111 protein-coding genes, 1 tRNA gene and 1 pseudogene (2 of these 113 cut by a window edge) are annotated in these 110,041 nt (G+C 68.2%); 61 read left to right on the top strand and 52 right to left on the bottom strand.

The window, feature by feature from the left end:
* The 3 genes in view from OU682_RS01125 to OU682_RS01115 are tightly spaced (at most 49 nt apart) and all read right to left on the bottom strand, a layout consistent with a single transcriptional unit that may run on beyond the window.
* Positions 1-406, bottom strand: the beginning of a protein-coding gene (locus OU682_RS01125; RefSeq protein ID WP_268940217.1) for an ABC transporter substrate-binding protein. The gene continues 1,061 nt to the left of window position 1, outside the view; 406 of the gene's 1,467 nt are visible here — the first part of the coding sequence; its start codon is at positions 404-406; its stop codon lies beyond the left edge, outside the window.
* 11 nt (positions 407-417) lie between these two features.
* A complete protein-coding gene (locus OU682_RS01120; RefSeq protein WP_268940216.1) occupies positions 418-1,110 on the bottom strand; it encodes a CDP-alcohol phosphatidyltransferase family protein in 693 nt (230 codons plus the stop codon).
* A 49-nt stretch (positions 1,111-1,159) separates the two neighbouring features.
* Complete coding sequence (locus OU682_RS01115) at positions 1,160-1,885, bottom strand: SseB family protein (RefSeq protein ID WP_268940215.1); 726 nt, start codon at positions 1,883-1,885, stop codon at positions 1,160-1,162.
* A 123-nt stretch (positions 1,886-2,008) separates the two neighbouring features.
* On the opposite strand from OU682_RS01115, the gene OU682_RS01110 reads away from it, so the two are divergent.
* Positions 2,009-3,010, top strand: a complete 1,002-nt coding sequence (locus tag OU682_RS01110) for a serine hydrolase domain-containing protein (RefSeq protein WP_268940214.1) — start codon at positions 2,009-2,011, stop codon at positions 3,008-3,010.
* 31 nt (positions 3,011-3,041) lie between these two features.
* On the opposite strand, the gene OU682_RS01105 is transcribed toward OU682_RS01110, so the two are convergent.
* Complete coding sequence (locus OU682_RS01105) at positions 3,042-3,491, bottom strand: outer membrane protein assembly factor BamE (protein WP_268940213.1); 450 nt, start codon at positions 3,489-3,491, stop codon at positions 3,042-3,044.
* A gap of 148 nt (positions 3,492-3,639) precedes the next feature.
* Between OU682_RS01105 and OU682_RS01100 the strand changes: the two genes are divergently transcribed.
* From OU682_RS01100 to OU682_RS01085, 4 genes are all read left to right on the top strand, one after another.
* Positions 3,640-4,164, top strand: coding sequence for a YceD family protein (locus OU682_RS01100; protein WP_268940212.1), 525 nt, complete (start codon positions 3,640-3,642; stop codon positions 4,162-4,164).
* Between the two features lie 231 nt (positions 4,165-4,395).
* Positions 4,396-4,602: a 50S ribosomal protein L32 gene (gene rpmF, locus OU682_RS01095; protein WP_167623051.1), complete on the top strand. Its 207-nt coding sequence runs from the start codon at positions 4,396-4,398 to the stop codon at positions 4,600-4,602.
* A gap of 22 nt (positions 4,603-4,624) precedes the next feature.
* Positions 4,625-5,728, top strand: a complete 1,104-nt coding sequence (gene plsX / locus OU682_RS01090) for a phosphate acyltransferase PlsX (protein WP_268940211.1) — start codon at positions 4,625-4,627, stop codon at positions 5,726-5,728.
* Complete coding sequence (locus OU682_RS01085) at positions 5,725-6,699, top strand: beta-ketoacyl-ACP synthase III (RefSeq protein WP_268940210.1); 975 nt, start codon at positions 5,725-5,727, stop codon at positions 6,697-6,699. The genes plsX and OU682_RS01085 overlap by 4 nt, the downstream gene beginning before the upstream one ends.
* Before the next feature lie 3 nt (positions 6,700-6,702).
* Here OU682_RS01085 and OU682_RS01080 read toward each other — a convergent pair whose 3' ends face one another.
* The gene (locus tag OU682_RS01080) at positions 6,703-6,981 is read right to left on the bottom strand and encodes a DksA/TraR family C4-type zinc finger protein (RefSeq protein ID WP_268940209.1); all 279 of its coding nucleotides are present in this window, start codon (positions 6,979-6,981) and stop codon (positions 6,703-6,705) included.
* A gap of 153 nt (positions 6,982-7,134) precedes the next feature.
* On the opposite strand from OU682_RS01080, the gene ihfA reads away from it, so the two are divergent.
* The 4 genes from ihfA to OU682_RS01060 all read left to right on the top strand — a co-directional run bounded on the left by ihfA (position 7,135) and on the right by OU682_RS01060 (position 9,276).
* Complete coding sequence (gene ihfA, locus OU682_RS01075; protein ID WP_268940208.1) at positions 7,135-7,437, top strand: integration host factor subunit alpha; 303 nt, start codon at positions 7,135-7,137, stop codon at positions 7,435-7,437.
* 15 nt (positions 7,438-7,452) lie between these two features.
* The gene (locus tag OU682_RS01070) at positions 7,453-7,995 is read left to right on the top strand and encodes a MerR family transcriptional regulator (RefSeq protein WP_268940207.1); all 543 of its coding nucleotides are present in this window, start codon (positions 7,453-7,455) and stop codon (positions 7,993-7,995) included.
* Positions 7,996-8,074: 79 nt separating this feature from the next.
* Positions 8,075-8,152: transfer RNA gene (locus tag OU682_RS01065), tRNA-Pro, on the top strand.
* 56 nt (positions 8,153-8,208) lie between these two features.
* Positions 8,209-9,276, top strand: a complete 1,068-nt coding sequence (locus OU682_RS01060) for a 2'-deoxycytidine 5'-triphosphate deaminase (protein ID WP_268940206.1) — start codon at positions 8,209-8,211, stop codon at positions 9,274-9,276.
* A gap of 65 nt (positions 9,277-9,341) precedes the next feature.
* Here the strand turns inward: OU682_RS01060 and OU682_RS01055 are convergent, their stop codons facing one another.
* The 7 genes from OU682_RS01055 to argS all read right to left on the bottom strand — a co-directional run bounded on the left by OU682_RS01055 (position 9,342) and on the right by argS (position 16,177).
* Entirely contained in the window at positions 9,342-10,442 is a 1,101-nt protein-coding gene (locus OU682_RS01055) for a THUMP domain-containing class I SAM-dependent RNA methyltransferase (protein WP_268940205.1), read from the bottom strand.
* A 40-nt stretch (positions 10,443-10,482) separates the two neighbouring features.
* A complete protein-coding gene (locus OU682_RS01050) occupies positions 10,483-10,686 on the bottom strand; it encodes a hypothetical protein (RefSeq protein ID WP_268940204.1) in 204 nt (67 codons plus the stop codon).
* A gap of 4 nt (positions 10,687-10,690) precedes the next feature.
* A complete protein-coding gene (gene scpB, locus OU682_RS01045; protein WP_268940381.1) occupies positions 10,691-11,290 on the bottom strand; it encodes an SMC-Scp complex subunit ScpB in 600 nt (199 codons plus the stop codon).
* Positions 11,291-11,343: 53 nt separating this feature from the next.
* Positions 11,344-12,129, bottom strand: a complete 786-nt coding sequence (locus OU682_RS01040) for a segregation and condensation protein A (protein ID WP_268940380.1) — start codon at positions 12,127-12,129, stop codon at positions 11,344-11,346.
* A gap of 100 nt (positions 12,130-12,229) precedes the next feature.
* Complete coding sequence (gene nagZ / locus OU682_RS01035; protein ID WP_268940203.1) at positions 12,230-13,216, bottom strand: beta-N-acetylhexosaminidase; 987 nt, start codon at positions 13,214-13,216, stop codon at positions 12,230-12,232.
* On the bottom strand, positions 13,216-14,361 hold the full coding sequence (locus OU682_RS01030; RefSeq protein ID WP_268940202.1) for an SPOR domain-containing protein: 1,146 nt from the start codon (positions 14,359-14,361) through the stop codon (positions 13,216-13,218). The genes nagZ and OU682_RS01030 overlap by 1 nt, the downstream gene beginning before the upstream one ends.
* 73 nt (positions 14,362-14,434) lie before the next feature.
* The gene (gene argS / locus OU682_RS01025) at positions 14,435-16,177 is read right to left on the bottom strand and encodes an arginine--tRNA ligase (protein WP_268940201.1); all 1,743 of its coding nucleotides are present in this window, start codon (positions 16,175-16,177) and stop codon (positions 14,435-14,437) included.
* Between the two features lie 287 nt (positions 16,178-16,464).
* Between argS and OU682_RS01020 the strand changes: the two are divergent.
* Positions 16,465-17,919 (top strand): annotated as a pseudogene (locus tag OU682_RS01020) (DEAD/DEAH box helicase); the annotation flags it as partial.
* Positions 17,920-18,505: 586 nt separating this feature from the next.
* Entirely contained in the window at positions 18,506-19,978 is a 1,473-nt protein-coding gene (gene lnt, locus OU682_RS01015) for an apolipoprotein N-acyltransferase (RefSeq protein ID WP_268940200.1), read from the top strand.
* Between the two features lie 70 nt (positions 19,979-20,048).
* Here lnt and OU682_RS01010 read toward each other — a convergent pair whose 3' ends face one another.
* Complete coding sequence (locus OU682_RS01010; protein ID WP_268940199.1) at positions 20,049-20,675, bottom strand: J domain-containing protein; 627 nt, start codon at positions 20,673-20,675, stop codon at positions 20,049-20,051.
* 92 nt (positions 20,676-20,767) lie between these two features.
* On the opposite strand from OU682_RS01010, the gene OU682_RS01005 reads away from it, so the two are divergent.
* The 5 genes from OU682_RS01005 to OU682_RS00985 all read left to right on the top strand — a co-directional run bounded on the left by OU682_RS01005 (position 20,768) and on the right by OU682_RS00985 (position 26,424).
* A complete protein-coding gene (locus OU682_RS01005) occupies positions 20,768-21,019 on the top strand; it encodes a BolA family protein (protein WP_268940198.1) in 252 nt (83 codons plus the stop codon).
* 76 nt (positions 21,020-21,095) lie between these two features.
* The gene (gene glpX / locus OU682_RS01000; RefSeq protein WP_268940197.1) at positions 21,096-22,061 is read left to right on the top strand and encodes a class II fructose-bisphosphatase; all 966 of its coding nucleotides are present in this window, start codon (positions 21,096-21,098) and stop codon (positions 22,059-22,061) included.
* 72 nt (positions 22,062-22,133) lie between these two features.
* The gene (recJ, locus tag OU682_RS00995) at positions 22,134-23,870 is read left to right on the top strand and encodes a single-stranded-DNA-specific exonuclease RecJ (RefSeq protein ID WP_268940196.1); all 1,737 of its coding nucleotides are present in this window, start codon (positions 22,134-22,136) and stop codon (positions 23,868-23,870) included.
* A 62-nt stretch (positions 23,871-23,932) separates the two neighbouring features.
* Positions 23,933-24,625 carry a metal-dependent hydrolase gene (locus OU682_RS00990; RefSeq protein WP_268940195.1) on the top strand — a complete coding sequence of 231 codons (693 nt, stop codon included), beginning with the start codon at positions 23,933-23,935 and terminating at the stop codon, positions 24,623-24,625.
* On the top strand, positions 24,622-26,424 hold the full coding sequence (locus tag OU682_RS00985) for an aminopeptidase P family protein (protein ID WP_268940194.1): 1,803 nt from the start codon (positions 24,622-24,624) through the stop codon (positions 26,422-26,424). Before OU682_RS00990 ends, OU682_RS00985 begins: the two co-directional genes overlap by 4 nt.
* Before the next feature lie 55 nt (positions 26,425-26,479).
* Here OU682_RS00985 and OU682_RS00980 read toward each other — a convergent pair whose 3' ends face one another.
* From OU682_RS00980 to gltX, 3 genes are all read right to left on the bottom strand, one after another.
* A complete protein-coding gene (locus OU682_RS00980; protein ID WP_268940193.1) occupies positions 26,480-27,130 on the bottom strand; it encodes an SDR family NAD(P)-dependent oxidoreductase in 651 nt (216 codons plus the stop codon).
* 88 nt (positions 27,131-27,218) lie between these two features.
* Positions 27,219-28,511 (bottom strand): citrate synthase, encoded by a 1,293-nt coding sequence (gltA, locus tag OU682_RS00975; protein WP_268940192.1) that lies wholly within the window; start codon positions 28,509-28,511, stop codon positions 27,219-27,221.
* Between the two features lie 90 nt (positions 28,512-28,601).
* Positions 28,602-30,023 (bottom strand): glutamate--tRNA ligase, encoded by a 1,422-nt coding sequence (gene gltX / locus OU682_RS00970; RefSeq protein ID WP_268940191.1) that lies wholly within the window; start codon positions 30,021-30,023, stop codon positions 28,602-28,604.
* Between the two features lie 100 nt (positions 30,024-30,123).
* Between gltX and OU682_RS00965 the strand changes: the two genes are divergently transcribed.
* Positions 30,124-32,292, top strand: coding sequence for a ComEC/Rec2 family competence protein (locus OU682_RS00965; protein ID WP_268940190.1), 2,169 nt, complete (start codon positions 30,124-30,126; stop codon positions 32,290-32,292).
* Positions 32,293-32,301: 9 nt separating this feature from the next.
* Here OU682_RS00965 and OU682_RS00960 read toward each other — a convergent pair whose 3' ends face one another.
* Genes OU682_RS00960 through smpB form a run of 3 tightly spaced genes read right to left on the bottom strand, consistent with a single transcriptional unit; the run spans position 32,302 to position 34,868 of the window.
* Positions 32,302-33,483 carry an amino acid aminotransferase gene (locus OU682_RS00960; RefSeq protein WP_268940189.1) on the bottom strand — a complete coding sequence of 394 codons (1,182 nt, stop codon included), beginning with the start codon at positions 33,481-33,483 and terminating at the stop codon, positions 32,302-32,304.
* On the bottom strand, positions 33,483-34,337 hold the full coding sequence (sseA, locus tag OU682_RS00955) for a 3-mercaptopyruvate sulfurtransferase (RefSeq protein ID WP_268940188.1): 855 nt from the start codon (positions 34,335-34,337) through the stop codon (positions 33,483-33,485). Before sseA ends, OU682_RS00960 begins: the two co-directional genes overlap by 1 nt.
* Before the next feature lie 60 nt (positions 34,338-34,397).
* Complete coding sequence (gene smpB / locus OU682_RS00950; RefSeq protein WP_268940187.1) at positions 34,398-34,868, bottom strand: SsrA-binding protein SmpB; 471 nt, start codon at positions 34,866-34,868, stop codon at positions 34,398-34,400.
* Positions 34,869-34,969: 101 nt separating this feature from the next.
* Here smpB and OU682_RS00945 point away from each other — a divergent pair, with 101 nt between their 5' ends.
* The 4 genes from OU682_RS00945 to OU682_RS00930 all read left to right on the top strand — a co-directional run bounded on the left by OU682_RS00945 (position 34,970) and on the right by OU682_RS00930 (position 38,447).
* Entirely contained in the window at positions 34,970-35,407 is a 438-nt protein-coding gene (locus OU682_RS00945; RefSeq protein ID WP_268940186.1) for a potassium channel family protein, read from the top strand.
* Positions 35,408-35,410: 3 nt separating this feature from the next.
* On the top strand, positions 35,411-36,400 hold the full coding sequence (locus OU682_RS00940; RefSeq protein ID WP_268940185.1) for a P1 family peptidase: 990 nt from the start codon (positions 35,411-35,413) through the stop codon (positions 36,398-36,400).
* 203 nt (positions 36,401-36,603) lie between these two features.
* Positions 36,604-38,076, top strand: a complete 1,473-nt coding sequence (locus OU682_RS00935) for an NAD-dependent succinate-semialdehyde dehydrogenase (protein WP_268940184.1) — start codon at positions 36,604-36,606, stop codon at positions 38,074-38,076.
* 182 nt (positions 38,077-38,258) lie between these two features.
* Positions 38,259-38,447, top strand: coding sequence for a GlsB/YeaQ/YmgE family stress response membrane protein (locus OU682_RS00930; protein WP_329609762.1), 189 nt, complete (start codon positions 38,259-38,261; stop codon positions 38,445-38,447).
* Positions 38,448-38,531: 84 nt separating this feature from the next.
* On the opposite strand, the gene OU682_RS00925 is transcribed toward OU682_RS00930, so the two are convergent.
* Positions 38,532-39,278: a DUF1013 domain-containing protein gene (locus OU682_RS00925; protein ID WP_268940182.1), complete on the bottom strand. Its 747-nt coding sequence runs from the start codon at positions 39,276-39,278 to the stop codon at positions 38,532-38,534.
* Between the two features lie 186 nt (positions 39,279-39,464).
* On the opposite strand from OU682_RS00925, the gene OU682_RS00920 reads away from it, so the two are divergent.
* Both OU682_RS00920 and OU682_RS00915 read left to right on the top strand, forming a co-directional pair.
* Positions 39,465-40,100 (top strand): ribonuclease T2 family protein, encoded by a 636-nt coding sequence (locus OU682_RS00920; RefSeq protein WP_371832190.1) that lies wholly within the window; start codon positions 39,465-39,467, stop codon positions 40,098-40,100.
* Between the two features lie 60 nt (positions 40,101-40,160).
* A complete protein-coding gene (locus OU682_RS00915; protein WP_268940180.1) occupies positions 40,161-41,609 on the top strand; it encodes a CYTH and CHAD domain-containing protein in 1,449 nt (482 codons plus the stop codon).
* 2 nt (positions 41,610-41,611) lie between these two features.
* On the opposite strand, the gene OU682_RS00910 is transcribed toward OU682_RS00915, so the two are convergent.
* Together OU682_RS00910 and OU682_RS00905 are read right to left on the bottom strand one after the other, a co-directional pair.
* Positions 41,612-42,607 carry an NAD(P)H-quinone oxidoreductase gene (locus OU682_RS00910; protein WP_268940179.1) on the bottom strand — a complete coding sequence of 332 codons (996 nt, stop codon included), beginning with the start codon at positions 42,605-42,607 and terminating at the stop codon, positions 41,612-41,614.
* A 12-nt stretch (positions 42,608-42,619) separates the two neighbouring features.
* Positions 42,620-43,276: a COQ9 family protein gene (locus OU682_RS00905; RefSeq protein WP_268940178.1), complete on the bottom strand. Its 657-nt coding sequence runs from the start codon at positions 43,274-43,276 to the stop codon at positions 42,620-42,622.
* Positions 43,277-43,372: 96 nt separating this feature from the next.
* Here OU682_RS00905 and rpsU point away from each other — a divergent pair, with 96 nt between their 5' ends.
* Positions 43,373-43,579, top strand: a complete 207-nt coding sequence (rpsU, locus tag OU682_RS00900) for a 30S ribosomal protein S21 (RefSeq protein ID WP_022705914.1) — start codon at positions 43,373-43,375, stop codon at positions 43,577-43,579.
* Between the two features lie 123 nt (positions 43,580-43,702).
* Here the strand turns inward: rpsU and OU682_RS00895 are convergent, their stop codons facing one another.
* Positions 43,703-44,164, bottom strand: coding sequence for an Lrp/AsnC family transcriptional regulator (locus tag OU682_RS00895; protein WP_103173147.1), 462 nt, complete (start codon positions 44,162-44,164; stop codon positions 43,703-43,705).
* Between the two features lie 132 nt (positions 44,165-44,296).
* On the opposite strand from OU682_RS00895, the gene ald reads away from it, so the two are divergent.
* Positions 44,297-45,415, top strand: coding sequence for an alanine dehydrogenase (gene ald, locus OU682_RS00890; RefSeq protein WP_268940177.1), 1,119 nt, complete (start codon positions 44,297-44,299; stop codon positions 45,413-45,415).
* A 34-nt stretch (positions 45,416-45,449) separates the two neighbouring features.
* On the opposite strand, the gene mscL is transcribed toward ald, so the two are convergent.
* From mscL to OU682_RS00875, 3 genes are all read right to left on the bottom strand, one after another.
* Positions 45,450-45,917 (bottom strand): large conductance mechanosensitive channel protein MscL, encoded by a 468-nt coding sequence (gene mscL, locus OU682_RS00885; RefSeq protein WP_268940176.1) that lies wholly within the window; start codon positions 45,915-45,917, stop codon positions 45,450-45,452.
* Positions 45,918-46,061: 144 nt separating this feature from the next.
* Positions 46,062-46,694, bottom strand: a complete 633-nt coding sequence (locus tag OU682_RS00880) for a DsbA family protein (protein WP_268940175.1) — start codon at positions 46,692-46,694, stop codon at positions 46,062-46,064.
* Between the two features lie 11 nt (positions 46,695-46,705).
* Positions 46,706-47,239, bottom strand: a complete 534-nt coding sequence (locus tag OU682_RS00875; protein ID WP_268940174.1) for a DUF721 domain-containing protein — start codon at positions 47,237-47,239, stop codon at positions 46,706-46,708.
* A 118-nt stretch (positions 47,240-47,357) separates the two neighbouring features.
* Between OU682_RS00875 and OU682_RS00870 the strand changes: the two genes are divergently transcribed.
* Both OU682_RS00870 and OU682_RS00865 read left to right on the top strand, forming a co-directional pair.
* Positions 47,358-48,350: an A/G-specific adenine glycosylase gene (locus OU682_RS00870; RefSeq protein WP_268940379.1), complete on the top strand. Its 993-nt coding sequence runs from the start codon at positions 47,358-47,360 to the stop codon at positions 48,348-48,350.
* Positions 48,351-48,407: 57 nt separating this feature from the next.
* On the top strand, positions 48,408-49,499 hold the full coding sequence (locus tag OU682_RS00865) for an alkane 1-monooxygenase (RefSeq protein ID WP_268940173.1): 1,092 nt from the start codon (positions 48,408-48,410) through the stop codon (positions 49,497-49,499).
* A gap of 141 nt (positions 49,500-49,640) precedes the next feature.
* Here the strand turns inward: OU682_RS00865 and OU682_RS00860 are convergent, their stop codons facing one another.
* Together OU682_RS00860 and ribA are read right to left on the bottom strand one after the other, a co-directional pair.
* Positions 49,641-50,141: a L,D-transpeptidase family protein gene (locus tag OU682_RS00860; protein WP_268940172.1), complete on the bottom strand. Its 501-nt coding sequence runs from the start codon at positions 50,139-50,141 to the stop codon at positions 49,641-49,643.
* The gene (gene ribA, locus OU682_RS00855; RefSeq protein WP_268940171.1) at positions 50,138-51,196 is read right to left on the bottom strand and encodes a GTP cyclohydrolase II; all 1,059 of its coding nucleotides are present in this window, start codon (positions 51,194-51,196) and stop codon (positions 50,138-50,140) included. The genes OU682_RS00860 and ribA overlap by 4 nt, the downstream gene beginning before the upstream one ends.
* 135 nt (positions 51,197-51,331) lie before the next feature.
* On the opposite strand from ribA, the gene OU682_RS00850 reads away from it, so the two are divergent.
* On the top strand, positions 51,332-52,018 hold the full coding sequence (locus OU682_RS00850; RefSeq protein ID WP_268940170.1) for a response regulator transcription factor: 687 nt from the start codon (positions 51,332-51,334) through the stop codon (positions 52,016-52,018).
* A 236-nt stretch (positions 52,019-52,254) separates the two neighbouring features.
* Here the strand turns inward: OU682_RS00850 and OU682_RS00845 are convergent, their stop codons facing one another.
* Complete coding sequence (locus OU682_RS00845; RefSeq protein ID WP_268940169.1) at positions 52,255-52,734, bottom strand: hypothetical protein; 480 nt, start codon at positions 52,732-52,734, stop codon at positions 52,255-52,257.
* A gap of 215 nt (positions 52,735-52,949) precedes the next feature.
* Between OU682_RS00845 and OU682_RS00840 the strand changes: the two genes are divergently transcribed.
* Complete coding sequence (locus tag OU682_RS00840; protein ID WP_268940168.1) at positions 52,950-53,624, top strand: DUF2268 domain-containing putative Zn-dependent protease; 675 nt, start codon at positions 52,950-52,952, stop codon at positions 53,622-53,624.
* On the opposite strand, the gene OU682_RS00835 is transcribed toward OU682_RS00840, so the two are convergent.
* The 5 genes from OU682_RS00835 to OU682_RS00815 all read right to left on the bottom strand — a co-directional run bounded on the left by OU682_RS00835 (position 53,610) and on the right by OU682_RS00815 (position 56,968).
* The gene (locus tag OU682_RS00835; protein WP_268940167.1) at positions 53,610-54,281 is read right to left on the bottom strand and encodes a rhomboid family intramembrane serine protease; all 672 of its coding nucleotides are present in this window, start codon (positions 54,279-54,281) and stop codon (positions 53,610-53,612) included. The genes OU682_RS00840 and OU682_RS00835 overlap by 15 nt on opposite strands.
* On the bottom strand, positions 54,281-54,490 hold the full coding sequence (locus tag OU682_RS00830) for a Trm112 family protein (RefSeq protein ID WP_268940166.1): 210 nt from the start codon (positions 54,488-54,490) through the stop codon (positions 54,281-54,283). The genes OU682_RS00835 and OU682_RS00830 overlap by 1 nt, the downstream gene beginning before the upstream one ends.
* Positions 54,487-55,113, bottom strand: coding sequence for an LON peptidase substrate-binding domain-containing protein (locus tag OU682_RS00825; protein WP_268940165.1), 627 nt, complete (start codon positions 55,111-55,113; stop codon positions 54,487-54,489). Before OU682_RS00825 ends, OU682_RS00830 begins: the two co-directional genes overlap by 4 nt.
* 8 nt (positions 55,114-55,121) lie before the next feature.
* A complete protein-coding gene (gene trxA / locus OU682_RS00820) occupies positions 55,122-56,030 on the bottom strand; it encodes a thioredoxin (RefSeq protein ID WP_371832189.1) in 909 nt (302 codons plus the stop codon).
* Between the two features lie 152 nt (positions 56,031-56,182).
* Complete coding sequence (locus OU682_RS00815) at positions 56,183-56,968, bottom strand: exodeoxyribonuclease III (RefSeq protein WP_268940163.1); 786 nt, start codon at positions 56,966-56,968, stop codon at positions 56,183-56,185.
* 150 nt (positions 56,969-57,118) lie between these two features.
* Between OU682_RS00815 and OU682_RS00810 the strand changes: the two genes are divergently transcribed.
* Together OU682_RS00810 and OU682_RS00805 are read left to right on the top strand one after the other, a co-directional pair.
* Positions 57,119-58,435, top strand: a complete 1,317-nt coding sequence (locus OU682_RS00810) for an MFS transporter (protein ID WP_268940162.1) — start codon at positions 57,119-57,121, stop codon at positions 58,433-58,435.
* A 51-nt stretch (positions 58,436-58,486) separates the two neighbouring features.
* Complete coding sequence (locus OU682_RS00805; protein ID WP_268940161.1) at positions 58,487-59,461, top strand: glutathione S-transferase family protein; 975 nt, start codon at positions 58,487-58,489, stop codon at positions 59,459-59,461.
* A gap of 543 nt (positions 59,462-60,004) precedes the next feature.
* On the opposite strand, the gene OU682_RS00800 is transcribed toward OU682_RS00805, so the two are convergent.
* The 4 genes from OU682_RS00800 to OU682_RS00785 all read right to left on the bottom strand — a co-directional run bounded on the left by OU682_RS00800 (position 60,005) and on the right by OU682_RS00785 (position 65,447).
* A complete protein-coding gene (locus OU682_RS00800) occupies positions 60,005-62,605 on the bottom strand; it encodes a DNA translocase FtsK (protein ID WP_268940160.1) in 2,601 nt (866 codons plus the stop codon).
* 6 nt (positions 62,606-62,611) lie between these two features.
* Positions 62,612-63,820, bottom strand: coding sequence for an aminotransferase class I/II-fold pyridoxal phosphate-dependent enzyme (locus OU682_RS00795; protein ID WP_268940159.1), 1,209 nt, complete (start codon positions 63,818-63,820; stop codon positions 62,612-62,614).
* A 98-nt stretch (positions 63,821-63,918) separates the two neighbouring features.
* Positions 63,919-65,253 (bottom strand): amidase, encoded by a 1,335-nt coding sequence (locus tag OU682_RS00790; protein WP_268940158.1) that lies wholly within the window; start codon positions 65,251-65,253, stop codon positions 63,919-63,921.
* Positions 65,254-65,255: 2 nt separating this feature from the next.
* Positions 65,256-65,447: a DUF1674 domain-containing protein gene (locus OU682_RS00785; protein ID WP_268940157.1), complete on the bottom strand. Its 192-nt coding sequence runs from the start codon at positions 65,445-65,447 to the stop codon at positions 65,256-65,258.
* A gap of 108 nt (positions 65,448-65,555) precedes the next feature.
* Here OU682_RS00785 and OU682_RS00780 point away from each other — a divergent pair, with 108 nt between their 5' ends.
* The 9 genes from OU682_RS00780 to OU682_RS00740 all read left to right on the top strand — a co-directional run bounded on the left by OU682_RS00780 (position 65,556) and on the right by OU682_RS00740 (position 76,150).
* Positions 65,556-66,788 (top strand): RsmB/NOP family class I SAM-dependent RNA methyltransferase, encoded by a 1,233-nt coding sequence (locus tag OU682_RS00780; protein ID WP_268940156.1) that lies wholly within the window; start codon positions 65,556-65,558, stop codon positions 66,786-66,788.
* Between the two features lie 185 nt (positions 66,789-66,973).
* Positions 66,974-68,563: a bifunctional phosphoribosylaminoimidazolecarboxamide formyltransferase/IMP cyclohydrolase gene (gene purH, locus OU682_RS00775; RefSeq protein ID WP_268940155.1), complete on the top strand. Its 1,590-nt coding sequence runs from the start codon at positions 66,974-66,976 to the stop codon at positions 68,561-68,563.
* Positions 68,563-69,228, top strand: coding sequence for a signal peptidase II (lspA, locus tag OU682_RS00770; RefSeq protein WP_268940154.1), 666 nt, complete (start codon positions 68,563-68,565; stop codon positions 69,226-69,228). Before purH ends, lspA begins: the two co-directional genes overlap by 1 nt.
* 29 nt (positions 69,229-69,257) lie before the next feature.
* Entirely contained in the window at positions 69,258-69,776 is a 519-nt protein-coding gene (locus OU682_RS00765; protein WP_268940153.1) for a DUF3035 domain-containing protein, read from the top strand.
* Positions 69,773-70,987: a cytochrome P450 gene (locus OU682_RS00760; RefSeq protein ID WP_268940152.1), complete on the top strand. Its 1,215-nt coding sequence runs from the start codon at positions 69,773-69,775 to the stop codon at positions 70,985-70,987. Before OU682_RS00765 ends, OU682_RS00760 begins: the two co-directional genes overlap by 4 nt.
* Positions 70,988-71,055: 68 nt before the next feature.
* Positions 71,056-72,477 carry a M16 family metallopeptidase gene (locus tag OU682_RS00755; RefSeq protein ID WP_268940151.1) on the top strand — a complete coding sequence of 474 codons (1,422 nt, stop codon included), beginning with the start codon at positions 71,056-71,058 and terminating at the stop codon, positions 72,475-72,477.
* Positions 72,474-73,802 carry a M16 family metallopeptidase gene (locus OU682_RS00750; RefSeq protein ID WP_268940150.1) on the top strand — a complete coding sequence of 443 codons (1,329 nt, stop codon included), beginning with the start codon at positions 72,474-72,476 and terminating at the stop codon, positions 73,800-73,802. Before OU682_RS00755 ends, OU682_RS00750 begins: the two co-directional genes overlap by 4 nt.
* A 132-nt stretch (positions 73,803-73,934) precedes the next feature.
* Positions 73,935-75,734, top strand: coding sequence for a DNA mismatch repair endonuclease MutL (gene mutL, locus OU682_RS00745; protein ID WP_268940149.1), 1,800 nt, complete (start codon positions 73,935-73,937; stop codon positions 75,732-75,734).
* Positions 75,735-75,778: 44 nt separating this feature from the next.
* Complete coding sequence (locus OU682_RS00740; protein ID WP_268940148.1) at positions 75,779-76,150, top strand: DUF3775 domain-containing protein; 372 nt, start codon at positions 75,779-75,781, stop codon at positions 76,148-76,150.
* A 9-nt stretch (positions 76,151-76,159) separates the two neighbouring features.
* Here OU682_RS00740 and OU682_RS00735 read toward each other — a convergent pair whose 3' ends face one another.
* A complete protein-coding gene (locus OU682_RS00735) occupies positions 76,160-77,374 on the bottom strand; it encodes a PQQ-dependent sugar dehydrogenase (RefSeq protein WP_268940147.1) in 1,215 nt (404 codons plus the stop codon).
* A gap of 73 nt (positions 77,375-77,447) precedes the next feature.
* Positions 77,448-78,512: a saccharopine dehydrogenase gene (locus OU682_RS00730; protein WP_268940146.1), complete on the bottom strand. Its 1,065-nt coding sequence runs from the start codon at positions 78,510-78,512 to the stop codon at positions 77,448-77,450.
* 121 nt (positions 78,513-78,633) lie between these two features.
* Between OU682_RS00730 and OU682_RS00725 the strand changes: the two genes are divergently transcribed.
* From OU682_RS00725 to OU682_RS00710, 4 genes are read left to right on the top strand one after another with little or no spacing between them, the layout of a single operon-like run.
* Positions 78,634-79,413 (top strand): MBL fold metallo-hydrolase, encoded by a 780-nt coding sequence (locus OU682_RS00725; RefSeq protein WP_268940145.1) that lies wholly within the window; start codon positions 78,634-78,636, stop codon positions 79,411-79,413.
* A 48-nt stretch (positions 79,414-79,461) separates the two neighbouring features.
* The gene (locus OU682_RS00720; protein WP_268940144.1) at positions 79,462-80,403 is read left to right on the top strand and encodes an ABC transporter permease; all 942 of its coding nucleotides are present in this window, start codon (positions 79,462-79,464) and stop codon (positions 80,401-80,403) included.
* The gene (locus tag OU682_RS00715) at positions 80,400-81,212 is read left to right on the top strand and encodes an ABC transporter permease (protein ID WP_268940143.1); all 813 of its coding nucleotides are present in this window, start codon (positions 80,400-80,402) and stop codon (positions 81,210-81,212) included. The genes OU682_RS00720 and OU682_RS00715 overlap by 4 nt, the downstream gene beginning before the upstream one ends.
* Positions 81,209-82,762, top strand: coding sequence for an ABC transporter ATP-binding protein (locus OU682_RS00710; RefSeq protein ID WP_268940142.1), 1,554 nt, complete (start codon positions 81,209-81,211; stop codon positions 82,760-82,762). The genes OU682_RS00715 and OU682_RS00710 overlap by 4 nt, the downstream gene beginning before the upstream one ends.
* Here the strand turns inward: OU682_RS00710 and fnrL are convergent.
* Positions 82,759-83,517, bottom strand: coding sequence for a transcriptional regulator FnrL (gene fnrL, locus OU682_RS00705; protein ID WP_329609761.1), 759 nt, complete (start codon positions 83,515-83,517; stop codon positions 82,759-82,761). The genes OU682_RS00710 and fnrL overlap by 4 nt on opposite strands.
* A 35-nt stretch (positions 83,518-83,552) precedes the next feature.
* Between fnrL and hemN the strand changes: the two genes are divergently transcribed.
* The gene (gene hemN / locus OU682_RS00700; RefSeq protein WP_268940141.1) at positions 83,553-84,908 is read left to right on the top strand and encodes an oxygen-independent coproporphyrinogen III oxidase; all 1,356 of its coding nucleotides are present in this window, start codon (positions 83,553-83,555) and stop codon (positions 84,906-84,908) included.
* A gap of 30 nt (positions 84,909-84,938) precedes the next feature.
* Here hemN and OU682_RS00695 read toward each other — a convergent pair whose 3' ends face one another.
* Both OU682_RS00695 and polA read right to left on the bottom strand, forming a co-directional pair.
* Positions 84,939-85,859, bottom strand: coding sequence for a cation diffusion facilitator family transporter (locus tag OU682_RS00695; protein WP_268940140.1), 921 nt, complete (start codon positions 85,857-85,859; stop codon positions 84,939-84,941).
* On the bottom strand, positions 85,859-88,657 hold the full coding sequence (gene polA / locus OU682_RS00690; RefSeq protein ID WP_268940139.1) for a DNA polymerase I: 2,799 nt from the start codon (positions 88,655-88,657) through the stop codon (positions 85,859-85,861). The genes OU682_RS00695 and polA overlap by 1 nt, the downstream gene beginning before the upstream one ends.
* Before the next feature lie 95 nt (positions 88,658-88,752).
* Here polA and OU682_RS00685 point away from each other — a divergent pair, with 95 nt between their 5' ends.
* Complete coding sequence (locus tag OU682_RS00685) at positions 88,753-88,914, top strand: DUF2256 domain-containing protein (RefSeq protein WP_268940138.1); 162 nt, start codon at positions 88,753-88,755, stop codon at positions 88,912-88,914.
* Here OU682_RS00685 and OU682_RS00680 read toward each other — a convergent pair.
* Positions 88,911-89,102: a zinc-finger domain-containing protein gene (locus OU682_RS00680; RefSeq protein ID WP_268940377.1), complete on the bottom strand. Its 192-nt coding sequence runs from the start codon at positions 89,100-89,102 to the stop codon at positions 88,911-88,913. The genes OU682_RS00685 and OU682_RS00680 overlap by 4 nt on opposite strands.
* Before the next feature lie 151 nt (positions 89,103-89,253).
* On the opposite strand from OU682_RS00680, the gene OU682_RS00675 reads away from it, so the two are divergent.
* On the top strand, positions 89,254-90,177 hold the full coding sequence (locus OU682_RS00675; protein ID WP_268940137.1) for an ABC transporter ATP-binding protein: 924 nt from the start codon (positions 89,254-89,256) through the stop codon (positions 90,175-90,177).
* A gap of 4 nt (positions 90,178-90,181) precedes the next feature.
* Here OU682_RS00675 and OU682_RS00670 read toward each other — a convergent pair whose 3' ends face one another.
* Both OU682_RS00670 and OU682_RS00665 read right to left on the bottom strand, forming a co-directional pair.
* Positions 90,182-90,565, bottom strand: a complete 384-nt coding sequence (locus OU682_RS00670) for an HIT domain-containing protein (protein ID WP_268940136.1) — start codon at positions 90,563-90,565, stop codon at positions 90,182-90,184.
* Between the two features lie 15 nt (positions 90,566-90,580).
* Positions 90,581-92,155 carry a DUF5928 domain-containing protein gene (locus OU682_RS00665; protein ID WP_268940135.1) on the bottom strand — a complete coding sequence of 525 codons (1,575 nt, stop codon included), beginning with the start codon at positions 92,153-92,155 and terminating at the stop codon, positions 90,581-90,583.
* Between the two features lie 134 nt (positions 92,156-92,289).
* Between OU682_RS00665 and OU682_RS00660 the strand changes: the two genes are divergently transcribed.
* Positions 92,290-93,108 (top strand): sulfotransferase family protein, encoded by an 819-nt coding sequence (locus OU682_RS00660; RefSeq protein ID WP_268940134.1) that lies wholly within the window; start codon positions 92,290-92,292, stop codon positions 93,106-93,108.
* Positions 93,109-93,124: 16 nt separating this feature from the next.
* Here OU682_RS00660 and dps read toward each other — a convergent pair whose 3' ends face one another.
* The 5 genes from dps to OU682_RS00635 form a co-directional block, all read right to left on the bottom strand.
* The gene (dps, locus tag OU682_RS00655; RefSeq protein ID WP_268940133.1) at positions 93,125-93,598 is read right to left on the bottom strand and encodes a DNA starvation/stationary phase protection protein Dps; all 474 of its coding nucleotides are present in this window, start codon (positions 93,596-93,598) and stop codon (positions 93,125-93,127) included.
* A gap of 153 nt (positions 93,599-93,751) precedes the next feature.
* Complete coding sequence (locus OU682_RS00650; protein ID WP_089387089.1) at positions 93,752-93,985, bottom strand: acyl carrier protein; 234 nt, start codon at positions 93,983-93,985, stop codon at positions 93,752-93,754.
* A gap of 158 nt (positions 93,986-94,143) precedes the next feature.
* Positions 94,144-94,881 (bottom strand): 3-oxoacyl-ACP reductase FabG, encoded by a 738-nt coding sequence (gene fabG / locus OU682_RS00645; protein WP_268940132.1) that lies wholly within the window; start codon positions 94,879-94,881, stop codon positions 94,144-94,146.
* 132 nt (positions 94,882-95,013) lie between these two features.
* Entirely contained in the window at positions 95,014-95,940 is a 927-nt protein-coding gene (gene fabD, locus OU682_RS00640) for an ACP S-malonyltransferase (RefSeq protein WP_268940131.1), read from the bottom strand.
* 204 nt (positions 95,941-96,144) lie between these two features.
* Positions 96,145-98,076, bottom strand: a complete 1,932-nt coding sequence (locus OU682_RS00635) for a potassium transporter Kup (protein ID WP_268940130.1) — start codon at positions 98,074-98,076, stop codon at positions 96,145-96,147.
* A gap of 141 nt (positions 98,077-98,217) precedes the next feature.
* On the opposite strand from OU682_RS00635, the gene OU682_RS00630 reads away from it, so the two are divergent.
* Positions 98,218-98,952: a CDP-alcohol phosphatidyltransferase family protein gene (locus OU682_RS00630; RefSeq protein ID WP_268940129.1), complete on the top strand. Its 735-nt coding sequence runs from the start codon at positions 98,218-98,220 to the stop codon at positions 98,950-98,952.
* Positions 98,949-100,523: an alkaline phosphatase family protein gene (locus OU682_RS00625; protein ID WP_268940128.1), complete on the top strand. Its 1,575-nt coding sequence runs from the start codon at positions 98,949-98,951 to the stop codon at positions 100,521-100,523. The genes OU682_RS00630 and OU682_RS00625 overlap by 4 nt, the downstream gene beginning before the upstream one ends.
* Positions 100,524-100,582: 59 nt before the next feature.
* Here the strand turns inward: OU682_RS00625 and ndk are convergent, their stop codons facing one another.
* The gene (ndk, locus tag OU682_RS00620; RefSeq protein ID WP_268940127.1) at positions 100,583-101,005 is read right to left on the bottom strand and encodes a nucleoside-diphosphate kinase; all 423 of its coding nucleotides are present in this window, start codon (positions 101,003-101,005) and stop codon (positions 100,583-100,585) included.
* Positions 101,006-101,138: 133 nt separating this feature from the next.
* Between ndk and OU682_RS00615 the strand changes: the two genes are divergently transcribed.
* From OU682_RS00615 to urtA, 11 genes are all read left to right on the top strand, one after another.
* On the top strand, positions 101,139-102,203 hold the full coding sequence (locus OU682_RS00615; protein ID WP_268940126.1) for an AI-2E family transporter: 1,065 nt from the start codon (positions 101,139-101,141) through the stop codon (positions 102,201-102,203).
* A 63-nt stretch (positions 102,204-102,266) separates the two neighbouring features.
* Entirely contained in the window at positions 102,267-103,022 is a 756-nt protein-coding gene (locus OU682_RS00610; protein ID WP_268940125.1) for a GNAT family N-acetyltransferase, read from the top strand.
* A gap of 130 nt (positions 103,023-103,152) precedes the next feature.
* Positions 103,153-103,968, top strand: a complete 816-nt coding sequence (locus OU682_RS00605) for an urease accessory protein UreD (RefSeq protein WP_268940124.1) — start codon at positions 103,153-103,155, stop codon at positions 103,966-103,968.
* A gap of 2 nt (positions 103,969-103,970) precedes the next feature.
* Positions 103,971-104,282 carry an urease subunit gamma gene (locus OU682_RS00600; RefSeq protein ID WP_268940123.1) on the top strand — a complete coding sequence of 104 codons (312 nt, stop codon included), beginning with the start codon at positions 103,971-103,973 and terminating at the stop codon, positions 104,280-104,282.
* Positions 104,283-104,843, top strand: a complete 561-nt coding sequence (locus OU682_RS00595; RefSeq protein WP_268940122.1) for a HupE/UreJ family protein — start codon at positions 104,283-104,285, stop codon at positions 104,841-104,843.
* Positions 104,844-105,149, top strand: coding sequence for an urease subunit beta (locus OU682_RS00590; protein WP_268940121.1), 306 nt, complete (start codon positions 104,844-104,846; stop codon positions 105,147-105,149). It abuts the gene before it with no gap.
* Positions 105,146-106,831: an urease subunit alpha gene (gene ureC / locus OU682_RS00585; RefSeq protein ID WP_268940120.1), complete on the top strand. Its 1,686-nt coding sequence runs from the start codon at positions 105,146-105,148 to the stop codon at positions 106,829-106,831. Before OU682_RS00590 ends, ureC begins: the two co-directional genes overlap by 4 nt.
* A gap of 14 nt (positions 106,832-106,845) precedes the next feature.
* Positions 106,846-107,403 carry an urease accessory protein UreE gene (locus OU682_RS00580; RefSeq protein ID WP_268940119.1) on the top strand — a complete coding sequence of 186 codons (558 nt, stop codon included), beginning with the start codon at positions 106,846-106,848 and terminating at the stop codon, positions 107,401-107,403.
* Positions 107,348-108,028, top strand: a complete 681-nt coding sequence (locus OU682_RS00575) for an urease accessory protein UreF (protein ID WP_268940118.1) — start codon at positions 107,348-107,350, stop codon at positions 108,026-108,028. The genes OU682_RS00580 and OU682_RS00575 overlap by 56 nt, the downstream gene beginning before the upstream one ends.
* On the top strand, positions 108,025-108,648 hold the full coding sequence (ureG, locus tag OU682_RS00570) for an urease accessory protein UreG (protein ID WP_268940117.1): 624 nt from the start codon (positions 108,025-108,027) through the stop codon (positions 108,646-108,648). The genes OU682_RS00575 and ureG overlap by 4 nt, the downstream gene beginning before the upstream one ends.
* A gap of 187 nt (positions 108,649-108,835) precedes the next feature.
* On the top strand, positions 108,836-110,041 hold the 5' portion of the coding sequence (urtA, locus tag OU682_RS00565) for an urea ABC transporter substrate-binding protein (RefSeq protein WP_268940116.1). The gene runs 78 nt beyond the window's last position; 1,206 of the gene's 1,284 nt are visible here — the first part of the coding sequence; the start codon lies at positions 108,836-108,838; its stop codon lies beyond the right edge, outside the window.

The raw sequence follows: 110,041 nt of genomic DNA, 5'->3' as shown, positions 1-110,041 counted from the left end.
GGGGACCCAGCGCCTCGACGGATTCGATTCCCTGGAACAGCACCTTCTGGGCATTGGTCGAATCGGGCGCCCGCGCACGGTCCAGCGTGAAGACCACGTCGCTGGCGTCGAACGCCGCGCCGTCGTGGAAGGTCACGCTGTCATGCAGGTGAAAGACATAGACCCGGCCGTCCTGTTCCACATCCCAACGCTCGGCCAGGGCGGGTTCGATGGTGCCGTTCGGGCCGAAGCGGGTCAGCCCCTCGAAGAGATTGGCATAGACGACCTCGTCCGTGGCGGCCGCCGCCCCGCCCGTGGGGTCGAGGTTCGGGGGCTCCAGCACCATGCCGACCGTGATGGCGTCCTGCGCGGCCGCGGGCATGGCCAGCAGGATCAGCGCGGCCAGGGATTTCAGGGCATGGATCATGGGCGTCCCCTTCAGGCGCGTTCCGGCATCAGTTGCTGCACGGGCCCGGCCAGCAGCAGCCACAGCGAGGTCACGACCAGCCCCCAGTTGGCCCAGCTGTCGGGGTGGAAATCGACCCAGGCCGCGCGCGCGCCGAAGACGCACCACAGCACCGCCAGGGGCAGCGAAATCGCGCGCCAGCGTTCGGTGCGCACCGGGTGGATGAACTTGATCGGCAGGAACATCGCCACCGTCAGCGCGACGATGATCAGCAGGATCACCGTCCAGTGCGGATCGGTCGCGAACAGGACCAGCACCACCATGTTCCAGCAGCCCGGAAATCCGGAAAAGGAGTTGTCCCTGGTCTTCATCCGCGTGTCCGCGAAATAGATCACGCTGCCATAGACGATCACGATGATCGCGAACCAGCCGGTCCAGCCCGACAAGAGCCCCGACTTGAACAGCGCATAGGCCGGGATGAAGACATAGGTCAGGTAGTCGATGATGAGGTCCATCAACACGCCGTCGTAATTCGGCCAGTTGATCTTGACGTCGTAGCGCCGCGCCAAGGGTCCATCGATGCCATCGACGACCAGGGCGACGACCAGCCACAGGAACATCAGGGACCATTTCCCCTCGACGGCGGCCAGCATGGCCAGCATGGACAGGACGGCACCTGTGGCGGTCAGAAGGTGGACGGATAGAGCTTTGTGACGGTTCTGCATGGAGGGGTTCTGGCAGCTTGGGGGAGATCACGCAACCGTGCAGCGACGATTAGCGCAGGATGGGCGGGCCCTTCGGACGCGAAGGTGCGGGCGGGGCCTCGGGGACGGACAGGTCGAAGCGCAACACGCCCGCGGGCGGGGCCGCATCGGTGAAGCTGATATCGACGCCGCCGGGCTGTTCGGGCAGGAAGGCCAGCGCCTCGGCCAGGGCCTTGGCGATGGCGGGCTGGTGCGCGGGATCGGCGCCCATGACCAGAACCACGTGGCCCTGGCCTGTTCCCGCAAGCGCCGCCCCCGCGATCAGCCCGCGCATGTCGCCCAGGCGTTCGGCCAGGGGCTGGGCCAGCGCCCCGACGGTTTCAGGGGCGGGCGGGGTCAGGCGCAGCCGGGCATCGGTCGCCTCGGGTGCGGCCGACAGTGCGCCGGTCAGCCAGTCCAGCATCGCGGCGTCCAGCAGCATCTCGGACGGGTGGCCCGGATTGACCAGGAGGCCCGCGCCTTCGGATTTCAGCAGCCCCGCCAGCACGCGCCCCGGCATCGCGGCATAGGCCACGGGGCCGGCGAAGAAACCCGCCAGCCGATCCTCGGCGTCGCAGGCCAGCGCCACGGGTCCGCCTTCCAGCGCGAAGATGCGCAGTTCGACCCGGTCGCCCGCAGGCTCGGCCACCAGGGCCACGGCCAGTTCGGTATCCGCCAGTCGCGACAGCATCCGCGCCCGCTGCGGGGCATCGGCATCGTGGAAGGGAACCGGGGCAAGATCGTCAAGCGCGGTCATGAAGGGGCCTCTTGCGGCGAAAACGGGCACGGCCCTGCCCTAGTTGCGCCAGGCCCGCCCGGCAAGCCCAAGCTGACGCAAGCGTGATTCCCCAAGGGCAACGGGCGCGCACATATAAAGTCCATGAACCGACGCGCCCTTCTGCTGACTGCCGGCCTTTCCCCTCTGCTTGCCGCGCCCGCCTTGGCGCAGGCGGCTCTGACCCCGATCCTGGACGACGCCGCACGGCTGGAAAACCTGCGCGCCGTCGCCGTCTGGTCCGATGGCAGGGAAATCGCCGCCCGCGGCTATCACGGCTTTACCCCGGACGATCCGACAAACATCAAGTCTGCATCCAAGTCGATCATCTCGGCCCTCGCCGGCATCGCCATCGCCAAGGGCGATCTGCAAGGCCCCGACCAGAAGGTCGCGCCGATCCTGCGCGACGACCTGCCCGCCGACCCGGACCCGCGGCTTGCCACGGTGACGCTTGGCAACCTGCTGTCGATGCAGGCGGGGCTGGAGCGGCAATCCGGCGCGAATTACGGGGCCTGGGTCAGCAGCCGCAACTGGGTCCGTGCCGCCCTGTCCGCGCCCTTCACCCAGGATCCGGGCGGGCGGATGCAGTATTCGACGGCCTCGACGCATCTGGTATCGGCCATCCTGACGCGGGTGACGGGCCGGTCCACGCTGGTTCTGGCGCGCGACTGGCTGGGCGCCGTTCCCGGCTTCAGGATCACCGGCTGGGAACGCGATCCCCAGGGCATCTACCTGGGCGGCAACCAGATGGCGATGAGCACGCGGTCCCTGCTGGCCTTTGGCGCGCTCTATGCCGACGAGGGGCGCGCGGGCGGGCAGCAGGTCGTGCCCGCCGACTGGATCAGGCAGAGCTGGCAGTCGCGAACATCGTCGATCTTCAGCGGGCAGGGTTATGGATATGGCTGGTTCATCGGCCAGGCCAGCGGGCGCGATGTCCGGTACGGCTGGGGCTATGGCGGGCAGATGATCTATGTCTTTCCGGCGACCCGCCGCCAGCCAGCCGTGGCCATCGCCATCACCTCGGACCCCGACCAGCCTTCGGCGCGGACGGGATACCGCAACGACCTGCACATGCTGGCGGACCGGATCGTGCAGATGCTGGCATAGGGTGCGCGCCTGCACGCACCCCAAAGCCCCGTCAGTCGATGAAGTCGCCCGCCTGGAAGTTGCCCAGGTTGCCCAGAAGCTGGCCGATCAGCGAGATTTCGGTCACGCTGCCCTCGGTCACGCGGCGCGACAGCACGACGACGCGGCCCCGCTCCAGCCCGAAGCGTTCGACATTGGTCACCACGCCACTGGGGGCAAAGGACACGGCCACGACCTCCCGGCTGATCTCGCGCGGCTCCAGCGCGCCGTAATGGCGCCAGCGCGAGCCCACGTAGTACCAGCCCGACCCGGTCAGCAGGCCCTGCGCCGAGGGGCGGCCGATCAGGCCCTGCAGCTCGTCCACGGTGGTCTGGCCGACGACAAGCTGCGACAAATCCTCGGACGCCGGGATGAAGCCGTGGTTGCGATAGACCGGTGCGCAGGAGGCAAGGCCAAGAACGGCCACGAAAGCCACAATCCACGCAGTCCTGATGGCTTTCATTCCGTCTTTCCTTCGCTCGGGCTGTTGACGCGGCCCGCCCCGCTTAGCAAACTCGGACACCGCGCTCAAGAATGACAATCCCGTCGCGGGTTTGCCGCCGATCACACCGGCGGCAAACCGCGCCGGCATCACCCCCCCGAGGCCCGCCATGACCAGCCCTTCTCCGCAACTGGAACGCCTTCGCGTTGCCCACCTGAACCCGCGCGTGCCGACACCCTTTTCCCTGACGCCCGATGCCGGCCGGTGCGCCGCCATTGCCGCCGAGCTTGGCATTTCGGCGCTCTCGAAGCTGAGCTTCACCGGCGAGATCCGGGCCGAGGGCGGCGATGCCTGGGCGCTGACCGGCCGGCTGCGCGCCCGCGTCACCCAGCCCTGCGTGCTGACCCTGAAGCCTGTCGCAACCACCCTGGACGAAGAAATCGAGCGCCACTATTCGCCCCACGTCGCCACGCCCGAGGGCGACGAGGTCGAGATGCCGGACGACACGCTGGAGCACCTGGGCCAGTTCATCGACCTGGCCGCCGTGATGATCGAGGAACTGGCCCTGGCCCTGCCGGAATACCCGCGCGCCGAGGGCGCATCGCTGGACGCCGCCCCTGACGAGCCCGCCCCCGACACCCGCCGCCCCTTCGAGGGGCTGGACAAGCTGCTGCGCAAGCGGGACGAGGGCTAGGGCGATTCTGGCAGGCGTGGTGCCCGCGCCACATCGGCGGGAATTCCCCAGCCGGGCTGTGCTTGACGCCGGCGGAAACTGCGTCCCCGGTGCAATTAGCCCTGCCTGCCCCGACGCAAGGGGTTGCGGGCAGGACCGTCATGGCGTATCTGCGCGGTTCATTTACGAATTCACACCCCAGGGTGCGCAAGACGCCTGCGCGTCGCACCCCGCCAAACCCGAGGTTGAGACATGGCTGTCCCTCAGAATCGCGTTACCCGGTCCCGCCGGAACATGCGCCGCGCCCACGATGCCCTGGTCGCCGGCAACCCGAACGAATGCTCGAACTGCGGCGAGCTGAAGCGTCCTCACCACGTCTGCCCGTCCTGCGGCCATTACGCCGACCGCGAAGTCGTCGCGCAGGCGAACGAGATCGACCTGGACGACGACGCGGCCTGATCGGGCTTGGCATCCGCGCCAGATGACCGACCGTGACGTGACCAATCCTGCAGCGCCCGCCCCCGGCCCCGGGGGCAGCGTGGTGATATCGGTCGATGCCATGGGCGGTGATCGCGGCCCTGCGGCGGTTGTCGCCGGCATGGCCGAAAGCGCGGCCAAGAACCCGGAAATCCGGTTCATCGTGCATGGCGACGAGGCAGAGCTTCGCCGCCTTGTCGGCCGTAAGAAGGCCCTTGCCGGGCGCTGCGACATCCGCCACGCCGGCGGCGTCGTCACCATGGACGACAAGCCCAGCCAGATCGTGCGCAAGGGCGACGGCACCTCGATGTGGTCGGCCCTCGAATCGGTCAAGTCGGGCGAGGCGGGCGCTGCCGTCAGTTGCGGCAATACCGGCGCTCTGATGGCGCTGTCGATGCTGCGCCTGCGCAAGCTGCCGGGCGTGAACCGCCCCGCGATCGCCTGCCTGTGGCCCTCGCTGAACCCGCAGGGCTTCAACATCATGCTGGACGTGGGCGCCGATATCCGCGCCGACGCCCATGACCTTCTGCAATATGCGCTGATGGGCGCCTCCTACGCCCGCAACGGCCTTGGCCTGGCGCAGCCCCGTGTCGGCCTGCTGAATGTCGGGACCGAGGAACACAAGGGCCGGGCCGAGCTGAAGCAGGCCCAGGACCTGATCATCGCCGCCGCCGATGCGGGCAGGTTCGACTATGTCGGCTTCGTCGAAGGCGGCGACCTGCCCTCGGCACGCGTGGATGTGATCGTCACCGACGGCTTCACCGGCAACATCGCCTTGAAGACCGGCGAGGGCACGGCCAAGTTGGTCGGCACCCTTCTGAAGGACGCTTTTGCGAATTCGATCATGTCCAAGTTTGCCGCCCTGCTGGCGATGACCTCCCTCAAGCGCCTGCAGACGCGCATCGACCCGCGCCGCGTAAATGGCGGCATTTTCCTGGGCCTGAACGGCACCGTTGTGAAATCCCACGGCTCGGCGGATGCGACGGGCGTGTCGGCGGCGATCAAGCTGGCCTTCACGCTGGCCAAGTCGGGCTTCCAGGACCGGCTGGCCGCGCGCGTGGCGCAGGCCGCCGTGGCAACCGCTTCTGGCGCCGAGGCCGCATCGTGACCCTGCGCTCCGTCATCCGTGGCACCGGCCACTACCTGCCCGAGCGTGTGGTCGAGAACAGCTGGTTCGAGGAACGGCTGGACACCAGCGACGAATGGATCCGCACCCGCACCGGGATCGAGCGGCGGCATTTCGCGGCCGAAGGCCAGGCGACCAGCGACATGGGCCTGCGGGCTGCGCGCGCGGCGCTGGACAAGGCCGGCCTCAAGCCCGACGACATCGACGGGATCGTGCTGGCGACCTCGACGCCGGACTTCACCTTCCCCGCCTCGGCCACGATGATCCAGCATGGCCTGGGGATGACGCATGGCTTCGCCTATGACGTTCAGGCCGTCTGCGCGGGCTTCGTCTTTGCGCTCGCCAATGCGGACGCGATGATTCGCGGCGGCATGGCCCGGCGCGTCCTTGTCATCGGGTCCGAAACCTTTTCGCGCATCATGGACTGGTCGGACCGTGGCACCTGCGTGCTGTTCGGAGATGGCGCGGGCGCCGTGGTGCTGGAAGGGCAGAACGGCGACGGGACGGCCGGCGACCGGGGAATCCTTGCCAGCGACCTCAACAGCGACGGGCAATATCGCGACCTGCTTTATGTCGATGGCGGCGTCGGGACCACCGGGACGGCGGGGCAGTTGCGGATGCAGGGAAACCTGGTCTTCCGCCACGCGGTCGAGAAGCTGGCCAAGACCGCGCATGTCGCGCTGGACAAGGCCGGGCTGACCCCTGCCCAGGTGGACTGGCTGGTCCCCCACCAGGCCAATGCGCGGATCATCACCGCCACCGCCCAGAAGATGGGCCTGCCGATGGACAAGGTGGTCCTGACGGTGGCCGATCACGGCAACACCTCGGCCGCATCCATTCCGCTGGCGCTGTCGGTCGCCGACAGCCAGGGCCGGTTCCGCGAAGGCGACGTGATCGTGACCGAGGCCATCGGCGGCGGCCTCAGCTGGGGTTCGGTCGTCCTGCGCTGGTAGGCCCTATTTCAGCTGCGAATCCTTGCTGCCGCGCCGGTTGATGCCCGCCACGGGTCGTTGGGCCTTGTCGCGGCCCGACTGGCAATCCACGCAGAGTTGCACGCCGGGAACGGCGCGGCGCCGTGCCTCGGGGATCGGCTCGTCGCAGTCGATGCAGGCGATGGCGCTTTCGACGCTCACTGGCTTCCGACCCGCGCGAAGCCGCGCGCGGGCCACGGCCTCGGCCGTGCTGATCTCGATCTGATCGTTGACCGCGTCGTCGCGGGCCCATCCTCCGGCCATCGCACTCTTCCTGCTGCAACAGGAAGATAGGATTTCACTCGGCTTTTGCAACGAATGGGCGATCTGGCCGCCCTTGGCGGAACGAAAGAACGCGCTTCTCGTTGACAGGCGGAAGAATTGCCACCAATCTGGTGAAATCAAAGGGGAAAAATCATGAGTGACAAGACGCTGACTCGGATGGATCTCGCAGAGGCCGTCTTTCGCGACGTCGGCCTGTCACGTCACGAATCCGCCCAGCTGGTCGAATCGGTTCTTGAGCATATCTCGAACGCGCTGGTGAAGGGCGAGCAGGTGAAGATATCCTCCTTTGGCACCTTCAGCCTGCGCGACAAGAACGAACGCATCGGCCGCAATCCCAAGACGGGCGAGGAAGTGCCGATCACCCCCCGCCGCGTGCTGTCCTTCCGCCCCTCGCATCTGATGAAGGAACGCGTGGCGGCCGGGAACAAGGGCTAGGGCGGTCCGGACTGAATGACAAAGGGCGCAGACGCATTCCGGTCGATTGGTGAGGTTGCAAGGCTGCTGGGCGTTGCTCCTCATGTGCTGCGCTATTGGGAAACGCAGTTTTCGCTGCTGAAGCCGATGAAGCGCCCAGATGGGCGGCGCTATTACCGGCCCGACGATGTGCGCCTGGCCGCAGGCCTTTGCACCGTCCTGCGCGACGAAGGGCTGACGATCCGTGGCGCCAAGAAGCTTCTGGCCCGTGACCGCGGGGCCTCCGTGCGCGAACGCGGACAGGCGCGACTGGCCGATCTTGTCGATGTGACCGCACCCCTGCCGGAAACCGACATCATCGAGGACGAGGACGAGGTCGAAGCGGCGCCCCTTCATGCGCCACGGTCGCGCCATCGCCGCCGGCGTTCGCCATTGGGCAAGACGCCGCTGACCGGATGGCTGGGCAATGTCGTGGCGCTGAACGCGCGTTTGCGCGACCTGCGCCCCGCGGATGCCGCCGCGCCCCGTCATCGGGCGGCGCTGGCGCAGCTGCGCGACGCCCTTGCGCGGATTTGCTGACATCTCCTGCAACAAGCACGCAGATTTCCGCATTGCGGCCCTTGTGCAGCGCTGCCGGATCGCTCTATACGGTGCGCGTCGGGCCGTGGCGCAGTCTGGTTAGCGCGTCCGTCTGGGGGGCGGAAGGCCGCGAGTTCGAATCTCGCCGGCCCGACCATTTCGAAAACGCCCATCCCTTTCCGGGGTGGGCGTTTTCGCATGAAAGGAACCTGCATGAATGGCGTTCTTCCCGACAGCGGCATCCGCGGGCTGATCCGGTCCGGCGTGATTGCGGCCGATACGGCGATCATTCCCGAACAGGTGCAGCCCGCATCGCTGGACCTGCGACTGGGCACCACCGCCTATCGCCTGCGCGCCAGCTTCCTGGCCGGGCGCGGGCAGCGGGTGATGGACCGCCTGGCCGATCTGCAGATGCACCAGATGGACCTGACCGGCGGCGCGGTGCTGGAACGCGGCTGCGTTTACCTGGTCCCCCTGATGGAGCGCGTGGCCCTGCCCGCCGGCATCACGGCGGTCGCCAATGCCAAATCCTCGACCGGACGGCTGGATCTGCTGACCCGGCTGGTGGCCGATGGCGGCACGGAATTCGACCGCCTGCCGGAAGGTTATGACGGCCCGCTTTATGCCGAAATCTGCCCGCGCAGCTTTTCAGTGCTGGTGCGCCCCGGGATGCGGCTGAACCAGCTTCGCCTGCGCCAGGGCCAGGCGGTGCTGTCGGACGGGGAACTGCGCGACCTGAATGCCCGCGAACCCCTGGTGGGCGGAGAGGCGCTAATCGACAACGGCCTGGGCTTTTCGGTCGATCTGAAACCCGCCGCCGGGGATCTGGTCGGCTATCGCGCCCGGCCGCACAGCGGCGTGATCGACCTGGACCGGATCGGCGCCTATGATGCGCGCGATTTCTGGGACGAACTGCACACGACCGACGGCAGCCTGATCCTGGATCCGGGCGCCTTCTACATTCTTGTCAGCCGCGAATCGGTGGCGATCCCAGCCGACTATGCGGCCGAGATGGCCCCCTATCTGGCCATGGTGGGCGAATTCCGCGTCCATTATGCGGGCTTCTTCGACCCCGGCTTCGGCATCGGAGAGGCCGGCACCGGCGCCCGCGGCGTTCTCGAGGTGCGCTGCCACGAGGCGCCATTCGTGCTGGAACACGGGCAGGTCGTGGGCCGGCTGGTCTATGAACGCATGGCCGCGCAGCCCGAGCGGCTGTATGGCGCGGGGATCAAGTCGAACTATCAGGGCCAGGGCCTGAAGCTCGCCAAGCAGTTCCGCTGAGGCGGTTCACGCTGGTCCAAATATCCCCGGGGGGTCCGGGGGGCGAAGCGCCCCCGGCCTTGGGGCTACAGCGGACCCGTCCGCCACAGCCGCACCTTCAGCCCGCCATGCGCAACGATCGGCCCGGATTCCACCGGCAACTGGGTGGCCTTGGCCAAGGCACCCTCGCTGGTCACGATCCCCACGCGCCAGCCTGCAAAACGCTCGCGGAACACCTGCCCCATGGCGGCGTGCAGCCCAAACAGCGGACCCTTGTTGCCGATCCGGGCGCCATAGGGCGGGTTCACGATGATGATGCCCGGCGGGCAGTCGGGGCGCTGCAGGTCGCCAATGGCCCGGCAGTCGAAGCGGGTCAGCGCCGCCACCCCTGACCGTTCGGCATTCTGCTGGCTCATGCGGATGGCGCCTGCGTCGCGGTCGCTGCCGAAGAACTGCGCGGGTGTCGCGGGCGGCGCGGCAAAGGCGCGCATGGCCTCCCATGCCGTCGCATCGAAGCTGGCAAGCTGCTGGAAGCCGAAGCTGCGGCTGCGGCCCGGGGCAAGGCCGGTGGCGATCTCGGCGGCCTCGATCACGAAGGTGCCCGATCCGCACATCGGATCCAACACCGGCTGGCTGCCATCGAAGCCCATCTCGCGCAGGAACATCGCGGCCATGGTTTCGCGCATCGGGGCCTTGGCGACCGCTTCCTTGTGGCCGCGCTTGTGGAGCGACTCGCCGGTCGTATCCAGGCTGATGGTGACGAGGTCATCCTCGATCCGCACCTTGACGACCAGGGCGGCGTCAGGCGCAAGGGGGGCGCCCAGTTCCTCGGCGATGGCGCGCTCGATGCGCTGCGTGGCCGCGCCCGCGTGATAGATGCGGCTGGCCTTGCAGGTGGTTTCCACCCGGACCGGCACGTCCCGCCGCAGGACCGTGGCCCAAGGGAACTTCCGCGCCCGCTTGTCCAGTTGCGCCAGATGCAGCGCGCGAAAGCTGCCCACGCGCGCCAGCACCCGCGTGGCGCCGCGCAGCCACAGGTTCGCGCGCCAGACATCGGGCCAGCCGCCGGTGATGGTCACGCCGCCCGGCTGCACCGCCGGCTGCCAGCCCAGGGCGGCAGCCTCGGCGGCCAGCGGCGTTTCCAGCCCTGGCGTTGCCACCAGAAAGATCTCGAATCGGTCATCCATCGCGCAGCCCTAGCCCGGCCGCGCGCCAAAGGCGAGAGCGTCAGCGCCCGATGCGGCGGGTCAGCCGGGCAGCCTGGCGGGCGCGCTTGACCGCCGTGCGCATGTCCCTGGCCTGCTTGGCCGAGACCTTCGCGGGCTTGCCCCCGGATTTCGCCACCCGGTCGATGCTCTTGTTGATGCCCCAGTTCAGGGCGCGGCGGGTGACCATGCGGGTCAGCATGTTGATGATCTGGTTCAGGCTCATGCGGTCAGTCGTCCTCGAACAAATCCTCCGGGGGAGGGGTCGCAGCGATATCGTCATCCTCGTCGCGCAGGGCAAGAGGGACGCGCAAGCCTTCGACAGGCGGGCGCGATTCCAGCAGCCCCGCCGCGCGCAGTTCGGCAAGCCCCGGCAGGTCGCGCGCCGATTCCAGGCCGAAATGGTCCAGGAAGGTTTCGGTCACCACGAATGTCGCGGGGCGGCCGGGGGTCATCCGGCGGCGGCCGATGCGCACCCACTCCATCTCGATCAGCTGGTCCAGCGTGCCGCGACTGACCGCCACGCCGCGGATTTCCTCGATCTCGGCCCGGGTGACGGGCTGGTGATAGGCAATGATCGCCAGCGTCTCGATGGCCGCGCGCGACAAGCGGCGCTGTTCCACCGTTTCGGTCTGCAGCAGGAAGGACAGATCAGGCGCCGTGCGGAAGGCATAACCGTCGCCGATCCGCTCCAGCACCACGCCGCGCCCGGCATAGGCCCGGCGCAGCCCCGCCAGGGCCTCGGCCGGGTCGCAGCCGGCAGGCAGGCGCTCGGCCAAGTCGCGCACCGTCACGGGCCGGCTCGATGCGAACAGGATCGCCTCGACCATGCGTTCCTGCTCCGCCAGGGACGGCAGGGCATCGGAATGGGGTGCGGGATCGGTCACGGCTGCTCGGTCTCGGGTTTGCGGCGAAAGCTGATGGGCGCGAAGGCACCCGGCTGCCGTATCTCGATCCTGCCCTGGCGCGCAAGTTCCAGCGTTGCGGCAAAGGTCGCCGCCGTGGCCGAGCGGCGGCGCGTGCCCTTGGCGCCCCAGCCCTCGGGCAGGAAATCGGCGAGATCGGTCCAGTCGCCGACATATCCGATCATGCCGCGCAGCCGGTCAAGCGCCTGTTCCATGGTGAACACGTCCTGCCGGTCGAAGGCATAAGGGCGGAATTCGCTGCGCGTCTTCAGCCGGGCATAGGCACGCATCAGGTCGATCAGCCCCGCCTGCCATTCCGTCCGCCGCTTTCTGGCCACGGCTTCCGGCGTGCCGCGTGGAAACCGGCTGATCCCCAGCCGGTCGCGCCCCATCAGTTGCGCCGCCGCCTGCCGCATCGCCTGCAAGCGTTCCAGCTGAAAGGCCAGGTGGGCGGCCATGTCCTCGGCCGAGGGGCCCTCGGCCTCGGGGTCGGGAGGCAGCAGGAGGCGGGATTTCAAAAAGGCCAGCCAGGCGGCCATGACCAGGTAGTCGGCGGCCAGCTCGATCCGCAGCGCGCGGGCCTGCTCCACGAATGCCAGGTACTGCTCGGCCAGATGCAGGACCGAGATCCGCATCAGGTCCACCTTCTGCGTCCGCGCCAGCGTCAGCAGCAGATCCAACGGGCCTTCATATCCCTCGACATCGACGATCAGGGCTTCTTCCGCGCGGCGCTGCGCGACGGGGTCGGGCTTCGCATCGGGCACCGACGTGTCGGGAACGGGGCGCAAATAGGGAATGTCTGCCGGTGTCACGGGGCCTCGGGCTGTCGCAAGGCAGGCAGGGTCTGCCGAAGCCGGGGCCGTGTCAAGCCGTGCGGGTCAGACCGCGCCATTCGGCCATCAGCGCGGCGGGGTCCAGGTCCTGCGGCGGCTGGCGCCGTGCCAGGGCGGCCTCGGCGCGGCGCTGCGCACCTGGCGACATGGTCCCCGCTGCGGCCACCACCGGCTCCATGCTGGCGATGGTGCCGTTGCAATGCAGCACCAGATCGCAGCCCGCCGCGATCGAGGCGCGCGCGCGTTCGGCCTCGGTCCCCGACAGCGCCTTCATGGTGATGTCGTCGGTCATCAGCAGCCCGTCAAAGCCAATCCGGTCGCGGATCACGCCGATCATCCGCGGGGATGCCGTGGCAGGAGATTCATCTAGGGCGGTGAAGCGGATGTGCGCGGTCATGCCCATCGGCAGGTCGTTCAACGCGCGGAACGGGGCAAAATCGATGGCGTCCAGCTCGGCTTCGGGCGCGGCAACGGCGGGCAGGTCGTGGTGGCTGTCGGCCACGGCGCGGCCATGGCCCGGCATGTGCTTCATCACCGGCAACACGCCCGCGGCCAGCATCCCGTCGGCAGCCGCCCGGCCGAGCGTGGCAACCGCATCGGGATCCGATCCCAGGCAGCGGCTGCGCAGAAAGGGATGCGTGTCGGCATGCGCCACATCCAGGGTGGGCGCGCAGTTGCTGTCGATGCCAACCGCGCGCAGTTCCCGCCCGATCAGGTGATAGCGCAGCCACATGGCGCGCGGCCCGGCGGGCGCCTGGTCCAGCGGTTCGGGCCAGTCGGTCCAGTGCGGAGCGCGCAGGCGCTGCACCCGGCCACCTTCCTGATCGACGGTGATGACCGCGTCGCGGCCCAAGGCTTCGCGCAGGTCGCCGGTCAGGCGGCGCAGCTGGTTGGGGCTTTCGACATTGCGGCCGAACAGGATAAAGCCCCAAGGGTCGGCGGCGCGGAAGAAGTCCCGCTCTGCCGCGGTCAGTTCGGCCCCGGCAATGCCGCCCAGGATCGTGGCATTGGCGGCCATCAGTTCAGGGCAAGGCAGTCCGTGCCGGCCGATTTCAGCGCGGCGCAGAACTGGCGTGCTTCGGACAGCGAATCAAAGCCCGCGACGCGCAGGCGCCAGAAGGTGCGGCCGTTCGACTTGTGCTGCTGGATCACCTGCTGCTTGCCGCCGAAGACGACATGTTTGTTCATCAGCCGGTTCCACTCCCTGGCCGCGATGCTATCGCTGTCAAAGGCGCCAAGCTGCACCTGCGGGCCGCTGGCCGAGGAGACCGGCGCGGGCGCGGCTTCGGGACGCGTTTCGGGCGCTTCGGCAGGGCGCGCCTCGGGTGCCACGGGGCGGGCATCGGTCGCGGTGGTCCCGGCCGAGGCGACGCGCGTGCTGCGCGGACGCGGCGCGGGCCGGGTCGAGGCGGTCAGCACGCCTGGATTGGCCTCGGCCTGCGCTTGGACCAGGGCCTCGGTGATGGCGGCGCCTTGGGCGGGGGCGCCGTTTTCATCGGTCAGCGCCTCGTTCACCGGGCCCTCGCTGGCCGGGGCGTCGCTGATCGCGGCGTCCTGGACCGCGCTGTCGGCCATGGCCAGGCGCTGCGCCTCGGCTGCGGCCTGGGCTTCGGCAAGGGCGCGGGCCTCGCTGTCGGACAGCGGCACGATGGGCTCGCCCGCAAAGCTCAGCGGAACCTCGGAGGTGGTGGCGGGCTCGCGGGCGGTGGCGCCCAGCTGGCCCATGGCGACGTCCTCGTCCGAGAGGCCCACGGGGGCCGGGGCGATGGCGACCTGCTGGGCGGGCTGATGCTCGACCCCCTCGGCCACGTTGTTGACGGCATAGCCGGTATAGTTGGTCAGCTCTCCGCCGGGTTCGGTCGGCGCGGTGCGGGCGTCGCCCACGATGGCGCGGATCACCGGAACGCCCGACACGTCGCGCGACACCAGCTGCCAGCCCCAGACCATCAGCCCGACCATCAGCGCCACCGAGGCGACCGCGCCCAGGTAATGCGTCAGCCGCGCGAAGCGGGTCGTCAGGCTGTCGCCCCCCTGCCCGTCCGGCCCGAACTGTGCCCGGTCCTCCTGCTGGTCGTCCCAGCCGGCCCCGTCATACGAGAATTCGCGCTTCACCTTGTGACGCGAGAACACATAGCCGCCTTCGCGGAAATCCATCACTGCCATAGCCTGCCTGCCTGCCGGTTGATCCGGCTTGAACTTGACTGCCCGTTCCAACCGGCGGGGGCGCCTTGTGACTTCAGCGCATTTCCTTGACCGGTGTGACCCCAAGGATAGCAAGACCACTTGAAATAACAACGCCAACTGCACGCACCAGCGCGATTTTCGCTTGCGACGTGTCCGGATCGCCATCCTGCACGAAACGCAGGGAGGTATCGTCATTGCCGCGATTCCACAGCGAATGCAGGTCCGACGCGATTTCATACAGGAAAAACGCGATCCGGTGCGGCTCATGGGCGCGGGCGGCATGTTCGACAAGCCTCGGCCATTCGGCAACTTTCCGCGCGAGATCCAGTTCCGCCGGATGGGCCAGACGGGTCAGATCCGCACCCGCCAAGGCCGAATCACCCACATCGATGCCCGAATCAGTTGCGCGGCGCAGCACCGAATGAACCCGCGCGCTGGCATACTGGACATACCAGACCGGGTTGTCCTTGGACTGCTCCAGCACCTTGGCGAAATCGAAATCCAGCGCCGCGTCGTTCTTGCGCGTCAACATGATGAAGCGAGTCACGTCCGCGCCCGCTTCCTCGACCACGTCGCGCAGGGTGACGAATGTGCCCGCGCGCTTGGACATCTTGAAGGGCTCGCCGTTCTTGAAAAGCTTCACCAGCTGGATCAGCTTGATGTCCAGCGGCACCCGCCCGTTCGACAGCGCCGCGACAGCCGCGTTCATCCGCTTGACATAGCCGCCGTGGTCGGCGCCGAAGACATCGATCAGCTGGTCGAAGCCCCGGTCGATCTTCGACCAGTGATAGGCGATGTCGGGGGCGAAATAGGTCCAGGCGCCGTCCGATTTCTGGATCGGCCGGTCCACGTCGTCGCCATGCGCGGTGGACCGGAACAGAAGTTGCTCGCGCTCTTCCCAATCCTCGGGCAGCTTGCCCTTCGGCGGTTCCAGCACGCCGCGATAGATCAGGTCCATCGACCGAAGACGCTCGATGGCGGCCTCGATCTGGCCGGTGCCGTACAGCGCCTTTTCGCTGGAATAGACATCCATGCGGACGCCAAGGGCCGCCAGATCCTCGCGGATCATCGCCATCATCGCGTCGGTGGCGAAATCGCGCACCTCGGCCAGCCAGTCGGATTCGGGCCTTTCCAGCAGGGTCGTGCCGTATTTCGCCTTCAGCGCCTCGCCCACCGGGATCAGGTAATCGCCGGGATAAAGCCCTTCGCGGATCTCGGGCTCCAGCCCGTTCGCCTCGCGGTACCGCTCGTAGGCGGACCGGGCCAGCACATCGACCTGTGCTCCGCCGTCGTTGATATAGTATTCGCGCGTCACCTCATGGCCCGAGAACGCCAGCAGGTTCGCCAGCGCATCGCCGAAGACCGCGCCGCGCACATGGCCCACATGCATCGGGCCGGTGGGATTGGCGCTGACGAATTCCACGTTGACCCTTTGGCCCGCGCCCATGGCGGATCGCCCGAAATCCGCGCCCTCGCGAAGGGCGGTTCCGACAACGCCCTGCCAGACGGCGGGGGACAGGCGCAGGTTCAGGAAGCCCGGCCCCGCGACCTCGGCCGCACTGACGCGCGGATCGGTCAGGCGGGCGGCCAGCCTGTCCGCGATCTCGCGCGGCTTCATGCCGGCGGGCTTGGCCAGCACCATCGCGGCATTGGTGGCCATGTCGCCATGGGCGGGATCGCGCGGGGGTTCCACGGCCACATTGGCGAAATCCAGGCCCTGCGGCAGTTCGCCCGCCTGCACCATCTGGTCCAGCGCGGCCAGAACGACGCCGCGCAGATCGGTAAAGAGGTTCATTATCGCTTTCCTGTGTGTCGCGTGCCGGTTACCTTCTGGGGTGGTGTCTGGTCAACCGAAAGCCCCCGAATGGCCCTGAAACGGGTCTTTTACGCGAGGTTTCCGGGTGAAAACATTGACGTGGCCGTCCGCTTGGTCTAAGTCGCTGCATGGCCCGCATCCGGCGGGCCGGCTGAAGGGGCGTGCGAGTCTTGCGTCCCATTGCAGGCCGCACCAGCCATCCGGGCAACGCGGCAATGGAACGCATCGCGCCGGACATGTGCGCGCAAGTCTTGGAAAGCCCCTGAATGACGAAATTTTCCGATCTGAAGCTTGACCCCAATGTGCTGAAGGCCATCGCCGAGGCGGGATACGAGGTGCCGACGCCGATCCAGGCCGGCGCCATCCCGCCCGCGCTGGAAGGCCGCGACGTGCTGGGCATCGCGCAGACCGGCACCGGCAAGACCGCCAGCTTCACGCTGCCGATGATCACGCTGCTGGGCCGTGGCCGGGCGCGTGCCCGGATGCCCCGGTCTCTGGTCCTGTGCCCGACCCGCGAACTGGCCGCCCAGGTGGCCGAGAACTTCGACACCTATGCCAAGCACACCCGCCTGACCAAGGCGCTGCTGATCGGCGGCGTGTCCTTCGGCGAGCAGGACAAGCTGATCGACCGCGGCGTGGACGTGCTGATCGCAACCCCGGGCCGCCTGCTGGACCATTTCGAACGCGGAAAGCTTCTGCTGACCGGCGTGCAGATCATGGTCGTGGACGAGGCTGACCGGATGCTCGACATGGGCTTCATCCCGGATATCGAGCGGATCTTCCAGCTGACCCCCTTCACCCGCCAGACGCTGTTCTTCAGCGCCACCATGGCGCCCGAGATCGAGCGGATCACCGACACCTTCCTGCACGCCCCCGAACGGATCGAGGTCGCGCGCCAGGCCACCGCCAGCGAGACGATCACCCAGAAGCTGGTCGAACTGACGCCCTCGCGCCGGGATCTGGCCGCCAAGCAGAAGCGCGACCTGTTGCGCGCCCTGATCGATGCCGAGGGCGAGAAGCTGTCGAACGCCATCATCTTCTGCAACCGCAAGACCGACGTGGACATCGTCGCCAAGTCGCTGGCCAAGCACGGCTATGACGCGGCCCCGATCCACGGCGACCTGGACCAGAGCCACCGCACCCGCACGCTGGACAGCTTCCGCGACGGCAAGCTGAAGCTCTTGGTCGCATCCGACGTGGCGGCGCGGGGTCTGGACATTCCGGCGGTCAGCCATGTGTTCAACTTCGACCTGCCTTCGCATGCCGAGGATTACGTCCACCGCATCGGCCGCACCGGCCGCGCCGGACGCCTGGGCAGCGCCTTCAGCATCGCCACCCCTGCGGATGATAAGTATTTGTCGGCTATCGAGAACCTGGTGAAACAGACCCTGCCCCGCGCCCCCCTGCCCGAGGACTTTACCCTGACGGAAACCGACCGCAACGCCGGTCGCGACGATCGCCGCAATGGTCGCGACAAGAACAAGGGACGCGACAAGGAGCGCCGCGAAACGCGGGCGGACCGCGCAACCGAAGCCGTTCGCGAGGAGCCGCGCCGCGAGGTTCAGCGGGAAGATCGCCGCGACGACCGGCGGGACGACCGCCGCGACCAGTCGCGCGACCGCCGGGGACGTCGCGACGACCATCGCGGTCCTGCCGTGGTCGGCATGGGCGATCACGTCCCGGAATTCATGCTGGTCGAACTGCGCCCGGCCCTGACCGCCATTGCCGCCGATAGCCGGGAACGCGCCGACAAGCCGGTCGAGGCCGTCGAGCCCGCGCCCGCGCAGGCCCCCGCCGACAAGCCGCGCCGCAGCCGCAACCGCCGCAAGAAATCCGAAACCCGGACCGACGTCGCGGCCCCCGCCGAGGCGCCTGTCACGGAGGTTGCCGAAGCGGTGACCAAGGCGCCTGAGGCCGAAGCCGTTCCTGCCGAAGCCCCGGCCCCCTCGGCGGTCCCGGTTGAAGCGGCCCCGGCCGAGGCCGCAGCGCCTGAGGCAGCCCCGGTCGAGGCCGTGGCTGAACCCGTGGCCGAGGCGCCCGCCACGGAAGCCCCCGCCGAGCCGGTGGCCGAGGAGGCTCCGAAGCCCAAGCGCACCCGCCGCAAGAAGGCCGAGGTCGAGGCTGCGGAAACCCCGTCCGAGCCTGCCGAGAAACCCAAGCGGACCCGGCGCAAGAAGGCCGAGGAACCCGCCGAGGCCGTGGCCGAGGAAGCCCCCAAGCCCAAGCGCACCCGCCGCAAGAAGGCTGACGAGGCGTCCGTCGCCGAGCCCCAGCCGAACGCCGACGCGGACGCCTGATCACCGGCCGATGCGCGCCCTGACGGGACGACTGCCGCTGCGGCAGCTTGGGGCCGACCTGGCGCTTGGCCTGGTTGCGGCCCTTGGCCTGCCGCCCTTCGGCCTCTGGATTGCCACGCCCTTGGCACTGGCTCTGCTGATCCACCGTGCCGCCCGGGCAAGCGGGGCCTTCTGGCCCCTGCTGGCGGGCGGCCTTGGCTGGTTCGGCCTGTCGATGCACTGGATCGTCGAGCCCTTCCTGGTCGAGCCCGAGATCCATGGCTGGATGGCCCCCTTTGCGCTGGTCCTGATGGCGCTTGGCGGGGCGCTGTTCTGGGCCATACCGGCAGGACTGGCGGCGCGCTTCGCGACCGGCGCCCCCCGCCGCGCGCTGGCCATTGCCTCCGCCCTGGTCCTCTCGGACTGGCTGCGGGGCTGGATCTTCACTGGCCTGCCCTGGTCGCTGACCGGACATGTCTGGATCGACACCCCTGTCGCGCAGACCGCAGCCTGGACGGGTGCGATCGGACTGAGCCTGATGACGCTGGTCCTGGCCGTCCTTCCCTCGCTGCTGCGCCTGGTGCCCGCCGTTGTTCTTGCGCTGGCGCTGACCGGCGGGCTCTGGCTCGCCGGGACGAACCGCCTGTCGCAGCCTTTGCCGCCTGACACGCAGACCGCTGTCCGCATCGTCCAGCCCAATGCCCAGCAGCACCTGAAATGGGATCCCGAATGGGCCGCGATCTTCTTCCAGCGCCTGCTGGATCTGTCAGCGGCTCCCGGTCGCCGTGACCTGGTGATCTGGCCGGAAACCGCCGTGAACTTCCTGCTGGAAGATGCAGGCCCGGTGCTGCCCGCCATGGCGCAGGCGGCAGGCGCGCCCCTGGTCATGGGCATCCAGCGCCGGGATGGCAGCCGCTATTACAACAGCCTCGTCACGCTGAACCCTGACGCGACGGTTGGCGAGGTCTACGACAAGTTCCACCTTGTCCCCTTCGGGGAATATATTCCCTGGGGAGATGCGCTGGCACGGATCGGCATCACCGCCTTCGCGGCCCAGCAGGGCAATGGCTATTCCGCAGGCCCCGGCCCCGCCTTCATGTCAGCGCCGGGTGCGCCCGCCTTCCAGCCGCTGATCTGCTACGAGGCGATCTTCCCGCAACATCTGCGCGGCCTCGGCCGCCGCCCGGAATGGCTGCTGCAGGCCACGAACGACGCCTGGTTCGGGCAGTTTTCCGGCCCCTACCAGCACCTGGCCCAAGCCCGGCTGCGCGCCATCGAATCCGGCCTGCCGCTGATCCGCGCGGCAAACACCGGCATCAGCGCGGTGATCGACCCGCATGGCCGCATCCGTCAGTCGCTGGGTCTGGGCGTCGAAGGAAAGATCGACGCCGCCCTGCCCAAGGCCTTGGCCGAAACGCCTTGGATGAAGTGGGGCAACACGCCTGTTGTCCTGCTGACGCTGCTGGCCCTTGCCGCGGCCCTCATCCGCCGCAAGCGCGGCTGACGGGCTTCTTCTTCATCCAAATATCCGCGGGGGAGTCCGAAGGACGGGGGCGGCAGCCCCCTGCCCGGCATCAGTCCTTGAAGAACCGGCTGTCCTTGACCTGGTCCCAGGCCCAGACCACCTCGGCCAGCCGGTCCTCGTCCGACCGGTCCCCGCCGTTCATGTCGGGATGCAGATCCTTGACCAGCGACTTGTACTGCTTGCGGATCTCGGCGCGGGTCCAGGTATCCTTGGCTTCCAGGATGTCCAGGGCCTTGCGCTCGGTCGGCGGCAGCTTGCGGCTGATCTTGGCGCGGGCCTCGGGCGCGGTGCCGTTGGCGCCCAGGATCTCAAGAGGGTCGCTGATGCCATGGCGGGCCCATTTCCCCTCCTGCGCGGCCCGGCCGAAAGGCTTGGTCGGGCGCTCCCAGACGGTTGCATTGTCGATGAACTGCTGGAATTCTTCCTCGGACTGGCCCTGGAAATAGTTCCAGTTCGCGTTGTATTCGCGGACATGGTCCTTGCAGAACCAGAAGTAGTCATCGAGATTGCGCGGGTTCTTCGGCGCGCGATACTGCCCGGGCTCGTTGCAGCCCTGCTTGTCGCAGATGCGGGTCGAGGTTTCAAAGGCGCCGGACATGCCGCGACGGCCCTTGGTCTTGCGTTTCTTGTCCTTCGCGGCCGAGATATCGAAGCCGAACGGATCGTTACTGCTCATCCTGGGGCACCTTTGCGACTCGGAGGCGGCAGTTTAAGGCTTTCGCCGCGACATGAAAGGTCTTGACGAGGAAAACCGATGGGAGAAACCGGATGATTGCGGATGAAATGCGCCAGCGGCTGGCCGCGCTGAACCCCACGCGGATCGAGGTGATCGACGAAAGCGAAGCCCATCGCGGCCATGCAGGATACCGGGACGGCGGGCAGACCCATTTCCGCATCCGCCTGGCCAGCCCTGCCTTTGCGGGTCTTGGCCGCGTCCAGCGGCACCGGCTGGTTCACCAGACCCTGGGCGATATCGTTCCGCGCATCCATGCGCTGGCGCTGGAGTTGTCCGAGGCGTGATCCGTTAGCGCCGTCAGGCTTGCCGCCGCAGAGGGGCGCGCGTAAGACCGGCGCACCTGCGTCAATGAGGATGGACATGACCGCGCCCAAGGATTTCAACGACCGGATGCTTTCGCTGGGCCTGGCCCGCGTCAGCGAGGCTGCGGCCCATGCCTCGGCCCGGCTGATCGGTCGCGGCGACGAGAAGGCCGCCGACCAGGCCGCCGTCAACGCGATGCGCGACCAGCTGAACATGCTGGACATCAAGGGCGTGGTGGTCATCGGCGAGGGCGAGCGCGACGAGGCGCCGATGCTGTATATCGGCGAAGAGGTCGGCACCGGCGAAGGCCCCGAGGTGGATATCGCCCTTGATCCGCTGGAAGGCACGACCCTGACCGCCAAGGACATGCCGAACGCGCTGACCGTGATCGCCATGGCGCCGCGCGGCACGCTGCTGCATGCCCCCGACGTGTATATGGAAAAGCTGGCCATCGGGCCAGGCTATCCAACCGACGTGGTCAGCCTGGACATGACCCCATCCGAGCGCGTGCGCGCCCTGGCGCAGGCGCGCGGCGTCGAGGACAGCGACATCACCGTCTGCATCCTGGAACGTCCCCGCCACGAGGATCTGGTGGCTGAGGTCCGGTCCACCGGCGCGGCGATCCGGCTGATCACCGATGGCGACGTGGCAGGCGTGATCCACTGTGCCGAGGCCGAGCTGACCGGAATCGACATGTACATGGGATCGGGAGGCGCGCCCGAAGGCGTGCTGGCGGCCTCGGCGCTGAAATGCATGGGCGGGCAGATGTGGGGCAAGCTTCTGTTCCGCAATGACGACGAACGTGGCCGCGCCCGCAAGGCCGGCATCACCGATCTTGACCGCATCTATTCGCGTGACCAACTGGTGACGGGCGACGTGATCTTCGCGGCGACCGGGGTGACCAACGGGTCGATCGTGGCAGGAGTGAAGCGAGAGCCGAACTATCTGCAGACCGAGACGATCCTGATGCGTTCGAAAACCGGCTCGGTGCGCCGGATGATCTATCGCAACCCGATCAAGTAAGGGGGGCGCTGCCCCCGCCGCGCGCTCCGCGCGGCGCCCCCGGGATATTTGGATGAAGAAGAAGGTGCTGGCGTGACATTTCTGGGAATCGAGCAATCGCTGACGAATCGGCGGTGGGTCGGCCCGGACAGCGCCGCCGACCGTCTGGCCGAGGGGCTGGCGCAGCGCACCGGCCTGCCCTTGCCCGTGGCGCGGATCCTGGCCGACCGCGGGGTCGAGGCGGATGGCGCCGAAGGCTTCCTGACGCCCCGGCTGCGCGACCTGCTGCCCGATCCGCTGTCCTTGCGCGACATGCAGATTGCGGCGGAACGGCTGGTCGCGGCGGCGGTGAATGGCGAACGCATCGCCATCTTTGCCGATTACGACGTGGATGGCGGCAGTTCGGCAGCCCTGCTGCTGGACTGGCTTCGCGGCCAGGGGCGGAACGCGACGCTTTATATCCCGGACCGCATCGACGAAGGCTATGGCCCAAACGCGCCTGCCATGGCGGCGCTTGCGGCAGGTCACGACCTGATCGTCTGCGTCGACTGCGGCACCCTGAGCCACGATGCCCTGGCCGCCGCCGCGGGCACCGACATCATCGTGCTGGATCACCACCTGGGCGGGGAAACCCTGCCCCCCGCGATGGCGGTGGTGAACCCCAACCGCGCGGACGAGGATGGCTCGCTGGGGCATCTCTGCGCCGCCGGCGTGGTGTTCCTGACGCTGGTGCAGGCGGGCCGGCTGCTGCGCGGCATGGGCCGGCCCGAGCCGGATCTGATGGCGATGCTGGATCTGGTGGCGCTGGCGACGGTGGCCGATGTGGCGCCCCTGGTCGGCGTCAACCGCGCCTTCGTGCGCCAGGGGCTGGCAGTCATGGCGCGCAGGCGCCGCCCCGGACTGGTGGCCCTGTCCGATGTGGCCCGCCTTGACGGCCCGCCCGGCGCCTTCCACCTGGGCTTCCTGCTGGGCCCGCGCATCAATGCAGGGGGCCGGGTCGGCCGCGCCGATCTGGGCGCGCTCTGCCTGTCCTGCCGCGAACCCCGCGAAGCCGGGCGGCTGGCCGCCGAACTGGACGCGCTGAACCGCGACCGCCGCGCCATCGAGGCCGCCGTCCGCGACGAGGCCCTGGCCCAGGTCGAGGCCCGCGCGGATGCCCGCCTGTCCTGGGCGGCGGGCGGTGGCTGGCATCCAGGGGTCGTGGGCATCGTCGCCGCGCGCGTGAAAGAGGCGACCGACCTTCCCTCGGTCGTGATCGGCGTGGAAAACGGCATCGGCAAGGGCTCGGCCCGGTCGGTTCCCGGCGTCGATCTGGGCCGGGCCATTCAGCGCCTTGCGGCCGAAGGACTGCTGATCAAGGGCGGCGGGCACATGATGGCCGCGGGATTGACCGTGGCCGCCGACATGATCCCCGCCGCCATGGCGCGTCTGGCCGACCTGATCGCCAACGACCTGGCGCAGCGGACCGGCGCGCGGGACCTGCGCATCTCGGGCTTGATGGAATGCGCGGGCGCCACGCCCCAGATGTTCCGCCAGATCGAGGATGCCGGCCCCTTCGGCCAGGCCGCGCCCGCGCCACGCTTCGCCTTTGCAGACCAGCTGATCGACAGCGCCAGCACCATGGGCGACGGCCACCTGCGCCTGTCCTTCCGCAGCGCCGGCGGCCCGGCGCTGGAAGCCGTGGCCTGGGGCGCCATGACGGGTCCGCTTGGCCCGGCGCTGATCGGCGCAAGGGGCCGGCGCTTCCACCTGGCGGGCAAGCTGGACCTGTCCACCTGGGGCGGGCGCGAACGCCTGCGCCTGCGGCTTGAGGACGCGGCGCCGGTCTGATCGCGTCTGGTCACGGCCCGGCCCCGCCGCTAACCTGCCCGCGACACTGGCAGGAGACCGCGATGAAACTGACCTGGCTTGGACATTCCGGCTTTCGGCTGGAAATCGAGAATGCCGTGATCCTGATCGATCCCTGGATTTCCGGCAACCCGGTCTTTCCCGAGGATCGGCGGGCCGAGGCCATCCAGGGCGCCACCCATATCCTTCTGACCCATGGCCACGGCGATCATTCCGGCGACACGCTGGCCATCGCCAAGGAACTGAAGATCCCCGTCGCGGGCATCTATGACCTGGTCAGCAGCTGGATCACCCAACACGACATCGCAGGCATCGGCTTCAACAAGGGCGGCACGGTCGATCTGGGCGGGGCCAGGGTGACGATGGTGAACGCCAGCCATTCCAGTTCGCTGGATGGGGCGGACGGGCCGATCTACGCGGGCCACGAATCGGGCTACATGATTGCGGGCGAAGGGCATGTCATCTATGTCTCGGGCGATACCGACATCATGGCGGACATGGGCTGGATGGGCGAATACCACCAGCCCGACATCGGCATCCTGTGTGCAGGCGGCCATTTCACCATGGACATGAAGCGCGCGGCCTTCGCGGCCCGCAAGTACTTCGACTTCAGGACGGTGATCCCCTGCCACTACAAGACCTTCCCGTTGCTAGAACAGTCCGCGCATGCGCTGATCGATGGGCTGCCGGGCGTGCAGGTGCTCGAACCCGAGGTCATGAAGGCGATCACGCTGTGAGCTTCCAGTCCTTTGACGATCCCGCAGGTTGCAGCGACCACCCGGCGCGGCTGGCCGGGCTGCGCGCCCGGCTTGCGGCCGATGGGCTGGACGGCTTTATCGTGCCCCGCGCCGACGCCCATCAGGGCGAATACGTGGCCCCGTCCGACGCGCGTCTGGCCTGGCTGACGGGTTTTACCGGCAGCGCGGGCTTTGCCGTCGTGGCGCCTGACCGCGCGGGCGTCTTCATCGACGGCCGCTATCGCGTGCAGGTCAAGGCGCAGGTCGATCTTGCGCATTTCACGCCGGTCCCCTGGCCCGAGACCAGGCCCTCGGACTGGCTGCGGGATGCCCTGCCCGAAGGCGGGCGCGTGGGCTTCGATCCCTGGCTGCATACCCGCCAGGAAATCGAGACGCTGGAAAAGGCGCTTGCCGACAGCGGGATCGGCCTGATCGCGACGGATCACAATCCGCTGGACGCGGTCTGGACCGACCGTCCCGCCCCGCCCGTGGGCCGGGCACGCGCCCATGACGATGCGTTTGCAGGTGAAACGGCAGCCGACAAGCGCGCCCGCCTTGCCGCAGAGCTGCGCAAGGAAGGCCAGGCCGCCACCCTGCTGACGCTGCCCGATTCGATATCGTGGCTGCTGAACATCCGCGGCAGCGACGTGCCCAGGAACCCGGTCGTGCAGTCCTTTGCGGTGCTGTCCGACGACGGCCATGTCGCGCTGTTCGCCGACCCCGCCAAGTTCGACGATGCCTTGCGCGCGCATCTGGGCAACGAGGTCGCCATCCTCCACCCCGAAGGCCTGACTCCCGCCCTGCTGGATCTGGAAGGCCCGGTCCGCATCGACCCCGCCTCTGCCCCCGAGGCCGCCTTCCGCCTGCTGGAAAGCGCCAACACCCAGATCGCACGGGCGACCGACCCCGCGATTCTGCCCAAGGCGCGCAAGAATGCCGCCGAACTGGACGGGATGCGGGCCGCTCATCTGCGCGACGGCGCGGCGATGGTACGGCTGCTGGCCTGGCTTGACGCGCAAGACCCGGCCGGGTTGACCGAGATCGACGTGGTCGAGAAGCTGGAAGCCCTGAGGCGCGAGGCCGGGATCACGGACATCAGCTTCGACACGATCTGCGGGGCGGGGCCGAACGGCGCCATTGTCCATTACCGCGTCACCCGTGCCACCAACCGCCGTCTGACCGCGGGCGAGGTGCTGCTGATCGACTCGGGCGGCCAGTATCGCGACGGCACCACGGACATCACCCGCACCGTGCCATTGGGGCCGCCCCTGCCCGATGCCGTCGCGCCCTATACCGCCGTGCTGCGCGGCATGATCGCGATCAGCCGGGCGCGCTTTCCCCAAGGCGTCGCCGGAGCGCATCTGGACGCGCTGGCGCGGCAGCACCTCTGGTCACAGGGGCTGGACTATGACCACGGCACCGGCCACGGCGTCGGGGCGGCGCTGTGCGTGCACGAAGGCCCCGTGCGGATCAGCCGCGTCAGCACCCTGCCGCTGGAGGCCGGCATGATCCTGTCGAACGAGCCCGGCTATTACCGCGAGAACGCCTTTGGTATCCGCATCGAGAACCTGGTCGCGATCACCCCGGCTGATGCCGAACCCGGCCGCACCATGCTGGGCTTCGAGACGCTGACGCTCTGCCCCATCGACCGCCGCCTGATCGATGTCGCGGCGCTATCGCGTGACGAGATCGCCTGGCTGGACAGCTATCACGCGCGCGTCCGGCAGGCGCTGTCGCCGCACTTGGACAGCGACACGCAAGCCTGGCTCACCCACGCAACCAAGCCACTTTCTTCATGAAAATATCCCTGGGGGACCGGGGGGCGAAGCGCCCCCGGCCACCGCGGGACGCTCCCTACAGCGCGTCCAGGATCCGCGCCGCCTCGGCCTTGCAGGGGGTCAGCGCCCCCCGATCCTCGCCCGGAAAGAACCGTGCGCGCACGGCGGTGGGCATCGGCGCAGGCTCGGCGATGACCACGCGCGGCCCGACCGACGCGCTTTCGGCCTGCCAGCTCCGCGCGATCGCGATCTGGCCCGCCTTTGTCGCCCCATAGGCGCCAAAGAACTTCTGACCCGTCCGGGGGTCGTCAAAGAACAGCGCCGTGCCCTGCCGCGCGCGCAGCAGCGGCTCAAGCAGGGCGATCAGCCCGCGCGTCACGTCCATGTTGACCAGCACCGACTTGGCCCAGTCCTTGCCATCGACATGCGGCGCGGGCGCCAGGGGGGCGGCATGGATCGCGCAATGCGCCCACAGGTCCAGCCCGCCCCAGCGGTTCAGCACGGCATCAGTCAGTTGCTGCATGGCAGGCGCCTCGGCCACGTCCATCGGCGCCAAGGTCGCGCTGCCGCCCGCCTGGCGGATGCGGTTGTCCAGTTCCTCAAGCGCGCCGACGGTGCGGGCGACCGCCAGAACGTGATAGCCGCGCCCGGCCAGATCCTCGGCCAGGGCCGCGCCAAGGCCGCGCGATGCGCCGGTTACCAGCGCGATTTTCGGTGCTTCTGTCATGGTTGTCCCCTTGCCACCGCCAAGGCGCCTTCGCAAGGGCGCAACGAAAAAGGGCCCCCGAAGGGGGCCCCCTGAACCATGCGGCCGATCAGCGCGCGCTCAACTCGACATAGTCGCGCTTGGCCTCGCCCACGTACAGCTGGCGGGGACGGCCGATCTTGTTCTGCGGATCGCCGATCATTTCCTTCCACTGCGCGATCCAGCCCACCGTGCGCGACAGCGCGAAGATCGGCGTGAACATCGAGGTCGGGAAGCCCATGGCCTCGAGGATGATGCCCGAATAGAAGTCGACGTTGGGATAAAGCTTCTTCGAGACGAAATACTCGTCCTCCAGCGCGATCTTCTCCAACTCCTTGGCGACCTGCAGCGTCGGGTTGTTGTGGACGCCCAGCAGATCCAGAACCTCGTCCGCGGATTCCTTCATCACCTTGGCGCGCGGGTCGAAGTTCTTGTAGACCCGGTGGCCGAAGCCCATCAGGCGGAACGGGTCATCCTTGTCCTTGGCGCGGGCGATGTATTCCGGGATGCGGTCCACGGTGCCGATCTCGCGCAGCATCTCCAGGCAGGCCTGGTTGGCGCCGCCATGGGCCGGACCCCACAGGCAGGCGATGCCGGCCGCGATGCAGGCGAACGGGTTCGCCCCCGACGAGCCTGCCAGACGCACGGTCGAGGTCGAGGCGTTCTGTTCATGATCCGCATGCAGCGTGAAGATGCGGTCCATGGCACGGGCCAGGGCCGGGTTCACGACATATTTCTCGGCCGGGACCGAGAAGCACATGTGCAGGAAGTTGCTGGCAAAATCCAGTTCGTTCTGCGGATAAACGAAGGGCTGGCCGATCGAATACTTGTAGGCCATCGCCGCGATGGTCGGCACCTTGGCGATCAGCCGGATCGAGGCGACCTCGCGCTGCCAGGGGTCGTTGATGTCGGTCGAGTCGTGATAGAAGGCCGACATGGCGCCCACGACGCCGACCATGGTCGCCATCGGATGCGCGTCGCGGCGGAAGCCGCGGAAGAAGTTGTGCATCTGCTCGTGCACCATGGTGTGGCGCGTGATGCGGGATTCGAAATCATGCAGCTGCTCGGCATTCGGCAGGTTGCCGTAAAGCAGCAGGTAGCAGACTTCCAGGTAATGCGATTGGGCAGCCAGCTGCTCGATCGGATAGCCGCGATACCACAGCTCTCCCTTGTCGCCGTCGATGAAGGTGATCGTCGAATCGCAGCTCGCGGTCGAGGTGAAGCCGGGGTCATAGGTGAACACGTCCGCCTGCCCATAGAGCTTGCGGATATCCAGCACATCCGGCCCCTGCGTCGGGCTGAGGATCGGCAGCTCGTATTCCGAGTCGTTGATCTTGAGTGTGGCGGTCGTCGCGTCAGCCATCCAAAGCGTCCTTTCCGGCTGGGCCGGGCCAACCCTTGCGTTCGCGGGGGCGACTTCGCTCGGGACGACCTGGCAAGTGGGGGCAGGCCGTCAGCCTGCCAAATCCGTCTGGTCCTGCAACCGGGCCAGCGATTCCTCGCGGCCTAGCGCCGTCATCATGTCAAACACGCTGGGGGTCGCCGTGCGGCCGGCCAGGGCGGCGCGCAAGGGCGCCGCGAGCTTGCCCAACCCGACGCCGTTTTCCTCGGCGACCTGCTTGGCCGCCCCCTCCAGCTCGTCTCGCGTCCAGCTAGCATGCTGCACTGCGGCAGTCAACGCGCTCAGCATACCACGGGATACCGAATCCAGCGCCTTGGCCGCCTTGTCGTCCACCTCGACCGGCCGGTCGATCAGCGCGAACCGAGCCTGATCCAGCAGCTGCGGCAGGGTTTTCGCCTTTTCCTTCAAGGCCGGAAGCGCAGCGACCAGCCGATCCCTTTGACGCTGCGTCAGCGGATCGGTCCCCGTTTCGGACAGGAACAGATCCAGTGCCGCCATCAGTTCGGCATCCGGCATGATGCCGACATGATGCCCGCTGACATGCTCCAGCTTCTTGAAGTCCAGCCGCGCGGGCGCCCGGCCGATGCCCGGCAGGTCGAACCATTCGCGGGCCTGCGCGTCGTCGAACAGCTCGTCGTCGCCATGGCTCCAGCCAAGCCGCGCCAGATAGTTGCGCATTGCCGCCGCCGGATAACCAAGCGCCGCGAATTCATGCAGCCCCACGGCGCCGTGGCGCTTGGACAGCTTCTTGCCATCCTCGCCGTGGATCAGCGGGATATGGGCAAAGACCGGACGCGGCCAGCCCATCGCGTCATAGATCTGGATCTGGCGCGCGGTGTTGGTCAGGTGGTCGTCGCCCCGGATCACATGAGTCACGCCCATGTCGTGGTCGTCCACAACCACCGCCAGCATATAGGTGGGCGTGCCGTCCGAGCGCAGGATGATCATGTCATCCAACTGGTCGTTGGCCACGCGCACCTGCCCCTGCACGGCGTCGTCGATCACTGTCTCGCCCTCGCGCGGGGCGCGCAGGCGGATGGCATAGGGCGTCCCGTCCGTTTCGAGGGGCAGGTCAGCCGCATCGCGCCAGGGGCTCTGGAAGGGCTGGCGCGGGTTGGCCTCGCGCCAGGCGGCGATCTCCTCGGGGGTCGAGAAGCACTTGTAGGCGGTGCCGTTCGCCAGCATCTGGCGCGCGACCTCGGCGTGGCGCTCGCGGCGCTCGAACTGGCTGATCGGCTCGCCATCCCAGTCGAGGCCCAGCCAGGTCAGGCCCTTCAGGATGGCCTCGGTCGCCTCGGGGGTCGAACGCGCGCGGTCGGTATCCTCGATCCGCAACAGGAACTTGCCGCCCCGCCCCCGGGCGTAAAGCCAGTTGAACAGCGCCGTCCGCGCACCACCGATATGCAGATAGCCGGTGGGCGAGGGGGCGAAGCGGGTGACGACTTGCGTTGCGGCGGGCGAGCTATCGGACATGGGCGGCCTTCCTGGATCCGGGCAGGCATTAACGCTTTGGTAAGCTGTCCATGCCATCGTTCGCGCGCAGAGATAGAGAAGCCGCCGCGAAAGGACAAGAATGGCCGCCTCGGGCGACACGACGGCACTGCCGGGCTTTTCGGTCGCGCGCCGGGCATCGCGGCACCTCGCCGCGCGGCCCGCGCGGATGGCGGCCACGGTTCGCGCCGGGCTGTTTTCCTGGGTGCCGGTCTGCCTGGCCGCCGGCATTGCCCTGTGGTTCGCCCTGCCCGCCCCGCCCCCGTGCGGGATGTGGATTGCTCTTGGCCTGCTGGCGGTGGCGGCCCTGGCGATTGGCCGCATGGCCCTGCCCTGGGCCGAACGGGGGCGCATCGCCTGGTCTCTTGCGGATGCGCTGAGGATCGGATCCACGGCGCTGCTGCTGGTCATTGCGGGCCTTGGGCTGATCGGCCTGCGGTCGGCAATGGTCGCGGCCCCGGTGATGGAATGGCGCTACTACGGCCCCGTCGAGGGGCGGCTGGTCGAGATCGACCGATCGGCCCGGGACCGGATCCGGCTGACGCTGGACCGGGTGGTCCTGCGCGACACCGCACCCGACCGCACCCCCGGGCGCGTCCGGCTGTCGCTGATGGACCAGGCCGACCCGCTGCCGCCCCTGGGCCAGCGCGTGATGCTGACCGGCCATCTCGGCCCGCCCCCTGCCCCGGCCTCTCCGGGCAGCTTCGATTTCCGCTGGCTTGCCTGGTTCGAGGGGCTGGGCGCCGTCGGCTATACCCGCACGCCCATCATGACCGTTGAACCGGCCGAGGGCGGGCTCTGGGCCATGCACCGTGCCCGCATGGCGGTCAGCCGGGCGATCCAGGACGGCATCGGCGGGCAGGAAGGGGCCGTGGCCTCGGCCCTGATGACCGGCGACCGTTCGGGGATCGAGGAAGCCACCAACGAACTGATGCGGGCATCCAACCTGTATCACATCATCTCGATCTCCGGCCTGCACATGTCGATGCTGGCGGGCTTCGTTTATGCCGCGCTGCGTCTGGCCCTGGTGCTGGCGCAGGGTCTGGGCGCGCCGCTGCCGCAGGGCGTGCACAAGATCGCGGCGCTTGGCGCGCTTGCCGCATCCGCCGCCTATCTGTGGCTGTCGGGCGGGGGCGTCGCGACCGAACGCGCATTCGTCATGGTTGCGGTGATGCTGCTGGCGATCACGGCCGACCGGCGCGCGATATCCCTGCGCACCGTGGCCCTGGCCGCGACGATCATCCTGATCTACTCGCCCGAGGCCGTGACCCATGCCGGCTTCCAGATGAGCTTCGCGGCCACCGTCGCGCTGATCCTGGTCTATGGACCTTGGTCCCGCATCTCGCCCCACCTGCCCTTCTGGCTGCGGCCGGTGGCGATGTTGCTGGTATCCTCGCTGGTGGCCTCGGTGGCGACCTCGCCACTGGCGGCGGCGCATTTCAACCGCATGGCCCAGTATGGGTTGCTCGCGAACCTGCTGGTCGTGCCGGTGATGGGCGCCCTGGTGATGCCCGCGGGCGTGATCGGCGCGCTGCTGGCCCCGGTGGGTCTGGCAGGGCCGGCGCTGTGGGTCATGGGCCTGGGGACCCGGTGGATGCTGCGGGTGGCCGAATATGTGGCAGGTCTGGGCGGGGCGGTCACGACCCTGCCGCTGCCGCCCGGCCCGGTGATCCCGCTGATGTGCTTTGGCGCCACGCTGGCGGTCCTGTGCTGGCGGCAGGGTGTCCTTGCACGCCGCCCAAGCCCCATGGGCGCGGGCTTTCTGGCAGGGCTGGTGATGCTGGCGGCGTCGGGGGCGATCTGGCTGACTGCCAGCCGCCCCCTGCTGCTGGTCGCCCCGGAAGGCGAGGCGGTCGGGCTGATGACGGCGCAAGGCAGGGCCGTGTCGAAACCCTCGGGCGGGGCCTTCATCGTCAGCACATGGCTGCAGGAGGATGGCGATAGCGCCACACAGGAAGAGTCGGCAGCCCGTCCTGCCTGGCAGGGCGACAAGCGCGACCGCATGGCCGCGCTGCCGCAAGGCTGGCAGGTCTGGCATTTCACCGGAAAGGGGGCCGAAAACCGCGCCCCCGCGGCCTGCCAGCCGCGCCGGATCGTGGTCGTGTCGGCAAGGCTGCCTGCGCGCGCCGATTGGCCCTGCATCATGCTGGACCTCGGGCGTTTGCGGGCGACCGGAGCCATGACCGTCGGGATGGGCGAGGACGGTCCCGTCCTGCGCGGCGTCAACGAGATGCTGCGCAGTCCGGGATGACAGAGGGTCTCAGACCCCCGCGTCGATGATCGCGCGCGCCAGGACAGGCACGGTGTGCCGGTTCAGCCCGGCGATGTTCAGCCGCGAATCACCGACCATGTAGATGGCCGCGTCGGATTTCAGCTTCTGGACCTGTTCCGGCGTGGCGCCCAGCCGCGAGAACATGCCGCGGTGCTGCTGGATGAAGTCGAAGCGGTCGCTGCCCGACAGGTCGCGCAGTTCCGACGCCAGTTGCGCCCGCAGGCCCAGCATGGTGTTGCGAACCTCCTCGAGCTCGGCCGCCCAGTCGGCCCGCAGCGCGTCGTCGGTCAGAATGGTGCTGACGATCCGCGCGCCGTGGTCCGGCGGGAACGAGTAGTTCTGCCGGTTCAGGAAGGCCATGGACCCCTGCGCCAGATCGCGCGCGGCGCTGTTTTCCGCCAGGGCGAAAAGGATGCCGGTGCGTTCGCGATAGATGCCGAAGTTCTTGGAGCAGGAGGCCGCGATCAGCACCTCGGGCAGACGTGCCGCGATCATGCGGGTGGCGGCCGCGTCCTCCTCGAGGCCGTCGCCGAAGCCCTGATAGGCCAGGTCGATCAGCGGGATCGCGCCGGATTTTTCCAGGATCCCTGCCACCTCGTTCCACTGGTCCATGGACAGGTTCGCGCCGGTCGGGTTGTGGCAGCAGCCGTGCAGCAGAACGATGTCGCCCTTGCCAGCCTTGGCAATGTCTTCCTTCAAGCCGTCGAAATCGACGCCACGGGTCGCCGCGTCGAAATAGCGGTATTCGACAAAGGGCAGGCCCATGAATTTCATGATCGACAGGTGGTTGGGCCAGGTCGGGTTCGACACATGGACCGTCACCCCGGGATTGGCCAGACGCGCCAGCTCCAGCGCCTGCCGGATCGCGCCGGTGCCGCCAACCGTCGCCAGCGAGGCGAGCCGGTCCGACGGCACGTCCTTCAGCACCATCTGCGCCATGCTGTTGCGATAGTCGGGCTCGCCCGCCAGGCCGGTATAGGCCTTGGTCGTCTGGCTTTCCCAGATCCGCTGTTCCGCCGCCTTGACCGCCCGCATGACCGGCGTCACTCCCTGGGGATCCTTGTAGACGCCGACGCCGAGGTCGATCTTGCCCTGCCGGGTGTCGGCCTTGAATTCCTCGATCAGCTTGAGGATCGAATCAGGGGCTTGGGGTTGGAGGTTGGACAGCATCAGGCGTCTCCGGTTGCGATGGGCAGGTCCGGGAAGCTGCCCCATTCGGTCCAGCTTCCGTCGTAAAGCGAGTGGTTGCGGTGCCCGATCCGTTCCAGCGCAAGGCTCAGCACGGCGGCGGTGATGCCGCTGCCGCAGCTGGTGATCACGGGCTGTTTCAGATCGACGCCCGCGGCTTCGAATTCGGCGCGCAACTCGGCGGGCGGCCTCATCGTGCCGTCCGCGTTCAGCAGCCGCCCGAAGGGGACATTGCGCGCGCCGGGGATATGGCCGGACCGGAGGCCGGGACGCGGCTCGGGCGCCTCGCCCCGGAAACGGTCGGCGGCGCGGGCATCGACGATCTGGTGGTCGCCCAGCTTGCTGGCGGCGGCGACCTGCGTCACGTCGCGCACGAGGCCCGCCTGGCGCTGCACGGTGATGTGGCGGTCGCGCATGACGGGGGGCATGTCCTCGACCGGGCGGCCCTCGGCCTGCCACTTGGCGAAGCCGCCGTCCAGGACCGCCACATCGGTCTTGCCCATCAGGCGGAAGGTCCACCAGACCCGTGCGGCGCTGCGTGCGTCGGAATTGTCGTAGACCACGACCTGATGCCCGTCGCCCACGCCCATGGCGCGCATCCGGCTGATGAACATCTCGACCGGCGGGGCCATGTGGGGCAGCGCAGATCGCTGGTCGGCGATCGCGTCGATGTCGAAAAAGCGCGCGCCGGGAACATGGGCCGCGTCATATTCGGCCCGGGCGTCGCGGCCCGTGGCAGGCATGTGCCAGCTTGCGTCCAGGATGCGCAGGTCGGGATCGTTCAGATGCGCCGCCAGCCAATCGGTCGAGACCAGCGTTTTCGGATCGTCCTGCATGGCCCCTCCCCTGCCCGGTGCGGGCCTGATCTACAGGGCGAAGGGCGCCCGTGCAATGGCTTAGCCCTGCTTCAGCAGCCGCTGCTTCTGCCGGTTCCAGTCGCGCTTGGCGTCGGTTTCGCGCTTGTCGTGGTTCTTCTTGCCCTTGGCCACGCCGATCTTCAGCTTCACGATGCCGCGGTGGTTGAAATACATCACCAGCGGGACCAGCGTCATGCCCTCGCGCCCGACGGCCTGCCACAGCCGCGCCAGTTCCTTGCGCGACACCAGCAGCTTGCGCTTGCGGCGTTCCTCGTGCCCGAACACCCCGGCCTGCTTGTAGGCCGCGATATAGCCGTTGATCAGCCAAAGCTCGCCATCCTCGACCGAGGCATAGCTTTCGGCGATGTTCGATTGGCCGGTGCGCAGCGACTTGACCTCGGATCCGGTCAGGACGATGCCGACCTCGAGATCGCTTTCGATGAAGTAATCGAAGCGCGCCCGCCGGTTCTCGGCGATGATCTTGTAGTTCTTGTCGGGATCCTGGGCCATGGCGCTGTCAGATAGGGCTGCGGCGGCGGTCTGTAAAGATGCGCGTTGCGCACTGACTTTGCCTTGGGCTAGCCCTTGCAGGACGACGCAGGGGGATCGCCATGCTGGGACAGATCGCGTTCGGATCGGCCTTGATGCTGAGCAGCATCGCCATGGGCAGCCTGTTCATCTGGCTTCTGGAATGGGCCTATGCCCGGTGGGAGGACTGGCTGGTGCGTGCGCCCCACCGGCCCAAGCTGATCCTGGTTGTCCTGGTTTCCAGCCTGTCGGTGCTGGCCATGGTCACGATGTCGGTCTGGCTCTGGGCGCTGGCCTTTCACCTGCTGGGCGTCTTCTCGGGCTTCGAGGAGGCGATGTATTTCACGCTGGTGACCTTCACCACGCTTGGCTATGGCGATGTGCTGATGCCCTTGGAATGGCGCATCCTGGGCGGGCTGGCCGCGGCCAACGGCCTGCTGAGCTTTGGCTTGACGACTGCGCTGATGGTCGAATCGCTGCGTCACATCCGCGTGCGCCAGATCGAGCTTACAAAGGACTAGCGCATGAAGGCGGGACGGCTGAACCTGATCACCGATGTCGCCGGCCTGCGGGTCGGCAATGCCACTGACAGGCGGCTTGCGTCCGGCGTCACCGTGCTGGCGGCGGACCATCCCCTTGCGGCTGCGGTCCATGTCATGGGGGGGGCGCCGGGGACGCGCGAAACCGACCTGCTGGCCCCCGACAAGCTGGTTGCGCAGGTGGATGCGCTTGTCCTGTCCGGCGGATCGGCCTTCGGGCTGGCCGCCTGCGACGGGGTGATGGCGGGCCTGCGCGCGGCGGGGCGGGGGTTCCAGGTGGGCGCGGCGCGGGTGCCGATCGTGCCCGGGGCGATCGTCTTCGACCTGCTGAACGGCGGGGACAAGGATTGGGCCGACAATCCCTATCCGGCGCTTGGCCGGGCGGCCTTCGATGCCGCCGCCACCGATTTCGCCATCGGAACGACGGGCGCGGGCACCGGGGCCATGACGGCGAACCTCAAGGGCGGCCTCGGGTCGGCATCGGCGGTGCTGGCGAACGGGCTGACAGTAGGCGCCCTGGTGGTGGTCAACGCGCTTGGACAGGCGACGGTCGGCGAAACGCGGCACTTCTGGGCCGCGCCCTGGGAACTGGGGGCCGAGTTCGGGGGGCTTGGCCTTCCTGGCGCCTTTCCGGCCGGCCATGAACCCGCACCCGCCAAGCGGTTGGGCGAGGCCACGACCATCGCCATCCTCGCCACCGACGCGGCCCTGGACAAGCCGGCGCTGCAGCGCCTTGCCGTTGCCGCCCATGACGGAATGGCCCGCGCCCTTGTGCCCAGCCACACGCCCTTTGACGGGGACCTGGTCTTTGCCGTCTCGACCGGGGCAAGGCCGCTGACCGATCCGGCGACGGACCCCTTCCTGCTGGGCCATGCGGCGGCATCCTGCCTGGCGCGGGCCGTCGCGCGGGGCGTCCATGCCGCAGCACCCGCGCCCGGTGACCGGCAGCGCTGCTGGCGCGACCTTTCCGCATGAAAAAGGGCGGTGCGCGACCGGCACACCGCCCCATCAGAGAGAGGGTCGCCAAGAGGGAAGGCTTAGCGATGCAGGTCCAACGCAGCCGCCCCGCCATTGGTTTCCCCAAGGCACGACTTTTCGATGACGAGACAGGGAGCGCTCGGCTTTTGACAAGACCGGCCCGCGAGGCGATCATGACGCCAACCTCGAAGGAGCAAGCCATGACCAAGCATTCCACCGACCTCAAGACCCTGCTGCGCGACCCCTCGCTTCTGGAAACCCGGGCCTTTGTCGCGGGTGAGTGGGTCGAGGCCGAAGGCGGCGCGACCTTCGATGTCATCAACCCCGCGCGCGGCGACGTGATCGCCAAGGTCGCCGACCTTGGCCGCGCCGACGCCGCCCGCGCCATCCAGGCCGCCGCCGAGGCGATGAAAGGCTGGGCCGCCCGCACCGCCAAGGACCGGGCGCAGGTCATGCGCCGATGGTTCGACCTGATGATGGCGAACCAGGACGACCTGGCGCGGATTCTCACGGCCGAGATGGGCAAGCCCTTCCCCGAGGCCAAGGGAGAGATTGCCTATGGCGCCAGCTTCGTCGAATGGTTCGGCGAGGAAGCCAAGCGCGTCTATGGCGAGACGATCCCCGGCCACCTGCCCGACAAGCGCCTGACGGTGATCCGCCAGCCCATCGGCGTGGTGGGCTCCATCACCCCCTGGAACTTCCCCAACGCGATGATCGCGCGAAAGGCCGCCCCTGCCTTGGCCGTGGGCTGCGGCTTCGTGGCCCGTCCTGCTGCCGAGACACCGCTTTCGGCCCTGGCCATGGCGGTGCTGGGCGAACGCGCTGGCCTGCCAAAGGGGATCCTGTCGGTGATCACCTCGTCGCGGTCCAGCGACATCGGCAAGGAATTCTGCGAGAACCCCCTGGTGCGCAAGCTGACCTTCACCGGCAGCACGGAGGTGGGCCGGATCCTGTTGCGCCAGGCCGCCGACCAGGTGCTGAAATGTTCGATGGAACTGGGCGGCAACGCGCCCTTCATCGTCTTCGACGACGCCGACCTGGATGCGGCGGTGGAAGGGGCGATGGCCTCGAAGTTCCGCAACAACGGCCAGACCTGCGTCTGCGCGAACCGGATCTATGTCCAGGCGGGGGTTTATGACGCCTTCGCGCAGAAGCTGGCGGCGGCGGTGGACAAGCTGCGCGTGGGCGACGGGCTGGACGATGGCGTGACCACCGGCCCCCTGATCAACCAGGACGCGGTGGAAAAGGTCGAGGAGCATATCCGCGACGTGCTGGACGGCGGCGGCCAGGTCGTCACCGGGGGCGAGCGGATGGAAGGCCTGTTCTTCCAGCCGACCGTGGTCACGGGCGTCACCGACCGCATGAAGGTCGCGACCGAGGAAACCTTCGGCCCCCTGGCCCCCTTGTTCCGCTTCGAAACCGAAGAGGAGGCGATCGCCAAGGCCAATGACACGATCTTCGGGCTGGCCTCCTATTTCTATGCCCGCGACATCGGCCGCATCACCCGCGTGCAGGAAGCGCTGGAATACGGCATCGTCGGCGTGAACACCGGCCTGATCTCGACCGAGGTGGCGCCCTTCGGCGGCGTCAAGCAGTCGGGGCTGGGCCGCGAAGGCAGCCGCCACGGGATCGAGGACTACCTGGAGATGAAATACATCTGCCTGTCGATCTGACAGAGCACAACCATTTCCGTCGCTTGCGGGAACGCAAGGGGGGCACCGCGCATTGACAGGCGAAGACCCCGCACTTCCGGATCAGCGGGGTCATTGGAAAAAAGGGGAAGTGCATGGAAGGTTTTGGCTGGATTATGTCGATCATCCTGGGCGCAATCGCAGGGTGGATCGCAGAGAAGATCATGAAAACCGACACCGGGCTGCTGATGAACATCATCGTCGGCATCATCGGCGCGCTGATCGGTAACTTCATCTTCGACGCGCTGATTGGCAGCAGCGCGGGAGGCAGCATCATCGGACAACTGATCGTGGCCGTGATCGGCGCCTGCATCCTGATCTGGATCGTGCGCATGGTGCGTGGCCGCGCCTGACGGCAGCCAGCGACAAGGAAAAGGGAAAAGGCCGGTGCGATGATCCGCACCGGCCTTTTTGCCGCGACTTTCCCTGCAAGGGGATCAGCGCCCCTCGTCTTCCTCGTCCTCGCCCGCGTCGGGCAGGTTGAAGAAGCTGTCGGCGTCCAGGTCCGGCTCGGGCGTCTTGTCCTCGTCACGCGTCAGCGAGAAGCCTTCCAGCCCCGCGATCGACGACGGCAGGCGCGGCTCGTCGCTCATCGCCAGCGAGGTTTCGGTGCTGACCAGCTTGCGGCGCTCGTCATCGCTCATCACCTCGCCGGTGGCGCCGGCCTTCTTGGCGGCCTTCTGGACGGCGGCGTCCAGTTCCGACTGGCGGCAAAGGCCAAGCGCCACCGGGTCGATGGGCTGCATGTTCTGGATGTTCCAGTGCGTGCGTTCGCGGATCGAGGCGATGGTGGGCTTGGTCGTGCCGACCAGCTTGGCGATCTGCGCGTCCTGCAGTTCGGGGTGGAACTTGACCAGCCACAGGATCGCGTTCGGACGGTCCTGGCGCTTGGACAGGGGGGTATAGCGCGGCCCGCGGCGCTTTTCCTCGCCCTCGGCGGCGGGGTTGTGCTTCAGGCGCAGCCTGTAGGTGGGGCTGGCCTCGCCCTTGCGGATTTCATCGGCGTCAAGCTGATGCGAGGCGACCGGGTCATAGCCCTTGACGCCCGCGGCCACGTCGCCGTCCGCGATGCCCTGCACTTCCAGCTCGTGCAGCCCGCAAAAGTCGCCGATCTGCTTGAAGCTCAGCGTGGTATTGTCCACCAGCCAGACGGCGGTCGCCTTGGCCATCAGCGGCTTGCTCATGTCAATCTCCTTCGCATGTCTGCCCCCGAACAATAGGGGCCTTGGCCGGGAAAACGGCTTTCGGCGCGTGCCATTCCTCGTTTTCGGGGGGAATTGTCAGCCGATATAGCGATTCTGCCGCGCGGGGAAAAGGGGATTCGCATGAGGGCAGTGGACGCAAGGCGGCTTGCAGGGCATGGTGCGGCCATGAAGGCTGCATTGCTGACCCCGCTGCTGGCCGCGCTCTGGTCCGCACCTGCCCCGGCCGGGGGCGTTGCGGGCGATTTCGATTATTACGTCCTGTCGCTCAGCTGGCAGCCCGCCTGGTGCCGGACGACGGGCGATGGGCGGGATGCCCCGGAATGCGACGGGGGCGGCGGCCGGGATTTCGTGGTCCATGGCCTGTGGCCGCAACATGAACGGGGTTGGCCCGATCACTGCGACACCGACGAGCGCGACCCGTCGCGGCGGCAGACGCAGGCCATGGCCGATCTGATGGCGCCTGGCCTGGCGCTTTACCAATGGCGCAAGCATGGCCGCTGCTCGGGCCTGTCGGCGGCGGGCTATTACGCGGCCACCCGGAAGGCGGCAGAGCGCATCGCGATCCCCGCGGCCTTCGACGACCTGGACCGCGACCTTGCCCTGGTGCCCGCGGTCGTCGAGGAGGCCTTCATCGAGGCCAATCCCGACCTGGCCCCCGACGGCGTCACCGTCACCTGCAAGGCCGAGGCGCTGGCCGAGGTCCGCATCTGCCTGACCCGCGACCTGGAACCGCGCGCCTGCGCGCCGGACGCCCGGCGCGACTGCGCCCGCCCGCAGGTGCTGATGGAAAGGACGCGCTGAATGCTCGCGGAACCCGGTCGGACCTGCACGACTTGAACAATCGCAGGCTGAAGGTGTGGCATGGATGAAATCGAACTGAAGCTGCAACTGACCGAGGCCGGAGCCGATGCCATCTTGGCCGCGGGCGTTCTGCCTGGCCAGCCCAAGCCGGTCGCGCAGCATGCGGTCTATTTCGACACGCCCGACCACGCGCTGGCCGGGGCCGGGCTGTCCCTGCGGATCCGCAAGGCCAAGGGCAGGCGCATCCAGACTGTCAAGCAGGCAAAAGGGGGCGCGGCAGGAATCTTTGCCCGCCCGGAATGGGAGATGCCGGTCAACGACGACAGGCCCGTGCTGGACGATACCACGCCGGTCGCAGGCGTTCTGGGCGACAGGACCCAAGCGCTCGCGCCTGTCTTCACCGTGTCCGTCATCCGCCAAAGTTGGACCTTCGACGAAGGCGGCGCCCGGATCGAGGCGGTGATCGACCGCGGCGAGATCACGGCATCCGACCGCCGCGGCCCGGTCTGCGAATGCGAGCTGGAACTGATCTCGGGGCCGCAGGACGCCCTGTTCGCCGTCGCGCGCCGGCTGAATGCCGTGGCGCCGGTCAGGCTGGGCGTGCTGACCAAGTCCGAACGCGGCTATCGCCTGATCGGCCCCCTGCCCATCTCGGTCAAGGCCGAGGACGTGGCGCTTGACCGGGGCATGACGGCGGCCCAGGCCTTTCAGCGGATCGTGCTGTCCTGCCTGCGCCAGTTCCGCCTGAACGAGGACCTGCTGCTGGTCACGCGCGCAGCCGAACCCCTGCACCAGGCGCGGGTCGCGCTGCGCCGCCTGCGCTCGGCCTTCACCATCTTCCGGCCGATACTGGGCACATCAGGAGCCGGGCTGCGCGAGGAGTTGCGCTGGCTGGCCGGGACACTGGGCGAGGCGCGCGACCTGGACGTGCTGCTGCCCCGCGCGCCGGCCGGGCCGCTTCATGACCGCCTCCGCGCGGCCCGCGAGGCCGCCCATGACGCGGTGGCCGAGGCGCTGGCCTCTGACCGCGTGCGGGCCTTGATGCTGGATCTTGCGGAATGGGTCGGCGCGGGCGACTGGCTGACGGAACCCGACACCCAAGGTGCTCGCGACATGGAGGCGCAGGATTTTGCCGCCGCCGCGCTGTCGCGGTTCCGCCGCAAGGTGAAGAAGGGCGGGCGAGATCTGTCCCATCTGGAGGACGAGGCGCGGCACGAATTGCGCAAGGACGCCAAGAAGCTGCGCTATGCCGCCGACTTCTTCGCGCCGCTTTTCACGGGTGACCGCGCGAAGGACCGCAAGAAATTCGGGGCGGCGCTTGCGGATTTCCAGGATCACCTGGGCGCGCTGAACGACCTGGCGGCGGCGCCCCTGGTGCTGGAACGCCTGGGCCTGGCCGACGCGCCTGGCGTGGCCGACCTGACCCATGCGGCGGACCGGGCGCCTCTGCTGGCGGCAGCAGAGGATGCCCACGATGCCCTGGTGGGGGCCGAAAGATACTGGACCTGAGGTCAGGCCGGGTCGCCCGCCACCTTCAACACGATCTTGCCGATATGCTGGCTGCTTTCCATCCGGCGATGCGCTTCGACGGCATTCGCCAGCTCGAACTCGCTGTCGATCGTGACCCTGACCGACCCGCCCGAGATCAGCGGCCACAGCCGCTTGCGCAGCGCCTCGGCGATCTCGGCCTTGGCGGCATCCGATTGCGGGCGCAGGGTCGATCCGGTGACGGTCAGCCGCTTGGCCATGATGGGGGCGAAGTTCAGTTCGACCTTCGAGCCCTCCAGGAAGGCGATCATCACCAGCCGCCCGTCGGGCGCCAGGGCCTTGACGTTCTTCGCGATGTAGCTGCCGCCCACCATGTCGAGGATCAGGTCCGCGCCCCCCTCGGCGATCATGACCTTTGTGAAATCCCCGGTGCGATAGTTGATCGGCGTGGCGCCCAAGGACGCGATGGCCGCGCATTTCTCGTCGCTGCCGGCCGTGGCAAAGACCCGGGCGCCCAAGGTGCGGGCGACCTGGATCGCCATCATGCCGATGCCGGAGGTGCCGCCATGGACCAGGAACCGCTCGCCCCCCGTCAAGCCGCCGCGGGTCACGACGTTGGACCAGACGGTGAAGGCGGTTTCCGGCAGGCAGGCGCCTTCGCGCAAGCCCAGGCCATGGGGGATGCGCAGCGCATGGTCGGCATGGCAGGCGACGTATTCGGCATAGCCCCCGCCCGGCACCAGCGCGCAGACCTGTTCGCCCTTGCGCCAGCGGGTGACGCCCACCCCCATGCCCACGATCTCGCCCGAGACTTCCAGTCCCGGCAGGTCCGAGGCATCGGGCGGCGGCTCGTAAAGGCCCTGCCGTTGCAGCACGTCGGGGCGGTTCACCCCGGCATAGGCCACGCGGATCAGGATCTGGTCGTGGCGCGGCACCGGGACCGGGCGCAGGGTCGGGCGCAGCATCGTGGCATCGCCGGGGTCCGCGATCTCGACCGCGTTCATGGAATCGGGGAACATCGTCTCTCCTGGTCAGGGTCTTGCCCGGCCGGGCAGGTCGCGCGACCGGGGCGCGCGAATCCAGCCAAAGGCCATGCCCGCCAGCCTTTCCGCGCCGGGCAGCTTGCGCAAGCCGGATTTGACCTGCTCGAAGCGCATCACGCCGTCGATGCGGCGGCCGATGAAGGCCCGGGTGTCCTGGTGGTCGGGCGAACTGTCGCCCAGCCAGAACAGCACCGTGGCGCTGATCACCGCCGACAGGGTCGCCCGCTTGGAATACCAGTTCACATCCGTGGATCGGTCGCCAAGCCCGGTCCAGATCACATCCGCCGTTTCCCAGACCAGCCGGGCCGCCAGCGCGGCATTCTGCGGCAGGCTCAGCGTCGCGGCGCCCGCGCGCACCAGTTCGGAATCGACCAGCATCAGGCGCCGCCAGATCGCCTCGGCCACGCGGTCGCGGAAACGCCCGCCCGGCGGGGTCTGGATCAGGCTTTCGCGCAGCATGGCGTCGGCGCGGCGGTGATAGGCGGCGGCCAGCCCCGCGCCTCCTTGAGGGAAATGCACCCGCGCCAGGTCGCGCGACATGCCCAGATCGCGCGCGCCAGCCATCAGGGCGCGGTCGTTCATCCCCTCGAAGGGGACATGGGTCAGGGCGGCGTCAAGAAGCGCGTCGCGGTCGGTTCGGGTCATGGAACAGCCTCCGTCTGGACAAGCGCGCCCGGCTTTGATAGGGGGGCGCATCCTGCAATCTTTGCAACTCTAACCTAGGAAGGTGGTGACAACCACATGCAGGTCAATGTTCGCGACAACAACGTCGAACAGGCGCTCCGTGCCCTGAAGAAGAAACTTCAGCGCGAAGGCGTGTTCCGCGAAATGAAGCTTCGGCAGCATTTCGAGAAACCGTCGGTCAAGAAAGCCCGTGAAAAGGCCGAGGCCGTCCGCCGCGCCCGCAAGCTGGCCCGTAAAAAGGCACAGCGCGAAGGCGCTCTCTGAGGGGCGCGCGAAGGCGCACTGTAAGACGACGCGATCCGCGTTATCCGCAAACCCCCGCAGCGCAAGCCGCGGGGGTTTGCTTTTGTCCCCCCGAATTCGGCGCATCCGCAGCCGGCGGCCCCGTCACACCGGAATCGCCGTGGTGCGGAACACGGTGCGCAACGCAAAGGACGAATGCATCTGCGCCACACCCGGCAGGCGGGCAAGATGCTGGCGGTGGATGCGGGCGAAATCGTCGGTATCCTCGACCACGATCTTCAGAAGGTAATCGGCGGTCCCGGCCATCAGGTGGCATTCCAGCACGTCGGGGATGGCGCGCACGCCCTTCTCGAAGGCCTCCAGCACCTCGTCGGCCTGGCCCGACAGGGTGATCTCCACGAAGACCGTGGTCTGGCGGCGCAGCTTGCGGGCGTCCAGCAGCGCGACATAGCCATGGATCACGCCCGTTTCCTCAAGCCGCTGGACGCGGCGGTGGCAGGCGGAAGGGGACAGGTGGACCCGAAGCGCCAGTTCGGCATTGCTGATTCGCCCTTCTTTCTGAAGCAGGGCAAGGATGCGGCGGTCTATTGCATCAAGATCGGACATGGCGGGATCTTCTTCCAACATCGGGCGGTCTGCCAGTGGTTTCTGCCGTCCGAAGGGCCCGAAAGACCAAAGCTTCGCAACACCTTGCGGCAAGCCAGTGTCACACTGGCCCAAACAGGGGAGGATGGGGCCATGAAGATCGGCTGCCCGAAGGAAATCAAGCCGCAGGAATTCCGCGTGGGCCTGACGCCCGCCGCCGTGACCGAGGCGGTCGGACGCGGCCATGGCGTGGTGGTGGAAACCGGCGCTGGCCTTGGCTCGGGGTTCACGGATGGGGATTACGCTGCCGCCGGGGCGATGATTGCGCCCGATGCGAAGGCCGTCTTCGACGCGGCCGAGATGATCGTGAAGGTCAAGGAACCCCAGGCCGCCGAGCGCCGTATGCTGCGCGAAGGGCAGGTGCTGTTCACCTATCTGCACCTGGCACCGGATCCCGACCAGACCCGCGACCTGCTGGGATCGGGCGTCACCGCCATCGCCTATGAGACGGTGACGGACGCGCGCGGCGGGTTGCCCCTGCTGGCGCCGATGTCCGAGGTGGCGGGACGGCTGGCCCCGCAGGTCGGATCCTGGGCACTGCAAAAGGCCAATGGCGGGCGCGGCGTGCTGCTGGGCGGCGTGCCTGGCGTCCGGCCCGCCAATGTGGTCATCATCGGCGGCGGCGTCGTGGGCACGGCGGCGGCGCGGGTGGCCGTGGGCATGGGCGCCAACGTCACCGTCACGGACCGGTCGGTGGCGCGGCTGTCATATCTCGACGACATCTTCATGGGCCGGCTGACCACGCAATATTCCAGCGCCGCCGCCACCGCCGAACTGATCCGCACCGCCGACATGGTGATCGGCGCCGTGCTGATCCCCGGCGCCGCCGCGCCCAAGCTGGTTTCGCGCGACCAGCTTGCCACCATGCAGCCCGGGGCGGTGCTGGTGGACGTGGCCATCGACCAGGGCGGCTGCTTCGAGACATCTCGCCCGACCACCCACCAGGAGCCGATCTATGAGGTGGACGGGATCGTGCATTACTGCGTGGCGAACATGCCGGGCGCGGTGGCGCGGACCTCGACGCAGGCGCTTGGCAATGCGACGCTGCCCTTCATGCTGGCCCTGGCCGACAAGGGCTGGCGGCAGGCGGTTCTGGAGGATCCGCATCTGCGGGCAGGCCTTTCGACGCATGGGGGCCGCCTGACCTCACCCCCCGTGGGCGAGGCCCTGGGGCTGGAGGCGATCACGCCCGACCAGTTGCTGGCCAGCTGAGGCGGAGGCGGCGCGGACCGACCCCCCGCCGCGATCAGGCCCGCGGCACCGGGCGGTCCGCCCAGACAGAGCGGTCGGCCAGCAGGTCGCGGATCTGGGCCAGCAGTTCCTCCTGCGTCGGGCCGGGCGCCACGACTTCCTTGGCCTGCGGCCTCGTGGCCAGGCGCTGCAGGCGGTTGACGGCCTTGACCAGCAGGAACACCGCCCAGGCAATGATCACAAAGTTCAGCACCGCCATCAGGAAGGCGCCATAGGCAAAGACCGGCGCGCCGGTCTGCCGCGCGGCGGCAAGGCTGGCGGTTTCCGGCACCTCGATGCCGGTCGGCAGCACCAGATACAGGTTCGAGAAGTCGATGCCTCCGGTCAGAACGCCGAGAATCGGGGTGATGAGGTCGGACACCAACGAGTTCACGATCGCCGTGAAGGCCGCGCCGATGATGATGCCGACGGCAAGATCGATGACATTGCCGCGGGCGATGAATTCCCGGAACTCTCTGATCATGGTAGCCATTCCCTGTGACATGCGCCGTGCTGGCGCCCGGGAATCATGCGGTCCGGCCAGACAAAAAGCAATTGTCGGGCAAATGCGTGGGATGGCAGGGCCGATTCTGGCCCGCCCTGTCGGCAGGCGGGCCAGGGCAGGTCGTCAGTTGGCTTCGGCCAGCTTGCCGTCGATGACCTTCTTCATGTCGTCCCAAGGCTGGTTCATCACCTTTTCGCCCCCGATGATGAAGGTCGGCGTTGCCTCGATCTGGTCCGTGGTGGCGTTCTTCTGGAAGGTCGCGATCAGCTGTTCGGCCTTGGCGGTGTCTTCCCAGCAGGCGCTCATCTGGTCTTCGGTCATCCCGGCCTTCAGGCCGATCTTGCGCAGGTTCGCGGCGATCTCCTCGCCCGTGCCGCCGGCCAGCCAGGTCTTCTGTTCGTCGAACAGCATGTCGGACACGGCATAGAATTTCTCGTCCCCGCCACAGCGCGCCAGGACGCCGGCCCAGAGGCCCGGCTGGTCGAAATAGACATCGCGCTGGATGAACCTGACCTTGCCGGTATCGACATATTCGGCCTTCAGCTTCGGCCAGCTCTCGGCATGGAAATCCGCGCAATGGCCGCAGGTGAAGCTGGCATATTCGATCACCGTCAGCGGCGCGTCCTCTGCCCCGAGCGCGATGTCGGGCAGGGTTTCCGCCTGCGCGGCCGGTGCGGCGGTCGCGGCCTCCTGGGCCATCGCGGCAGGAACGGCGAGGGCAAGCGCCAGGGCGGCTGCGGCAGAGCGGATCAGCATGGAAAATCCTTTCAGTGGTTCCGGTGTCGTTTGGTTGCGATGTTCAGCGCCAGCAGGGCCATCGCCTCGGCAAGCGCCGGATCCTGGAACTGGCCCGCGACCTGCGCGGCGGCCTGGCGGGTGGCCGGATCGGGCTGGTCGGCCTTGGCCGGCGTGGCTGAAAAGAAGGCCTGCCCTTCCGCGAAGCCCGAGGCCGCCGTCTGGGTCAGCAGGATCCGTTGCACGGCATTATAGCCATAGCAGGCATTCACCCGCTCGCGCAGCTGCGGCAGCTGCATCTCGACCAGGGGGGCGACGGATCCGGCGGTCAGCAGGGTCAGCGTCGCGCCAAAGCCGCCGCGCGTGTGGCTGATGCGCACCGGGCGGGTCATGGCGGCAAGCTGGGGGCCCGCGATCTCGGGCCAGTGGGTCAGCAGGCGGGCGACGGCAAAGCCCCGCCCCTCGGCCGCCCTTTGCACCCGGTCGGCCAGCAGGGTCGCGGCCTGCTGGAAGCCGCGCTTGCGGCGGGCTTGCGGGTTGCGGGGGTGGTCGGGCGATCGTGCCATCATTGCCTGTCCGGATATCACCCCCATATCCTTAATCAGCCCCGCCACCAGAGGAAAGCGCGGTGAAGGAACAAGGGACTGATAATTGTGTGACACATCGGTGATCGCCCCGCAGCTTATGGCCTGGTACGACCGCCACGCCCGCATCCTGCCCTGGCGCGTAGCGCCCGGGGGCGGCCCGGCGGATCCATACCGCGTCTGGCTGTCCGAGGTGATGCTGCAGCAGACCACCGTTGCCGCGGTGAAGGCCTATTTCGAGCGCTTCACGACGCTGTGGCCGACCGTCGAGGCGCTGGCTGCGGCGGATGACGCCCAGGTGATGGCCGAATGGGCGGGGCTTGGCTATTACGCCCGCGCCCGCAACCTGCTGGCCTGTGCTCGCGCCGTGGCGGCGGCAGGGGGCTTTCCGAAGACGCGGGACGGCTTGCAGGCGCTGCCGGGGATCGGCGCCTATACCTCGGCCGCGATTGCCGCCATCGCCCATGACGCGCCGGAAACCGTGGTCGATGGCAATGTCGAACGCGTCGTGGCGCGGCTGTTCGCGGTCGAAACGCCCCTGCCCGCCGCCAAGCCCGAACTGGTGGCCCTGGCGGAAACGCTGACGCCGCGCGAAAGGCCTGGCGATTACGCGCAGGCGATGATGGACCTGGGCGCAACCATCTGCACGCCCCGCAACCCGGCCTGCGGCATCTGCCCGCTGATCCACGATTGCCGTGCCCGCGCCGAAGGGATCGCCGCCAGCCTGCCGCGCAAGGCGCCCAAGCCCGCCAAGCCCGACCGCAGCGGCATTGCCTGGGTCGCCCGCCACGGCGACGCCCTGGTGCTGGAGGAACGGCCCGCCAAGGGCCTGCTGGGCGGCACGCTGGCCTTCCCCTCGGCCCATTGGGACGGGCGCGACCTGCCGCCGCCCGGCATGGCCGACTGGCGGGAAATCGGCCATGTCCGCCATGTCTTCACCCATTTCAACCTGTCCTTGCAAGTGGTGGTGGGCGACCTGGATGCGGCGCCCGCGCGCGGCCATCTCGTGCCGCTGCGGCATATCGACCGGGACGCCCTGCCGGGCCTGATGCGCAAGGTCTGGGATATGGCACGGGCGGAAATCGCCGCGTAGTATCGCGGCATGAGCGATTCAACCCCAGGCAGATTGCCCCCCGCAGCGCCCTTCTGGATGTCCGTGGTCATGCTGCCGCTGGTCGGGCTGGCGGCAGCCTGGGGGGGCTTCTGGTGGATGCTGCTGCCCGCCTATGCCTGGTACCTGACGACCGTCCTGGATGGCGTGCTGGGGCTCAACGAGGCGAACCCGGACCCGCAGACCGAGACGCGCGCCCTGTTCTGGCACCGCGCCGTCACGGTCGTCTGGTTCCCGCTTCAGTTCGCGGCGATCTTCGGGTCCATCTGGCATGCGACGCATTCAGGCCACCTGTCAGGCCTGGAAAAGCTTGGCCTGTTCTTCGGCATCGGCGTGCTGTCCGGCACCATCGGCATGGTCTATGCCCACGAGCTTCTGCACCAGAAGTCCGCGCTGGAGCGCTGGATGGGCGACCTTCTGCTGGCCTCGACCCTGTATTCGCATTTCAGGACCGAGCATCTTCTGGTCCATCATGCCTGGGTCTCGACCCCCCGGGACGCGGTGTCCGCGCGCTATAACGAGGGGTTCTATCGCTTCTTCCGGCGGGTCCTGCGCGAGGGTCCGGCCAGCGCCTGGCGGGCCGAGACGCGGCTGCTGGCCCGGGCGGGGCGCAGCCCCCGCGACCGGCGAAACCCTTTCTGGCGCTACGGGGCGCTGCAGGGGGCGATGATCGTACTGGCCCTGGTTCTGGGCGGCGCGCAGGGGCTGCTGCTGTTCGTCTTTCAGGCCTTCATCGCCATCTGGCAACTGGAGCTGACGAATTACGTCGAACATTACGGCCTGACGCGGAAGCACCTGGGCGGCGGGCGATATGAACATATCCTGCCGCGCCACAGCTGGAACGCCAGCCATACGGCCTCGAACTGGCTGCTGATCAACCTGCAGCGCCATTCGGACCACCACTACAAGCCCGACCGGCGCTTTCCCCTGTTGCAGACCTATGGCAAGGACGAGGCGCCGCAACTGCCCTTCGGCTATCCGGCGATGACCTTCATGGCCATGGTCCCGCCCTGGTGGCGGCGTCGGATGAACCCGCGCGTCCGCGCCTGGCGCAGGCAGTTCTATCCCGAGGTGACGGATTGGGGGCCCTATAACCGGGGCGAGCTGCCGATGCCCAGGAATGCGCTGTAGCACGGGCGGGACCGGGAAACGCACGCGTTTCCCCCGCCCGCGTGGGAGGGCGCCATCAGAAACGGTGCCATATCATGACCCGGCAGGCCGACGGCGCTTGCGGCAAGGGCACTGCGTGGCGAAGGCGACGTCCTTCGCCAGTCAGGGTGACGGCACGATCACCCGCGTCCCCGGTCTTGCCCTTCGCGCAATCCAGATCAGATGTGGCCTTGCAAAGGCGATGCACCCCTCGGTCCCGAAACCCGGGCGGCGCCACTGGTGCAGGAAGATCGCCGATCCCCGCCCCGGCACCGCATGGGGCCAGTTCCAGTCGGTCGTCAGGATCAGGTCGTAAAGCGGATCGGCCCGGCGCAGCCTTTCATGGCTGGCCGCCAGAGGCGCCCGGGCATGGTGGTTGTAGGCCGGATGATCCGGCGAATCGCACCACAAGTCGCCCGGCCCGATGGGCCGCGCCCAGGGGGCGGGCCGCGCCAGCCGGTCGGGGCGGTACCACAGCCCGGTGATCCGCATCACCCCCTCGGGCGTGGCCTTGTCGCCCTCGCGCTTGTCGGCCGTCACGCCGCGCTTGCCGATGCTGCACGGGAACAGGCGCCCGCGAAAGCGCAGCCCCTGCGTCGTCAGGACCAGATCGTCGGGCGTCACAGCAGATGCCCCGACTTTTCCGCCTTGGTGTCCAGATAGGCCTCGTTGAAGCGGTTCCGGCCCACGACCAGCGGCACGCGCTCGGTCACGGTGATGCCGTGGCCTTCCAGCATGGCGACCTTGCGCGGGTTGTTGGTCATCAACCGCGCGGACGAAAACCCCATCCGCCGCAGCAGCGCGGCGCCGATGCGGAAATCGCGCTCGTCATCCTCGAACCCCAGGCGGTGATTGGCCTGCACCGTGTCGAAGCCCTGGTTCTGCAGCGCATAGGCGCGCATCTTGTTGGCCAGCCCGATCCCCCGCCCTTCCTGGTTCAGATAAAGCAGCACCCCCTGCCCCGCCTGCCCCATGGCCGCCAGCGCGGCATGAAGCTGCGGGCCGCAATCGCATTTGAGACTGCCCAGCACGTCGCCGGTGAAGCAGGCCGAATGCAGCCGCGCCAGCACGGGCGCGTCGCGGGGCGGATCGCCGATCTCGATGGCGTAATGCTCGGCGCTGCCGTCGTCGGGGCGGAAGATGTGCAGGCGCGAACGTTCCGCCGCGAGCAGCGGAAGGTTGGCCGCCGCGACCGGGGCCATCGCCGCCTCGTGCGCCAGCCGCGCCAGCAACGGACCGGGGGCAAGCTGCGTCAGGCCCGGCAAGGGCGCGGTTGCAACCACCAGCACGGCGGGCAGAAGCTGCGCCGATTTCGCCAGCGCAAGCCCCGCCAGGTGCGGCGTAGCGTCGCCTTCGCGTTCCGTGAACAGCGGGCCCTTCATCGGCGTCATCAGGTCGCCCGACGGATCGGCCAGCGCCCGCAGCCAGGCACGGTCGGCATCAGGCGGCACGATCACCCGGGCCAGCCCGTCGTCATAGGCGCGCGCCTTCAGCGTCTCGGCCCGCCGTTCCGTCAGCGCCAGCACCGGGCGGCCGAGCGCGCGGATGTCTTCCAGCCGGGCCGGGGCCAGGGTTTCCACCGCCGCGACCAGATGGCCGCCGATCATCACCGGCAGGCCCATGCGCAGATCGCTGCGGGCGCGGGATACGGTCTCGGCCAAGGTTGGGATCAGGCTCATGAAGGGTCCGGCGGGTTGAAACATTCTGAAACATAAGCGCCTTTCCCGACAACTCCATGTGAGATTTCCGACATGATGCTGGACGAACTGGCGCGCCTTGCCCACCTGATCGCGCAACATGTGACAGGAGGCAACATGCCCGGACTGAAAAAAATCCTGCTGGTCGATGACGAGGAAGACCTGCGCGAGGCCCTGGCCGAACAGCTGACCGCCACCGACGAATTCGATGTGACCGAGGCCGGCAGCGGCGCGGCGGCCACCGAGGCGGCCAAGAGCGCGATCTTCGACCTGGTGATCCTGGACGTGGGCCTGCCCGATACCGACGGGCGCGAGCTGTGCAAGAAGCTGCGCAAGCTGAACGTCAAATGCCCGATCGTCATGCTGACCGGCCACGACACCGATGCCGACACGATCCTGGGGCTGGACGCGGGCGCCAACGACTATATCACCAAGCCCTTCAAGTTTCCCGTCCTGCTGGCCCGCCTGCGCGCGCAGCTGCGCACCCATGAGCAGTCCGAGGACGCCATCTTCCAGCTTGGGCCCTATACCTTCAAGCCGGCGATGAAGATGCTGATCGACCAGAAGGACCGCAAGATCCGCCTGACCGAGAAGGAAACCAACATCCTCAAGTTCCTGTATCGCGCGCAGGACGGGGTGGTGGCCCGCGACGTGCTGCTGCACGAGGTCTGGGGATACAATGCGGGCGTGACCACCCATACGCTGGAAACCCACATCTACCGCCTGCGCCAGAAGATCGAGCCCGATCCCAGCAACGCGCGCCTGCTGGTGACCGAGTCGGGCGGCTATCGGCTGGTGGCATAGCTGCGGCAATTGCGTGACGAAGAAAGGCTCGGCGATGTGCCGGGCCTTTTGCTTGCGATGCCGGGGCGGGGGCTCGGCAGAAGCCGTCCTGCGGGACAGAGCTGTCAGGCAGCACCGCACGGGCAATGACTTCTGCCGCACGCATCGACGCGGCCGGGCCGCCCGCCGGCCCTGGTCTTCGTCACGATGCGCTGCGCGGGCAGGCCCAAGGCTGACAAGGATGCCCGGCCGCGCCTTCAGGTTCCAGGAACCTGCAAGGTGAAGCTGCCTTCGAAAAGAAGTGCCTCCTTCCACGACGTGCCGATACCGGTGAGCTCACCAGTGCCCGTCGCTCCTTCGAAGGCGCCTCCACCGGACAGCAGCGTATACTCGACCTGCGAGCCCTCAGGAGACCAGCTTCCATTGAACTTCAGGTTGAGCGCGTCCCCGTTCTCGAACGTGTAGGTGCTCAGGCCCATCCAGTTGCCGTCCTTCTCTCCACCGACGGTGGCAAGGGCGAATTGCTTGAAGGCGATGCGCCCGTCCTCGAAATACGCGACGCCGACCGCCTCGTTGGCGGTGACGGATTGCTCGGTAATGCTGGGGAGTTCCATCTTCGCATCACTGGTCATGGTGATGACAAGCTTGAACCGGAGGATCTGTTCTTCCGCCAAGGCGGCATTGGGCGAAAGAAAGCCGACGGTCAGAATGGCAAGGGCTATTTTCGCGAGAGCCATGTCAGATCTCCTTTGAAGAACAACAGCCATTACGCCTCGACTCGAAGCCGTTTCGAGACGCCGCATAGTATACGCCCGTCAAGAACGGCCTCAAAACTGCAAATCCCCTGCTCCGACTGTCGCCCGGCCATGCGGGGGCACAGGGATGGGCTCAGACCCGCCGCAGGCCCCGCGCCGCTGGCACGCGCCTGCACAAGACGCTATATCCCGGCTTCATGAGCGTCTGGAACATCCATCTTCTGAACGCGCGCCATGACCTGACATGCGTCCTGTCCGAGATCCGGCAGGCCAGCCGCGAGGCTGTGGCGCGGGCATCGGACCATGTCGATCTGCCGGATTTCGATCTGGTGGTGCGCGCGCGGCAGGACCGGTCGGCCGATGGCGCGGTGCAGGGCCATGCCCCCGCGCCGGGCGTGATCGAGATCGCGCTGACCCCTGACCGGTTCGACGCCGCGTCCTTCACCCGCGCCCTGGTCCGCCAGATGGCGCATCTGATCCGATGGACCGGGCCGGGCTACGGGAAGTCCCTGGGCGAGGCCCTGGTCAGCGAAGGGCTGGCCGGGCATTTCGTCTTGCAGGTGCTGGGCGGCCAGCCCGATCCCTGCGACAGCGTCAGGCACGCGCCGGGGGCGATGCGGCAAGCGATGAACGAATGGGCGCGGCGCGATTACGACCATGCCCGCTGGTTCGGGGGCAAGGGCGACCTGCGCAAATGGACGGGCAACAGCCTGGGCCACCGGGTCGTGGCCGAGCATCTGGCCGAAAGGACCGGCGATCCGGCGGCGCTGCTGGCAACCGCCCCGGCCGAGCCGTTCCGCCAGATCCTGCGCCGCATCGCCGCGGCGGAAGGGCAGGCCGATCCCGAAGCGGCCCCGTCAGAGGAGGGCTGAGGGACGCGGGCTGCGGGTCATGGCCATGGCCGCACCCAGTGCCAGTCCCGCCAGGACCCCGCCCAGATGCGCCTCCCAGGCGACTGACGGCATCAGCACGGTCAGGGCGACGTTCAGCACCACCATCATGGCGACCCCGCGCCACAGCTGCCCCAGGGGACGGCGGCGGCGCCAGCCGGTCACGGCGGCAAAGCCGATCAGCGCCCCCGCCAGCCCGAAGATCGCGCCCGAGGCGCCGATCATCGGCCCGCCGTCCGGGGTCATGACCGCGAACAGCAGCGCGGCGGCGACCTGCGTGACCGCATAGACCAGCGCCATGCGCCGCGCGCCGATCAGGCGGTTCAGTTCCCGCGCAAGGGCCACCAGCGACAGCATGTTCATGCCCAGGTGCAGCAGCCCCGCGTGCAGAAAGCCGTAGGTTGCGAACATCGTCAGGACATGGCCCGGAAAGACCCCCTGCCCGGCCCAGACAACCGGCGACCAGAAGCCGCCAAAGATCAGCAGCGCCTGCCGCACGATGGGATAGTCCAGGACATCGGCGGCAATGACCGCGGCCTGGATCAGGCAGCACAGGGTGATAACGGCCTTGACCCACAGCGGCAGGCGCGGCTGCAGCCTGTCCTGCATCGCCACAAGCGGGTCGGACCGGTCCACCATCAGTCCGCCTTGATCTGGCGGGCCTCTCCCACCAGCATGATCGGGATCCCGGCGCGGATCGGGAAGGCAAGGCCCGCGGCCTTCGACACCAGTTCCTGCCGCGCCGCGTCATAGGACAGCGTCGCGTGGGTGACGGGGCAGACCAGCGCCTCCAGCATGTGGCGGTCGAAGCCGGGATGGCCGGCCCCGGATTGGTCGGGGTGGTTCATTGCAGTCGTTCCTCGTTGTCGCCGCCATGCAGGGCGAATTCGATCAGCCCTTGCAGCAGTTCGCGCCGGTCCGCCAGGGTCGGGCTTTCCAGCAGCGCCTGCTTGTCGCCGGGCGAGAAGGGCAGCACCATGGACAGCGAATTGATCAGCGCCTCGTCCTGCGCCTCGGCCGCGGCGTCCCAGTCGGTGGACAGCTCATGGGCCTCCATGTAGCGGCGAAGCAGCGGGAACAGCGCCTCGCGGTCCATGGCCGGATCCTCCTCGGCACCCTTCATGTCGCGCTCGAACGAGGACCAGTCCACCTCGCCCACCAGATAGGGGGTGAAGCCGTCCTTCACCTGGGCCAGGCGGAAGCGCGACACCGCCCGCAGCGAGATCATCTGCCGCCCGTCGTCGGTTTCCGAAAAGGCCACCACGCGGCCCGCGCAGCCGATCGTGGCCAGGCCCTCGCCCTCGGGCTGGATCAGGCCGATCAGGCGGTGGTCGGTCTTCAGCGTGTCGTCCAGCATCTGCAGGTATCGCGGCTCGAACACATGCAGCGGGATCCGCGCGCGCGGCATCAGCACGGCCCCTGCCAGGGGGAACAGGGCGATGCGCGGGGGCAGATCGAAGCGGAACAGCATGGCGCGGGTCAGGCGAAGATCAGCGAAGACAGGCGGCGGCGGCCCTTCTGGACCAGCGGATCGCTGGGCTTGAGGCTGTCGAAGATGGTCAGAAGCTGCGCCTTGACCGCGCCATCGTTCCAGTCGCGGTCGCGGCGGAAGCTGTCCAGAAGGATGTCGATGGCCTCTTCGACCCGGCCCGCGGCGTGCAGCGCCTGCGCGTATTCCAGCCGCGCCTGCTGGTCCGTCGGATCGGCCTCGACTCGGGCCTGCAGATCGCCCAGGGGACCGGCATTCGCCGCCTGCCGGGCCAGGTGCAGCTGGGCGCGCGCGGCCTCGACCGGGGCGCTGGCGGCGGCGGGGGCGGGGACCTGGTCCAAGGCCGCCTGCGCGGCATCGGGATCGCCTGCGGCCAGATGGGCGCGGACCAGGCCCGCCCAGGCATCGTTGCTGGAGGGATCCTCGGACGCAATCGCCGCAAAGGTTTCGGCGGCATCCGCGAAGGCGCCTTCCTCCAGCATCTGTTCGGCCGCAGCCAAGGCCTCGGCAAGGCCGCCATCATCGCCCGACAGCCCGGCCAGCTTGTCCACGAACTGCTTGATCTGGCTTTGCGGGACCGCGCCCTGGAAGGCATCGACCGGCTGGCCCTGGAAGAAGGCGTAAACGGTCGGGATCGACTGGACGCGCAGTTGCGCCGCGATCATCTGGTTTTCGTCCACGTTGACCTTGGCCATCCGCACGCGGCCCTTGTGGCGCGCGACCTCGGCTTCCAGCTGGGGCCCGAGCGTCTTGCAGGGTCCGCACCAGGGCGCCCAGAAATCGACGATCACCGGCACCTGCATGGAGGCCTGAACGACCTCGGCCATGAAGGTCGCTTCGGTCACGTCCTTGATGAAATCGGCGGTCTTGGGCGCATCCGTGGCGCCGTCGAAAAGCATGGTCATGGGATCCCCAGATGGTTCGGGTCGAAACGGTTGGGGGCAATATGGGGTTTGGCGCGCTGAAGGGGAAGGGTTGTTTGGGGGTGGCAAGGCCGGGGGGCTTCACGCCCCCAGCCCCCCTGCGGGATGTCTGGGCGAAGATGAAAGGGTCAGAGATCGAAGCTTGCCAGCACCGGCACATGGTCGCTGGGCTGGTCCCAACCCCGGCAGGGGCGCAGGATGCGGCTGGCATGGGCGGCGTTGGCGATGTCGCCACTGGCCCAGATATGGTCCAGGCGGCGGCCCTTGTCGGCGGCGTCCCAGTCCTTGGCCCGATAGCTCCACCAGGAATAAAGCAGCCCCGCCGGAATGTCCTGCCGCGTCACGTCCACCCAGTTGCCCGCGTCCTGCGCCGCCAGCAGGTGATCGACCTCGATGGGGGTGTGGCTCACGATCTTCCGCATCTGCTTGTGCGACCAGACGTCATCCTCGCGCGGGGCGATGTTCAGGTCGCCGACCAGGATCGACTTGCGGGGGTTGTCGGCATGGAAGACGTCGCGCATCTCGGCGACGAAATCCAGCTTCTGGCCGAACTTCTCGTTCTGCTCCCGGTCGGGAATGTCGCCGCCCGCCGGCACGTACATGTTGTGGATCGTCACGCCGTTTTCCAGCCGTGCGGCCACATGGCGGGCGTGGCCCAGGCTGGCATAGTCGCGGTCGCCCGCATCCGTGATCGGCAGGCGCGACAGGATCGCCACGCCGTTGTAGCCCTTTTGTCCGCGCGCCACGACATGGGTATAGCCAAGCGCCCGGAACTGCTCCAGGGGGATCTTCTCGACCGGAGACTTGCATTCCTGCAGGCACAGGACATCCGGCGCTTCCTCGCTCAGGAAGCGGGCGACCAGCCCCTCGCGCAGGCGGACCGAGTTGATGTTCCAGGTGGCTATGGTGAACATGGACAGGCTCCTTTGCGCGGGAACCTAGCGGCATGACCCCGGGGAGTCGAGTTGACGCAGCGGCAGGAAATTTTCGTGTCCCTTCAATCGCTGCTTGGTGAACAGGGAAACCGGCGCTAAGCAATGCCATCCGGCAAGGGGGGGGGCAACATGCAGTTGACGGTGGACGAGGCCTTGGCGCGCGGCGGGGCCGGGCGGTTCCAGTGGCGGCTTCTGGGCATCTTCGGGCTGGTCTGGGCGGCCGATGCCATACAGGTGATCGCTGTGGGCTTTGCAGCGCCTTCGGTCGCCGCGACCTTCGGGATCGAACGCGTGACGGCCTTCCAGATCGGCACGGTGTTCTTCCTGGGGATGTTCGCGGGCGCCTTTGCCTTTGGCCGCATCGCCGACCGCATCGGGCGGCGCAACATCCTGGTGCTGACCGTGGGGATGGATGCGATCTTCGGGCTGGCCTCGGTCTTTGCGCAGGACTTCACGCTGCTTCTGGTGCTGCGCTTCCTGACGGGCGTGGCCGTGGGCGGCACGCTGCCGGTGGACTACGCGATGATGGCCGAGTTCCTGCCGCCCAGGAACCGGGGCCGCTGGCTGGTCTGGCTGGAAGGCTTCTGGGCCGTGGGCACGATCGTCGTGGCGCTGACCGCCTGGATCGCCGTGGCGCAGGGGGCGGCTGCGCCCTGGCGCTGGATCTTCGCCGTCGCCGCCATTCCGGCGCTGATCGGCATCTTCCTGCGGCTGTGGCTGCCGGAATCGCCCATGTACCTGATCCGCAAGGGCGACAGGACGGGTGCAAGGGCGGTGATCGACAAGGTTCTGGTCACGAACGGGATGCAGCCGCTGCCGCAGGATGCCGAACTGGTTCCGGCATCGGTGCCGACGGGGGCCGAGACCTCGATCTTCTCGGACCTGCTTCGGACGCGGACCATCGGCGTGCTGGCGGTGTGGTTCCTGGTGTCGCTGTCCTATTACGGCGTCTTTGTCTGGGTGCCGGGGCAACTGGCGACCGAGGGCTTCGGCTTCGTGCGCGGATACGAATTCCTGGTGGTGCTGGCCCTGGCGCAGGTGCCGGGCTATGCGCTGGCCGCCTGGGGGGTCGAGGCTGTCGGCCGCCGCGCGACGCTGCTGGGCTTCCTGCTGCTCAGCGCCGCGGGCTGCGCGTTGTTCACGGTAGCCACGGGCACCGCGATGGTCGCGGGCGCGCTGATCCTGATGAGCTTTGCGCTGCTGGGCACCTGGGGCGCGCTTTACGCCTTCACGCCCGAGCTTTACCCGACCCACCTGCGCGGCACCGGCATGGGCACGGCCAGCGCCATGGCGCGGCTTGGCGGGATCCTCGCGCCCAGCCTGCTGGCCTTTGTCTTCGCCAAGGGCTTCGGCTTCGCGATCGGCGTCTTTGCCGCGCTGCTTCTGCTGGGCGCGCTGGCGCTGCTGCTGGTGAAAACGGAAACCCGCGACCAGGCCATCGCCTGAAACTGGACGCCGCCCCCGCCCGTTGGCCCATGCAGCAGCAGGAGCGCGAGCATGGGCCAGTTGGTGGACGGCGTCTGGAAGGACGAATGGTATGACACGGGATCAAGCGGCGGCGAGTTCGTCCGCGACACCTCCAGGCACCGCAACTGGGTGACCCCCGACGGCAGCCCCGGCCCGACCGGCGAGGGGGGCTTCCGGGCGGAAAGCGGGCGCTATCACCTTTATGTCTCCTATGCCTGCCCTTGGGCGCACCGGGCCCTGATCTTCCGCGCGCTCAAGGGTCTGGCGGATCACATCGACATATCCGTGGTCCATCCCGACATGCTGTGGAACGGGTGGGAATTCCGGACCGACTTCGACGGCGCGACCGGCGACCGGCTGTTCGGCGAGCCTTATCTCTACAAGCTCTACCTGCGTGCCGATCCCGAGGCCTCGGGGCGGGTGACGGTGCCGGTGCTGTGGGACCGCGAGGGCGACCGGATCGTGTCGAACGAAAGCAGCGACATCATCCGCATGTTCAATTCCGCCTTCGACGCCATCACCGGCAACCGCGACGACTATTGGCCCGAGGACCTGCGCCAGCAGATCGAGCATCTGAACGACCGCATCTATGACACGGTCAACAACGGCGTCTACAAGGCCGGCTTCGCCACCTCGCAAGAGGCTTATGACAAGGCCGTCCACCCGCTGTTCGACAGCCTGGACTGGATCGAAGGCCTGCTGGCCCGGAACCGCTATCTTGCGGGCGACCGGCTGACCGAGGCCGATTGGCGCCTGTTCACCACCATCGCCCGCTTCGACGCGGTCTATCACACGCATTTCAAGTGCAACCGCCGCCGGATCGTCGATTACCCGAACCTTTGGGCTTGGGCGCGCGAGCTGTATCAGATGCCCGGCGTGGCCGCGACGGTGCGCCCGGACCATTTCACCCGCCACTACTACTTCAGCCACGACGTGGTGAACCCGCACCGGATCATCCCCATCGGCCCGGATCTGGACTGGACCGCGCCGCATGGCCGGGAATGAAAAAGAGCCCCGACGTGGGAACGCCGGGGCATCGAGGGAGGGAGTGAATGTGGCCGCATCCGCCGGCCACTGGGCTTCGGGGGATGAACGCGCATTTTGCGGCCCGGTTCCAACGGGATAGCGGCCGCGAAACGTAACTGTGGCGTGAAGCGCCTTCGGACCACGTCTGCCCTTGCGGGCGCTGCGGCGCCCATGGTCGCAACCAGAAGGATGGCGTGAACCAGTCGTCCGATCCACGCCGGGCTTCGCGACGGGTTTCCCGACAACAGTCCTTCGCGGATCGGCAATGGTCCTGCTGCCAGAATCGGCAGGACGGCAGGACGGCAGGACGGCAGGACGGCAGGACGGCAGGACGGCAGGACGGCAGGACGGCAGGACGGCAGGACGGTTGCCGCCCCCGCGCCGGGTGACACGTGGGTCCCGGCACAGGATCAAACGCGCGGCCTTGCCCAGAGGCAGCAGGCAACTGGCCTTCAGAGGCATGGGCAAGGTCCACCTTGTCCCGCGTGGCCGCCCTGCCCCGCCAGGCCTGTGGCGGCTGCCTTACACCTCGGGCACCAGAACCTCGCGCTTGCCCACGTGGTTGGCGGCGGAAACCACCCCCTGCTCCTCCATCTGCTCGACCAGGCGGGCGGCCTTGTTGTAGCCGATGGCAAGCTTGCGCTGGATATAGCTGGTCGAACACTTGCGGTCCTTGGCGACGATCATCACCGCCTGGTCATAAAGCGCATCGTCCCCGCCCTCGCCGCCAAGACCCAGCACCGCGTCGATGTCGGACGCCACCTCGTCCTCGGGACCCTCGACCACGCCCGACTTGTAGGACGGCGGCCCGAAGGACTTGAGGTGCGTCACGACCTCCTCGACCTCCTCGTCGCTGCAGAAGGGGCCGTGGATGCGGGTGATCCGCGCGCCGTTGCCCATGTAGAGCATGTCGCCCTGCCCCAGCAGCTGTTCGGCCCCCTGTTCACCAAGGATCGTGCGGCTGTCGATCTTCGAGGTCACCTGGAAGCTGATCCGGGTCGGGAAGTTCGCCTTGATCGTGCCGGTGATGACATCGACCGAGGGGCGCTGCGTCGCCATGATCAGGTGGATGCCGGATGCCCGGGCCATCTGCGCCAGACGCTGGATGCAGGCCTCGATCTCCTTGCCCGCGACCATCATCAGGTCGGCCATCTCGTCCACGATCACGACGATATAGGGGAAGGTTTCGGGCTTGAACTCCTCTGTCTCGAAGATGGGCTCGCCCGTGTCCTCGTCAAAGCCGGTCTGGACGGTGCGCTTGAACATCTCGCCCCGCGACAGCGCCTCGCGGACGCGGCCGTTATAGCCCTCGATGTTGCGGACGCCCATCTTGGACATCTTGCGATAGCGATCCTCCATCTCGCCCACGACCCATTTCAGAGCGACGACCGCCTTCTTGGGATCGGTGACGACGGGGGACAGCAGGTGCGGGATGCCGTCATAGACCGACAGTTCCAGCATCTTGGGGTCGATCATGATCAGCCGGCATTCGTCCGGCGTCAGCTTGTAGAGCAGCGACAGGATCATGGTGTTGATCGCGACGGATTTCCCCGAACCGGTGGTCCCCGCGATCAGCAGGTGGGGCATCTTGGCCAGGTTCGCCACGACCGGATCGCCGCCGATGTCCTTGCCAAGCGCCAGGGGCAAGGGCTGCGTGCCATCGCCAAAGGCGCGGGAGGCCAGGATCTCGCGCAGCAGCACCTTTTCGCGGCGGGCATTGGGCAGCTCGATCCCGATCACGGTGCGGCCCGGCACGGTGGACACACGCGCCGACAGGGCCGACATGGACCGCGCGATGTCGTCGGACAGGCCGATCACGCGGGATGCCTTCAGCCCGGGCGCCGGTTCCAGTTCGTAAAGCGTGACCACGGGACCGGGCCGGACCTCGGTGATCTGGCCCTTGACGCCGTAATCGTCCAGCACCGCCTCGAGCATCCGCGCGTTGTCCATCAGCACTTCTTCGGAGATCTGCGCCTGGTCGCCGGCCGAGGGCGCCGTGAGCAGTTCCAGCGGCGGGCGTTCATAGGCGTTCAGACCCTCGGCGAACGGCAGATCCGCCTCGGCGTCGTCGCGCGCAGGGCGAGAGGGGGCCGCAGGCTTTTTCGGCAAGGCGACGGCAACGCGCGGCATGTCGGCGATGACGGGAGCGATGGCGGCGGCCGGTTCGTCTGCCGCCTCGCGGTTGCCTTCGCGCGTCAGGCGCGCGGTCACGGTCGCCAGGACCGAGGGCTTGCCCGACCGGGTGCGGATCGCGTCGTTGATCCGGCCGCTGACCTCCTCGGCCGAAGGGGCGTCGCCTTCGTAATCGGCATCCCGCTCGATCAGCTCGGGTTCGGGCAGGTCTTCCTCCAGCTCGAAGGCCGGGGCGGCGGACTTGCGCCGCGAAACGACCGGGGTGCGCGGCGCGGGTCCCGGCTGCGCGGCCCTGGCCTCGCGCCGGGCAGCCAGCCGGCCCTTCAGCCCGGCCGATGCCGCGACACCCCGGCCCGCGGCCCGCAACGCCAGGTCATGGGCGATCAGCAGCCCCGTCACGAAGCGCCGCCAGAAGACGCGCAGTTCCGCCCGCTCGAATCCCAGGACAAAGGCGGTCATGGCCAGCGTCCCCAGGGCGACGATCAGCCCGGCCAGCCGGATGCCGATCTGCGCCTTCATCGGCAACACGTTCAGCATCGCGCCCATGATCATGTCGCCGAAATGCCCGCCCAGGCCATAGGTCTGTTCCCAAGCCTCGCCCGGCACCAGCGTGCTGCAATAGACCGACGCCAGCGCCACCGCGATCGGGGTGAACAGCCCCCGCATCACGCGGTCCTCGCCCCGGTGCAGCATGAAGCGCAGGCCCCAGACGACAAGGGCAAGGACCAGCATCCAGGATCCCAGCCCCGCGATCATCATCAGCGGCGAGGCGACATAGGCGCCAAAGCTGCCCAGCATGTTCTGCGCAGGCGCATCCGTGGCGGACAGAAAGCTGGGATCCTCGGCCGACCAGCTGCCCAGCATCATCGCGACGGCGATGCCGACGACGACCAGCAGGCCGCCCAGCAGTTCCTTGCCGCGCCGTTCAAGCGCGGCCTGCGTGGACTGGTCGAAGAGGGGATCGCGGTGTCTTGCGTGCCAGCTTGCCATCGTTCCTTACCCTTCCCCGTCCGTCTTTCCGTCATACAGCACCGCGCGCAGCCGCTGCAGCGCCGGTTCCGTTTGTTCCGCATCCGCCACCAGGGCCACCCGGATGAAGCCCTGGCCCGGATTGTGCCCGTCCACCGCGCGGGACAGATAGGCCCCCGGCAGCACCTGGATGCCTGCTTGCGCCCAAAGGGTCCTTGCGGCTTGCTCGCCATCGGCGACAGGCATCCACAGGAAGAACCCGCCCTGGATCGGCCGGTATCCCGGCACATTGCCCAGCACCCGGTCGGCGATGGCGTATTTCTGCTGGTAAAGCGCGCGGCTGGCCGCCACATGCGCCTCGTCCCGCCATGCGGCCTCGCTGACCGCCTGCGCGGGCAGCGACAAGGGTGCCCCGGCATAGGCCCGCAGGCGCCGGATCTGGGCGATGTCGGCAGCGGCGCCCGCGACGAAGCCCGACCGCAGGCCGGGCAGGTTCGAGCGTTTCGACAGTGAATTGAAGATCACCACCCGGTCGGCCAGCCCCATGTCGGTCGCCACCGCCAGCGCGCCCGGCGGCGGGGCGTCGCGCCAGATCTCGGAATAGCATTCGTCGGCGAAGACCAGGAAATCGTGCCGGTCCGCCAGGGCGATCAGCTGCTCCAGATAGTCACGGTCCGCGACGGCCCCTTGCGGATTGGCGGGCGAGCACAGATAGGCGATGGCCGTGCGGTCCAGCAACTCAGGCGGAAGGGCGGCGTAATCGGGCAGGTTGCCCGTGTCGGGCGTGGCGGGCACGAAGACCGGCTCGGCCTGAACGGCGGCGGCGGCGACCGCATAAACCTGGTAGAAGGGATTCGGAATCAGGATCGCCGGCCGCTGGCCGTTCTTCCGTTCCGGGCACAAGGCCAGGGCCGCGTTGAACAGCCCTTCGCGCGTGCCGTTCAGGGCCATGATCCTCTCGGGCGCAACATTCAGGCCATAGCGCGACCCCAGCCAGTCCCCTATCGCAGACAGCAGGCCTGGCGTGCCGTCGTTCGGCGGATACTTGGCGAATCCGGCGATGTTGGCGGCCATCACCTCGGCCACGAAATCGGGCATGGCATGGCGCGGCTCTCCGATGGTCAGGACCGTCGGGGTTTCACCGTCTTTCAAGCCGGGCTCGATGCCGGACAACAGCGCCCGCAGGCGCGGAAACGCATAGTCCGGCAGGTTCGAGAACCGCTCGGGGATTGCCATTCTGCCTCGCTTTCAGGGTCTTTGGCCCCGTTTATCAGCGGAAAGTTTAGCCTGATCGCGCCCTTGCGTCCAGCGAAAGCCGGACATGCCCCCACATCTCAAGCCACGGCTAGGGCGGTTTCGACCCCGGCCGCCACATGCAGCAGATGCCCGTCCCGCCCCGCGTGACCCATGACCGAGATGCCGCAGGCAGGGCTGCCCGTGGGCAGCGTGCAGACCGGCAGGCCCAGCAGGTTGCCGATGCGCGCGTTGCGCAGGGTCAGCAGGTTGGCGCGCACGAATTCCGCCTCGTCCGCCATCAGCCGCGCGGCATTGGGGGGCAGGATCGGCACGGTGGGCAGCAGGACCGCGTCATGGGGAGAGGCGACTTCCTTGACCCACTTGCGCCGGATCCGCACCAGGCTTTCCCAGGCGGCGACATAGTCCGAGGCGCTGACCTCGGCCCCGCTGCGGAACCGGTCCAGGATTGGCTTCCACATCAGTTCCGGCGCGTCCTCGATCTGCGCGCGCCAGATGCCATAGGCCTCGGGCGCAAAAAGCGCGGAGGACAGCGGCATCGCCTTGGCGACCCAGTCCGAGGACAGCCGCGTGATCTGCGCCCCCGCGCGGGCCAGGCGGTCCACCGCATTCTCGAAAGCCGCCACCGGGCCTTCCTCGGCGCCCTCGAAAGGCACCCCGTCCAGCACCAGGAAACGGCGCCCGGCGACATCGGCGCCGGTCAGGTCGGCGGCCCTGGTCCCGGCCATCAGCGCGAACAGCTCGGCGCAGTCCTCGACCGTGCGGGCAATCGGGCCAACGGTCTCGAACTTGCGGCACAAGGGCACGACGCCCTTTTCCGGCACCGAGGCATGCGTGGGCTTGAAGCCTACCAGGTCGTTCCAGGCCGCGGGCACGCGGATCGAGCCGCCCGTGTCCGACCCGATCGCCGCCGCCGCCAGCCCAAGCGCCACCGACACCGCCGCGCCCGAGGACGACCCGCCCGGCGCGAGGTCCGGGTCCAAGGCATTGGGCGGCGTCGCGGTGTTCGGGTTCAGCCCCAGGCCGGAAAAGGCCAGTTCCGTCATATGGGTCTTGCCCAGGCAGATCGTCCCCATGCGCGAGGCGCGCGCCAGCACGGTCGCGTCCTTGCGCGGAATGCGCCCTTCCAGCAGCTTCGATCCGGCCTCGGTCACGATGCCGCCGCTGTCGATATTGTCCTTCCAGCTGATCGGCACGCCGTCCAGCAACCCGCGGCGCCGTTCCAGCTTGGCGCGGTCATGGGCGGCCACGGCCTCGGACCGGGCACGGGCCTCGGTCACGCGGGCATAGATACGCTCGCCGTCAGGATGGGCCTTGATGGCGGCCAGATAGGCTTCGGTCTGGTCGATGGGATCCAGAAGCCCGGCCATGATCGCACGCCCCTGCTGGGCGGCCGGGGCGCGTAGCCAGTCCATCCTCAGAAATCCACCGCGATGCCGTTCTTTTCGTAATCGCCATACCGGACCGGCTCGGGCCCGTCGCGCCCGCCATATTCCTTGGGCAAGGACTGGGCCGCGGCAGCGGCCTTGCGGCGTTCCTCGGCCTCGGCCAGGGCGCGGATGGCTTCGGGCGGCAGATCGGGCCGCTCGTTTTGTGGCAGATCGGTCATGGCAACATTCCCCGAATGAACGTAAGGGTCCCGTTTGAAGCAAAGTCACGGGCAGTCTTTCAGCGGATTTAGGCAAAGGAAAGCGATTTGGCAAAGCGGGGCTTGGATATGGCACGGTCGGGCGCATTGCGCCTGCTGGCAGGCGTACGGGACGGGCTGTCGCTGTCCGACCAGACAGGCGCGCTGAAGGCGATGTCGCCCGCCGACCAGGCCCGCGCCGGGCGGCTTGCCGCCGCCGTGCTGCGCCACCACGCCCGCGCGGACCAGGTGATCGCGGCCTATGTCAACCGCAAGCCCAGCACCCCGGTCGCGGACATCCTGCGGCTGGCCACGGTCGAGCTGCTGGAGCTGGGCGCGGCCGCCCATGGCGTCGTCGATGCGGCGGTCAGCCTGACGCGCGGGCTTGGCCAGAAGGGGCAGGCGGCGGCGGGCATGGTGAATGCCGTGCTGCGCAAGGTCGCCGCCCACCAGGGCTGGGCGGATCTGCCCCCGCAGCCGATGCCCGCCTGGCTGCGCGACCCCGTCGCCGCCGCCTACGGAGAGGACGTGGCACGGGCCATCGAGGCCGCGCACCAGGCCGCAGCCCCCCTGGACCTGACGCCGAAGCCCGGTCTTACGGTCGAGGGCGCGGAGCCGCTGCCCACCGGGTCCCTGCGCGTCCACGGCCCCGCACAGGTCTCCGCCCTGCCCGGCTTCGAGACTGGCGACTGGTGGGTGCAGGACGCCGCCGCGGCCTTGCCCGCCCGCCTGCTGGCGCCGCAACCGGGCGAGCGAATCGCCGACCTTTGCGCCGCGCCCGGCGGCAAGACCCTGCAACTGGCGGCAAGCGGCGCGCGGGTCACGGCGGTGGACATCAGCCCCGCCCGCCTCAGGCGCGTGGCCGAGAACCTGCGCCGCTGCCGCCTTTCCGCCGATCCGGTCGCGGCGGACGCGCTGGACTGGCGCCCGGACGGGCCGCTGGACGCCATCCTGCTTGACGCGCCCTGCTCGGCCACCGGCACGATCCGTCGCCATCCCGACCTGCCCTTCCTGCGCGACGGATCGGGCATTCCCGCCCTGATCGACCTTCAGGCGCGGCTGATCGACCACGCCCTGTCCCTGCTGCCGCCGGGCGGGCGGATGGTCTATGCGGTCTGCTCGCTGCTGCCGGACGAGGGCGAGGCGCAGGTCGCCGCAGCCCTGTCCCGCCATCCCGGCCTGACGGTCGAGGAGCCGGACCTGTTCGGCACCGATCCGTCCTGGATCACGCCCGAAGGCGGGTTGCGCACGCGGCCCGACTATTGGCCCGACCGGGGCGGCATGGACGGCTTCTTCATGGCGCGGCTGCGCAAGGCAAGCTGATCCGCTCCTGCTTTGGACGATAAATATCCTTGGGGCTTCGAAGCGCCCGGAAAAAGGTCCAGTGGACCTTTTTCAGCGGAGAAGGGGCCGGCAGGCCCGAGCGGGGGGCGAAGCGCCCCCGGCCGTGCCACTGGACCTTTGGCCTGCATGCGGCTAATGCACCGCAAACCAGATGCGAGGCCCCCATGTCCCGTCCCGTGCCGATCAAACGCGCGCTGATTTCCGTTTCCGACAAGACTGGGCTGATCGACTTTGCCCGCAAGCTGGAGGCACGGGGGGTCGAGATCCTGTCCACCGGCGGCAGCGCGAAATCGCTCCGCGAGACCGGGCTGACGGTCATCGACGTGGCCGACGTGACGGGCTTTCCCGAGATGATGGACGGCCGCGTCAAGACGCTGCACCCGGCGGTCCATGGCGGGCTTCTGGCCCTGCGCGACAATCCCGAACACCTGGCCGCCATGGAGGCGCACGGCATCGGCCCCATCGACCTGCTGGTGGTGAACCTTTATCCCTTCGAGGAAACGGTCGCCAGGGGCGCGACCTACGACGACTGCATCGAGAATATCGATATCGGCGGCCCGGCCATGATCCGCGCGGCGGCCAAGAACCACGGATTCGTCACCGTGATCGTCGATGTCCAGGACTATGACGCCCTGCTGGCGGAACTGGACGCCAACGACGGCCGCACCACGCTGGCCTTCCGCCAGCGCCAGGCGCAGATCGCCTATGCGCGCACCGCCGCCTATGACGCCGCCGTCAGCACCTGGCTGGCAGCCGCCATCGGCGAGGAAACGCCGCGCCGCCGCGCCTTTGCGGGCACCCTGGCGCAGCCCCTGCGCTATGGCGAGAACCCCCACCAGCAGGCCGCCTTCTATGTCACGGGCGAGAACCGCCCCGGCGTGGCCACGGCAAGGCAGTGGCAAGGCAAGGAACTGTCCTACAACAACATCAACGACACTGACGCGGCCTTCGAACTGGTGGCGGAGTTCGATCCCGCCCAAGGCCCGGCCTGCGCGATCATCAAGCACGCCAACCCCTGCGGCGTGGCGCGCGGCGAGTCTGCACTGGATGCCTACAAGCGGGCCTTCGACTGCGACCGGACCTCGGCCTTCGGGGGAATCATCGCGCTGAACGGGACGCTTGACGGCGCGACCGCCGAGGAGATCGCCAAGATCTTCACCGAGGTCGTCATCGCCCCCGACGCGGACGAGGACGCCAAACGCATCTTCGCCGCCAAGAAGAACCTGCGCCTGCTGACCACGGGCGGGCTGCCCGATCCCAAGGCAGGCGGCCTTGCCTTCCGGCAGGTCGCGGGCGGCTTCCTGGTCCAAGGCCGCGACAACGGCCATGTGGGCCTATCGGACCTGAAGGTCGTCAGCGACCGCCAGCCGTCTGAGGCTGAACTCAACGACATGCTGTTTGCCTGGACCGTCGCCAAGCACGTCAAGTCGAACGCCATCGTCTATGCCCGTGACCTTGCCACCGTCGGCATCGGCGCGGGCCAGATGAGCCGCGTGGACAGCACCCGCATCGGCCGCCGCAAGTCCGAGGACATGGCCGAGGCGCTTGGCCTAGCCCAGCCCCTGACCATCGGCGCGGTCGTGGCATCCGACGCCTTCTTCCCCTTCGCCGACGGGATCGAGGCCCTGGCGGAAGCCGGCGCCCGCGCCGTCATCCAGCCCGGCGGATCGATGCGCGATGACGAGGTGATCGCGGCGGCAAACCGCCTGGGCCTTGCGATGGTCTTCACCGGCCAGCGACATTTCCGGCACTGATGCAGCACGAACTGCCCCTGGACCAGCCGCCGCCCCAGCCGGCCCCGCAGCAACCGGGGCCGAGGCCAAGGCGGTCGCGCGCGCCCAAAAGGCCCGCGCCCCCCGCCCGCACGAACATGCGGCTGGTGGCCTGGACGGCGGGGCTGATCTTCCTGCTGGACCAGGTGCTGAAATACTGGGTGGTCCATGTGTTGCGACTGGACCGGGTGCGCGAGATCGACGTGCTGCCGCCCTGGCTGAACCTGCGCATGGCCTGGAACCAGGGCGTGAACTTCGGGCTGATGGCGTCCGAGACCAACGTGACCAGGTGGATCCTGATCGCGGTCGCGATCGCGATCGTGGCCTGGGTCTGGATCTGGATCTGGCGCGCCAATGCCGGCAGGTTTGCCAGGATCGCGGCGGGGCTGCTGATCGGCGGCGCTCTGGGCAATGTGATCGACCGGCTGCTTTACGGAGCGGTCGCGGATTTCCTGAACATGTCGCTGCCCGGCTGGCAGAACCCCTACAGCTTCAACGTGGCCGATATCGCCATCTTCGCGGGCGCCATCGGGCTGGTCCTGGTGCCGCAGAAGAAGGAACCGCCGAAAGCCGCGCGAAAGCCGCGTGGCAGGCCCGCCGATCACAGCCACGACAAGACCCGTGACGGGGCAGGCAAATCCGGCTAGAACGGGGCGCAACAAACAAGGGGCAGGACATGCAGGCTATCGTCAGGGGCATCGCCATTGCGGCCGTCATGGGGCTTTCCGCCTGCGGCAGCAACCAGCTGATGAATATCGAGACCGGCCAGAACAGCCCGGACGAATTCGCCATCCTGCCGACCCGGCCCCTGTCCATGCCGCCCGACCTGGCGCTGCTGCCCGCCCCCACCCCGGGCGGGGCCAACATCACCGACCCCAACCCGAATGCCGATGCCGTTGCGGCCCTTGGCGGCAACCCGGCGCGGTTGTCCGACCAGGGCATCGCCGCAGCCGACGGGGCGCTGGTCGCCCATGCCACCCGGCGCGGCAGCGATCCCGCCATCCGCCAGACGCTGGCCCAGGCCGACGTGGAATGGCGTTCTCGCAACAAGCGCCGCCCGCTGGAGGCACTGTTCGGCACCACCGTCTATCAGCGCGCCTATCGCCCCCTGGCGCTTGATTCGCGGACCGAACAGCAGCGCTGGCAGCGCGCGGGCGCGATCACCCAGACCTCGCCCGCCCCGCTCGAGGAATGACCGGGGGCTTCGATCCCACCGAACCCGACTTCGGCGAAAACCCCTGGCCTGCCTATGCGCGGCTGAGGGCCATGCCCGGCCTGCCCTTGTGGCAGGGCTTCCGGCTTGGCTCGCGGTTTGCCGATGTGCAGGCCATCGCCTCGGACCGGCGGATGGTGCGGGGCACGGCGATCTTCCCCCAGGAGCAGCGCCGGGACCTGCAGCGGGCCGAGAATTTCCACGACATGCCGTTCCACGAACGCTTCGTGCAGACCTCGATGCTGGAGATCGACGGGCCGGACCATGACCGGCTGCGGCGCGCGGTGTTTCCGTTCTTCACCAAGACCAGGCTGGAAAGCCTGCGCCCGTTTGTCACCGGATGGGTCGATGCCGCGCTGGACCGGCTGGTCCCGCGGGGCCGCTTCGACTTCATCGCGGATCTGGCCGCGCATCTGCCGGGACAGGTGATCGGCCACCTGATCGGCACCGATCCCGCGCTTGCCCCGCAGATGACCCTGTGGTCCGAGGAAACCGTCAGCTATTTCGACGTGAGCCGCCGCAGCCCCGGGCGCAAGGCCCAGGCGGAACGGGCGGTGCGACTGTTCCACGACGCGCTGCAGGACCTTCATGCGGAACGCAAGGCCCGTCCCCGCGACGACCTGATGTCGGCGATGGTCGGGGCCGAGGATGCGGGCCTGCTGACCCATGACGAACTTATCGCGACCATCATGCAGATCCTCCATGCCGGGCATGGCTCGACCATCGACGTGATGGGCAGCGGGCTGCACGCGCTGCTGACCCATCCCGACCAGATGGCGCGGCTGCGCGCAGACCCCGCCCTGATGCCGCATGCCGTGCAGGAGATGTTCCGCTTTGCCCCGCCGCTGGTCTTTTTCCATCGCTACGCCGGCGAGGACCTGACGATCTGCGGGCAGGATTGGCCCAGGGGCACGAAGTTCGGGCTGCTTTACGCCAGCGCCAACCGCGACCCCGAAGCCTTCCCGGATCCGGACCGCTTCGATGTCGCGCGCAGGCCCAACCTCCACCTGGCCTTCGGCGCGGGGCCGCATGTCTGCTTGGGCAACAACCTGGCGCGGCTGAACATGGAGGTGCTGTTCAGTCGGCTTCTGGCCCGCACCCGCGGCATCGATCCTGCCGGTCCCGTGGCCTGGAAGACCGGGCTTCAGGCGCATGGCCCCCTGTGCCTGCCCATCTCTCTGACGACACATTAGCGTGTGACAGGTTGCGCGGGCCGCAGCCTTTGATCAGATTTCCGCAAGACCAAGGAGGTTCCGCCCCCATGCACCGCCCGATCCTGCCTGTCCTGATGGCCCTGACCCTGGCCCCCCTGCCGAGCCTGGCCGAGATGCCTGCCTCGGAAACGAATGGCATCACCCACTTCACCTTGCCCAACGGACTGGAAACCGTCGTGATCCAGGACCACCGCGCGCCCGTGGTCGTGCAGATGGTCTGGTACAAGATCGGTTCCGCCGACGAACAGCCCGGCAAGTCGGGAATCGCCCATTATCTGGAACACCTGATGTTCAAGGGCACCGAAAAGCTGGAGCCCGGCGAATTGTCCAAGACCGTCACCGCCAATGGCGGCATGGACAACGCCTTCACCAGCTTTGACTATACCGCCTATTTCCAGCGCATCGCATCCGACCGCCTGCCCCTGGTGATGGAGATGGAGGCCGACCGGATGGCGAACCTGCGCATCGGCGAGGATGACTGGCAGGCCGAACGCCAGGTCGTACTGGAGGAACGGGCGCAGCGCGTCGACAGCGACCCCGCGGCGCTGTTCGCCGAGGAACGCTATGCGACCCTGTTCTACAACCACCCCTATGGCCGTCCGATCATCGGCTGGCGCGCCGAGATGGAGGGGCTTACGCGCGAGGATGCGCTGAAATGGTATGACGACCATTATTCCCCGAACGAGGCGGTACTGATCCTGGCGGGCGACGTGACGCCGGAACGCGCCCGCGAACTGGCCGAGCAGTATTACGGCCCGATCCCCGCCAAGGGCGAGGCCGAGCCGCGCATCCGCCCGCAGGAGCCCACGCAGCGCTCTCCGCGCCGGATGGAGATGACCGACCCCCGCGTGCCGCAGCCGGTGATGACGCGCAGCTATGTCGCCCCCGAGCGCAATCCCGGCGACCAGAAGGACGCCGCCGCCCTGACGGTCCTGGCCGAACTTCTGGGCGGATCCATGCAGACCTCGGTCCTGGGGCGCGAACTGGCGCTGAAGGGCAAGGCCTTGTGGGTGAACGCGGGCTATGACGGCTTTTCCGTCGATCCGACCAGTTTCGCGATCTCTCTGGTTCCTGCCGACGGCATGTCGCCCGAGGATGCCGAGGCGGAACTGGACAAGGTTCTGGCGCGGTTCCTGGAAACCGGCCCCGACCAGGCGGATCTGGACCGGGTGAAGACGCAGATCGAGGCCGCGCGGGTCTACGAACTCGATTCGGCGCATGGCCGGGCCTATGACTATGGCCAGGGGCTGGCGACCGGGCTGTCGGTCGAGGATGTGAAGGACTGGCCCGATATCCTGGCCGCCGTCACGGCCCAGGATGTGCTGGCTGCCGCGCGCGAGGTTCTGGGAAGCCAGGCCAGCGTGACCGGCTGGCTGCTGCCCGCCCCCCCCGAGGCCACGCCCGCACCCGCCGCCGCAAAGGCGCCGCCCGCCTCCTCCCAGACAACCAAGCCCGAGGTGCAAGGATGATCCGCGCCGCCATTGCCCTGTTCCTTGCCGTTCTGGCTGTTCCGGCCCATGCAATCGACATCCAGGAGGTGACCTCGCCCGGCGGCATCAAGGCCTGGCTGGTCCAGGACGACAGCATCCCCTTTGTCGCGGTGGAATTCGACTTCAAGGGCGGCGCCAGCCTGGATGCGCCCGACAAGCGCGGCGCCATCAACCTGATGACGGGCACGCTGGAGGAAGGCGCGGGCACCCGTGATTCGGTGGCCTTCGCCCAGGCGGTCGAGGATCTGGGCGCGCAGTTCTCCTTTGACGTGGGCGACGACGCGCTGACCGTCGGCATGCGCGCGCTGAGCGAGAACCGCGACGAGGCCGCCGCCCTGCTGGCCGAGGCGCTGACCCAGCCCCGCTTCGACGATGCGGCGGTCGAACGCGTGCGCGCGCAGGTCCAGTCCATCATCCGGTCCGAGGCGACCGATCCGCAATCGATCGCCGCCAAGGAAATGTCCCGCCAGGCCTGGGGCGATCATCCCTATGCGACATCCATCAACGGCACACTCGAATCGGTGGCGGCGCTGACGCGGCAGGATCTGGTCGCGGCCAAGAACCGGGTGCTGGCGCGCGACCGCGTGGTGGTGGGCGCCGCAGGCGACATCACGCCCGAGGAACTGGGCCTTCTGCTGGACAAGGTGCTGGGGGGCCTGCCCGAGAAAGGCACCGCGCCCCTGCCGGAACCGGCGGAATTGCAGCTGACCGGCGGCGTCACCGTGATCGACTGGGACAGCCCGCAGACCATTGTCAGCTTTGCCGGGCCGGGGCTGCCCATCGACGATCCCGATTATTTCGCGGCCTATGTCGCCAACCACATCCTGGGCGGCGGCGGCTTCAGTTCCCGCCTGATGAACGAGATCCGGGAAAAGCGCGGCCTGACCTATGGGGTCGGCACATCGCTGGCGACGGGCATCTATGGCCAGACCTGGCAAGGCGGCATGGCGGGGTCGAACGCCACGACCGGCCAGGCGGTGGACCTGATCCGGCAGGAATGGGACCGGATGGCCCAAGGCGTGACGGACCAGGAACTGAACGACGCCAAGACCTACCTGACCGGCGAATACCCCCTGCGCTTCGACGGCAACGGCAAGATCGCGGGGATCCTTGCCGGGATGCAGCTGATCGGCTTTCCCATCGACTATGTGAACACCCGCAACGCCAAGGTCGAGGCCGTCACCGCCGATGACGTGAAGCGTGTCGCAGGGCGGCTGCTGCACGCGGATGACCTGCGCTTCGTGCTGGTCGGCCGACCCGAGGGGATCAGCGCGACCGACAAGGCCGAGCCTGCGCTGAACTGACCCGCAGGCGGGCCTTGCCCTGCCTGCGCCTTCGGGCAACCGGTCCGGGCGGATGTCCAAGGGACATTTGCCCCCCGCCCTTGTTCACGGAATCGCTGGCGACAGACCTCCGGGCTTGCTAGATTTGGGGGAATGAACAGCCATGCCCCCCATATCCGGCCCATCATCCGGCAGCTGGACGAATCCGTCGCCAACCGCATCGCGGCAGGCGAGGTCGTGGAACGCCCGGCCTCGGCGGTCAAGGAACTGGTGGAAAACGCGCTGGATGCCGGTGCCACCCGCATCGACATCGCCATAGAAGAGGGCGGCAAGCGGCTGATCCGGGTCTGCGACGACGGCTGCGGCATGGCACCGGACGACCTGCCCCTGGCCTTGTCGCGCCATGCCACCAGCAAGATCGACGGGACGGACCTGCTCGCCATCCGCTCCTTCGGCTTCCGGGGCGAGGCGCTGCCCTCGCTGGGCGCGGTGGGGCGGCTGACCATCACCTCGCGCGCGCGGGGCGGGGATGGCGCGGTGATCGCCGTGGCGGGCGGCAAGCTGGCGCCCCTGCGGCCCGCAGCCGCCAATCCCGGCACGGTCGTGGAACTGCGCGACCTGTTCTTCGCCACCCCCGCGCGGCTGAAGTTCCTGCGCGGCGAACGGGCCGAAACGATGGCGGTTGCCGAATGCGTCCGCCGCCTGGCGATGGCGGAACCCTTTGTCGGCTTCACGCTGAGCGCCGACGGCAAGGAAATCTTCCGCGCGGACGCGGAACAGGGCGAGCTGTTCGACGCCCTGCAGATCCGCCTGTCCCGCGTCATGGGCCGCGACTTCATCGACAATGCGATCCCCATGGACGCCGAACGCGACGGGTTGGCCCTGACAGGCTTTGCCGCCCTGCCGACTTATTCGCGCGGCGCGGCGGTGGCGCAGCATCTTTACGTGAACGGCCGCCCGGTCCGCGACAAGCTGCTGACCGGGGCGCTGCGGGCGGGATATGCCGACGTGCTGGCATCGGGGCGCCATCCGGCGGCGGTGCTGTACCTGGCCTGCGACCCGCAGCTTGTGGACGTGAATGTCCACCCCGCCAAGGCCGAGGTGCGCTTCCGCGATCCGCAAGGCGCGCGCGGGCTGGTGGTCAGCGCCCTGCGGCACGGGCTGGCGAATGCCGGGCACCGCGCATCCTCGACCGTCGGGGATGCGACGCTGGCGGCGTTCAGGGCCGAGCCCGTGGCGCGGACCTATCAGATGGACTATCGCCCCTCGCCCGCGGCCATCCGCGCCAGCCTTGACCTGCAGGCGCCGGCGCCGGGCTTTGCCGAGTCGCCATCGGCCCGCGCCGAGGAGCCGGTCGCGGCACCCGTCGGCGCCCCCCTGGGCGCGGCGAGGGCGCAGATCCACGAGAACTACATCATTGCCCAGACCGATGACGGGCTGGTCATCGTCGACGGCCACGCGGCCCATGAACGGCTGGTCTATGAACGGCTGAAGGCGCAGGCGGCCGCCACGGGCATCGCGCGCCAGGCCCTGCTGATCCCCGAGATCGTGGTCCTGTCCGCATCCGACGCCGCCCGCATCCTGTCCATCGCCGAGGACCTGGCCGATCTGGGGCTGGTCATCGAGCCCTTCGGAGCCGGCGCCATCGCAGTGCGGGAAACCCCGGCGATGCTGGCGAGGCTGGACGCCCCGGCGCTGATCCGCGACATCCTGGACGATCTGGCGGACCAGGGCGCGTCCGACCGGCTGCGGGGGCGGATCGACGCGGTTCTCTCCTCCATGGCCTGCCACGGGTCGGTCCGCTCGGGCCGCCGCATGTCGGCCGAGGAGATGAACGCCCTGCTGCGGGAAATGGAGCGCACGCCGAAATCCGGGCAGTGCAACCATGGCCGCCCGACCTGGGTCAAGCTGCGCCTGTCCGACATCGAGCGCCTGTTCGGCCGCAAGGATTGACCGGCGGCCCCAATGGCGCGACAGTGGCCCAGAGGAGCCAGGCCATGCTGCAGATCAGCCCCGAGAAGATCGCCCATATCATCATCCGCGCCCGCGAATACGACAGCGGCGTCAATCCCTGGGCGCATTCGGGAGGCGGGCGGCAAGGTGGGGTGCGGAGCGAATTGCGCGACTTCATCGCCAACCTGAACGAGGACGAGCAGGCCTCGCTGGTCGCCGTCATGTGGATCGGCCGCGAAAGCTTCGAGCCCGAGGAACTGGACGAGGCCATCGAGACCGCGCGGGCCGAGCGCACCGCGCCCACCGCGGATTACCTGATGGGCGAGCCGCGCCTGGCCGACCTGCTGGAATCCGGCCTGGAAGCCCTCGGCATCTCGCCCGAGGAGGCCGAGGACGATGTGACGCGGCCAGTCTAGAAGGCCAGCCTAGGATTCGTCCTGCGCCGGGGTCACGCGGATCAGTTGGCCGTTGTCCTCATCCGTCAGCAGCATGATCGCGCCGTCGCGGGCGACCTCGACCTCGCGCACGCGGCCGATGCCCTGCAGGTGGCGCGCCTCTCCGCTGACGCGGTCGCCGTCCAGCTCCAGCCGCACCAAGGCCTGCGCCTTCAGCCCGCCGATCAGCAGGTCGCCCTGCCAGTCCGGGAACATCGCGCCGTCATAGAAGGTCATCTGGCCCGGCGCGATCACCGGATCCCAGTAATAGACCGGCTGCTCGGTCCCCTCCAGTCGGGTGATCCCCTCGCCGATGGGCTTGCCGCTGTATTCCACCCCATAGGTCACGCGCGGCCAGCCATAGTTGCGGCCTGCCTGGGGCAGGTTCAACTCGTCCCCGCCCTTCGGGCCGTGCTCGATGGTCCAGAGCCGCCCCTGGTCGTCCAGGGCCGCACCCTGGACGTTGCGGTGGCCCCAGGACCAGATCTCGGGCAGCGCCTCGGCCACGCCGGGTTGGCCCAGGGGGGCGCCGCTGTCGGGGTCGATGCGGACCACCTTGCCCAGGGTGGTGGTGACGTTCTGCGCATAAACCCGCGAATCGGGGTTCGAGCGTTCGCCGGTGGTGACGAACAGCCCGCCCTGCCCGTCGAAGACCAGCACCGAGCCGTAATGCTTCGTGGATTTCCAGGCCGGTTGCTGCTGCCAGATGACCTTCGTGCCTTCCAGGGCGCTGCCATCGGCGGACAGCGTGCCGGTCGCGACGGCGGTGCCGGTCGCGCCGCCTTCGCGTGGCTGGGAAAAGCTGATCCAGACGCGCCGGGTCTGGTCGAAGTCCTCCCGGACGGCCACGTCCAGAAGCCCGCCCTGGTCGCGGGTGTCGATCTCGGGCAGGCCGTCGATCGGGTCGGACAGCGCGCCATCCGCGCCGACCATCCGCAGGTTGCCCGCCCGCTCGGTCACCAGCCAAGCACCGTCCGGAAGTTCGGCAAGACCCCAGGGATGGTCCAGCCCCTCGGCCAGGACCGTCCGCTGCAGCGCCACGTCATCGGCCCGCACGGGCGCGCGGGTCTGGTTCTCGAAGGCAGGCTGCTGGTCCGGGGCATTCGGCGGGGCAGCATTGAACTCCTGGGCCAGGGCCGGGCCGGCCAGCAGGCCCAGGGACGCGGTCAGGGTGGTCAGGCGGGTAGCGATGCGGGACGGAACCATGCGAGCCTCCGGCGGGATGGGAAGGGAGCGCTGGCCGAACACGCCTGGAAGGGCGGCGTTCCGTCCCGCCGCTTCACGTCTGCGTCAGCCTTTCCGCATGGTCGCGATAAAGCGCCCCGGCCCGCCCCCAGGGCCCCGCCTCGATCCGGTCAAGCTGCGCCAGCACCGGCAGAAGCTGCCCTGCATAATCTTCCGAGCTTTCGCGCGGCAGCATCGATGGCAGGTTGTCGATGGCCATCACGTCCAGGACCGGGTTCTCGGCCACGCGCAGCACCGGCTGGTCCCAGGTCGTCGTGCGGTCATAGACCTTGACCGGGGAAAAGTCGCTGGTCGGGTCGCAGGCCACGTCTCCGATGACCGTCAGCGCACGGCCCGGCGCCACGGCGCCCGCGGGCACGAAGACCGGCGCGCCCGGCTGGGCCAGGATCGCGTTGATGAACAGCTCATGGGCCAGAACCTCGGGGAAGGGGCCGCCATGCGCGGTCTCGGCCATGTCCCAGCGGGTCACGGGCACGTTCATCTCGACCAGCAGGTCGGCGGCGCCGCTGCCTACGCGGCCCTTGGCGCCGATCACCAGGGCGCGGGGGCGGGGGCGGCCGGTGGCGTCCAGTTGCGCGCGGAGTTCCTCCAGCAACAGCGCCTTGTCGGCATAGGCATGGACCGGCCCGCAGATCCCGCCCCGCGCCTGGGCGACCCAGGCCTTCAGGCTGACCGCCGCCCCGGCATAGCCCGCCCAGTAGCCGAAGGCAGCCAGCCGGCGGCCGTGGTCGTCGGTCAGGTATTCCAGATCATAAAGCCGCCCGCCCCCGTCGCGGAAGCGGCGCAGCAGCACCTGGCTCGCGGGCTGGCCCTTGAAGGCATGGCCGAACATGACGTGGCGGTGGCGCAAGGGGGTGCCGTCCTCGGGCAGTTCCTTCAGGCCGAAGATGATGGCGTCGTCGGGCGCCGTGGGCCAGCTGCCCTCGGGGACAATTGTGGCGCCCGCGCGGGCATAGGCGTCTGTCGGCAGCACGCGGCGGGGGCTGTCCTCGACCGTGACGGTGAACCCTTGGGCGGTCAGCGCCGCCACCCCATCGGGGGTGATGCCGACCCGGTCCTCGTTCGGGCGGCTTTCGGCCCTTACCCACAAATGCGTCATCGTCCCCTCGGTTCCTTGGTTGCCTTGCCTTCCAGTCTGCCCCGGCGGACAGAGGCAAGGGAACCCCGCAAGCGCAAACCGTGTTCCATCCCGTTCTCAGCCTTGTGCCCGGAGTGTTCCGATGATCCTCAGCCGCCGCGCCAGCCTGATGCTGGGCCTTGCCACCTTCAGCGCCGCCGCCATGCCCCGCATCGCATCCGCCCAGACCGCCGCGCCGACCTCGTTCTCCTACCCGGTCGAAGGGGGCCAGGTGGTCTTTCATCCCGTCGATCACGCCTCGGTGGTGGTCGAGACGCCGGGCGGAGTGATCTATGTCGATCCCGTGGGGGGCGCGGATGCTTATCGCGGGATGCCCCAGCCCTCGCTGATCCTGATCACGCATGAACATGGCGACCACTTCGACCTGCCCACGTTGCAGGCCCTGCCCGCCGTGGCGATCATCGCCAATCCGGCGGTGCATGGGATGCTGCCCGCCGACATGCAGTCGCGCGCGACCGCCATGGCCAATGGCGACCAGGCCCAGGCCATCGGCATGGGGATCGAGGCCGTGCCCGCCTATAACACCACCCCCGACAGGTTGCAGTATCACCCCAAGGGCCGCGACAACGGCTATGTCCTGACCATCGGCGGCAAGCGCTTCTACATCGCCGGCGATACCGAGGACACGCCCGAGATGCGCGACCTGGAGGGGATCGAGGTCGCCTTCCTGCCGATGAACCTGCCCTACACGATGACCGTCCAGCAGGCGGCCGATGCGGTCGCGGACTTCAAGCCGGTCACGGTCTTTCCCTATCACCACCGGGGCAGCGACGTGCAGGAATTCGCCCGCCTGGTCGAGGCGTCAGGCGCGGGCAGCCTGGTCGTCCTTGCCAACTGGTATCCCCGCGGCGAGGCGGGCTGACGCCGCCGCCGCTTTACCGCGAACGCAAGGCAGGCTAGCAATGCCGCCATGCTGCGATACCTGTCTCGCCGGATGATCGTGATGGGGCTGAGCCTGCTTGCGGCCTCGGCCCTGATCTTTTCCGTGACCGAGCTTGTGCCCGGCGATCCGGCCAGCTTCATGCTGGGCACGGGCGCGCAGCCGGAAACCCTTGCCGCGCTGCGCCAGCAGATGGGCCTGGACCAGCCCCTGCCCCTGCGTTACGCGGCCTGGGCAGGCGCGATCCTGCAGGGGGATTTCGGCACCAGCTTCACCTACAGGACGCCGGTCGCCGGGATGATCCTTGAACGGTTGCAGGTCTCGCTGCCGCTGGCGGTCATGGCGCTGGCGCTGGCAGTGGCTGTCGCGCTGCCGGTCGGACTTTACGCGGCGGCGCGGCGCGGCCGGGCGGGCGACGGGCTGGTGATGGCGGCCACGCAACTGGGCATCGCGCTGCCGAATTTCTGGTTTGCGATGCTGCTGGTCCTGGTCTTCGCGGTGAAGCTGCGCTGGCTGCCGGCGGGCGGCTTTCCCGGCTGGTCCGACCCCGCTGCCGCGCTTGGATCGCTGATCCTGCCCAGCCTTGCCCTGGCCCTGCCGCAGGCCGCGATCCTGGCGCGCGTGCTGCGGTCCGCGCTGGTCGAGACGCAGGGGCAGGATTACATCCGCACCGCCCGCGCCAAGGGGCTGACCACCGGCCAGACCCTGCGCCGCCACGCGCTGAGAAACGCGCTGATCCCGGTGCTGACCATCCTGGGGATGCAGTTCAGCTTCCTGCTGGCGGGCGCGATCATCATCGAGAACGTGTTCTACCTGCCCGGCCTGGGCCGAATGATCTTCCAGGCGATCACGCAGCGCGACCTGATCGTGGTGCAATCGGCGGTTCTGGTGCTGGTTGCGGCCGTGATCGCCGTCACCTTCCTGGTCGATCTGGCCTATGCCGCCGTGGATCCCAGGCTGCGCCGCGCATGAGGATCGGCCTGATCCTTGGGGGCGCGCTGGCCGGGCTGGCGCTGGCCTCGGCCGCGCTGTCGGCCTTCTGGACGCCCCATGATGTCAGCCAACTGGCGATCGCGCAAAAGCTGCTGCCGCCATCGGCAGCGCACTGGTTCGGCACCGATCATCTGGGCCGCGACATCCTGTCGATGGCGATGCTGGGGGCGCGGACATCACTGGCCGTGGCGCTGGTCGCGGTGGGGATCGGCATGGGCCTGGGCGTGCCGCTGGGGCTGCTGGCGGCGGCGCGGCGCGGCACCTGGGCGGACGAGGCCGTGATGCGCGGCAACGACCTGGTCTTCGCCTTCCCCTCGCTGGTGATCGCGATCCTGATCACGGCGGTTTTCGGGCCCTCGGCGGTGAACGCGATCGTCGCCATCGGCATCTTCAACATCCCGGTCTTTGCCCGCGTCACGCGCGGCGCGGCGCTGCCGATCTGGACCCTGGACTACATCCGCGCGGCCCGGGTGGCGGGCAAGGGCGCGGCTCTGATCAGCCTGCAGCATGTCCTGCCCAATGTCGCCAGCCTGCTGATCGTGCAGGCCACCATCCAGTTCAGCCTGGGCATCCTGGCCGAGGCCGGGCTGTCCTATGTCGGCCTTGGCGCGCAGCCCCCCGTTCCAAGCTGGGGGCGCATGCTGGCCGAGGCGCAGACCATGGCAGTGCTCGCCCCGCATGTGGCGGTCATCCCGGGGCTGTGCATCGTGCTGACGGTGCTGGGCCTGAACCTGCTGGGAGACGGGCTGCGCGATGCCTCGGACCCGCGCCTGCGGGTGCTGCGATGATCCGGCTGGAGGACCTGTCCGTCGCCATAAACGGGCGGCCGATCCTGCGGGACGTGTCGCTGGACCTGGCGCCGGGCAACGTCACCGGGCTGGTCGGCGAATCCGGCAGCGGCAAGTCGATGACCGCCCTGGCGATCATGGGGCTGCTGCCGCAGGGGGCGCGGGCATCGGGTCGGGCGATGCTGGATGGGCAGAACCTGCTGGAGCAGCCGGAAGCGGCGCTGTGCCGCATCCGGGGGCGCCGCATCGGGATGATTTTCCAGGAACCGATGACCGCGCTGAACCCGCTGATGACCATCGGCGACCAGGTGGCCGAGGTGCTGCGCCTCCACCAGGGCCTCGACCGCCGCAGCGCCCTGGCCCGCGCCCGCGAACGGCTGGACCGCGTGGGCCTGCCCGGTTCCCGCTTCCCGCTGACGTTGTACCCGCACGAACTGTCGGGCGGCCAGCGCCAGCGCGTGGCCATCGCCCTTGCCATCGCGCTTCGCCCCGACCTGCTGGTCGCGGACGAGCCCACGACGGCCCTGGACGTGACCACTCAGGCACGGATCCTTGACCTGCTGAAGGGGCTGGTGCGCGACGAAGGCATGGCCCTGCTGCTGATTACCCATGACCTTGCCGTGATGGCCGGCATGGCAGACAGGGTCGCGGTCATGCAATCGGGCCGGATCGTGGAATCCGGCACCACCGAGTCCGTCTTCCGCCAGCGCCGCCATCCCTATACGCAGCAACTTTTCGCAGCCTCGCGGCATGTGCCTGCGCGTGCGCCCCGTCCCGCCACCGTGCCGTTGGTGCAGGTGACACAAGCGGTCCGCGCCTATCGGACCGCAGACGGCGGGCTGCGGGCCCTCGACGGGGTCAGCCTGACCATCGGGCGCGGCGAAAGCGTCGGGCTGGTGGGTGAATCCGGCTGCGGGAAATCCACCTTGGCGCGGGTGATCCTGGGCCTTGATCCCCTGCAGGGCGGAGGCATCCGCCTGGACGGGAGGGAGGTCACGGCGCAGGGCCACATGCCCCGGGATCTGCGGGCGCGGATGCAGGTGGTGTTCCAGGACCCCTTCGGCAGCTTCGATCCCCGCTGGCGCGTGGATCGCCTGCTGGCCGAGCCGTTCCACCTGACCGGTCGCCCGGGTGACTGGCGCGACCGCGTCGCCGCCGCGCTGACCGAGGTGGGTTTGCAGCCTGCCGACGCCCGGAAGTTCATCCATGAATTCTCGGGCGGCCAGCGCCAGCGTCTTGCCATCGCCCGCGCGCTGATCATCCGCCCGGCCCTGATCGTCCTGGACGAGGCGGTGAGCGCGCTGGATGTCCGCGTCCGCGCGCAGGTCCTGGACCTGCTGGCGCGCCTGCGGGCCGATCACGGGCTGTCCTACCTGTTCATCAGCCACGACCTGTCGGTGGTGCGCGGCATCAGCGACCGGATCGTGGTCATGCAGGCAGGCCGCATCGTCGAGGAAGGTCCGCCCGAGGCGCTTGTCGGCACACCCCGGCACGAACATACCAAGGCCTTGGTCGCGGCAATGCCCCGGATCCCGGAGGAGTGGACCTAGCTTAGATAGCCGCCATCCGAATCATCGCCCGATTCCTCGACCAGGCGGGAAAAGTCGGGCAGGATGATGGTGCGCTTGCCCGCAAGCTCGATCACGCCGTCGCGTTTCAGGGCGCTGACCTGGCGGCTGACGGTTTCCAGGGTCAGGCCAAGATAGTCGGCCATCGACTCGCGCGTCAGGGGCAGATCGATCCGCATCCGCCCGCCCGGGTCGCGCTTGTGCAGGGCAGCGTCGCGCCGGGCGATGATCGCGATGAAGGAGGCGATCTTTTCCCGCGCGGTCTTGCGGCCCAGAAGCAGCATCCATTCGCGCGCCGCGTCCAGTTCATCCAGGGTCATTTCAAGCAGCCGATGCGCGACATGCGGCGTGGTGCGCATCATCTGCTCGAACGGCTTGCGGCGGAAGCAGCACAGGACGACCTTGGTGGCGGCAATGGCGTTGTAGGGGGCGATGTCCCGGCTGGGCCGGCCCAGGAAGTCGCTTGGCAGCAGCAGGCCCACCATCTGCGTGCGCCCGTCCTCCAGCGTCTGCGTCAGGGTCGCAACGCCGGTGACGACGGACCCGACGAACTCCATCCGGTCGCCTTCCCAGACGATCGGCTGGCCGGGCTCAAAGTTGCGATAGAACTTCATGCCCTCCAGCAGGGCAAGCTCGTCCGTTTCGCAATGCGCGCAGACCGCGCGATAGCGGATGGGGCAGTCGCCGCACCGTTCCGGACCGTCAAGGCTGGCAGATTTCTGGTTGATCTGGGTCAAGGCAATCTCGCGCGCTACCCTCTAAGCCTATCCACATGAGCAATCTTTCGCAACTGAGGCGGTTGGGCCTGTTCGATTCGCGTGTCCCGCGGTACACGAGCTATCCCCCCGCGACGCAATTCAAGAACGGCGTGGATGCCGATATGGTTTCGGGCTGGCTCGATTCCATCCCTGCCGGATCGGCGATATCGCTCTATCTGCACGTGCCGTTTTGTCGCAGGCTGTGCTGGTTCTGTGCCTGCCGCACGCAGGGAACAAGGACGCTGGATCCGGTCATCGGCTATGTGGACACGGTTCTGGCCGAACTGGAATTGCTGCGTGCCCGCCTGCCGCGCGGGGTCCGGTTGTCGCGGCTGCACTGGGGCGGGGGAACGCCGACGCTGCTGCCGCCCGACCAGATGCGGCGTGTCGCCGATGCGATTCTCGGCGTGGTGCCGATGGCCGAGGGCGCCGAATTCTCGGTCGAGATCGACCCGGCCGAGATCGACGCCCCGCGCATGGCGGCGCTTGCGGAATCTGGGATGAACCGCGCCTCCATCGGGGTGCAGGATTTCGATCCGAAGATCCAGGAGGCCATCGGCCGCCAGCAATCCTTCGAACTGACCGCCCGGGCAGTCGATCTGATTCGCGGCCACGGCATCGCCAGCCTGAACGCCGACATCCTCTATGGCCTGCCCCACCAGGACCAGCACCGCATTTCGGAAACGGTGCAGAAGCTGCTGGCCCTGTCGCCCGACCGGGTGGCGCTTTACGGCTATGCCCATGTGCCCTGGATGTCCAAGCGCCAGGTGATGATCCCCGAGGATGCCCTGCCCGGCAACGAGGATCGCCTGTCGCTGTTCAGCACCGCGCGCGACCTGTTCGTGGCCGATGGATATCAAGAGATCGGCATCGACCATTTCGCGCGCCCCGGCGACGGGCTGGCGCTGTCACAAAAGGCGGGCCAGTTGCGGCGGAACTTCCAGGGCTATACCGACGATCAGGCCGAGGTGCTGCTGGGTCTTGGCGCGTCGTCCATTTCCCGTTTCCCGCAGGGCTATGCGCAGAACGCGCCCGCGACCGGCGCCTATACCGCTGCCGTGCGCGAGGGCCGGCTGCCCGTCACGCGGGGCCATACCTTCACGCCCGAGGATCGCTGGCGTGGCCGGATGATCGAATCGCTGATGTGCGATTTCGCCGTGGACGCGGGCGAGATGGTGCTGGACTACGGCCTGACGCCTGCCCAGTTGCAGCAGGTCTTCGACCCCGTGGTCGCGCAGTTCGGCAACATGGTCCAGCTTGGCCCCTGGGGGCTGCGGATCGCGCCCGAGGGCCGTCCGCTGGCGCGCATGGTGGCGAACATGCTGGACGCCTACATGGCCGCGCCCACCAGCCATTCCTCGGCGGTGTAAGACAGCGCAGGGTGCGTGCAAGCACGCATCCTACGGGTGGTCATGGCTCTTGTGATCCGCGCAGCTTTCGGGCGGCTCGATCTCGATGGTGGCGTGGGGGATGCCGAACCTGTGGGCCAGCATCTCCTTGGCGGCGCGGGTGACGGCAAAGGGATCGCCCTCCGGCACCACGAGATGGACCGAGGCCGCGGTGCGTTTCTCGTCGATCTGCCACAGGTGCAGGTGATGGGCATCGCTGACGCCGGGAAGCGTGCGCAGCGCCGACAGGACGCCCGCGGGATCGCTGCCGGCAGGCGCGGCCAGCATCAGCATCCGCAGGACCGGGCCGATCTCCAGCCCGATATGCCACAGGATCACGGCAGAGATCGCCATCGTCAGGATCGGGTCGGCCAAGTTCCAGCCGAAGGCCCAGATCAGCGCGCCACCCAGGATCACCGCGACCGAGACGCCCGCATCGGCCAGGTTGTGCAGGAAGGCCGCGCGGATATTCGCGCTGTCCTTGGCCGCGCGCCAGACCAGGGCGGCAGTGGCCAGATCGACCACCAGCGCGAAGGCGGCCAGTCCCATGACCAGCCCGCCCGCGACCTGCGGGGGATCGGCAAGGCGGCCAAGCGCCTCGATGGCCAGCCACATCGATATGGCGATCAGCGCCAGATAGTTGACGAAAGCCGCGACGATTTCCGCCCGGCCCCAGCCATAGGACCAGTCGGGCGTGGCCGCCCGCCGCGCCAGCCGGCGCGCGCCGAAGGCCAGCACAAGCGCCAGCGCGTCGGACAGGTTGTGGATGCCGTCCGCGATCAGCGCCGTGGAATCCGCCGAATAGCCGCCGACGATCTGCGCGGCGGTCAGGGCCAGGTTGACGACCACGGCCCAGCCGATGGCACTGTCGCCATGGTGGTGGTGATGGTGACCATGACCATGCCCGTGCGAATGGCCGTGGGAATGGGCCATCAATGCGCCTCGGCCCAGTTCAGCCCGTATCCGGCATCGACGACCAGCGGCACTGACAGGCTGACAGCGGGCTCGGCGGCGCCCTCCATGACCGCGCGGGCCGTGGCGGTCAGGTCGTCCACGGCATCCTCGCGCACCTCGAAGACCAGTTCGTCATGGACCTGCAGCAGCATCCGGGCGGGCAGATGCGCGATCGCGGCGGGCATCCGGATCATCGCGCGACGGATGATGTCGGCGGCGGCACCCTGGATCGGCGCGTTGATCGCAGCACGCCGGGCGCCGCCCGCGGCCGGGCCGGACTGGTTGATGCCGGGCGTGTTGATGCGCCGCCCGAACAGGGTGCGCACGCTGCCATCCGCCTTCGCATCGGCCAGCGTCCGGTCCATGTAGGCACGGATTTCCGGGAAGCGCTGGAAATAGGTGTCGATGAAATCCTGCGCCTCGGCCCGCGGGATGCGCAAGTTGCGCGACAGCCCGAACGAGGAAATGCCGTAGATCACGCCGAAGTTGATCGCCTTGGCGCGGCGGCGAATCATCGGATCCATGCCCTCGACAGGGACGCCGAACATCTGGCTGGCGGTCATGGCATGGATGTCGATGCCTTCGCGGAAGGCCTGCTTCAGCGCCGGGATGTCCGCCACATGGGCAAGGATCCGCAACTCGATCTGGCTGTAGTCGAGGCTGACCAGCCGGTGCCCCTCGGCGGCGATGAAGGCTTCGCGGATGCGGCGGCCTTCCTCGGTGCGGACGGGGATGTTCTGCAGGTTCGGGTCGGTCGATGCCAGCCGCCCGGTCTGCGCGCCCGCGATGGAATAGCTGGTATGGACGCGGCCCGTGTCCGGGTTCACGAAGGTCGGCAGGGCGTCGGTATAGGTCGATTTCAGCTTGCTGATCTGCCGCCAGTCCAGGATCCGGGCGGGAAGGTCATGGCCTTCGGCGGCCAGGTCCTCCAGCACGTCGGCGCTGGTGGAAAAGGCACCGGTCTTGCCGGTCTTGCCGCCGGTCATGCCCATCTTGTCGAACAGGATCTCGCCCAGCTGCTTGGGGCTGCCGATGGTGAACTTCTGGCCTGCGAGGGCGAAGATCTCGTCCTCCAGCTGCGCCATCTTCTGGGCGAAGGCACCCGACATGCGGCGCAGCACCTCGGCGTCGATGCGGATGCCGGCCATCTCCATCTCGGCCAGGACGGGGACCATCGGGCGTTCGGTCAGCTCATAGCTGGTGGTGACGCGTTCGATGGGCAGCAGGGGCGCGAAATGGTTGTAAAGGCGCAGCGTGACCTCGGCATCCTCGGCGGCATAGGGGGCTGCCTTGTCGATGGGCACCTGACCGAAGTTGATCTGCGACTTGCCCGTGCCGATCAGGTCCTTGATCGGGATGCACTTGTGACCCAGGTAACGCTCGGCCAGTTCGTCCATGCCGTGGTTATGCGTGCCCGCGTTCAGCGCATAGGACATCAGCATCGTGTCGGCGAGCGGCGTCATGCGGATGCCGTGGCGGGCAAGGATCTTCCAGTCGTATTTCAGGTTCTGGCCGATCTTCAGGATCGCCGGATCCTCCAGCAGCGGCTTCAGCGCCGCCAGAACCTGATCCAGCGGCAGTTGCCCCGCGACAAGGGCGGACTGGCCGAACAGGTCGTCGCCGCCCGCCACATGGCCCACGGGGATGTAGCAGGCGCGGCCGGGCGCCACGGCCAGGCAGATGCCCACCAGATCGGCCTGCATTTCGTCAAGCCCGGTGGTTTCCGTATCGATGGCGACCTGCCCGGTGTCGCGGATCGACTGGATCCAGCGATCCAGCCCTTCGCGGTCGGTGACGGTTTCGTAAATCGCGCGGTCGATCGGGGCCAGGTCGGGGGCGGCAGGCGCTTCGCGCGGCGGGGCAGAGACGACGGCGGGGGCCTCGGCCCCCAGCTTCTCGGCAACCCGGGTGGTCAGGGTGCGGAACTCCATCTCCGACAGGAAGGTCAGCAGGGTCGGCGCATCGGGCGCGCGCACCTCCAGGCTTTCCAGCGTGAAGTCCAGCGGCGTGTTGCAATCCAGTTCGACCAGCCGCTTCGAGACGCGGATCTGTTCGGCATGATCGATCAGGGTCTGGCGGCGCTTGGGCTGCTTGATTTCCTCGGCGCGCGCAAGCAGGCTTTCCAGATCGCCGTATTCGGTGATCAGTTGCGCAGCCGTCTTGATGCCGATGCCGGGCGCGCCCGGCACGTTGTCCACCGTATCGCCCGCAAGCGCCTGCACGTCCACCACGCGGTCGGGCCAGACGCCGAACTTGGCGAAGACCTCGTCGCGGTCGATGGCCTTGCCCTTGATCGGGTCCAGCATCTGCACGCCATCGCCGACCAGCTGCATCAGGTCCTTGTCGCTGCTGATGATCGTCACCGACCCGCCCGCATCGCGCGCCTTGCAGGACAGCGCCGCGATGATGTCGTCGGCCTCATAGCCCTCGGTCTCGATGCAGGCGATGTTGAAGGCGCGGGTGGCGTCGCGGGTCAGCGGGAATTGCGGGCGCAGATCCTCGGGCGGCTCGGGGCGGTTGGCCTTGTAGGCGTTGTAGATGTCGTTGCGGAAGGTCTTGGACGAATGGTCGAAGATCACCGCCGCATGGGTCGGCGCGTCGTGGCCCCGTTCGTCGCTGACATATTTCCACAGCATGTTGCAGAAACCGGCCACGGCGCCGACCGGCAGCCCGTCCGACTTGCGCGTCAGGGGCGGCAGGGCGTGATAGGCCCGGAAGATGAAGGCCGATCCGTCGATCAGGTGCAGGTGGTGGCCCTTGCCGAAGCCGTCGCTCATCGCCATGTTCCTTTCCGGTTCCGGCCCCGGTTCTGGCATGATCGCGCCGCGGTTTCCAGACGCGCCTTGGCCCCGGCGGAACGCAAGAGGTGGCAATGCCCAGGATGGTTCGCAAGGGCGATCTGCCCAGCAAGATCTGCGCCTGCTGCGGGCGTCCCTTCACCTGGCGCAAGAAATGGGCGCGGGACTGGGACCAGGTCCGCTATTGCTCGGACCGGTGCAAGGGGACGAAGGCCCCCTGCCCCGCCAGGCCCTAGTGGTCGTCGCCGTGGGCGTGGTCGCGGTCGATCACGAAGCGCTTGTCGCAATAGCCGCAATCGACAAAGCCCGTCTCGGGCGAGATCGCCAGCCAGACGCGCGGATGGCCCATGCCGCCCGCGTCGTCGCCGTCGCAGGCGACCTTCCAGGTGGTCACGACCTGGGTCGCGGGGGCAGGCAGCTTCAGCTCGGACAAATCGGTCTGTTCCGTGGACAGCGAGTTTTCCGGGATCACGTATTGCGTCATGGCTGGCCTTCTTGTGGCGGCGGGCATCATCTGGTCTAACGCCTGATACCGCAGCGCCGCCTGCCTTCGCAAGCCGTCGGGGATCAGACCCATGCCGAACGCCATCGAGATCACAGGGTTGCGCAAGACCTATGCCGCCCAGGGAAACGCACCCGCCAAGGAGGCGCTGAAGGGGATCAACCTCGCCATCCCGGCGGGCAGCATCTTCGGACTTCTGGGGCCGAACGGGGCGGGAAAGTCCACGCTGATCAACATTCTGGCCGGGCTGGTCAACAAGAGCGCGGGCAAGGTGACGATCTGGGGCTTCGACCAGGACGTGAATCCGCGCCAGTCGCGCGCGGCCATCGGGGTGATGCCACAGGAACTGAACATGGACCCGTTCTTCACCCCTCGCGCCAGCCTCGAGGTTCAGGCGGGCCTGTATGGCGTGCCGAAATCCGAACGCTGGACGGACGAGCTGCTGGAGCTGGTGGGCCTGACCGACCAGGCGAATGCCTATGCCCGCAACCTGTCGGGGGGCATGCGCCGCCGCCTGCTGCTGGCCAAGGCCCTTGTCCACCGCCCGCAGATCCTGGTCCTGGACGAACCCACGGCGGGCGTGGACATCACCCTGCGCGAGATGCTGTGGCAGAATGTCCGGGCGCTGAACCGCCAGGGCATGACCATCATCCTGACCACGCATTACCTGGAGGAAGCCGAACAGATGTGCGACGAGATCGCCATCATCAACCATGGCGAACTGGTGGTGCGGCAGGACACGCGCAGCCTGCTGTCGCGTGCCGACGGCAAGACGCTGGTGCTGGACACGGGCGGGCGCGTGGCCCTGCCGCCGCTGCCGGAAGGCGCGCATCCCGAATGGCGGGGCGACGGGCGGCTGGCGATCAGCTATCCCCCGTCCCGGATCCGCGCCGACCAGTTGCTGGACGCTCTGCGCGGCGCGGGCATCCCCATCCTGGATGTCGCGACCGAGCAGCCGGACCTGGAGGACGTGTTCGTCGAGATGACGCGCGGCTGAGCCGTCAGCCCCGAAGGCTGACCATCGGCCCCATGACCCGGCCGCCCATGATGTGCAGGTGGTAATGGGGAACCTCCTGCACGCCGTGGGGACCCGCATTGGTGATGGCGCGGAAGCCCGCATGGCCGTCCTCCAGCCCCAGGCCCTCGGCCTTGATCACCTCGGCACAAAGCCGCATGAAGCCGGCGATCTCGGCATCCGAGGCATTGGCTGCGAAATCGTCGAAGCTGACATACTTGCCCCTGGGGATCACCAGCACATGGCTGGGCGCCTTGGGGTGGATGTCGCGGAAGGCCAGGGCGTGGTCGTTCTCGGCCACGGTGTTGCAGGGGATCTCTCCGCGCAGGATGCGGGCGAAGATGTTGGTGTCGTCGTAAGCGAAGGCCATGAAGCGGTCCTGTGGTCAGTCGGTAAACAGATGCGGCGTTTGCGCCAGATCATGCGCGATGGCGGGGGAAACATCCAGAAAGCGCGCGATCGCCTCGGCATTGGCGGCAACGGTCCTTGCGGGGGCGATGCTGTCGAACTGCGCGAAGTCCATGTCGCGCAAGCGCTCGGCCTCGTGGGCCAGGTCGCCTGCGACGACGGGCAGCAGCTGGTCGATCACCACGTCGGGCGTGCCATCGGCCGCAAGGCCGGTGCGGCGCATGTGGCCGCGCAGATAGGCCTCGTCAAAGTCGCTTTCGATGAACAGGATCCGCGTCTCGGCCCGATCCGCGGCGAAATCCGCGATCAGGGCCAGGGCGGAAGGATCCAGGCACAGGACCAGCCGCCGTGCGCCGAATTCGTCCAGCAGCAACCGGACCAGCGCCCGGCGGTGCCGTTCCCGCTTGGCCACGGTCGAGGCGATGCCCCCCAGATCCGGCAATCCCGCATCGCGTTCATTGAAGACATAGTCCACCGCCGCGATGTCGGTCAGCGTCCTGATGGCCGCCGTCAGCCGCTTGGCAACATGCCATTTCTTCGAGACGACCAGGCAGATCACGTGGTTCCGCGACATGCCCTTGTCTTCCCAGAAGCGGGGGGCGAAACGGCGGCCGACGCGGCCGCGCCCGGTCAGGAAGCGGAACAGGCTCGGCGCCTCGTTCGAGACGGCGAAGCCGACCCCTTCGGCCAGCCACAGCGCGCCCAGCCTGGCCCGCAGGTCCTGCGCCTCGGCGCTGATCTTGCGCGCGAACAGGTAATCCTGGCGGATCAGCAGGTCGTAATGGTCGTTGTAGAAGGTCACCGGCATGCCGTAGTCGGTGAACATCAGGCAGGTGGGCGAGCGGCGGCATATCTGGTCCTTGGGCACCAGATGGGCAACAAGGGTCTGGAAGAAGGTCTCGTCCGGAATCCAGGTCGTGCGGAAGAAGCGCACCAGGTCGGGCCGCCCGTCGATCAGCGCCAGGATCGCCTCGACCGTGTGGCGGCGCAGGCACCACCATTGCGATCCGATCATGATCTGCAGGCCCCGGGGAAGCTTGCGTTCAAGCCCCAGCCGTCGCTGCGCGTTCATGCTGGCATAGAACAGGGGCTTGTTCTTCCGTTCGTTGAACCAGTGCCGATAGATCAGCCGTTCCGCCTTGATGCCGGTCTTGATCCAGTCGCTGTCGAAGAAATCGAAGGCCTCGACATAGTCGCAGTCGTCGCCGTCCAGGAAGGCGCGCGCATATTCCGCCGACTTGATCGGCATGCAGTCGCCCGACAGCATGTAGAAATGCGTGGCCTCGGGAAAGCTGCGCTCGGCCTCGCGCAGGGCCGACAGGGTCGCGGCCACCAGCGACCATTCGCCCCAGCCGCACCGGAAACGACGGGGCGCAAAGGCAACGCCCGGCTCATCCGCCAGCGACTGCCGGATCAGGCGATACTCCTCGGCGGGAGCGCTGCGGTCATAGTGGATGACGACATGATCGCCGGTCGCCGTAAGACGCCGGGCTTGGTCCACCACCCCTTGCGGATCCTTGTGCGTCAGCAGGATAAAGGCGATGCGGGCCATGGGGGCGCAAATTCCCGGTCAAATGCTGCAATGTCGCACAGGCGTTCAAATCTTGCGCCTGCCCTGGTTTCTGTGTGTAAACGCCTTGGACGTGTGCCGGCAAGGCGGGCTGCAATTCTGGAGAATGGGTGACAATGGGCTTTCCCGGTGTCTGGATGACCGAAAGCGAAAGCATGATCTATCGGGTGGTGCCGAAATGCGCCTGCTCGACCATCGGGCAGATCATGTTCTATTCCGATCACGGGCGTTTCTTCGACGGCGACATCCATGATTCCACCGCCGGCCTGCACAAGTGGTCGCAGGAAAACAGCAAGCCGCTGATCGATAATGCGGTCAAGCGCCACGAGGCCGTCACGTTTACCTGCGTGCGCAACCCTTATGCCCGTATCCTGTCGTCCTTCTTCGACAAGATCGCCGGGATCCAGCGCAACGGCCGGCGCTATCGCGGCAATCTGGTGCCGCAGCTGGCGCAGCGCTACGGCATCGACGTGGGCAGCCAGGAAAACGGCTTCGACTTCGACCAGATCGCCAGCTTCCGCCGCTTTCTGCTGTTTGCCCGCGACACCATCTGCTGGCGCCGCCCGATGGAGCCCGACATCCACTGGTCGGCCATGTCGGGCCATATCGCCACCTTCATCGCCAATGGCGGTCGCTACGACCGGATCTTCTTTACCGAGGACTTCAACGCCGGCATGGCGCAGGTGCTGGGCTCGACCAGCACGCCGGTCCCGGTGGATCTGGCCGATGTCCCGCGCTTCAACGAATCCGAAGGGCACGGGCCAAAGCGCGCCCACAAGGTCAGCGCCTATTTCGACGACCTGTCGCGGCACCTGGTCTGGGAAATCTACAAGGACGATTTCCAGCTGTTCCGCTATGACTTCGACGATCCCGACAACAAGATGCCCACGGGCGAGGTCGACCTGGACGAGGTTCACGCCAAGCTTGGGCGCTGATGCCGCATGGCAGCCATCACTCCAGATGGCTTTCCATGAACCACAGGTCCTTGTCGACCGTGCGCGAGGCGGCGGTGAAGATGTCGGCGGTATCGGCATCCCCCGCCTCGTCCGTGGCGTCGATGGCCAAGCGCAGCTTTTCGCCATGTTCGCGGTAGCGTTCGCACAGCGCCCGGATGTGATCCTCGGCCTTGGCCAGATCGGTCGGGTATTCCTGCAAACCGCTGGCAACCGCCACCTTCTGCGCCGTGCCGACGGCCACGCCGTCCAGCTGCTGGACGCGTTCCGCCATCACGTCGATATGCTCGCGCAGGTTGTTGTGGACGGTGTCGAACAACTCGTGCACGGCGATGAAGTTGCGGCCCTTCACGTTCCAATGCGCCTGCTTGACCGCCAGCGCCAGCGCGATTGAATCGGCCAGTCGCTCGTTCAGTTCCGAGATCGAGGTCTTGCGGGCGTTATCGGTCAGGCCCCTCAGTTCGACAGCCATGATCGGCTCCTTTTTCCATTCCATGTTGCACGATCCAACGGCGGGCTGCCGCGCGTGGTTCCGGCATGGCGTCCATGCAGGCCAATGGAAAACGGCGCCCTTGCTGGTGCAAGGACGCCGTCTGGATGGTGCCGTCAGTCGGCGGGATGCGGATCAGACCGCGCCCTTGATGAAGGTCACCGCGTCGCCGACGGTCTGGATGGTTTCGGCGGCGTCGTCCGGGATCTCGATCCCGAATTCTTCCTCGAACGCCATGACCAGCTCGACGGTGTCGAGGCTGTCGGCCCCCAGATCGTCGATGAACGAGGCGGATTCGACCACCTTGTCCTCTTCGACGCCCAGATGCTCGACCACGATCTTCTTCACGCGATCAGCGATATCGCTCATGTCACATCCTCATTCTCGCGGGCATCCGCCCAATTTATCCGCGAATACGTGATCCGCTTCGGCACAGGGCGGTTTCCCTGCTGCTCAAGGCGGGGATATAGCACCCGCCTGCCCTGTTGCAACCGCTTTTGCGTTAAGACGCCGCCGTTCCGGCAGGCTCAGACCATCGCCATCCCGCCGTTCACATGCAGCGTGGCGCCGGTGACATAGCCCGCCTCGGGGCTGGCCAGATAAAGGACCGCCGCGGCGATCTCGGCCGGGCTGCCCATGCGGCCGGCGGGGATCTGGCCCAGGATCTTGCCCTTCTGCTCGTCGGTCAGCTTGTCGGTCATCGCCGTCTCGATGAAGCCGGGCGCCACGCAGTTCACGGTGATGCCGCGGCTTGCGACCTCGTAGGCAAGCGACTTCGACATGCCGACCAGCCCGGCCTTGGCGGCGGCATAGTTGCCCTGCCCCGGATTGCCCGTGGACCCCACCACCGAGGTGATGTTGACGATCCGCCCCCAGCGAGCCTTCATCATGCCGCGCAGCGCCGCGCGCGACAGCCGGAAGACGCTGGTCAGGTTGACCTCCAGGACCTGCGCCCATTCCTCGTCCGACATGCGCATGAACAGGTTGTCGCGCGTGATGCCCGCGTTGTTGACCAGAATATCGACCGAGCCCATGGCCCCCGCGGCATCCTTGATCAGCCCGGCGGCAGCTTCGGGCTCCGACAGGTTCGCAGGCACCACATGCGCCCGCTCGCCCAGCCTGTCGGCCAGTTCCCGCAAGGGCCCCTCGCGCGTGCCCGACAGGGCAACGGTGGCGCCCGCCGTGTGCAGCGCCTCGGCAATGGCGCCGCCGATGCCGCCCGATGCGCCCGTCACCAAAGCCGTCTTGCCTGTCAGATCGAACATGCCCGTTCCTTCTTCTTCATCCAAATATCCTCGGGGGTAAGAAGCGCCCGGAAAAAGGTCCATTGGGCCTTTTTCAGCGACGAACGCCTGCCGCCCCGCCGGCAGGCTGGGGGGCAGCGCCCCGGTCCGCCCTCAGCCCTTCAGCGCCACGATATCCGCAGGCGCGCCGACATTCCTGACCGTCACGTCCTTGGCGATGCGCTTGATCATGCCCGACAGCGCCTTGCCCGCGCCGATTTCCCAGAACTCGGTCACGCCCGCCCCGGCCATGTTGGCGATGGATTCGCGCCAGCGCACGGTGCCGGTCACCTGTTCGACCAGCAGCCGGCGGATCGCGCCGGGTTCCGTCACCGCCTCAGCGCGGACATTGGCGACCAGCGGCACGGCGGGGGGCTGGATGTCCACGCCCGCCAGCGCATTGGCCATGACCGCCGCCGCGGGCTGCATCAGCACCGAATGGAAGGGCGCCGAGACCGGCAGCATCAGCGCCCGCTTGGCGCCGGCTTCCTTCATCGCGGCCGCGGCGCGCTCCACCGCCTCCTTGTGGCCCGAGATCACCACCTGGCCCGGATCGTTGTCATTAGCGGCCTGCACGACCTCCTCGCCCGCGACCTCGCGCGCGATATGATCCACGGTGGCGAAGTCGAGCCCAAGGATCGCCGCCATCGCCCCCTGCCCGACCGGCACCGCCTCCTGCATGGCCTGGCCGCGCAGCCGCAGCAGCCGCGCCGTATCCTCCAGCGTCAGCGCCCCCGCCACGCAAAGCGCCGAGTATTCCCCCAGCGAGTGGCCGGCCACGAAATTGGCGTCCCGGATCGTGATGCCCTCGGATTCCAGCGCCCGGAACGCCGCGACCGAGGTCGCCATCAGCGCCGGCTGCGCGTTCTGGGTCAGCGTCAGCGTCTCGATATCCCCGTTCCAGATCAGGTCCGAGAGCTTTTCCCCAAGCGCCTCGTCCACCTGCTCGAACACCTCCCTCGCAGCCGGATAGACCTCGGCCAGTTCGCGCCCCATGCCGACAGCCTGCGCCCCCTGGCCTGGAAAGACAAACGCGCGCATGTGGGGCCTCCTCGGGTGGTTTGGGTTCAGGAGGGATAGCGCGGATGGGGGTGGGGGTGCAACGGGGCGACAACCAGGTCGCCGGTCTTCCGCCAGACCGTTCGGCCCGCCACCCGGCCTTTCCGGCCCAGCTTCCAACCCCCGCAGTGCGAAAAACCAGCGATTACCGCCCTTGCAGGCTTTCAACGGGGGCGGCTCATCCCCTCAGATATTCTTCTGCTGCCCTAGTTCCACCACCCGGTTCGACGGCAGGCGATAATAGTTCGTCGGCTCGGAGGCGGAGCGGTACAGCCGCACGAAGATGCGGCTCATCCAGTGGGGCATCAGGTTGCCCTTGCCCGACCGCAGCGTTCGGCGGTTCAGGAAGAACGAGGTGGACATGATGTCGAACTTCAGGCCCTGGCGCTTGGCCTCGGCCAGGGCGCGGGGGACGTTCGGCTGCTCCATGTAGCCGAAGGACAGCCAGGCCCGCCAGAAGCCCGGGGCGACGCTTTCCAGGCGCAGGCGCGCATTCTCGGGGACGCGGGGGGTGGTGGCGCTTTCCACCTTCACGATGAGGTTGCGCTCGTGCAGGACACGGTTGTGCTTGAGGTTGTGCAACAGCGCGGGCGGGGCCACCATGGGATCGGCGGTCAGAAAGACCGCCGTGCCCGGCACGATGACCGGGGGCGATTTCGCCAGCTTGCCGGCCAGCAGGTCCAGCGCAATGCTTTCGGTGGCCAGCTTTTCCTGAAGACGGCGCATTCCCTCGACCCAGATCACCATCATGCCGACGGCCCAGGCGGCGAAGATCAGCGGGATATAGCCGCCGTCCAGCAGCTTCATCAGGTTGGCCGAGAAGAAGATCAGCTCGATCCCCAGGACCGGCACCATCACCACCGCGACCAGCGGCCATGTCCAGTTCCAGGCCCAGCGGAACACGATGATGGCCAGGACCGAGGTGATCACCATGTCGCCCGTGACGGCGATGCCATAGGCGCTGGCAAGCCGCGCCGACGAGCCGAAGGCCAGCACCAGCGCCACGACGCCGACCATCAGCACCGCGTTGACCTTCGGCAGGTAGATCTGCCCCACCTGCAGGTCCGAGGTATACTTGACGTGCAGCCGGGGCAGCAGCCCCATCTGCACGGCCTGCGCCGCGACGGAAAAGGCGCCCGAGATCACCGCCTGCGAGGCGATCACCGTGGCCGCCGTGGCCAGGATCACCAGGGGCACCAGGAACCATTCGGGCGCCATCAGGAAGAAGGGATTGGCCACCGTTTCAGGATGGGCCAGCACCATGGCGCCCTGGCCCAGATAGCTGAGCGCGAGGGCCGGAAAGACCAGCACGCTCCAGGCGGTGCGGATCGCGCTTCGGCCGAAATGGCCCATGTCGGCATAAAGCGCCTCGGCCCCCGTGACGGCCAGGAAGACCGAGCCCAGCACCGGCATCGCCGCCATGCCGTATTCGATGAGAAAGGTGGCCGCCCGCAGCGGGTTCAGCGCCTGCAGGATGCGCGCGTCATCCGCGATGTGGCTGATGCCCAGCACCGCCATGGTCGAGAACCAGAGCAGCATGATGGGGCCGAACAGCCGGGCGATGCGGTCGGTGCCGCCGCTCTGGACCCAGAACAGGACGACCACGATCACCACCGTGCCCGGCACCACCCAGGGCTGGAAGTCCGGCTGGACCAGGGTCAGCCCCTCGACCGCCGACAGGACCGAGATCGCGGGGGTGATCATGCTGTCGCCGAAGAACAGCGACACGCCCAAGATTCCCAAGAGCAGAAGCAGGCGCCGGCGCCGCGCATCGGGGCCGACCTTCAGCGCGCCCTGGGCCTTGGCGACCAGCGACAGAGTGCCGCCTTCGCCGTTGTTGTCGGCCCGCAGGATCAGGATGACATATTTTATCGTCACGATCAGGACCACTGTCCAGAAAAGCAGCGAGACGATGCCGATCACCGAGGTCTCGGGCATGCCTTCCTCATGCGCATGGACAAGCGATTCCCGCAGCGCATAAAGCGGCGAGGTGCCGATGTCGCCATAGACGACGCCCAGGCAGGCCAGCACGAGCGCCGGCGTTAGTTTTGACGGGGTATGGGGTTCAGGCGCATGATCCGCCGCAGAGGGGCTGGTTGCGGCTTCTTCGCTTGCCATTCCGGCACTCCGACTGCGATTCCGCGGTGGTATGCGCCCGATGAAGGTGCGGTTCAAGAAATATCTATCACCGCAACGCCGCGGCACACAGCGCTTTTTAGAACCCATTGACGCAATGCGCGCCTGCCCTAGGCTTCCGGGATGCGCAAGTCTTCGCCTGTCCCAAAGCTGCATCCCGCCGTGCCGCCGGCAACCATCGGAACGGCCTTTGCGCTGTCGGCAGGGATGGCAGCGGTTCTGGTGTGGCCGACAGCGCAGGCGCTTGGCGCAAGGGGGACCACGCAGGCAGCGGCGGCGGCGGGCTTTCTTCTGGCGGCGGCGGGCATCGGGATCCTGATGCGGCGGCATTATCCCCACCCCCGCATGGGCGCCTGCAACATGGTCACCCTGCTGCGCACGGCCCTGGTCTGCGCCCTGCTGGCGCCGCTTGCGGATGGCAGAGGGGCGGGATGGGCGGTGGCGGCGGTGGCCATGGTGGCCCTGGTGCTGGACGGGGCCGATGGCTGGCTTGCGCGCCGCGCGGGCCTTGTGTCGCGATTCGGCGCCCGCTTCGACATGGAGGTCGATGCCGCCCTGGCCCTGACCCTGTGCCTGCACGTCCTGGCCGGCGCGGGCCCGGGACCCGAGGCGTTGTTCCTGGGCCTGGCCCGCTACGCCTTTGTCGCGGCCGGGCTGGCCCTGCCCTGGATGCGCGCCGACCTGCCGCCGCGCTTCCGGCGCAAGGTGGTCTGCGTGCTGCAACTGGCAATGCTGATCCTGCTGCAAACCCCCTTGCTGGCCCAGACACCGGCGCTTTGGCTGACGCGCCTGACCGTTCTTGCGCTGCTGTGGTCCTTCGCCACCGACATCCTGTGGCTCTGGAGACGGCGCGGATGACGCCATCCTGGCCTCGCCTGCTGGCGGCGATCCTGGCGATCCATGCCGTGCTGGCGCTGCCCATCGCGCAGGGATGGTCCGGCGGGGCGATGCTGATCGTGGCTGCCGAACTGCCGGTGCTGATCCTGGCCCTTGCCTGCCTCGGCGTTGCGGCGCGGGTTGCCGCGACCGTGGTCCTGTGGCTGCTGGCCCTGCAGAAGCTGGCCGACCTGGTCATGGCCCATGTCCTTGGCAGGCCCTTTGACGCGGTCGCGGACCTGCCGCTGGTCAGGGCGGGTTGGGATCTGGTGTCGGGCGCCTTCGGCACGCCCGCAGCGGTTGCCGCCGCGGCCGTTGCCGTGGCGCTGGCCTGCGGGCTTGCCGCGGGCCTGTGGTGGGCCTGCGGGATTCTGGCCGGGTTGCGGCCACGGCAGGCCATCTTGCCGGTTACGGGTTTGGCGGTCCTTGCGGCCATTCCCCTGGCCATGGGGTTCCCGGGCGCCAGGAACTGCGCCTATGCCGTCCGGAAGATCGCGGAAGCCCGCCAGACGCTGGCCGATCTGCAGGACCTGCGCGCGGCCGGCGCCCATGACCCTTTCGTGGGAACGCCCGGCTTGCTGGAGGCGATCGACCGCGACGTGATCGTGATCTTTGTCGAAAGCTATGGGCGGGCCAGCTTCGATGCGCCCCTCCATGCCTCGCGGCATCTGGCGACCCTGCAGCGGGCCCAAGCGCGGCTTGGCGCGGCGGGTCTTGCCATGCGGTCGGGCTTTGTCGCGGCGCCGACGCAGGGCGGGCAAAGCTGGCTGTCCCACGCGACCTTCGCAAGCGGGCTGTGGATCGACGACCAGATGCGCTATCGCGCGGTCCTGGCCAGCGGGCGCGCGGGGCTGTTCCACCATGCCCGCCGCGCGGGCTTTCGGACGGCGGCGGTGATGCCCGCGATCACCCGGCCCTGGCCCGAATCCCGGTCCATGGGCTTTGACAGGATTCTGGCCGCCGCCGACCTGGGTTATCGCGGAAAGCCGTTCAACTGGGTCACGATGCCCGACCAGTTCACGCTGGCCGCCACCGACCGGCTGCTGCGCGCAGGGCCCGGCCAGCCGCGCCTGTTCGCCCAGGTCGCGCTGATCTCGTCCCACGCGCCCTGGGTGCCGGTGCCGCGCCTGCTGGACTGGGACCGGCTGGGCGATGGCCGGGTCTTCGACGCCATGGCGGCCGAGGGCGACCCGCCGGCCGTCGTCTGGCGCGACCCCGACCGCGTCCGGCGGCACTATCGCGATGCCCTCGACTACAGCTTGAACACGGTCGCGGATTATGCGCTGCGCCATGCCGCGGATCCGCCGCTGCTGATCGTGCTGGGCGATCATCAGGCATCCCCCGAGATCGCGCTGGACGACCGCCGCGATACCGTGCTGCACCTGATCGGCCCGGCGCATCTGGTGGACCGGGCCGCCCGCTGGGGGCTGGCTTGCGGGCTGATCCCGCCCGGGGGCAGCATGCCCTTGCCGATGGACCGGCTGCGCGACCTGATCCTGGGCAGCTTCGGCAAGGACGGGCCCAGGGACAGGCCGGTCGCCACGCCCTGCTAGGCCGCAAAAGAAAAAGGGGCCTGCCCGGCCCCTTTCCCCAACTCACCTTTGTCCGGCTGTCAGCCGACCAGTTCCAGGCCCGAGAAGAAGAACGCGATCTCCTCCTTGGCGGTTTCCGGCGCGTCCGAGCCGTGGACCGAGTTCTCGCCCACCGACAGGGCGAATTCCTTGCGGATGGTGCCCTCGTCGGCCTGGGCGGGGTTGGTCGCGCCCATCACTTCGCGGTTCTTGGCAATGGCGTTCTCGCCTTCCAGGACCTGCACGACGACGGGTTCTGATGCCATGAACTCGACCAGTTCGCCATAGAAGGGGCGTTCCTTGTGGACTTCGTAGAACTTGCCCGCCTGTTCCGGCGACAGCTTGATGCGCTTCTGCGCGACGATGCGCAGGCCCGCTTCCTCGAACTTGGCGTTGATCTTGCCGGTCAGGTTGCGGCGGGTCGCGTCGGGCTTGATGATGGAAAGCGTGCGTTCGATGGCCATGGGGCATCCCTTTGCTGTGGCAGGCGGGCCAGCCCCGCCCGATCGTGAAATCCGCGCCCGGTTATCAGGGATGGTATCTGCCGGCAAGGCGGGGGCATGATGCGGGCAAGTCAAGGCTATCAAAGGCGCGCGCATGACCGAACGACCCAGCACACCCGCCCCGCAGCCCCGCCTACGGCCCGGCCCGATCGCCATCGCCTTTGCCACGGCCCTGGCGCTGGCTGCCGTCTGGCAATGGTCGAACGTGCTGCTGATGGGCTTTGGCGCGATCCTGATCGCCATCGCGCTGCGGGCCGGCGCGAGGGCCATGCACCGCTACGCCGGCATCGGCCTGAAGCCCGGCGTGCTGCTGTCGGGTCTGGCGGCCGTCCTGGTCGTCGCGGGGATCGTGGCCTGGGCGGGACCCTCGATATCGGGCCAGTTCCGCCAGCTGATCGGCAGCCTGCCCGACGCCTGGAAGCAGATCGAGGACTGGCTGGGCCAGAGTTCCATTGGCCAGTTCCTGGAACGGCGGATCGAGGATGCCCAGGCAAACGGCGGGGGCGGAGAGGGCGGCGATCTGCCCACGGTCTTCAGCTATCTGACCGGAACGCTGACCACGGTCTTCGGCGGCGTGGCGAATCTGGTGCTGCTGATAACGGTGGCGATCTTCCTGGCGCTGGACGCGCCCATGTATCGCGCAGGCGCCTTGCGGCTGGTGCCCCCGTCCTATCGCGCCCGCGCGGGGCAGATCGCGGATGAACTGGCCCGCGCGCTCGCCCGCTGGATGGGCGGGCAGGCGCTGGACATGGCGGTGGTGGCCCTGGTCACCGGCGTCGGCCTGTGGCTGCTGGGCGTGCCCCTGGCGCTGGTTCTTGGCCTGATCGCCGGGCTGACCAACATCATCCCGGTGGTCGGCCCCTTCATGTCGGGGATTCCAGCGGTCCTGTTCGCGCTGACGCAGGGCTTCGACCTGGCGATCTATGTCGCGCTGCTGTTCGTCCTTGTCCAGCAGGCCGAAGGCAACCTGCTGATGCCCCTGATCCAGCGATACGCCGCCGACCTGCCGCCCGCGCTGACGGTGCTGGCGATCCTCGCCTTTGGCAGCCTGTTCGGTTTCGCGGGCATCGTGCTGGCGACACCCCTGCTGCTTGTGTCCATCATCCTGGTCAAGCGCATCTATGTCGAGGATGTGCTGGACGACTGGCAGGGGGACTAGACTTTTTCGCAAATCGTTCACGACATGGCGCTATGATCGTCTTGGTTGATCCGGGGGCGTTGCATGCAACCGTTGCGCAAAGGCCGCTATCTGGCGCGGCTGGCGGAAACGCCCGGCGACCTGCAGGCGGCGCAGCGCCTGCGCTGGCTGTGCTTCGTGGCGCGCAACGGGGCGGAGGGCGGAGGCGCCCGACTGGATGCCGACGCGCTGGATGCCGATTGCCGCCACATGCTGGTCGAGGATGCGGCGACCGGCCGGCTGGCCTGCTGCTTCCGCTTCCTGCCGCTGGCGGGCGGGGCGGACATCGCCCGCAGCTATTCGGCGCAGTTCTATGACCTGTCCGCGCTGGAATCCTTTGACGCCCCGATGCTCGAGGTCGGGCGCTTCTGCGTCCATCCGGACGCGCGCGATCCCGACATCATCCGCACGGCCTGGGCCGCCCTGACCCGCCTGGTCGGGGACACGGGCGCCCAGATGCTGTTCGGCTGTTCCAGCTTCACGGGGACCGAGCCTGCGGCCCATGCCGAGGCCTTCGCGATGCTGCGCGCCCGCCATCTTGCCCCCCGCCGCTGGTGGCCGCGCATCAAGGCGCCGCATGTCTTCCGCTTCGCCCGCGCGCTGCTGCCGGGCCAGCCCGATCCGAAACGGGCGATGGCCGCGATGCCGCCGCTGCTGCGCAGCTATCTGGCGCTTGGGGGATGGGTCAGCGACCATGCCGTCGTGGATCCCGTCCTGCGCACCATGCATGTCTTTACGGGGGTCGAGATCCGGTCGATCCCGCCGACCCGCCGCCGGTTGCTGCAAGTCGCGGCGGGTTGATCCGGAAACTGCCCTCGGCTTGGGCAGACCGCCCGCAGGAATGGCAAAATCCATCATGCTGCGCGCATGCTGGGCATTGCGAAAACGCTCGCCGATTGACCTTGCCAGGGTTCCGCCGCCCAGTCGGGGCATGTTCGACAGCCCCGTTCCGACACAATCCTTTCAGCGCAGCCAAGGCGCCGCGCATGTGGTCATGGGACCACGCGGGCTGCTGGATCTGGCGCAAGCGGGATCGGCCAAGGCCATGCTGCCGCGCTTGACGGCAGGGCTGCCCGAGATCGTGTTCCTGAATACCTCGGGCGGGCTGGCGTCGAACGACCGGCTGTCCTTCGGGGTCACGCTGCGCGGCCGAACCCGGGCGCTTGCCACCACGCAAACCGCCGAACGCGCCTATCGCGCCGAGGGCGGCGCGGCCCTGGCCCAGGTGCGCCTGCAGGTCGGCGAAGGCGGCTGGCTGGACTGGCTGCCGCAGGAAACCATCCTGTTCGACGGCGCGAAGCTGGACCGCGACACGCAGGTCGATCTGGCCGACGGCGCAGGCTGCCTGCTGCTGGAGATGATCGTGCTGGGCCGCCTGGCCATGGGCGAACGGCCCCGCCGCCTGCACCTGCGCGACCGCCGCGTGGTGCGGCAGGCGGGCCGGATCATCCATCACGATGCCATGGCGCTGGACGATGCCACGCTGCCCCGGCTGGACGGTCCCGCCCTGCTGGGCGGCGCGCGCTGCATGGCGGTGTTGGCGATGATCGCGCCGCATGCGCCGGATCTTCTGGGCACGGCCCGCGCCGCGCTGGACGAACCCGGCGTCACCTCTGCCGCAAGCGCCCCGCCCGGGCGCCTCGTGATCCGCCTTCTGGCGCAGGACAACTGGCCGCTGCGCCGGCAGGTCAACCGGCTGCTGGCCGCGCTGCGCCCCGATCCCCTTCCCCGTATCTGGCAGGTCTGACGATGAACCTTACCCCGCGAGAGCGCGAAAAGCTGCTGGTCTCGGTCGCCGCGATGGTGGCCCGCGCCCGGCTGGCCCGCGGCGTCAAGCTGAACCACCCCGAGGCCATCGCGCTGATCACCGACTTCGTGGTCGAGGGCGCGCGCGACGGCCGCAGCGTCGCCGACCTGATGCAGGCGGGCGCGCATGTGATCACCGCCGGCCAGTGCATGGCGGGCGTCCCGGCCATGATCGAATCCGTCCAGGTCGAGGCCACCTTTCCCGACGGCACCAAGCTGGTGACCGTCCACCACCCGATCCGCCACGAGGCCTGAATGAACAAGTTTTTCCCCATTGCCGCCTTTCTTCTGCCGCAGGCGGCCCTGGCGCATGTCGGCCATCATGACGAAGGGCAGTTCCTTGCCGGTATGGCCCATCCCGTCGGCGGCGCCGATCACATGCTGGCGATGGTGGCGCTTGGCCTGCTGGCCGCGCAGGGGGGCGGACGGGCGCTCTGGGCGCTGCCGCTGGGCTTTGTCGGCAGCATGATCGCGGGCGGGCTGGCGGGCGTCGGCGGCCTGCCCTTTCCGGGGGTCGAGCCGATGATCCTCGCCTCGGTCATCATCCTGGGCGCGCTTGTCGCCATGGCCGCGCGCCTGCCGCTGGCGGTGCTGCTGCCGGGCGCGGCGCTGTTCGGATTCGCCCATGGCTGGGCGCACGGCGCGGAAGGCCCCGCAGCGGGGATGACGCTCTATGCCCTGGGCTTCGCGGTGGCGACGATGGCGCTGCATTTGGCGGGCATCGGCATCGGCAAGGGTCTGCAAAGCGGCGTGCTGCTGCGCGTTCTCGGCGCCGCCGCCTCTGTCGCGGGCATGGCCCTGGCGATGGGGGGCTGAATGATTCCCGGCGAAATCCTGCCCGCCGCGGGCGAGATCATCCTGAACGAGGGCCGCGAGCCGATCACGGTGATGGTCGCCAACACCGGCGACCGCCCGATCCAGGTCGGCAGCCATTACCACTTCGCCGAAACCAACCCGGCGCTGGATTTCGACCGTGCCGCCGCGCGCGGGATGCGCCTGTCCATCCCCGCCGGCACCGCCGTCCGCTTCGAGCCCGGCCAGTCCCGCGAGGTCCGCCTGATCCCCTTCGCGGGCAACCGCGTCGTGCAAGGCTTCCGCAAAGACATCATGGGTGCCCTATGATCCGCCTGTCCCGTGCCGATTACGCGGCCCTTTACGGCCCCACCGCCGGCGACCGCATCCGCCTGGCCGATACCGAACTGGTGATCGAGGTCGAGCGCGACCTGACCATCCCCGGCGAGGAGGTCAAGTTCGGCGGCGGCAAGGTCGTCCGCGACGGCATGGGCCAGTCCCAGGTGACGCGCGCGGATGGCGCCATGGATACGGTCATCACCGGCGTCGTGGTCTTCGACCACCAGGGCATCATCAAGGCCGACGTGGGCCTGCGCGACGGCCTGATCGCGGGCATCGGCAAGGCGGGCAACCCCGACACGCAGCCGGGCGTGACCCTGATCATCGGTCCCGGCACGGAAATCATCGCGGGCGAGGGGCGCATCCTGACGCCGGGCGGTTTCGACTGCCACATCCACTACATCTGCCCTCAGCAGGTGGACCACGCCTTGCATTCCGGTGTCACCACGCTGCTGGGCGGCGGCACCGGCCCCGCGCATGGCACGCTTGCGACCACCTGCACCCCCGGTCCCTGGCACATTGCCCGGATGATGGAGGCCTGTGCGGACCTGCCCGTCAACATCGGCATCGCGGGCAAGGGCAACGCATCGGTCCCCGGACCGCTGGAGGAACAGATCCGCGCCGGCGCCTGCGCGCTGAAGCTGCACGAGGACTGGGGGACCACGCCTGCCGCCATCGACACCTGCCTGACCGTGGCCGACGCGATGGACGTGCAGGTGATGATCCACACCGACACGCTGAACGAATCGGGCTTCGTCGAGGACACGATGGCCGCGATCGCGGGCCGCACCATCCACGCCTATCACACCGAAGGCGCGGGCGGCGGCCATGCCCCCGACATCATCCGCATGGTCGGCATGGCCAACGTCCTACCCTCGTCCACCAACCCGACGCGGCCCTATACGGCCAACACGGTCGAGGAGCACCTCGACATGCTGATGGTCTGCCACCACCTCGACCGCCGCGTTCCCGAGGACGTGGCCTTCGCCGAATCCCGCATCCGCAAGGAGACCATCGCGGCCGAGGACATCCTGCACGACCTGGGCGCCTTCAGCGTGATCTCGTCGGACAGCCAGGCCATGGGCCGGATCGGAGAGGTCATCATCCGCACCTGGCAGACGGCCTCCAAGATGCGCCGCCAGCGCGGCCGCCTGCCCGATGAACAGGGCCAGAACGACAACATCCGCGCCCGTCGCTATATCGCGAAATACACCATCAACCCGGCCATCGCGCATGGCGTCAGCCAGCGCATCGGCAGCGTCACCCCCGGCAAGCGCGCCGACCTGGTGCTGTGGTCGCCCGCCTTCTTCGGCGTAAAGCCCGAAATGGTCCTTGTCGGGGGGCAGATCAGCGTGGCGCAGATGGGCGATCCCAACGGCTCGATCCCGGTGCAGCCGATCTTCTCGCGCCCGATGTGGGGCCATACGGGGCGGGCATCCGCGCTGTTCGTCAGCCGGGCGGGTCTGGAAAACGGCGCGGGCGAGGGGCTGGGAAAGACCCTGATCGCCGTCGAGAACACCCGCCAGATCGGCAAGGCCGACATGGCGATGAACAGCGCCATGCCCCATATCGAGGTGGACCCCGAAACCTACGAGGTCCGTGCGGATGGACAATTGCTGACCTGCGAGCCCGCGACGGAACTGCCGATGGCCCAGCGCTATTTTCTCTTCTAGGGAGGAACACAGCCATGATCACTGCCACCCGCATCATCCGCAACGCCCCCACCCCCTTCGACGGAGAAGTGTCGCTGGACTACGAAGAGCGTCTGCTGCGACGCAAGAAGATGTCCTGCCAGGCCGCTTTCGGCTGCGACGATTTCCTGGTCGACCTGCCCGAGGTGACCAGCCTGGAAGACGGCGACGCCTTCGAGCTGTCGGACGGCCGCCGTATCGTCGTGCGCGCCAAGGCCGAGCCCGTGATGGTTGTCCGCGGCCATCTGGCTCGGCTTGCCTGGCATATCGGCAACCGCCATACCCCCTGCCGGATCGAGGCCGACCGGCTTGTCATCCGCCAGGACCACGTCCTGGAAGCCATGCTGCGCAAGCTGGGGGCCGATATCTGCCACAAGGATCTGCCCTTCCGCCCGGAAGGCGGCGCCTACGGCCATGGCCGCACCTTCGGTCATGACCATGGCCCTGACCACGAGCACGATCACGATCACGATCATGGGGACGATCACGGCGGGGCGCATGACCACGACCACACGCATGACCACAGCCACGGCAACGAACACCACCACGCCTGAGGCCGCCCGCCTGCGCCTGGCCCAGTTCCTGTCGCCCGCCTTCCCGGTGGGCGGCTTCGCCTGGTCGCAGGGATTGGAATGGGGGATGGACCAGGGGACCGTCACCCGCGGGACGCTTTCTGAGTGGCTGGCCGACTGGTTGGATCACGGCGCGGGCTGGACGGACGCGGTGCTGGTCGCCCTGTCGCTGCGCGCCGCCGATCACGCGGCGCTGGACGATCTGGCCCGCGCCGCCTGCCTGACCTCGCAGCGCCTGGCCGAGACGGTGGAACAGGGCACCGCCTTCGCCGCCAATATCGCCGCGCTGACCGGACAGCCGCAGCCCGCCGCCGCCCTGCCCGTGGCCTTCGGCCGCACCTGTGCCGGGATGCCCCTGCCCCATCCAGAGATCATCGCGGCCTTCCTGCAGGCTCAGGCCGCCGCCCTGATCAGCGCCGCCGTGCGCTTTCTGCCGCTTGGCCCGGTCGAGGGCCAGCAGATGCTTGCCGCCCTGCACCCGGCAGTCCTTTCCACCGCCGTCCGCGCCGCGCAAGCGACCGAAAGCGATCTTGCCGGCACGGCCTGGGGCGCGGATATCGCCGCCATGCGGCACGAAACCATGTCAGTCAGGATATTCCGATCATGAGCCAGAACGGCCCCCTCCGCGTCGGCATCGGCGGCCCCGTGGGCGCAGGCAAGACCACGCTGACCGAACAGCTGGCCCGCGCGCTTGCCCCCCGCCTGTCCATGGCGGTGATCACCAACGACATCTATACCCGCGAGGATGCCGAGGCGCTGATGCGCGCCCAGGTCCTGCCTGCCGAACGCATCCGGGGCGTGGAAACCGGCGGCTGCCCGCATACCGCCATCCGGGAGGACGCCAGCATCAACCTGGCCGCCATCGCCGACCTGAACGCGGCCTTTCCCGACCTGGATCTGGTGCTGATCGAATCGGGCGGCGACAACCTGGCCGCGACCTTCAGCCCGGAACTGGCGGACCTGACCATCTATGTCATCGACACCGCCGCGGGCCAGGACATCCCCCGCAAGCGTGGTCCGGGGCTGGCGCGGTCCGACCTGCTGGTCGTGAACAAGACCGATCTGGCACCCCATGTGGGTGTGGACGCCGGACTGCTTGAAACCGATGCGCGAAAGGCGCGCGCTGCCCGCCCGGTGGTCATGGCGCAACTGCGCCACGGCAGGGGCGTGGGGCAGATCGTCGATTTCCTGATCGACCAGGGGGGATTGCAGCCTCGACCGGCCTGACGCTGCCTCCCGGGCAGGCAGGTGGCCGATATCCTGCCCGCATCCGAACCAGTTTCCGCATCGCCCGCCGCAAACCTGCCTCGATCCTGTTCAGCCAGCCGAAAACCCGTCTTGCTGCCCCTGCGAAGGCCACGCGCCTTCAACGGAAACAACAGGGACATGGGCCGGACGGCCGGGGAAGGTAGCGATGAAAAGATTGTCCGCGATGCTGATGCTGACCAGCGCCATGACGCTGGCGACCGGGGCGATGGCGCAGGAAGGCGAGCCGATCAGGATCGGCGTGCTGCACTCGCTGTCGGGCACCATGGCGATTTCGGAAACGACGCTGAAGGACACGGTCCTGATGATGGTCGAACAGCAGAACGCCAAGGGCGGGCTGCTGGGCCGCCCGCTGGAGGCCGTGGTGGTGGACCCGGCATCCGACTGGCCGCTGTTTGCCGAAAAGGCACGCGAGCTGCTGACCGTCTCCGAGGTTGACGCGATCTTCGGCTGCTGGACCAGCGTGTCACGCAAGTCCGTGCTGCCGGTGATCGAGGAACTGAACGGGTTGCTGTTCTATCCCGTCCAGTACGAGGGCGAGGAATCGTCGAGGAACGTCATCTATACCGGCGCCGCCCCGAACCAGCAGGCGATCCCGGCGGTGGACTACATGATGGAGGAGTTGGGCGTCGAGAAATGGGCGCTTCTGGGCACCGACTATGTCTATCCCCGCACCACGAACAACATCCTGGACGCCTATCTGAAGCAAAAGGGCGTGGCCGAGGGCGACATCTTCGTCAACTACACCCCCTTCGGCCATTCCGACTGGTCCAAGATCGTGGCCGACGTGGTCGCGCTTGGCGCGGACGGCAAGAAGGTGGGCGTGGTGTCCACCATCAACGGCGATGCGAACGTGGGCTTCTACAAGGAACTGGCGGCGGCGGGCGTTTCGGCCGACGACATTCCGGTCATGGCCTTCTCGGTCGGCGAGGAGGAACTGGCGGGCCTGGACACGACCAACCTGGTCGGGCATCTGGCCGCCTGGAACTATTTCCAGACCGCCGACACGCCGGAAAACGCCGCCTTCATCGAGGAATGGCACAAGTTCATCGGCGACGACAAGCGCGTGACCAACGACCCGATGGAAGCCACGATGATCGGCTTCAATGCCTGGGTCGCGGCCGTGGAAAAGGCCGGCACCACCGATGTCGATCCCGTCCTGGAGGCCATTGTCGGCGTCGAGGTCCCGAACCTCACCGGCGGCACCGCCACCGTCCTGCCGAACCACCACCTGACCAAGCCCGTGCTGATCGGCGAAATCCGCGAGGACGGCCAGTTCGACATCGTCAGCCAGACCGAACCCGTCGAGGGCGATGCCTGGACCGACTTCCTGCCCGAAAGCGCCAAGCTGGCC

This window comes from Paracoccus benzoatiresistens (assembly GCF_026913015.1).
GTDB classification, from domain to species: Bacteria; Pseudomonadota; Alphaproteobacteria; order Rhodobacterales; family Rhodobacteraceae; genus Paracoccus; species Paracoccus benzoatiresistens.
The sequence above is the reverse complement of the archived record's forward strand: the minus strand, read 5'-3'. Positions and strand labels throughout refer to the sequence as shown.

Bases quoted from the DNA above. Each gene is read 5' to 3' on its own strand.
- OU682_RS01120 (WP_268940216.1), bottom strand. From the start codon at position 1,110: ATGCAGAACCGTCACAAAGCTCTATCCGTCCACCTTCTGACCGCCACA.
- OU682_RS01115 (WP_268940215.1), bottom strand. From the start codon at position 1,885: ATGACCGCGCTTGACGATCTTGCCCCGGTTCCCTTCCACGATGCCGAT.
- OU682_RS01110 (WP_268940214.1), top strand. From the start codon at position 2,009: ATGAACCGACGCGCCCTTCTGCTGACTGCCGGCCTTTCCCCTCTGCTT.
- OU682_RS01105 (WP_268940213.1), bottom strand. From the start codon at position 3,491: ATGAAAGCCATCAGGACTGCGTGGATTGTGGCTTTCGTGGCCGTTCTT.
- OU682_RS01100 (WP_268940212.1), top strand. From the start codon at position 3,640: ATGACCAGCCCTTCTCCGCAACTGGAACGCCTTCGCGTTGCCCACCTG.
- rpmF (WP_167623051.1), top strand. From the start codon at position 4,396: ATGGCTGTCCCTCAGAATCGCGTTACCCGGTCCCGCCGGAACATGCGC.
- plsX (WP_268940211.1), top strand. From the start codon at position 4,625: ATGACCGACCGTGACGTGACCAATCCTGCAGCGCCCGCCCCCGGCCCC.
- OU682_RS01080 (WP_268940209.1), bottom strand. From the start codon at position 6,981: ATGGCCGGAGGATGGGCCCGCGACGACGCGGTCAACGATCAGATCGAG.
- ihfA (WP_268940208.1), top strand. From the start codon at position 7,135: ATGAGTGACAAGACGCTGACTCGGATGGATCTCGCAGAGGCCGTCTTT.
- OU682_RS01070 (WP_268940207.1), top strand. From the start codon at position 7,453: ATGACAAAGGGCGCAGACGCATTCCGGTCGATTGGTGAGGTTGCAAGG.
- OU682_RS01060 (WP_268940206.1), top strand. From the start codon at position 8,209: ATGAATGGCGTTCTTCCCGACAGCGGCATCCGCGGGCTGATCCGGTCC.
- OU682_RS01055 (WP_268940205.1), bottom strand. From the start codon at position 10,442: ATGGATGACCGATTCGAGATCTTTCTGGTGGCAACGCCAGGGCTGGAA.
- OU682_RS01050 (WP_268940204.1), bottom strand. From the start codon at position 10,686: ATGAGCCTGAACCAGATCATCAACATGCTGACCCGCATGGTCACCCGC.
- scpB (WP_268940381.1), bottom strand. From the start codon at position 11,290: ATGGTCGAGGCGATCCTGTTCGCATCGAGCCGGCCCGTGACGGTGCGC.
- nagZ (WP_268940203.1), bottom strand. From the start codon at position 13,216: ATGGCCGCCAATGCCACGATCCTGGGCGGCATTGCCGGGGCCGAACTG.
- OU682_RS01030 (WP_268940202.1), bottom strand. From the start codon at position 14,361: ATGGCAGTGATGGATTTCCGCGAAGGCGGCTATGTGTTCTCGCGTCAC.
- argS (WP_268940201.1), bottom strand. From the start codon at position 16,177: ATGAACCTCTTTACCGATCTGCGCGGCGTCGTTCTGGCCGCGCTGGAC.
- lnt (WP_268940200.1), top strand. From the start codon at position 18,506: ATGCGCGCCCTGACGGGACGACTGCCGCTGCGGCAGCTTGGGGCCGAC.
- OU682_RS01010 (WP_268940199.1), bottom strand. From the start codon at position 20,675: ATGAGCAGTAACGATCCGTTCGGCTTCGATATCTCGGCCGCGAAGGAC.
- OU682_RS01005 (WP_268940198.1), top strand. From the start codon at position 20,768: ATGATTGCGGATGAAATGCGCCAGCGGCTGGCCGCGCTGAACCCCACG.
- glpX (WP_268940197.1), top strand. From the start codon at position 21,096: ATGACCGCGCCCAAGGATTTCAACGACCGGATGCTTTCGCTGGGCCTG.
- OU682_RS00990 (WP_268940195.1), top strand. From the start codon at position 23,933: ATGAAACTGACCTGGCTTGGACATTCCGGCTTTCGGCTGGAAATCGAG.
- OU682_RS00980 (WP_268940193.1), bottom strand. From the start codon at position 27,130: ATGACAGAAGCACCGAAAATCGCGCTGGTAACCGGCGCATCGCGCGGC.
- gltA (WP_268940192.1), bottom strand. From the start codon at position 28,511: ATGGCTGACGCGACGACCGCCACACTCAAGATCAACGACTCGGAATAC.
- gltX (WP_268940191.1), bottom strand. From the start codon at position 30,023: ATGTCCGATAGCTCGCCCGCCGCAACGCAAGTCGTCACCCGCTTCGCC.
- OU682_RS00965 (WP_268940190.1), top strand. From the start codon at position 30,124: ATGGCCGCCTCGGGCGACACGACGGCACTGCCGGGCTTTTCGGTCGCG.
- OU682_RS00960 (WP_268940189.1), bottom strand. From the start codon at position 33,483: ATGCTGTCCAACCTCCAACCCCAAGCCCCTGATTCGATCCTCAAGCTG.
- sseA (WP_268940188.1), bottom strand. From the start codon at position 34,337: ATGCAGGACGATCCGAAAACGCTGGTCTCGACCGATTGGCTGGCGGCG.
- smpB (WP_268940187.1), bottom strand. From the start codon at position 34,868: ATGGCCCAGGATCCCGACAAGAACTACAAGATCATCGCCGAGAACCGG.
- OU682_RS00945 (WP_268940186.1), top strand. From the start codon at position 34,970: ATGCTGGGACAGATCGCGTTCGGATCGGCCTTGATGCTGAGCAGCATC.
- OU682_RS00940 (WP_268940185.1), top strand. From the start codon at position 35,411: ATGAAGGCGGGACGGCTGAACCTGATCACCGATGTCGCCGGCCTGCGG.
- OU682_RS00935 (WP_268940184.1), top strand. From the start codon at position 36,604: ATGACCAAGCATTCCACCGACCTCAAGACCCTGCTGCGCGACCCCTCG.
- OU682_RS00930 (WP_329609762.1), top strand. From the start codon at position 38,259: ATGAAAACCGACACCGGGCTGCTGATGAACATCATCGTCGGCATCATC.
- OU682_RS00925 (WP_268940182.1), bottom strand. From the start codon at position 39,278: ATGAGCAAGCCGCTGATGGCCAAGGCGACCGCCGTCTGGCTGGTGGAC.
- OU682_RS00920 (WP_371832190.1), top strand. From the start codon at position 39,465: ATGAAGGCTGCATTGCTGACCCCGCTGCTGGCCGCGCTCTGGTCCGCA.
- OU682_RS00915 (WP_268940180.1), top strand. From the start codon at position 40,161: ATGGATGAAATCGAACTGAAGCTGCAACTGACCGAGGCCGGAGCCGAT.
- OU682_RS00910 (WP_268940179.1), bottom strand. From the start codon at position 42,607: ATGTTCCCCGATTCCATGAACGCGGTCGAGATCGCGGACCCCGGCGAT.
- OU682_RS00905 (WP_268940178.1), bottom strand. From the start codon at position 43,276: ATGACCCGAACCGACCGCGACGCGCTTCTTGACGCCGCCCTGACCCAT.
- rpsU (WP_022705914.1), top strand. From the start codon at position 43,373: ATGCAGGTCAATGTTCGCGACAACAACGTCGAACAGGCGCTCCGTGCC.
- OU682_RS00895 (WP_103173147.1), bottom strand. From the start codon at position 44,164: ATGTCCGATCTTGATGCAATAGACCGCCGCATCCTTGCCCTGCTTCAG.
- ald (WP_268940177.1), top strand. From the start codon at position 44,297: ATGAAGATCGGCTGCCCGAAGGAAATCAAGCCGCAGGAATTCCGCGTG.
- mscL (WP_268940176.1), bottom strand. From the start codon at position 45,917: ATGATCAGAGAGTTCCGGGAATTCATCGCCCGCGGCAATGTCATCGAT.
- OU682_RS00880 (WP_268940175.1), bottom strand. From the start codon at position 46,694: ATGCTGATCCGCTCTGCCGCAGCCGCCCTGGCGCTTGCCCTCGCCGTT.
- OU682_RS00875 (WP_268940174.1), bottom strand. From the start codon at position 47,239: ATGGCACGATCGCCCGACCACCCCCGCAACCCGCAAGCCCGCCGCAAG.
- OU682_RS00870 (WP_268940379.1), top strand. From the start codon at position 47,358: ATGGCCTGGTACGACCGCCACGCCCGCATCCTGCCCTGGCGCGTAGCG.
- OU682_RS00865 (WP_268940173.1), top strand. From the start codon at position 48,408: ATGTCCGTGGTCATGCTGCCGCTGGTCGGGCTGGCGGCAGCCTGGGGG.
- ribA (WP_268940171.1), bottom strand. From the start codon at position 51,196: ATGAGCCTGATCCCAACCTTGGCCGAGACCGTATCCCGCGCCCGCAGC.
- OU682_RS00850 (WP_268940170.1), top strand. From the start codon at position 51,332: ATGCCCGGACTGAAAAAAATCCTGCTGGTCGATGACGAGGAAGACCTG.
- OU682_RS00845 (WP_268940169.1), bottom strand. From the start codon at position 52,734: ATGGCTCTCGCGAAAATAGCCCTTGCCATTCTGACCGTCGGCTTTCTT.
- OU682_RS00840 (WP_268940168.1), top strand. From the start codon at position 52,950: ATGAGCGTCTGGAACATCCATCTTCTGAACGCGCGCCATGACCTGACA.
- OU682_RS00835 (WP_268940167.1), bottom strand. From the start codon at position 54,281: ATGGTGGACCGGTCCGACCCGCTTGTGGCGATGCAGGACAGGCTGCAG.
- OU682_RS00830 (WP_268940166.1), bottom strand. From the start codon at position 54,490: ATGAACCACCCCGACCAATCCGGGGCCGGCCATCCCGGCTTCGACCGC.
- OU682_RS00825 (WP_268940165.1), bottom strand. From the start codon at position 55,113: ATGCTGTTCCGCTTCGATCTGCCCCCGCGCATCGCCCTGTTCCCCCTG.
- trxA (WP_371832189.1), bottom strand. From the start codon at position 56,030: ATGCTTTTCGACGGCGCCACGGATGCGCCCAAGACCGCCGATTTCATC.
- OU682_RS00815 (WP_268940163.1), bottom strand. From the start codon at position 56,968: ATGTTCACCATAGCCACCTGGAACATCAACTCGGTCCGCCTGCGCGAG.
- OU682_RS00810 (WP_268940162.1), top strand. From the start codon at position 57,119: ATGCAGTTGACGGTGGACGAGGCCTTGGCGCGCGGCGGGGCCGGGCGG.
- OU682_RS00805 (WP_268940161.1), top strand. From the start codon at position 58,487: ATGGGCCAGTTGGTGGACGGCGTCTGGAAGGACGAATGGTATGACACG.
- OU682_RS00800 (WP_268940160.1), bottom strand. From the start codon at position 62,605: ATGGCAAGCTGGCACGCAAGACACCGCGATCCCCTCTTCGACCAGTCC.
- OU682_RS00795 (WP_268940159.1), bottom strand. From the start codon at position 63,820: ATGGCAATCCCCGAGCGGTTCTCGAACCTGCCGGACTATGCGTTTCCG.
- OU682_RS00790 (WP_268940158.1), bottom strand. From the start codon at position 65,253: ATGGACTGGCTACGCGCCCCGGCCGCCCAGCAGGGGCGTGCGATCATG.
- OU682_RS00785 (WP_268940157.1), bottom strand. From the start codon at position 65,447: ATGACCGATCTGCCACAAAACGAGCGGCCCGATCTGCCGCCCGAAGCC.
- OU682_RS00780 (WP_268940156.1), top strand. From the start codon at position 65,556: ATGGCACGGTCGGGCGCATTGCGCCTGCTGGCAGGCGTACGGGACGGG.
- purH (WP_268940155.1), top strand. From the start codon at position 66,974: ATGTCCCGTCCCGTGCCGATCAAACGCGCGCTGATTTCCGTTTCCGAC.
- lspA (WP_268940154.1), top strand. From the start codon at position 68,563: ATGCAGCACGAACTGCCCCTGGACCAGCCGCCGCCCCAGCCGGCCCCG.
- OU682_RS00765 (WP_268940153.1), top strand. From the start codon at position 69,258: ATGCAGGCTATCGTCAGGGGCATCGCCATTGCGGCCGTCATGGGGCTT.
- OU682_RS00760 (WP_268940152.1), top strand. From the start codon at position 69,773: ATGACCGGGGGCTTCGATCCCACCGAACCCGACTTCGGCGAAAACCCC.
- OU682_RS00755 (WP_268940151.1), top strand. From the start codon at position 71,056: ATGCACCGCCCGATCCTGCCTGTCCTGATGGCCCTGACCCTGGCCCCC.
- OU682_RS00750 (WP_268940150.1), top strand. From the start codon at position 72,474: ATGATCCGCGCCGCCATTGCCCTGTTCCTTGCCGTTCTGGCTGTTCCG.
- mutL (WP_268940149.1), top strand. From the start codon at position 73,935: ATGAACAGCCATGCCCCCCATATCCGGCCCATCATCCGGCAGCTGGAC.
- OU682_RS00740 (WP_268940148.1), top strand. From the start codon at position 75,779: ATGCTGCAGATCAGCCCCGAGAAGATCGCCCATATCATCATCCGCGCC.
- OU682_RS00735 (WP_268940147.1), bottom strand. From the start codon at position 77,374: ATGGTTCCGTCCCGCATCGCTACCCGCCTGACCACCCTGACCGCGTCC.
- OU682_RS00730 (WP_268940146.1), bottom strand. From the start codon at position 78,512: ATGACGCATTTGTGGGTAAGGGCCGAAAGCCGCCCGAACGAGGACCGG.
- OU682_RS00725 (WP_268940145.1), top strand. From the start codon at position 78,634: ATGATCCTCAGCCGCCGCGCCAGCCTGATGCTGGGCCTTGCCACCTTC.
- OU682_RS00720 (WP_268940144.1), top strand. From the start codon at position 79,462: ATGCTGCGATACCTGTCTCGCCGGATGATCGTGATGGGGCTGAGCCTG.
- OU682_RS00715 (WP_268940143.1), top strand. From the start codon at position 80,400: ATGAGGATCGGCCTGATCCTTGGGGGCGCGCTGGCCGGGCTGGCGCTG.
- OU682_RS00710 (WP_268940142.1), top strand. From the start codon at position 81,209: ATGATCCGGCTGGAGGACCTGTCCGTCGCCATAAACGGGCGGCCGATC.
- hemN (WP_268940141.1), top strand. From the start codon at position 83,553: ATGAGCAATCTTTCGCAACTGAGGCGGTTGGGCCTGTTCGATTCGCGT.
- OU682_RS00695 (WP_268940140.1), bottom strand. From the start codon at position 85,859: ATGGCCCATTCCCACGGCCATTCGCACGGGCATGGTCATGGTCACCAT.
- polA (WP_268940139.1), bottom strand. From the start codon at position 88,657: ATGAGCGACGGCTTCGGCAAGGGCCACCACCTGCACCTGATCGACGGA.
- OU682_RS00685 (WP_268940138.1), top strand. From the start codon at position 88,753: ATGCCCAGGATGGTTCGCAAGGGCGATCTGCCCAGCAAGATCTGCGCC.
- OU682_RS00675 (WP_268940137.1), top strand. From the start codon at position 89,254: ATGCCGAACGCCATCGAGATCACAGGGTTGCGCAAGACCTATGCCGCC.
- OU682_RS00670 (WP_268940136.1), bottom strand. From the start codon at position 90,565: ATGGCCTTCGCTTACGACGACACCAACATCTTCGCCCGCATCCTGCGC.
- OU682_RS00665 (WP_268940135.1), bottom strand. From the start codon at position 92,155: ATGGCCCGCATCGCCTTTATCCTGCTGACGCACAAGGATCCGCAAGGG.
- OU682_RS00660 (WP_268940134.1), top strand. From the start codon at position 92,290: ATGGGCTTTCCCGGTGTCTGGATGACCGAAAGCGAAAGCATGATCTAT.
- dps (WP_268940133.1), bottom strand. From the start codon at position 93,598: ATGGCTGTCGAACTGAGGGGCCTGACCGATAACGCCCGCAAGACCTCG.
- OU682_RS00650 (WP_089387089.1), bottom strand. From the start codon at position 93,985: ATGAGCGATATCGCTGATCGCGTGAAGAAGATCGTGGTCGAGCATCTG.
- fabG (WP_268940132.1), bottom strand. From the start codon at position 94,881: ATGTTCGATCTGACAGGCAAGACGGCTTTGGTGACGGGCGCATCGGGC.
- fabD (WP_268940131.1), bottom strand. From the start codon at position 95,940: ATGCGCGCGTTTGTCTTTCCAGGCCAGGGGGCGCAGGCTGTCGGCATG.
- OU682_RS00635 (WP_268940130.1), bottom strand. From the start codon at position 98,076: ATGGCAAGCGAAGAAGCCGCAACCAGCCCCTCTGCGGCGGATCATGCG.
- OU682_RS00630 (WP_268940129.1), top strand. From the start codon at position 98,218: ATGCGCAAGTCTTCGCCTGTCCCAAAGCTGCATCCCGCCGTGCCGCCG.
- OU682_RS00625 (WP_268940128.1), top strand. From the start codon at position 98,949: ATGACGCCATCCTGGCCTCGCCTGCTGGCGGCGATCCTGGCGATCCAT.
- ndk (WP_268940127.1), bottom strand. From the start codon at position 101,005: ATGGCCATCGAACGCACGCTTTCCATCATCAAGCCCGACGCGACCCGC.
- OU682_RS00615 (WP_268940126.1), top strand. From the start codon at position 101,139: ATGACCGAACGACCCAGCACACCCGCCCCGCAGCCCCGCCTACGGCCC.
- OU682_RS00610 (WP_268940125.1), top strand. From the start codon at position 102,267: ATGCAACCGTTGCGCAAAGGCCGCTATCTGGCGCGGCTGGCGGAAACG.
- OU682_RS00605 (WP_268940124.1), top strand. From the start codon at position 103,153: ATGTTCGACAGCCCCGTTCCGACACAATCCTTTCAGCGCAGCCAAGGC.
- OU682_RS00600 (WP_268940123.1), top strand. From the start codon at position 103,971: ATGAACCTTACCCCGCGAGAGCGCGAAAAGCTGCTGGTCTCGGTCGCC.
- OU682_RS00595 (WP_268940122.1), top strand. From the start codon at position 104,283: ATGAACAAGTTTTTCCCCATTGCCGCCTTTCTTCTGCCGCAGGCGGCC.
- OU682_RS00590 (WP_268940121.1), top strand. From the start codon at position 104,844: ATGATTCCCGGCGAAATCCTGCCCGCCGCGGGCGAGATCATCCTGAAC.
- ureC (WP_268940120.1), top strand. From the start codon at position 105,146: ATGATCCGCCTGTCCCGTGCCGATTACGCGGCCCTTTACGGCCCCACC.
- OU682_RS00580 (WP_268940119.1), top strand. From the start codon at position 106,846: ATGATCACTGCCACCCGCATCATCCGCAACGCCCCCACCCCCTTCGAC.
- OU682_RS00575 (WP_268940118.1), top strand. From the start codon at position 107,348: ATGACCACGACCACACGCATGACCACAGCCACGGCAACGAACACCACC.
- ureG (WP_268940117.1), top strand. From the start codon at position 108,025: ATGAGCCAGAACGGCCCCCTCCGCGTCGGCATCGGCGGCCCCGTGGGC.